A 115,343-nucleotide genomic window follows, 5' to 3' on the forward strand; every position below is an offset into this window, starting at 1 on the left:
AAAGTCAGATATTTTGGGTGTATGTGTGACTAAGGCGAGTATGGCCAGTCGCTTTTGTTTGACTGCATTTTCAGAACCATCACTCTCTGGGTGTGGTATATAAAAATGATAAGGACTTGGCGGTTGGCGCCGCATCATGATACTCAAGCAACTGGTCAGAGACTGCACGCAGTTGACAGCTGTCTTTGGATCATTGATACCAGGAGACAATGCCCGTACCGCGATTTCAGTCATTTGACCTAAACTGTAGGCGATGTCATCAGAATGAGCCAGTCGTTGTTCGATTCGCACGCAGCCTGCAAAGCGTTGCCAAAACATACCATCAGGCGATCGCGGTATCATAGCCAAATGCGCGGTGGCGGTCTTCTGTTGATTGTGCGGATGGTCTGCTGGACGCTGATAAAAGTACCCGATGACGTTTTTGTCAGTAATATACTCGCCAAGATTGACATGCATCTGTACCACACCGCCATAATCTTGCGACAGTGCTATTAGTGACTCAAGATAGATCTGCTGCAAATAGCCTGAGCGTGGTGAGTAGATAGGCATGGCAGGCCAATTGTGAAACTGTTCGACATCATGATGTTCAGCATCACGTTGATGTTGGATATCACACTGATCGGTGTACCAATAGTAAATATTGGCCAAAGCATCATTACTGGCGTTTTGAATAACGTGAGACGCCTGAATGGCATGTACCATATGCTGTACAAAATAAACTAACAACAGCGCACAAACAATAGCCATGATAATGGCAAAGGTGACGGCTAACTGCGGTACACCAAAAGACACATCGTACTTATGAATAGACTTTAGGACGAGTAAGCTATAGCTAAACGTGCCGATAAAGGCGCCAAGGACAAACTGGTTTGGCGTATCTGTCAAAAAGTTACGTAATAACCTAGGACCAAACTGCGATGAGGCCATGGACAGTACAGCAATCGTAATCGAAAACGTCGTGCCAGCCACGCCCAATACTGCACCAGCAATAGCGGTCATGATAGCGCGTGCCGCATCATCATCACCTGTAAACGCAAAAGAGATCTCTCGAACCCTTTCACGATCAAAGTGCTGATCTATCGTCACTAGTAATGGCGCAAGCAAAATACCGACAATCACACAGGCCGTTGGGATAAACCAGTAAGATCCAATAAGCTGCTGCCACAAGTTTCTTAAGCGATCAGGCAAGTCGGTAAGTGTCTGTAGCGACCATAACTGAGTAAACTGTTTGAGTTTGTTTTGACCGGTACTGATAGTACGGATCCACATGCTTGTGTCATCGTCTTTGTGCGCTGCCATATACTCAAAGTATCCAAAAATAATAGTAAAGTGGCTTGTTGTCGCAGAGTTGTCGGAACATCGCGCTACAAGCTTTTGGGTTCAAATGCTCTTAGATTCAAGCGACCTTAAATTCAGTGCTCGTTGATGGGTTACGAGTTTGCTTTTGGGTTATCAGCCTCAGTGATAACAGCATGCTTATAGCCACGTCTGTTTGATTCCGTCTTATCCGAGTGCTCAGTAGAGCCTATGGGAATAACGGCTTCATTATTGTGATCATCGTAATCGACACTACTGTCTTTGTCATAGGCAATAGGGTCGAAATGCGGTGATGCTTTACTGTTTGTGTTATTTGAATGCTCTCTATACGCACCGCTTTTATCCAAGTTGTTTCGCGTTAAAGACGCGTCCGCTGCTGCCGTTTTTCTAAATAATTTAGCATGACTTCCTTTTTTGCCAGAAGCAGATTTTTTGCGCGGTTCACTATTGGCAAAAATAGCATTTAGCGGTAGATGCAGTTGCTGCTTGGCATAGGCTTCGGTATGCTCAAAGCGATCTACTAGTAGGCTGAGCCAAGGTTTCTGGTCCTCTAACTTCATCTCATCAAGCTCGTCTTTGATCGGTAGCGGATAGGGCAGCGTACGATAAAAGTCCCATAACGTCATTGTACTTAAGTCTTTTTTGAGTACATAGTCATCGTCTTCTGTCATGGTGATGAGATTACTGTCCTGTAGGTAGTTGATATAGGTATACCATTTAGGCAGCTCTTTTCTCCCCAGTACATTGCGCAGCGCTTGTTCGCTGACCGCTTCGCCTTTTAGATGATGGGTGTATACCAAGTTCAGCATATCCAGCAAGCTAAGTAATGGATGTCGAGGATAGACCTCTTCCGTCTCAAAAATAGTCAAGGTATAACTGATTTCAACGCCTAGCAAGATAAGGTTCCACGACAGAAATATCCATAGTAAGAATATAGGAAGCGCTGCAAATGCTCCATAAATCGCCTCGTAGCTGGTGAAGTTGGCCATCACAGTACCAAACAGATGCTTCATCAGCTCAAAAACGATGGCGACAAATACACCAGCAATGGCTGCATTTTTTATGGGCACGCGTGCTTTCGGTATGAACCAATACATACCGATAAAGCCTGCGACAGTGATACCAATCGATACAGCCTGTACCCAAAACCCCCAATCAATACCGTAACCTGCGATTTGTCGATTGAGAAAACTCAGACTTTGAACGGTACTAGAGGCAATGAAAGCTGTACCCAATACCAACGGTCCTAAGGTTACGATCGTCCAATAGCGCATCATACTTTTGAGACCCCCTGAACGGTTTTCTACCCGCCAGATTTGGTTAAAAGCGCGCTCAATAGTGGTCAGTGTCAGAATGGTCGTCAAAAACAAAATCATGGCACCGATGATGGTCAGATTGGATGATTTTTCGGCGAAGTCATTAATATACTCACTAACTTGCAGGCTAGACTGCGGCAATAGATTGCTATAAATCACCTCATATATCTGTGCTCTCACTGAGGCGAGCGCTGGTACGGACGATAGAATCATCAATAATACCGTTAATACAGGCACAATCGACAGCATGGTGGTGTAGGTGAGCGATGCTGCTTTTTGCTGACAGTTGTCTTCAAAAAAATGTCGAACCAAAAATCGCAAAAACTGAAACCAGCGTTGCTGCAAAAACGGGATTTTCTGTGATAGTTTTTCCATGTCGACCAGTTAGCAAAAGTAAGAGTGACAATAGTGTAACAAACATGCGCGGTCATCATCTGCGGTTTAATTGTGTCAAAATGCACAGAGCACACCAATAGAGCACGGCATTCGCTATAATAAGAACTAGGGTTATTTGCTGTCAGTGAATGACTCGGGCATAATGTGCCCATATCCTACAATGCTATAACACAGACGTTTTGGTAGTATCAGACTACTGACAGTGGTTATAAGTGCTAACGTTGATAATTTTATAAGGAAGTGTTGCCAATGAGTCAGACCGCCCCTTATGTTTTGGTGCTCTATTATTCTAACTATGGTACGACGAAGACATTGGCATATGCTATCGCTCAAGGGATCGAAGATGCTGGCATGACAGCCCGTATCCGCACAGTACCGACAGTTGCGCCTGAGACTACGTCGAGCAAGCCTGCGATACCTGATGAAGGCGACCTATACTGTACGATGGATGACCTAAAAGACTGTAGCGGTTTGGCGCTCGGTAGCCCAACGCACTTTGGTAATATGGCAGCGCCCATGAAGTACTTTTGGGACAATACTGTAACGCTTTGGTTAGCAGGAAACCTACAAAATAAGCCAGCGTCCGTATTTACCGCGACAGGCTCTATGCATGGTGGTCAAGAGACCACGTTGCTGACAATGATGTTACCATTGATGCATCACGGTATGATGATTGTGGGCGTCCCTTATGCTGAGCCTGCGCTGAATCGTACTGATCGCGGTGGTACGCCTTATGGTGCCAGTCATGTCAGCGGCGCCTCTCATGATCAGCCAATATCAGCTGATGAGCGCGAGCTCGGGGTTGCACAGGGTCACCGTTTGGCAATTACAGCTACTGCTTTAGCACAAGCGAACTGGGGTCGTTAACCGACTCTTTTATAGTTTGTATTGTCATTTATTTACTGTCATGCAGCGCTTATATAAGAATTGCATGATTAGCGACTTATTGTTGGGCGCTGACAGCCAAATATTAATCTAGGAAATACATACCTCTAATGGCCACAAACCGTTCTGACAGTAAGACCCTAAAAGCTGCCAAGCCTATCGCACCTATTGCAAAACGCTTGACGGTTACTTGGTTGATATGGCTTGTTTATAGAATGATTGGATTACCTGTCTTTATCAGTGTGTTCAATCCAAGTAGTCCTGACATCATTGGCGGTATTGCTTGGCAAGCGTTATGGCTTGTGCCCGCATTTATCTTGACACCATGGATACTGCGTGGGCGCTCGCCTTATGCTCTATTGGTAGGCAGTATGTTTACGCTTGTCTATCTGGGCGCAAGTGGGGTGGTGCTTTTCACTCGTATATACGGCAGTAGCTGTTCTGAGATAGCCGTATATTTGAGCGACTTTGTGCTATTATTTGCTATCAATGTCTGGTTGTTCATTTTGCTAAAACGTCTACCGTCAATGAATAATGTCGTTAAGCAACCGCGCTCTCGCTAGCATTTCTATATTATCCAAGAACCTTTATTTATCGTGAACAGGTTTCATTAAGACACAGACTTGGAACAAAAAAAGCGGCGTCCTACATAGGACGCCGCTTTTTTAATACGATAAAACGATTATTGTGCCTACTGGTATTAGTTGACCTTGGTCAATTCTAAATCCATTTTTTTGCCATCATTAATCTGGCTTACCTTGATAGGCAAGTAGTCTAAGCTGGGGGCTAACCAAAAACTGGTAGAGCGGCTGTCATCATCGTGGACGCGGTCAACACGCACGGTATCAAAGGTACCAGCTGGTACAGTAATCTTGGTATTACCTGATTTCTTAAATGGCGTCTTCTCGACTTTGTTTTTCTTTGCCATGTAGTAATTACCAGAGAACTTACCATTTAATAGGTCTTGGCGAATTTGTACCTCGAGACTTAAGTCATCAAAGGCTTGCTGCGACATATTCATGGTCGTGGTTTTGCCTTTATAGTTGCTAGTGACTTTTTTGGCACTTGGGTTAAAGTCCAGCTTATGCGTGCGACCAAGACCTAGTAGCTTATAAGTAGTGCTCGCCTGCGTAGGACTGACGTTATTACCATTGATCGTAAAGGTACTGTTTTGCGAAGCACTAGCCACCCCAGCGACGCGTGCCTTTACGTTGTATTTCCACGTGCTACCGGACTTACTTAGCGTACGAGTCGCCGATCCCTTGTATTTGTCTTCAACCGTAAAGCTATAATCGGCAGTCGATGGCTGAACGGTCTTTGCGCTGGCAAGCGTGGGTGCGGTCATACTTAAGGCTCCAATGGTAGAAATACTGATCCCTGTCATTAAGGCAGATAAAAACTTAGATGGTTTGCGTGTCGTATTATTAGACTTGTTGTGCAGTGGTTTTTTGTGCAGTGATGTCAAACTCATAGATACCTCTTTAGTAATATGATGCTGATATAGCAGCATTTATCGATCATTCTTGTTATGTTTACACCGCTTATAATGGTCATACTCTGTTACATTTTCAAGAGCCACAGTGGACTGACGCGTGTAGTGCTTGTAGCGAATGTTGCTACAAGCAGGAATAATTTGGTGAGGCGTAACGTGCTGTAAAGCCAGCAATAGAGGGTAAATAAAACGCATGGTCTCTACTGGGCTTCATTTCTCTTGAGGGCTATTAATAATCAGTAGAATAATCTTGTAAATTTTTGAGCTTTACACTTGAAGCTAACCTATCTTGCCCCCACTTTTTGTTACAAGCTCAAAGCGTATCTTTAGAGCACTGCTACTGATTAGCGACGCTTATAGATACTGGTATTGAGACTATTAATTCAAATAAACCCTTTATTCAAACAACTAATTTTTGGAGTCATATCGATGAACATTCGTCCTTTACATGACCGTATCGTCGTCCGCCGCATAGAAGAAGAAACAAAAACTGCTGGTGGTATCTTATTACCGGGTTCTGCCCAAGAGAAACCTTCACAAGGTGAAGTGATTGCTGTTGGTAATGGTCAAGTTCGTGACAACGGCGAAACTCGTGCATTAGACGTAAAAGCTGGCGACAAAGTATTGTTCGGTCAGTATGCTGGTCAAACCGTAAAAGTTGACGGCGAAGAGTTATTGATCATGAAAGAGTCTGATGTATTAGGTGTGCTGGAAGGTTAATTCCCTTTGAGTGTGGTTTCACATTTAGCGCATATCTAATATCGACTCTCGATAAGAATAAATCATCTCATTGTATTCTCATACTTATAATAGTGGAGTAATTTAACATGGCAAAAGACGTAAAATTCGGCATTGATGCCCGCAAACAAATGATGGACGGCGTAAACGTTCTAGCAAATGCAGTACGTGTCACTCTAGGCCCTAAAGGTCGTAACGTCGTTATCGATAAATCATTTGGCGCACCTACCATCACTAAAGATGGTGTATCGGTTGCCAAAGAAATCGAGCTTGAAAACAAATTCGAAAATATGGGCGCACAGTTGGTTCGTGAAGTGGCTAGCCGCACTAATGATGTCGCTGGTGATGGTACAACGACTGCGACCGTATTGGCTCAGTCAATCTTGCAAGAAGGTATGAAATCAGTAGCTGCTGGCATGAACCCAATGGATCTAAAGCGCGGTATTGATAAAGCTGTTCGTGCTGCAGTGCAAGAAATCCATAACTTATCAACGCCTGCTGATGACGAAAAAGCTATCGCGCAAGTAGGGTCTATCTCTGCTAACTCAGACACCAAAATCGGTGAGTTGATCTCGCAAGCGATGCAAAAAGTGGGTAAGCAAGGCGTTATCACTGTTGAAGAAGGTTCAAGCTTTGAAGATACCCTAGAAGTTGTCGAAGGTATGCAGTTTGACCGTGGTTATATCAGCCCGTACTTTGCCAATAAGCAAGACAGCCTAACTGCTGAATTTGAAAACCCATATATCCTATTGGTTGACAAAAAAATCAGCAATATTCGTGAAATCGTGCCATTACTTGAGCAAGTCATGCAGCAAAGCAAGCCATTGCTTATCATTGCTGAAGACGTAGAAAACGAAGCATTGGCAACCCTAGTTGTAAACAACATGCGTGGCGGCTTGAAAACTTGTGCCGTTAAAGCACCAGGTTTTGGCGATCGTCGTAAAGCCATGCTAGAAGATATCGCAACGCTAACTGGCGGCACCGTAATCTCTGAAGAGATTGGTTTGAGCTTAGAAACTGCGACTCTTGAGCAATTGGGTACGGCGAAAAAAGTCACTGTTGGTAAAGAAAACACTGTAATCGTTGATGGCGCTGGTAACAAAGCTGACATTGAAAACCGTGTTGAGTCTATCAACCGTCAGATCGCTGAATCTACTTCTGATTATGATAAAGAAAAGCTACAAGAGCGTGTTGCTAAATTGGCAGGCGGCGTAGCAGTAATCAAAGTCGGTGCAGCAACTGAAACCGAAATGAAAGAGAAGAAAGACCGTGTTGACGATGCGCTACATGCCACTCGTGCTGCGGTTGAAGAAGGCGTTGTACCTGGCGGCGGTGTTGCATTAGTTCGTGCGATGAACGCATTGTCTGAGCTAAAAGGCGACAACGATGACCAAGACGCAGGTATCAATATTCTACGTCGCGCGATGGAAGCACCATTACGTCAAATCGTAACCAACGCTGGCGAAGAAGCATCAGTGGTGGTTAACGAAGTGAAAAACGGTACGGGTAACTACGGTTACAATGCTGCTTCTGGCGAATACGGCGATATGCTTGAGATGGGTATCCTTGATCCAGCAAAAGTATCACGCTCAGCACTAGAAAACGCTGCCTCTGTTGCTGGCCTAATGCTGACTACCGAAGCCATGATTACTGACCTACCAGAAAAAGATGACGGTATGGCTGGCATGGGCGGTGCTGGTGGAATGGGCGGTATGGGTGGAATGGGCGGCATGATGTAATTTATGCCTAGACTGAATTTGTACGACGTTGTTAACCTCGTTCAATGTACTATAAGTACAATCTTTACTCGGTTGCCTAGTCGTACTGCTTCAGTCAACCCATAAAATGCTTTTCACTATAAATATAACTACTATAGTAAAAGTGTTTTAACCACCAAAATCCCTGTTATCGAAAGATAGCAGGGCTTTTTTATGTTTGATCCAATAAAGTACCGAATACTATGCAGAAAAAAGACAATAGAATTAGGCAATTAAAATTGTATACCATCAAAGAATATTAGTATTACTAATTTGAATTTAAATTTTCAATTAACAGTTGATTGAGATATAGTTGTTATAGCGAATATATTCGCTAGTAGCATTCCAATTTATAAGAAATCAACTTAAAAGGAACTTAAAATGAAAATCTTACCAATTGCAATGGTAGCGTCAGCTCTAGTGTTAGCTTCTGCTAATAGTTCAGCTGATCCTAGTTTAGACAGGTTTAAAATGCAAAAGCCGATGGAGATGTCTAGCGTTGCCCACTCTAAAGTTATGCAGTTATCATTTAACAATAAAGAGCGCTATACAAGCGAAAAAGAAATTTATGAAAAAGTTATGAGAGGTGCCAAAGCAAATGGCTTTGAGCTTAAAGAGGTAGAAGCAATGAAAATCGCTCACATCGTTGACGGCGCTTTAGAAAATGAGCCACCAGAAGCGGCTTCTATTAATATAAAAGTCACTATCCATTTAAAACGTCCCATCAAAATAGAAGTTGAGTTTTCCCTGTAATACTGTAAATACAAATTAATTGTTAATAAGCGACCTACTATGAACGACTTACTTATCCTTCTAAAATAAAGCCCTAATAATATTTTTATATTAGGGCTTTATAGTTAATGCTCATTAAATCCTTTATTGATCTACATATCTTGTCTAAACATCCATGTTTTACTATCAGACCTTTTATCATAGCAATATTCTATCAAATCCAAATAAGCTTATTATGGGTCTTGCTACTCACTAATGATTAAGTGAGACATTGTGCTGCTAGACGGTATAAAAAAATCTCACACAAAAATAGGTAGAGTCGTCTTTTTAATTACCTTTCTCACTGATAAATGAGTATGTATATCTTTTACGCTAGCAAGCTTATTTAGCTTACGTGTGAAGCGCTCATAGCCATCGAGATTGGGGCTAACCACTTCCAATAAATAATCATAAGAACCCGATACCACATGTCCGTTAATTACCTCATCCATATTGGATAGGGCTTGCTCAAAAGCTGCAATAGAGTCTTCTTGGTGGTTGTTGAGACTGACCTCCACAAAGAAACTCATCATAATGCCTGCTTTGGCTTTATTTATATTCGCTTGATAGTTCTCTATATAACCTTCATCCTCCAGACGTTTTAGACGCCGGGCACAAGGAGACGGCGACAGCCCTACGCGTTCGGACAGCTCCGCCGTAGATAAGCGCGCTTCTTTTTGGAGCACTTCCAAAATATGACGGTCGATTTTGTCCATAACTTATCCTTTGGCTTTTTAAGCCAATAATTTTGATTTAATTGGCATTATCCACCAAATATTTGCAAAATTGCAATGAATAAATAGAGATAAAAGCGCGTATTTTAATCGATAATTGGTCTTTGTATACCAGTATAAGACACGACTATGAATACGATATTTCACCCCTCATCGCGCAAAAATCCTTTGTTCATTATGTCGCCATTAACCAAAGGCTATGTGGCTATGAGCGTCGTATTGTTGATTTGGTCAGGATTTGCATTGACTGTACGAGCGGTTGGGGCATCGTCGCTGAGCATTGCCGATGTCATGCTTATTCGCTTTAGTGTACCGCTGGTCTTATTGACTCCTTGGGTACTCTCTAGTTGGCATGAAATCAAAAACATAAGACTGCCAGATATCATGTTTATTTTACTTGGCGGCGTGCCTTTTCTTTTGTTGGCGGCTTTTGGTGCCAGCACGGTGCCAGCAGCTTACATGGGTACTATTTTGACAGGTACGCCAGTCTTCTTTGCCGCATTATTGTCTTTTGTTTTTTATCGTCAGCGAATATCATTAAGAAAATTTGCCGCATTAATGCTTATTCTCTTTGGTATCGCTACTATGATTGGCGGACACGCACAGGCAATACCAAATAGTCTGCAGTACGGCGTGGGGTTATTATTAACGGCAAGCTTGATTTGGGCAGGTTTTACCTTAGGGTTAAAAAGCACCAAATTGAGTCCAATAGCTATCGCTATCGTGCTCTCTTATACCTCTTTTTTTCTAACATTAATAATGGTTCTATCGGGTATTGTGGAGACCAATATAGGGTCTGTATCTTTTGATGATGCGCTTCCATTTATCCTAGTACAAGGCCTTGGTGTAGGAGTAGTATCAACTATTGCATTCTCTTATGCTGTCAAACAATTGGGCTCCATTCGTACGTTATTATTTGGCTCTTTGTCTCCAGGACTAACCGCTATACTGGCTGCGCTGATACTCAATGAGTCTCTATCAGTCATTATGATAGGCGGCATCGTACTCAGTACTATTGGTGTCATCTTGTCCAATCGAGCAAAATAAACTAATTAAGGAAATATCATGATGTTAGATAATATGCCTGTTATCAATGGTGATCCACTGTGGGCATTGTTAGGTAGGTTTCGCGCTGACCAACGCAAACATAAAATAGATCTATTGGTTGGTGTTTACCGAGACGAGCATGGTGATACGCCTGTGATGAAAACTGTGAAAGAGGCAGAAGTACATCTTGCTCACCAAGCGCATTCAAAGGCTTATGGCATGCTATCGGGTAACGCTAATTTTAATCAACAAATGGCAAAACTTGTACTGGGTGAGAGTGAAAGTCTAAAAAACCAATGCACGATTCAGACGGTTGGGGCATCAGGGGCGCTACGACTCATTGCTGACTTGATCGCCACGCTTGCTCCAGATTCAACCGTTTGGATCAGTGACCCAGGCTATATCAATCATCGTCCGCTGATGCAAGGTGCTGGGTTAACGGTTGAGACGTATCCATGGCAAAATAAAAATGGTCAGTTAGACATTGATGCGTGTTTTACCGCGCTAGAAGAAGCAAAAGAGGGGGACGTGCTGCTATTGCATGCGTGCTGCCACAATCCTACGGGTATAGATCCTTCTTTAGAGCAGTGGCAACTGTTTTCTGATAAGTGTAAACAGAAAAATATTGTCCCGTTTATTGATATGGCATATCAAGGTTTTGGAGATGATCCTGATAGCGATGCTGCAGGGCTTCGTTTAATGATCGAAGACGCTGATTTTGCATTTATCGCTGCCAGCTGTTCAAAAAACATGGGACTATACAATGAGCGTACAGGTATCGCCACGGTGGTAACGACGAATCATGAGCGTCACGCAGACATACAGACACTTTTAGAAACCATCACACGTGCCAATTACTCTATGCCGCCCAATCACGGTGCCGCAGTGGCGTCTTATTTGTTAGACAGCCCAGATGCTTGGCTAGTCGAGCTGGCAAGCTACCGTGATAGGGTCGATACTATTCGCCAAGCGTTAGGCACAGCATTAAAGGATAGGGGTGCACCTGCAGAGTTTTTGGACATCTCGCATCAAAAAGGTATGTTTTCTCTACTACCGTTAACAGAGAGTCAAATGCTCATATTGCAAGATGAGTTCGCGATTTACGGCATGCCAAATGGCAGAATCAATATTGCCGGTTTGAAAATGACGGAAATTCCTCAATTGGCTGATGCTATCATGTCGATTATTTCACGTTAGAGCATAATTTTTATAACTTAGTACAATGGTTTTATTCGATAATCGCCACAGCAAGAAGGACACGACTATTTATACTTTATATTGGGATAAGGGCGGCGCTAACATGGCGACCCATGCTGTCTTTGAAGAGCTAGGCGCGTCTTATGAGATGATAGAAATAGACCTGTCTAAAAACATGCAAAAATCAGCTGAGTATCTAGCCATCAATCCAAATGGTAAAGTACCTACGTTAATCCATCAGGGGCAGATCATTTATGAGTCTGCGGCAATTTTAATGTATGTACTAGATCAGCATCCTGAGTCTGGGCTAGCGCCTGACACAGGATCACCTAAGCGCGGTGTCTATTACCAGTACTTGTTTTGGATGTCTTCTACACTACAAGAAGCCGCTAATCGCTGGGCACATCCCGAACAGTACATCAGCGGTGAGCGCAATTTGCAGCAAGTGAAAGATAAAGCAAATGATACGCTAGCCCACTGCTGGGATATTGTTGAAAAGGAGTTAGCTAATCAGGGTCCATGGTTGTTGGGTGATAAATTAAGTGGGGCTGATTTTCATTTATTTATGATTGCTCACTGGAGTCAGCGATATTCCAGTCGAGCACAAGACTGGACACACCTAAATGCACACTATCAAGCCATGCTAAACCGCGCCTCGGTACAGGAGATGATGGCACAAGAAGGATTGTTGTAATCCGTTCATACGTTTAACTATCCATACGTTTAACTAAGAGATGTTTTATGCAGTCACTAGAAGCACTGAACGAAATGCTTTTAGTGACTTCTAGTGACTGTAGTAAATATCGCTTTTATATCAAGTTACTGATCCGCCGCATCTCGTCTAAACGTCCACGTCTTATTATCAGATGCTTCTGCACAATAGTAATAGCCTGCCAAATCAAACTGCTTTAGCTGCTCAGCAGTAGTGAGCTTATTGTCTGCTGCGTACTTGACCATCAAGCCGCGTGCCTTTTTGGCATAAAAGCTAATGACCTTGTATTGACCATTTTTCTCATCTTCGAATCGCGGGGTGATGATGTCTGCCTTTAGTGCTTTTTTCTTTACCGCCTTGAAGTATTCATTGGAAGCTAAATTAATCAATGTTTTGTCATCGCTATCTGCCATACGAGTATTGATAACGTCAGTCACTTCCTCGCCCCAAAACTCATATAGATTATCACCACGTTCGTTTTTAAGCTTGGTACCCATCTCCAAGCGATAAGGCTGGATAAGATCCAGTGGCTTTAACACACCGTATAACCCAGACAAAATCCCCAGATGCTCATTAACATAGATGGCGGTATCTTTATCCATATGATACATATCAAGACCAGTATAGACATCACCGTCGAATAAATACCCTGCAGGCTTGGCTGCATTGTTAGCGTCGTCAGTGCTGTTATCAGTAAACGGCTTATCCTTGCTCCAGCTCCATTGCTGATTACGCGCCGCGTTCAGTTGTGCAAGATCATCAGAGATACTCATCAATTCTTGTAAATCAAAAGGCTCTTTTGACTTTAGTATTTTCATTAATGACTGAGAGTGCTCGATAAGCTCTGGCTGACCATAGTAGTTACCGAGATTCACAGGTATATCGTCTGTCTCATTCAAAGATTTGGCAGGGGAGAGTAAAAAATACATGATTATTCCTTATTATAGTAAATCAATGACCACCCGCTCTGGGTGTCAAGCCTTCTTATTATACGATACGTGGAAGTCTAACTTGACTTAGCCTTGGTTTTTTATGTTTTCTTGATGTTATCTATCAGGTTATGAGCATGTGCAAAGTCGGCTCACTAGCGATGGCAAGCCATATAGTACAAGGTCTAAAGGATTCTAAAAAAAATAATAAGTTCAATATAACAACAAAAAGTATGCCAATGGTATAAATCCCAAAATTTTTATTTTACTTGTGGGTCATCATTAGACAATGAAAATTGTTGGGTGTTGTCTCTATAATAAAAAGACATGATGGTAAACAATCCATCATTTATTAAATTGATAGTCTTTATTCTTGATAGTGAATAAGTCATGTAATAAGGGTTTTTTGTCCCCTGTGCTTTTTGAAAATGCGTTGAGGGTATTAAGGGTAAGTCATTATATATAAGTAAGGAGACGATATGAAAATCGGTGTAATCAGTGCAGATATCGCGAGCGAAAGCCGTGTCGCACTAACCCCAGACGCGGTCAAAAAATTGCGTAAACTTGGGTTTGAGGTCGTCATACAGTCAGGTGCCGGTCAAGCAGCATACTATGCTGACGACATGTATCAGGCTGCTGGTGCCGATATTGCCAATAGCAGCACCGAGGTCATTACCCAGTCTCAAATTATTACCACCGTCAATGACTTGCCGACGGAGGCTACCCAAAGCCTATCATCGGGTCAGATCGTCATTGGCATGTTGGACCCTTATCGCAATACTCAGCTTGACACTTATGCATCCAAAGGCACAACCGCTTTTGCTATGGAATTGTTGCCACGTACGCTTTCACGTGCCCAAAACATGGACGTCTTGTCATCACAAGCCAACCTCGCCGGTTATAAAGCAGTATTGCTCGCAGCCAATGAGTATTCGCGTCCTTTCCCGATGTTTATGACCTCAGCAGGTACGGTCAAGCCAGCTAAAGTGGTTATCTTGGGCGTTGGTGTTGCGGGCCTACAGGCGATCGCCACCGCAAAACGTTTGGGTGCCGTCGTAGAAGCCAGCGATTTGCGTCCTGCGGCAAAAGAGCAGGTCGAATCACTTGGCGGAAAATGGCTTGATGTACCAATGAGTGAAGACGAAGCGCAAAAAGCCAAAGCAACAGGCGGCTATGCGTGGACCCCATCAGAGCAATACATCAAAGATCAAGCCGCTGTCGTTGATAAAGCACTCAGCAATGCTGACATCGTCATCACAACCGCGCAGATTCCTGGTCGTCAAGCACCGCGTTTAGTGCACGGGACAACGCTTGCCAAAATGAAGGCAGGCTCAGTCCTGATCGATATGGCTGCTGGTACTGGTGGTAACGTCGAAGGTAGTCTACCTAACGAGACCGTCACCACAGAAAATGGCGTACGTATTGTTGGTGCTGCCAACATCCCATCGATGCTTGCAGCGCAGTCATCAGATCTATATGCCAATAACCTTGTCAACTTTATCACGACGTTGATCAAGCCTGCTAGCGATGACGCGCCAGCAAACGATCTGTCGCTTAACTTAGACATGGAAGACGAAATTCAGGGCGCACTGGCAGTGACACATGACAGTCAGGTACGACTAGCCAAGCGCTAGGTTCGACTGCCTATCACGATATGTTTTGTCACTATACATTTGCCAGTAATGAATAAATTTTTAGGAGGATAAGATGATTGCCACTATTTTAGCTGCAGCGCCAGCTGGTGCGGCCATGAGTAGCACACCATTTGTAGCGATTTTCACCGTATTTGTACTCGCTATTTTTGTCGGATATTACGTCGTTTGGGGCGTTACCCCTGCATTGCATACGCCCTTGATGGCGGTAACCAATGCATTATCAAGTATTGTCATCGTAGGTGCGATGCTGCAGACCGTTCATATTGACGGCTCGATGTTCACACCAACCAGTTTGCTTGGTGCCTTTGCTGTATTTTTGGCCAGTATTAATATTTTTGGTGGCTTTGCCGTGACCGAGCGTATGCTTGCAATGTTTAAACCCAAAGTAAAAAAAGCACCAGTAGCAACCACTGATGTTGGAGGTGACGCATGAATGATTTTTCAACAATGATTGCGGCAAATGCTGATTGGTTCTACCTAGTTGGTGCCATCCTCTTTGTATTAACGCTACGTGGTCTATCTAGCCCAAAAACCGCTATCCGTGGTAATCGTTTCGGTATGGCAGCGATGGCTATCGCTGTTGTGACAACCTTCTTTTTAGCAGAAGGTCCTGTTCTTTGGCTCATTATCGGGGCAATGATTTTAGGCGCCCTCGTTGGTATGTGGAAAGCGAAAACAGTCGCGATGACACAGATGCCAGAAACCGTTGCGTTGATGCATTCATTCGTCGGTTTGGCAGCGGTAGCGATTGCCCTCGCCACAGTATTACATACTGAGCAGCAGCATGGCGCGGTGGCCCGTGTTGAGCTATTTATCGGTTGCTTTATTGGTGCGATCACATTCTCAGCATCTGTTTTTGCCTTTGGTAAACTGGCAGCAAAAAGCTGGGCTAAGACACTGGTCGGCGGCTGGGTAAAACCCGTTCAAGCGCTATTGTTTATTGCTATGATTGGTTTTGGTGGCGTATATTTCGTCACAGACTCATTACCAGCGTTTTATACAATGGCAGTGATTGCGGTTATCTTTGGTTGGATGTGGATTGCGCCAATCGGTGGCGGTGATATGCCAGTGGTGGTATCACTATTGAACTCATTCTCTGGTTGGGCGGCAGCGGGTATTGGTTTTACCCTTGGCAACTCAATGTTGATTATCGCAGGTTCGCTGGTCGGTTCATCAGGTGCGATCTTGTCTTACATCATGTGTAAAGCCATGAACCGCTCATTACTCAATGTGTTGTTCGGTGGTATGGGTACAGGCGCTGTTGCAGCAGGCGGTGATGATGGTGCACCCAAAAACTACAAAGCAGGCTCGGCAGAAGACGCAGGGTTCCTTATGTCTAATGCCAGCAACGTGGTTATCGTACCAGGTTATGGTATGGCACAGGGCCGTGCACAGAATGCAGTAAAAGAGCTATACGAGCTATTAAAAGAAGAAGGCGTCAATGTTCGTTTTGCGATTCATCCTGTCGCTGGTCGTATGCCAGGTCATATGAACGTACTGTTGGCAGAAGCTGACGTGCCTTATGATGATATTCTAGAGATGGATGAGATCAACTCAGACTTCGCGAGTACCGATGTGGTTCTAGTTATCGGTGCAAACGATGTTGTAAACCCATCTGCAAAAGATGATCCGACGTCGCCTATTTTTGGTATGCCTATTCTAGAAGCCAGCAAAGCCCAAACGGTTATGGTTATCAAACGTTCAATGAGTACGGGTTACGCTGGTCTAGACAACAGCTTGTTCTATATGGACAAAACCATGATGATCTTTGGTGATGCCAAGAAAATGGTAGAAGAGATGGTACGTAGTATCAATGGTGGTGGTCACTAATCGCTAAAGCATGTGTTTGATCATAAGCATTTACCTATAAGTTTTTAGATAAAGCCAAACAAAGCAAAATAAAGCAAAATAAAGAAAGTCACTCAGGTGGCTTTTTTTGCGTTAAAGTGGCCTGCGTTTATGGCGGGGTTATAAGCTGGTGTCAATGTCTACTTTCATCAGCAATTATAAATACAATGAAATAAGAGAAAGATTTATGAATATGTTACTGCGTTTTTTTATTATGGTCAGTCTGCTCAAACAACAGCTCAAGCATCAACCGACGAGCGAAACAATTAGCTTAGAGATATTGACCGCGCCGACCGTCCGTCATTATCGCGTATTGCCCCATGACATGGGTTTTCGTGATCATCTGCCCAATTATCGTTATTTGTCATTTATTGAACTAAACGTGACACGTTGGGTAAAAGCATGCTGTCATCAAAAAGGCATCAAACCTCTAAACTGGGTCATTGCCATGCAGGAGATGATTTATCTCAAACAAATTAAATTTTTAGATAAGATGACGCTGAGCAGTACAGTTGCAGGCTGGGATCATAAGTACGTCTATTTTGAGCATCGCTTTTTTGTAAAAAATCAGTTGATGGGCGTTGGTATGACTAAATTTGTATTCACCGATGATACCGGCATGCGCACACCAGAGGTGCTAGATATGACAGGTGAGCAATTGACGGATACCATTAACACATGGAACGAGCACCAAGTCGCTGTCAAATCAGCCAAGTCAGCATAAATGACACCAAAAATAGTACCAAGAAACCGCACCGAAAACAGTGTCGCAAAGCAACTTGGCTATAATCATTTGATAAATTTTGGTAGGATAGAACCCATAAAGTCGTCGGTCTCAAGGCGACTGTACTGTGTTTAAAATAACTATTTCAAAACCATCAAAGAATAAGGTACCGTTATGATCCCGCAAAAATTAAAATGGACAGACAGCTTAGATATCGCCATTGAGCTTTACGAAAAGTTTCCTGAGACTGACCCGCAGTACATACGTTTTACCGACTTGCACCGCTGGGTGACCGAGCTTGAGGGCTTCGATGATGATCCACAACGCTCAAACGAAGGCATCTTAGAAGCCATTCAAATGAACTGGATTGATGAAGCTGACTAATCGACTCTATAACGTTGAGCAGTGTTATCCATAAAAATTCAATAAATAAATTAAAAAGGCCGCATCATGACGTCACAAATTAAAGAGCTACCAGAAGCGATAGCGTGTAGCGGTATCAGCGTGCGTACCACTAATAACGCTGAGATCAGCCATGACACTGCCAAATTGGGTAGATTATGGCAAAAGTTCTACCAGAATTACGCCGGTGAACTGCCTGAAGGTGAAGATATCTACGGCATCTATCATAACTACGAAAGCGATGATCTGGCAGGGGCGTTCGATGTTGTTGCCAGCTGGAAAACTGCCAGCGAGCAAGATGATCAATCAGACAGCGCAGATAATAAAATTGCGGCTAACATGAGTGATGTGGTCGAAGTAAATATACCTGCAGGAAAATACTTAGTGTTTTCTGAAGAAGGGCACATGCCTAACACTGTTATGAATGCATGGGAGAGTGCTTGGGAATATTTTAATACGGCAGACTGTGAGCATACTCGTACATTCAATGTCGACTTTGAGCATTATATCGGTGGTAATCTAGAGTACGGTAAAGTCGATGTATATATTGGGATTGAGTAGAGTTGTTATATCCTTTATAAAAGCAAGCTAGTGTATAAAGATGCAAAAAAGCGCCACATTCGAATACGATGTGGCGCTTTTTTTACTTTAAATCTCAGTAATTAATCTAACAATAGATTTTCTAAAATACCTTCATAAATCTGCGCCAGTTTACCCAAATCATCGACTTCTACTTTTTCATCCACTTGATGAATTGTCGCATTACGAACACCCAGTTAAACCACCTATTAAGTTAAAGTGGTATATTAATTACAACGCAAATTGTTGATTAATGCTTATTTACTTCATACAAAATATACTACACAATAGTTCATCAATAGCTAGAAGGTGAAAAAATGAATAGTAGCACTAGAGCTTGTGTGGCATTTATAGTAGGTGCGTCAACGAAAAATAATATTAACTCAATTTACGATTATTCGCAGTCCAAGCATATAAACATAAGTGGAACAGTGAATAATGGTACGGTAAATATTTATGATCATGATAGAGGTTGTCATTTAACTGGTAACCTAAACAGCTTTTATGATTACGGAAATAGTGCTCATATAAATCTGAATGTTAGCATTAATCAATTTACTGGTTACGACTATGACTCCAGTAGCCATTATAGTGGAAGTTTTAATAGTAGTTCAGTATCAATTTACGATTATGAGACTTCTCAACATTATAATTATAACTTATAGGTTCCTGAACAGATAATATAGGTTGATTCTTAGTAGTCCATATTCACTCAGGCTATAGCTTTAGAGTAATGGTGTATAAGTGAACTCTGTAAGGTGTTTTCAAAAATTAAATATCTTAAATTAAATACTGATTTTAATAAGCGCCAAGTCTGCTATCGGACTTGGCGCTTTTTGACTCTATCAATGATGATTAATCTAACAATAGATTTTCCAATATCCCTTCATAAATCTGCGCCAGTTTACCCAAATCACCAACTTCTACTTTTTCATCTACTTGATGAATCGTCGCATTACGGACACCAAGCTCGACGACTTGTGCCCCTGTTGGCGCGATGAAGCGACCATCAGATGTACCGCCAGAAGTTGATAGCGTGGTATCGACATCGGTGACTTTTTTGATGGCGTTTTGACATGCTGAGACCAGTTTTCCTTCAGGAGTCAAGAACGGCTGACCAGATAATTTCCAATGAATATCGTAGTTTGCCTTGCTATCAGCAAAATATTTGTCAAAAATAGCATGTGTTTTTGCTTTTAACTCATCTTCAGTGGTTTCAGTTGAAAAACGGAAGTTAAAGACAACATTTAGCGTTTCAGGAATGACATTGGTTGCACCTGTGCCGCCATTGATATTTGATATTTGCAATGACGTGGCTGGGAAGTAGTCATTGCCATTGTCCCATGCAGTCGACGTTAGCTCCGCAAGGGCAGACATAGCCGCATGAATCGGATTAGATGCCAGATGTGGATAGGCAACGTGACCTTGCTTACCTGTGACCGTAAGCTCTGCACCCAATGAACCACGACGACCGTTTTTGATGATATCGCCTAACGTATCGGTACTTGATGGCTCACCAACGAGACAATAGGTGATCTTTTCTTGACGAGCTTCTAGAGTCTCGATAACTTTGACCGTGCCATTGATTGACGGTCCTTCTTCATCTGAGGTGATTAAAAAAGCAATAGAGCCATTGTGCTCAGGATGGTTGGCGACGAAGCGTTCAGCTGCGATAGTAAAGGCAGCAATGCCGGTCTTCATATCAGCGGCGCCGCGTGCCCATAGATATCCATCAGCAATGGTTGGGGTAAACGGAGGGTATGTCCAGTTTTTTTCGTCACCTGTTGGTACGACGTCAGTATGACCAGCAAAACAAATGACGGGATCAGTCGTACCACGGCGCGCCCACAAATTTTTGACTTCAGCATGCTCGCCCTTTGCTTGTCTATCACCATAGTACATAAACTCGCAATCAAAGCCTGCTTGCTCCAAACGCTCTGACAATATATCTTGGCAACCATCATCGTCTGGAGTCACTGAAGGGCGCTCTAACAGTGCAATACTTAAATCTAAGGTTGCTTGCTGGTGAGTCGTTTGTTGAGATGTGCTTGTTTGGTTGTGAGAGTCAGACATGAATAAGCCTTTTGTATAATAAGTAAAATATTAAATATAAATGAGTAAAGAAGGGTAGGTGTTAAACTTCTACTTCGACAAACGGGACAAGGCCATCACGGCGCATCCAAGTGGCAATAGAGTAGCGTTGGCGATAGGCAGTTTGCACTTGGTGACGTAAATCACTGTCAAAGATAATGAGTCTGTTGGCAACGGGCATAACCTCATGATGGACACCGTGCTTATCAACGACTTCTAGCGCGCCACCATCGGTGGTTTCCCAATCATCATTAAGATAAAACACTGCCGAGATCACTCGTTCATCGCGCCCAGCAGGATTGTCGCTATGCCATTGATAACCGAAGCCAGTCGGATACCACGCATAATGCGCTTCACTATGGCGAATACCCGCGAACAAGCTACGATTAAATAATGAAGCCAGCGCATTGATGCTTTGTAGATAGTAATAGCCTGCAAAAAAGTCTTCGGTGATCCAGCGTATTCTATCACCGCGAATATCACTGATGCGAACACCAGCGGTCAGCTCTGCATCACGATAGTCAATAAAACCGCTTTCTGCTTGTAGCGCGAGCAATGCGGTACTATCAAAAACCTCATCAATAATCAGCCAGCCGTCAGTGACAAAGGTATCAAGTTTTTGGTCCGTTAGCTTTTGTTCCCAGTCCACCGCAAAGTCAGACATTTGCAATACGTGCTGAGTAGGAATTTCTTGGCTATCATTATGAGTGTCTGGCAGCAGTAATGGCGGATTGTTCTGACCGATAGGACGATCAACGACCAGCTCTGTCGTGCTCAAGTTGCTAATAATCTGCGTCATTTCATCTCATTATTATCAATCAGCTGTCAATATACCGGCATTCAATGCATTTTTATTGAAAGTGCTTACTAAAACCACATTATCTTTTACTCTGCCTATGCTACCATAGATGCAATTTTTCTTATTTAAACTTTTGAGATTATGAACTATAAACACGCCTACCACGCTGGTAACTTTGCTGATGTGGTTAAACACATTTTATTGGTACAACTGCTTAACCAACTGGGGCAGAAAAACAAACCGTTTTATGTGCTTGACGCTTATGGCGGCCGTGGACTGTATTCACTGAGCAGTGAAGAATCACGTAAGACAGGTGAGGCTAAAGGCGGTATTCAAGCTTTTCTGAAAGCAGATACTGAAAAAGCACCAGCTGCTGTCAAAGATTATATGGAAGGCATCAAACAAGCCAAATTCACATATGATAATAAAGTCTACCCTGGTTCGCCATGGTGGGTAGCCCATCACGTCGAAAAAAGCGCGGCTAAAAAGCCTGATGCTGGCGTGCGTGCTGAGGCGTTTGAAGCCAAAGCGACTGAATACGATGCGTTGAACTATCAGCTGCATAAGCTGCCAATTGGTATCCAGCATCGTGATGCTTTTGAAGGTATCACCGCTGTTATTCCACCAAAAGAAAAGCGCGGTTTGATTTTCCTTGATCCGCCTTATGAGCAGGAGCACAAAGATTTTACGCGCCTCATCGATTTATTGGTTGCGGCTTATAACAAATGGCCACAAGGCACTTATGCGCTTTGGTTCCCAATCAAAAACATCGAAGCCGTAGAGCTTTTTTATAAAAAGCTCAAACGTACTGAAATGAGACGTCAGCTGGTTTGTGAGCTAAATATTTATCCTAATGATGTTGCGGTTGGTCTGAACGGTACCGGTCTGCTGGTTATCAATCCACCATGGCAGTTTGATAACCATGCACGTGAGATATTACGTTTCTTGCAGCCAGTACTAAAAGTAGAGGACGCGCCAGACTTGACACCTGATAGCGCGACCAATGTGCGCTGGCTCGTTGGCGAATAAAAGCGTCAGCAAATAACGGTGTCAGTGAATAGCAGTAGCGGCCAATAAGGATATTAAGATGACAAATGTGCAACCACCTACTGGCCAATCCCATAATGAGACAGTGAATGATGGTTTATTACAAGATAATGCAGCCACTCAGCCACCGTTTGTTGATGAGCATGATTTTAATATACGCTTAGCAAACAACGATAACTATGATGGCTTGACCTTTGAAGTCGTTGAAGCTGAAGTGGCTGAAGGTAAGCGGGTCGTTAGTCGCGGTGTCTATTTAGCGCCCAACTTGATTACGACTTTATCGTTGCTATCAGGCTTTTATTCAATTTTGGCAAGTACGCAAGGTGAGTTTTACAAGGCTTCTTTAGCGATCTTCTTATCTGCTATTTTAGACGGGGCAGATGGTCGCGTTGCTCGTATGCTCAATGCGCAAAGCCCATTTGGTGAACAATATGACTCATTAGCCGATATGCTAGCGTTTGGTGTGGCACCTGCTATTTTGATCTATAGTTTTGCGCTACAACCATTGGGACGCATTGGTCTCGGCTGTGCTTTTGTGTTTACCGCTTGCGGTGCCTTTCGTTTGGCGCGATTCAATGTGCAGATTGGCGCTGTGGACAAAAAATATTTTGTCGGATTGGCAAGTCCACTTGCAGCTATCTTAGTAACCTCTGCTGTTATGGTGGCAGTCGATCATAACGAGTGGATTGGGCAATATGATACCGCTGTTATGTTCTTGTTTGCAGCATGGGTAGTGACTTGCGGTTTGCTAATGGTCAGTAACGTCAAATATTATAGCTTTAAGGAATTTGATAAAAAGAAAGTGCCTTTTGTTGTTCTTATCATTGGTGTACTTGTTATGAGTATCGTACTTTATGATATTCCAGTTGGTATCTTAGCTATTGGTATCATATATGCGCTATCAGGCATCGTTACTACGATTAAGACAAAAGTAAAAGGCTAACAGTATTTCTAATGTATATATCAAAAGGCACTTACCGTCAGGTAAGTGCCTTTTTTATGCGCTCTATATAATGGATTAGAAAATTTATTGTGATGAAAAGGCCTAGTCTGTAGTTATAAAAGCTTACTTAGTGAGCTCTATAGCTATAGAAACAAGTTAGGTGGGTAAAATCCTGCTTATAGAAAGCAACAAAGATTATTTATAGACTTCCCTTGCGTTCTCAATAGATGTGCGTATAATGCCACCCAGTCGAAAGGGAAGTAGATGGATGGTTTGAAAGGTTTAGATTATTCAAACTAAATAAAAAATACTTCTTGACTAAATAAATAAAGCGTCTATAATACGCCCTCATCAGACGGACTGAGAAGCTTATATGTCAATTACATATAACTAACTTAGTTAACTTGGTGAAACGAAATTATAAAAAGTCTTGACAATTCAAATCATTATGATAAGATAGTCGGCTCGCTAAATAGCTTAACCGGAGACGGATTGGCTAGATGGCAAAAGAAATACCCTATATATCGATGACTGGACGACAGTGATTGAGACTATTTAAAAGCATAACTAAAGAACAACTTGTGTGGATTTTTGCTGATTCAGAATGCTAAAAAATAAAGTTGACTATCTTTTCTTTTCGGAAAGATTATTAACTATAAAAATTATCATTTAAGACAGCAGAAAAACTCAAAGTTAATTCATTACGAACATAATTTTTAGCGATTTTGCCAGATTAGATGAGCCAAGTTTAGAAGCTTCTTTAAAGAGCTTCATAGCAAGATTAAACTGAAGAGTTTGATCATGGCTCAGATTGAACGCTGGCGGCAGGCTTAACACATGCAAGTCGAGCGGAAACGATGATAGCTTGCTATCAGGCGTCGAGCGGCGGACGGGTGAGTAATACTTAGGAATCTACCTAGTAGTGGGGGATAGCACGGGGAAACTCGTATTAATACCGCATACGTCCTACGGGAGAAAGGGGGCAACTTGTTGCTCTCGCTATTAGATGAGCCTAAGTCGGATTAGCTAGATGGTGGGGTAAAGGCCTACCATGGCGACGATCTGTAGCTGGTCTGAGAGGATGATCAGCCACACCGGGACTGAGACACGGCCCGGACTCCTACGGGAGGCAGCAGTGGGGAATATTGGACAATGGGGGAAACCCTGATCCAGCCATGCCGCGTGTGTGAAGAAGGCCTTTTGGTTGTAAAGCACTTTAAGCAGTGAAGAAGACTCTTCGGTTAATACCCGGAGACGATGACATTAGCTGCAGAATAAGCACCGGCTAACTCTGTGCCAGCAGCCGCGGTAATACAGAGGGTGCAAGCGTTAATCGGAATTACTGGGCGTAAAGCGAGCGTAGGTGGCTTGATAAGTCAGATGTGAAATCCCCGGGCTTAACCTGGGAACTGCATCTGAAACTGTTAGGCTAGAGTAGGTGAGAGGGAAGTAGAATTTCAGGTGTAGCGGTGAAATGCGTAGAGATCTGAAGGAATACCGATGGCGAAGGCAGCTTCCTGGCATCATACTGACACTGAGGCTCGAAAGCGTGGGTAGCAAACAGGATTAGATACCCTGGTAGTCCACGCCGTAAACGATGTCTACTAGTCGTTGGGTCCCTTGAGGACTTAGTGACGCAGCTAACGCAATAAGTAGACCGCCTGGGGAGTACGGCCGCAAGGTTAAAACTCAAATGAATTGACGGGGGCCCGCACAAGCGGTGGAGCATGTGGTTTAATTCGATGCAACGCGAAGAACCTTACCTGGTCTTGACATATCTAGAATCCTGCAGAGATGCGGGAGTGCCTTCGGGAATTAGAATACAGGTGCTGCATGGCTGTCGTCAGCTCGTGTCGTGAGATGTTGGGTTAAGTCCCGCAACGAGCGCAACCCTTGTCCTTAGTTACCAGCGGGTTAAGCCGGGAACTCTAAGGATACTGCCAGTGACAAACTGGAGGAAGGCGGGGACGACGTCAAGTCATCATGGCCCTTACGACCAGGGCTACACACGTGCTACAATGGTAGGTACAGAGGGCAGCTACACAGCGATGTGATGCGAATCTCAAAAAGCCTATCGTAGTCCAGATTGGAGTCTGCAACTCGACTCCATGAAGTAGGAATCGCTAGTAATCGCGGATCAGAATGCCGCGGTGAATACGTTCCCGGGCCTTGTACACACCGCCCGTCACACCATGGGAGTTGATTGCACCAGAAGTGGATAGCTTAACCTTCGGGGGAGCGTTCACCACGGTGTGGTTGATGACTGGGGTGAAGTCGTAACAAGGTAGCCGTAGGGGAACCTGCGGCTGGATCACCTCCTTATAGACAGCATTCGGTCAGCAAGAATTCACAACAAGTTGTTCTTTAGTTTAAGCTTACGTTTTAGGACGTATTAGGGTCTGTAGCTCAGCTGGTTAGAGCACCGTGTTGATAACGCGGGGGTCAGTGGTTCGAGTCCACTTAGACCCACCATTTATATAATGGGGCCATAGCTCAGTTGGTAGAGCGCCTGCCTTGCACGCAGGAGGTCAACGGTTCGACTCCGTTTGGCTCCACCACTACTTTAGTTAAGCTTAGAGTGCTAAATAAAAATAGGTATCAAATAGAAACAAGTGATTTGAACAAGATTACTTCTTTCTGTTTTATACAGAATCTGTGACTCGACGAGAGCATAGAGACTATTTAAAAACATAGATATGAGTCTGGGTTAGGAGGTGCGTGTTCACGCGCACTTCTTAACCTTAATAACTCACCTCTTAACGACATCAGTTGTTATCCCAGGGGTGAGTTATTAAAAAAGTAAAGAGAACTGAATCAAGCGTATAAACATAGGTGATATCGTTATCATAATTAGAGTGTATGACACTTTGGAGTCGAAAGACTACTTGGGGTTGTATGGTCAAGTAATGAAGCGCACATGGTGGATGCCTTGGCAGTCAGAGGCGATGAAAGACGTGACAGCCTGCGATAAGCTTCGGGGAGGCGGCAATATCCTGTGATCCGGAGATTTCTGAATGGGGAAACCCACTTACCATAAGGTAAGTATCCTAATTTATTAGGAAGCGAACGAGGGGAAGTGAAACATCTCAGTACCCTTAGGAATAGACATCAATTGAGATTCCCCTAGTAGCGGCGAGCGAACGGGGAGAAGCCGATTAGTACTAATGTAGAAGAACAGCGTGGGAAAGCTGACCGTAGTAGGTGATAGTCCTGTATTCGAAACATTAGCATTAACATATTAAGTAGAGCGGGGCACGAGAAATCCTGTTTGAAGATGGGGGGACCATCCTCCAAGGCTAAATACTCCTGACTGACCGATAGTGAACCAGTACCGTGAGGGAAAGGCGAAAAGAACCCCTGTGAGGGGAGTGAAATAGAACCTGAAACCGTGTGCGTACAAGCAGTGGGAGCCTACTTGTTAGGTGACCGCGTACCTTTTGTATAATGGGTCAGCGACTTATGTTCTGTAGCAAGGTTAACCGTTTAGGGGAGCCGTAGGGAAACCGAGTCTTAATAGGGCGATTAGTTGCAGGGCATAGACCCGAAACCGAGTGATCTATCCATGAGCAGGTTGAAAGTGCCGTAACAGGCACCGGAGGACCGAACCCACTGTCGTTGAAAAGCCAGGGGATGACTTGTGGATAGGGGTGAAAGGCTAATCAAACTCGGTGATAGCTGGTTCTCCCCGAAAGCTATTTAGGTAGCGCCTCGGACGAACACCATTGGGGGTAGAGCACTGTTTCGGCTAGGGGGTCATACCGACTTACCAAACCGATGCAAACTCCGAATACCGATGAGTGATATCCGGGAGACACACAGTGGGTGCTAACGTCCATTGTGGAGAGGGAAACAACCCAGACCGCCAGCTAAGGCCCCAAATTCCTAGTTAAGTGGGAAACGAGGTGGGAAGGCATAGACAGCTAGGAGGTTGGCTTAGAAGCAGCCATCCTTTAAAGAAAGCGTAATAGCTCACTAGTCGAGTCGGCCCGCGCGGAAGATGTAACGGGGCTCAAACTAGGAGCCGAAGCTGCGGATTTGAATTTGTTTTCAAGTGGTAGGGGAGCGTTGTGTAAGCCTGTGAAGGTGTGTTGTAAAGCATGCTGGAGGTATCACAAGAGCGAATGCTGACGTGAGTAACGATAATGCGAGTGAAAAGCTCGCACGCCGGAAGATCAAGGGTTCCAGTCCAACGTTAATCGGGGCTGGGTGAGTCGACCCCTAAGGCGAGGCCGAAAGGCGTAGTCGATGGGAAATCGGTTAATATTCCGATACTTGTTTATAATGCGATGGAGGGACGGAGAAGGTTATGTCAGCCTGGCGTTGGTTGTCCAGGTGAAAGGATGTAGGTTTATAGCTTAGGTAAATCCGGGCTATTTTATACCGAGATCTGATAGCAAGCTGTACTTGTACAGCGAAGTGGCAAATACCATGCTTCCAGGAAAAGCTTCTAAGCAATAGTTATAAACGAATCGTACCCTAAACCGACACAGGTGATCAGGTAGAGAATACCAAGGCGCTTGAGAGAACTCTGCTGAAGGAACTAGGCAAAATGGTACCGTAACTTCGGGAGAAGGTACGCTGTTGGTGGTGATAGGACTTGCTCCTTGAGCTGCTGGCAGTCGCAGATACCAGGCTGCTGCAACTGTTTATTAAAAACACAGCACTCTGCAAACACGAAAGTGGACGTATAGGGTGTGATGTCTGCCCGGTGCTGGAAGGTTAATTGATGGGGTTAGCGTAAGCGAAGCTCTTGATCGAAGCCCCAGTAAACGGCGGCCGTAACTATAACGGTCCTAAGGTAGCGAAATTCCTTGTCGGGTAAGTTCCGACCTGCACGAATGACATAATGATGGCAGCGCTGTCTCCAGCAGAGACTCAGTGAAATCGAAATCGCAGTGAAGATGCTGTGTACCCGCGGCTAGACGGAAAGACCCCGTGAACCTTTACTACAGCTTTACATTGAACTTTGACCTGACTTGTGCAGGATAGGTGGGAGGCTTTGAAGCCGAGACGCTAGTCTTGGTGGAGCCAATCTTGAAATACCACCCTGGTCATGTTGGGGTTCTAACTCAGGTATAACAATACCGAGGACAATGTATGGTGGGTAGTTTGACTGGGGCGGTCTCCTCCTAAAGAGTAACGGAGGAGTACGAAGGTGCGCTCAGACCGGTCGGAAATCGGTCGTAGAGTATAAAGGCAAAAGCGCGCTTAACTGCGAGACCCACAAGTCGAGCAGGTACGAAAGTAGGTCTTAGTGATCCGGTGGTTCTGTATGGAAGGGCCATCGCTCAACGGATAAAAGGTACTCTGGGGATAACAGGCTGATACCGCCCAAGAGTTCATATCGACGGCGGTGTTTGGCACCTCGATGTCGGCTCATCTCATCCTAGGGCTGAAGCAGGTCCTAAGGGTATGGCTGTTCGCCATTTAAAGAGGTACGCGAGCTGGGTTTAGAACGTCGTGAGACAGTTCGGTCCCTATCTACCGTGGGCGTTGGAAATTTGAGAGGATCTGCTCCTAGTACGAGAGGACCAGAGTGGACGAACCACTGGTGTTCGGGTTGTCATGCCAATGGCATTGCCCGGTAGCTACGTTCGGATGGGATAACCGCTGAAAGCATCTAAGCGGGAAGCCCACCTCAAGATTAGATTTCCCTAAAGAGCCGTTCAAGACTAGGACGTTGATAGGCAGGGTGTGGAAGCACAGCGATGTGTGTAGCTAACCTGTACTAATTGCTCGTTTGGCTTGACCATACAACACCCAAGTGGTTTGTATCAAGTCTAATTATCTGTCATAGACAGAACATTTCGATATCACCTTTAACCTTGATTCAGTTAGGTTAAGTGATACTTAGTCAAATAAGTAAAACTATAAAACAGACTCATATCTAACCCCCTTTGCTGACGACAATAGCGCGATGGCCCCACCTGATCCCTTCCCGAACTCAGAAGTGAAACATCGTTGCGCCAATGGTAGTGTGGTTCGCCCATGTGAGAGTAGGTCATCGTCAGCTCTCTATTCTAAAGTAAAAGCCCCCTTTGCTAACGCAAAGGGGGCTTTTCTTTGTTTGTCTTTTTTATCTTTAATATAGTCATTTCATTAGCTAATGCTACTTAATCACTTTCTCTATCTATATTTCGTATTATTGCGTCTCTTGTTTTCTGATTTTTTTATTCATTTAGTTTTAGCTATCTATTATTAGAAATTATCAGACTACACTCTACTTTTATATTTAGATTGTTGCTTATGCATATTAGTGTTAAATTTACTCAACAATAAGTGGTTATTTGAAAGAGTAAAAAATGAGTACTGATAAACTCCCTCCCAATGTTGGTGTCTCAGATAAAGTCATTCTTTTCGATGGCGTTTGTAAGCTATGTAACGTATGGAGTAATTTTATCCTTAAGTATGATAGCAAGCAGACCTTCAAATTGTGCAGTGTGCAATCAGAAGAGGGCCAAGAAATACTGCTTTATTTTGGGCTACCTACTGACGATTATGAAACCATGCTCTATGTAGAAGGTAACCAGTCCTTCCAAAAGAGTAATGCTTTTTTTCAAGTAATGTCAAAATTAGGTTATCCATGGAAAGGAGTTTGTATTTTTAAGATTATTCCAACACCTATACGAGATTGGATGTATGATTGTATCGCATTGAATCGTTATCGTCTGTTTGGTAAATATGACTACTGTGCTTTACCATTGCCAGAGAATGAGGCACGTTTTTTAGATGCAAAAAGATAAGCTTGCTCATGTCTCGTTCATTAGCAGAGTTCTATTAGGGTTTTTATTTATCTATCACGGCTTGGTGCCCAAGATATTATGGTTGAGTGCAGTTGAAGTACACTTGGTCTCGACTAGTGATCTTGGTGTACCTGCCAAAATAGTCTTGGGTTGTGCAATTATATTTCTCAATAAGTCTAACACTCCTGTGTATATAGCCGCGACTATTCTACTCTTGCTACTACTCTTTGTAGCTGTAGCAAGTCCAATGTACTTGATAGGTGCATTTAATCCCGTTACGACCAATATTCTAGGTCTGGGTTTTTGCTATCTGATTTTATTTATAGATAAGACATAAATAGTAACCAAAATAGGTGCAAATTCATCCGAGATTTTATATGTTGAAAAGACATGTCAATATACAGCACACGTTGTATTCTATAATTTAGTCTAATTAAAGTAATACTATAAAAAGAGAGTGAAATGGACATCGAGCAAGAATTTTCAGAGAAAGTTCAAGGATATCTATATTGACTCACCGCGAGTATAAAACCAGTTTTAAAAGAACTAATCGAATATGATTATCCAAAAGAAGTAATCAGTCTAGAGTTTGAAATATTTGCCGATGGATTCACACAAGGGTTCCCAGTCAGGGCTTTTTTTATGGATGCAAATGATTCTGAGCACTTCGTTTACATCAACGGTGAAGCCCAATATCCTTCGCCTGTTGATCCAGAGTTATTGGAGATAGAGTATGTCTACCCTTATGAGCTTGAAGAGAAATATACTAATCAGGATGAAGATTTTGACCCATGGAGTATCGCCATTGATGAGCTTATTCAGTGGTTTTCGGAGTGCTGGAGAGAGATGGGTGGAGAGTCGTTTCAGCTAAAAGCAAATATTATGCCTCATGATAATGATGAGGTGTATAACCTCGTAGACAGTAAGTGGGAAGAACGGTAGAAGCATAAGAAGGTAGAGGACATTATGCTACTAAAGGGAGGCCTAAAGAGATTGCTGAAGTAGTCTATTAGCGGGTTTAAGGTAAATCCTTTCTTTATCAAATTGAAAAGGAGATTGTCTTTATCTAAAGTTTGGCTTTCAAAAATACTCATGTTTTAAGAAGATGGTAGATCATACATTTTAGCATTAATACTATCTACAATTGTAAGTTAATAACCTTTTAGGAACTAATGAACTATGGAGATTATGAGTTGAGAAAACCACGATTATTTATTGCCTCCTCGGTTGAAAGTCTCCAAATTGCCGAGGCTGTTAATGCCAATCTTGATCATGACTTTGAAGTTACTATTTGGACAAATGGTGCTTTTAAACTATCGTCTTCAACGATTGAGGATTTAGTAGAAAAATCATCGACTGTAGATTTTGCTTTGTTTATCTTTGCACCTGACGATATTGTTACGATCAGAAACAGAAATGAGCATGGGGTCAGAGATAACGTGATATTCGAAATGGGTTTGTTTGTTGGCGCAATTGGAAAATCTCGCTCTTTTATTCTAAAGCCACGTGGTGTATAAATGCACTTACCAACTGATTTATTAGGAGTAACTCCTGCAGACTTCGATGCGAACCGTTCTGATGAAGATTTAGTTTCTGCAACTAATAGAGCATGTTTTTTGATTAAATCTGAGGTAGAGAGATTAGAAATTATAAATTACGCTAGTCTTTCAGAATCTAGAGCAATTATTGCTAATCCTGTGAGCTATAATCTAAAGGAACAGGATTATAAGCTTTTAGCGTCTTGTCTCCAAAGTCGTATTGCTGATCCTATCGGTTTACCTTTTCATAGAATATTTAATAGTTTTCGTGAAACGAATGAAGCCGTTGTTCAACTATCACTAGTTAAATTGGAGCGTATGGGACTAATAAGTAAATCTATAGAGATGGATCATCAGGATGGTTACGATTTTTATGCTTATTCAATTACTGAGTTAGGTGTAGATGAGCTCTTGAAAAACGAAGATATTCTTCAAGCTAAAGTTTCTAAACTAGCAAATAATTTTAACAGCGATGTTCCGTTTTAAATTTAATAAAAGGTTGTTACTTATTCTTTTCCAGTGTATTCAAGATCAGTCATAAATTTCAATATATAAATAAGGTCATCTTTTGAGTTTATACAAGTATTCCTATAGCAATAGCAGAAATTATTTAAAAAATCCCACTGATCATTGGAAAATGATGAACTTTAAAGGGCAAGTATATGAAGCCTCTTTCGTTGAGTATATTGTTATCAATATCTGCAAATTTTCTGAAATAGGATTGAACGTTGTTGCAAAAGGGCCTTATGCCTCAAAAAACAGTAGTAAACATATAACTACAGGCTTCTACTGTGATTCGAAGGGGAGTATTTTATACAATAGTAATAAAATATCTCTTGCCGAATTTGACTGTATAGTGATAGGTGAAAGTGAAGTTTTTATTTACGAATGTACTTTATCCAATACTCCGACAAGCGTGAGCAAACTTAGAACAGAGGGTTATCGGAAAATAACTCTTTTAGAAAAACTATTTCCTCATAAAAAAGTAACTTGTATAGTGGTTAGTAACGAACTTAATATGATTACTGAATTTAAAAACATGGATGGGTTTGATGGACTACTCTATACCATGCCTTTAGTTGATCTTCCTAACCTAGCTAAGGAATCTAAACTAGGGAAGATAGCCAATAATAATAAAATGACGTCAACCGTAAGCTTAAATAATGATATGGTTATATTCGACTATATTCAGGAGTTTAATGCAATTAATCTGTCATTGCTCCGGTACAGCTCTTTTGCTTCAATTAGAGAAAGGTTACTATCTTATAACGGGTTATTTCCAAGGTTTTATTGGGGAAAATTGCGTGCTATTTACTTAGGAGAAGACTTTACTAAAGTAAGATCTGATTATGTGATAGTAGCTATTAATTTTTCAAATATAAATTCGCCGGTAATCAGATACTATTTTTTGGAGAATAAAAGCAATAAGGTATATGAGTGTTCTAAGCCCGACAAAGCACTCAATAAGATGAAATCTAGTAGAGCGGAAATTATCAAAATTAATGATAAAATTCCAGAAAAAACTATAGCTGAGTTAGAGATTCTAAAGAGAGAGATTTTAGAGTAATTTGGCAAAGTAGTAATTTTGATTCAAGACGAGTCACCCATCTCAACATCTTCTTCAAAATAAAATCCTAATTGCTCGTTTTTACGCAGTCGCATAAGCTCAATAAGCAGCTTACGTCCAGCGATAAACCTTAGTACCTCGCGTTGCTGCTCTGTCGTCATGTTATGCCATCGTTGGCGCTTGGCTTAACTGCCAAGCAACCAGAGCAATAGCCTTTTTTATTTATGTTGCAGGTACTAGTAATAATATCGAGCAATTGAATTAGTCTTAAATATGTTATTTTAAATAGTGCACTTAACTTTATAGTCGAAAAACAATATTCTATCGAGAACTAGTAGTCCGATAACAACTACCAAAGAGAACCCCATGACCACCTCAAAAGTAACCTATCAAGGTAATTTACGTACCCAAGCTATCCATTTACAGTCGAATAATCAAATCATCACGGATGCACCGACGGATAACCACGGTAAGGGCGAAGCGTTTTCTCCGACTGACTTGCTAGCGACCAGTTTGGGCAGTTGTATCTTAACGATCATTGGTATCAAAGCTGAAGCGATGGATATGGATATTTCAGGTACGACCGCAGAAGTTACCAAAGTCATGGCTGCCAAACCGAGGAGGGTAAGTGAAATACATGTAATAGTTAATTTTTCAAAAGCATTGGATGAAAGTACCTTAAAGCGATTTTATAAGACTGCATTGACCTGTCCGGTAAGCAATAGCTTGGATCCTGCCATTACTCAAAATTTAGTGTTTAATAATGGCACGGACGCTTAATATGCCTACTAAGACTCTCCTTATCGTTGCTCATGCACCATCGCCCAATACTCAGAAATTGGCGCAGGCGGCTTTTGACGGTGCTAATCATCCTGATATAGATATCACTGTTGTCTTAAAATCTCCGCAGGACACGCAGCCAGAAGATGTATTAGCTGCTGATGCGTTACTGCTAGGCACAACTGAAAATCTAGCGTATATGGCAGGGCTGACCAAAGACTTCTTTGATCGTTGCTACTATCCAGTGCTAGAAGAGAAGCAAGGTATGCCATTTGCGGTATATATACGGGCAGGGCATGACGGTACAGGTACCAAGCTTGCGCTCAAAACGATTACAACGGGGCTACGTTGGTCATGGATTCAAGAGGCGTTGATACTACAAGGCGATTGGCAAGACAGCTTTGCTGAGCAAGTAGAAGAGCTTGCTATGACGCTGGCCGCTGGGGTAGAGGCAGGTATTTACTAGTTATGAGTTGTTTGGCGGCCACTAGGTCAGTCTTAGACAATGCTTGTTAATCTACTGCTATTAATGTCGGAAACGTGATAGATAGGCTGGGAGGGTAGTAATGCATGACGATAATATGGACAGTGATCATCTCAATAACAAAGTAGATATTTCTACCTTGCCGTTTTCTCAAGCCTGTGAAAATAATAAACAACCTATTTTAGAAGTACTTCAAACAGAGCTACAAGGCTTTAGTCATGTATTAGAAGTTGGCTCTGGAACGGGACAACATAGCGTTTATTTTGCGCCTAACTTGCCTGAGATACAGTGGCAAACGAGTGATGTGATCATTAATCATCGCCATATAGTCGCTTGGCACGACGCTTACCCTGCACCTAATTTATATTCGCCATTGGCATTTGATTTGAATACAGATGCGATACCTTTCAGCAGTCGTGCAGACAGACCCTATGATGCGATATTCACTGCCAATACCTTGCATATTATCAGTTGGAGTTTAGTCGAGCACTTATTTGCATTGGCTGGTGATGCGCTACCTGTTAATGGCAAGCTGATTGTATATGGTCCATTTAACGAGCATGGTACATATACTAGTGAAGGCAACCAACGATTTGATACGATGCTAAGAGCAGGCAACGCTAAGAGCGGTATTCGGAATAAGGAAGACGTAGTCCATTTAGCAAATTCGCATCACTTGAAATTTATAAATACTTATACGATGCCCGCTAACAATCAGCTCTTGGTATTTCAAAAACATTGAATACTAAGTAACTGATGCTGCAAAAAAACACCTCAATAGATCGCTATCAGATCTTAATTGAGGTGTTTTTTTGCGTCTACTTATTTAATTTATGCAGCTATATTACTTATATTCTTCTGCCAAAAAGTCCAAGTAGCGTTTCCAAGAGCGCTCATCGGCACGAGCATCATATCTGTCGCTACCAAATACGCTAAAGGCATGTGGCGCGCCACTGTATGTCACCATTTCATGCGGTATCTCAGCTGCTTCTAATGTCTTACCCAAAGTGGCGAAGCTCTCTAGCGAGACTGATTGGTCAGCAGATCCATGAAATACTAAAATCTCTCCAGTGGTATTGTCATAGCTCTGACCTGTTGGCACCTCAAAGGCACCGTGGAAGGGTACAAAGGCTTTTTGCTCAAAGCCTGAGCGTGCGAGCTCTAACGCTACCGTACCACCAAAGCAATACCCCATAGTCGTGCCTTTACGCACATCATTACCTTGTAGTTGTCCTGCTGTTAATGCCCCTGCCAATATGCGGCGCATCTTGTTACGGTCATCGTATAGCTCTCCTGTTAAACGCTTGTTTTCTTCAACAGAGGTAGGACGAATGCCTTGCCCAAACATATCTGCTGCCAGTACGTTATAACCTTCAGCTGCCAACATGTCAGCGCGTTTGCGCTCATAGTCAGTTAAACCATCCCAATCATGAATCAGTAAGATAAAAGGCGCGTTAGCCTTATCTGCTTTGGCGTAATAACCTTCGTAAGTTTGGTTCTCCACTGTATAAGTAACATTTTTGGTGGTGATAGCAGCAGCCGTTTGACTGACTGTTAATGCCATCAAACCCATTGATGCACCCATTAATAATGAGCGATAAGGTTTTTTGGATGCAGAGCTGAAAGTTTGTAACATGGTAGGTGGCCTTATAGTTATATAAATTAGTCATATGAAAAGATAAATATAAGGCTAAAACTATGCCAATGTATTTATCGATTGTCTCTAATACTCCCCAAAAGCATACCTGAAACAATAACTATATTACAAGATTCTATTGTTAACGTTGATGCATCGCTAAGATAGCTTAAAAATACGAATTTATGATGACTGCAAACCTTAACCAAACATCAACAAGGTTCATCACCTACGCAACTTAATTTTTGGGTAGTATAAGCCGTATGCCTTTTATTCTTTTATGTTTTTTAATAATTGGTCATACAAAACACAGAGAAATAACCGACATATGAAGTCACTATTATCTCAAAGGAATCAGCACCCTGTGTAAACCTATTTCTAATGGTCCTATAAGAGACCATTTTACTTATTAGCTAGGATTTTTTATGAATAAGAATATCGATCATACCGACCCAGCAAAGGACATGAATACTGAGCGCGGCAATGGAGGGGAAACCCATCAACGTGCAGGCGACGACACCAAGGTTTTGACCACCCAACAAGGCGTGGCTATTGGTGACAATCAGAACTCACTAAAAGCAGGCGAACGCGGTCCTACTTTGCTAGAAGATTTTGTACTGCGTGAAAAAATCAACCATTTTGACCATGAGCGTATCCCTGAGCGTATCGTCCATGCACGCGGTAGTGCCGCCCATGGTTACTTTGAATTGACTGAATCGTTAGAAGAATATACGACTGCCAAGATTTTGACAGAAACTGGCAAGCAAACCCCATTGTTTACTCGTTTTTCGACAGTTGCTGGTAATAAAGGCTCAAAAGATACGCCACGTGATGTACGCGGGTTCTCTGTAAAAGTATACACAGAAGAAGGTAACTGGGATATCGTTGGTAACAACATGCCGATCTTCTTTATCCAAGATGCTATCAAGTTCCCAGATTTGATTCACGCCGTAAAACCTGAACCAGATCGCGGTTTCCCGCAAGCGGCATCTGCTCATGATACGTTTTGGGATTTTGTCTCGCTGAGCCCTGAAACCATGCACAATCTGATTTGGCTTATGAGTGATCGCGGACTACCACGTAGCCTACGCATGATGGAAGGTTTTGGTATTCATAGCTATCGCTTAATCAATAAAGAAGGTAAGAGCACGTTTGTACGTTTCCATTGGAAGCCAGTATTGGGCGTGCAGTCGACCACATGGGACGAAGCTGTAAAAATCTCTGGTGCAGATCCTGATTATCATCGCCGTGATTTGTTCGAGTCTATCGACAATGAGATGTATCCTGAATGGGAATTTGGGGTGCAGTTGTTTACGGAAGAGGAAGCAAACAACTTCCCGTTTGATCATCTAGATGCGACCAAGCTTATTCCTGAAGAAACCGTACCTGTAAAGATCATCGGTAAAATGGTCTTGAATCGTAATGTAGATAATTTCTTTGCAGAGACAGAACAAGTCGCATTTTGCCCATCACATGTCGTGCCAGGTATTGATTATAGTAACGATCCACTATTGCAAGGGCGTCTGTTCAGCTATTTAGATACGCAGTTGTCACGCTTGGGCTCACCGAACTTTGCACAGATTCCAATCAATGCACCAAAATGTCCGTTTGCTAATAATCAGCAAGATGGTCATATGCAAATGCAAGTGCCTAAAACGCGTGTTATGTACGAGCCACAAAGCTTGGATCCAACACGTCCACGTGAAAGCGTTAAACGCGGATTTGAATCGTTCCATGAACGGTTGGACGATGGTGTAAAAGGTCGCGTAAGAGCAGAGAGTTTTGCAGATCATTATAGTCAACCACGTATGTTCTATCGCAGCCAGACAGCGACAGGACAGGCACACATTGCCTCTGCATATGCGTTTGAGCTGGGTAAAGTAGATACCGCGCATGTACGTACTCGTACCCTTAGCCATTTGCGTCATATCGATGAAGATTTGGCCAATCGTGTGGCCACAGCGCTAGGTATGGACCTACCAGAGCCTGCAGATGCTGCGGCACCTGTACAAGACTTAGGTACTTCTGAGGCTGTGCAGACTATCGGTATCAGTCCTAAGAGTCTAAAAGGACGTTTGGTTGGTATTTTAGTTGCTGAAGGTTCTAGTCATAGCGAAGTTGCGAAGTTTGAAAAGGCGGCTGTCGACGCTGGTGCTAGTGTCAAAATCGTCGCTCCTAACAAAGAAGTGACGTTAGACGATGGCACGAAGATCCAAACTGACGAGCGTTTGGCTGGTGCTCCTTCTGTACTCTTTGATGCCATTGTCAGTATTATTATGCATCCACCAGCTAAGAAATTGGCAATGGATAGCGCGGCGTTAGACTGGTTCAATGATGCTTATGCACATTGTAAAGCGATTGCTTATTGCCCTGCGACCGAAGAGCATATTTTGAGCAAATTACCTATCGAAAAAGATGCATTTGTGACGCCGCTTGATAATGTAGATGGTTTTATCGAAAACGCTAAAACTCGTCTATGGGAGCGGGAGCCAAAGGTACGTGACCTCGCGTAATTATATATAGCGCACTGGGCATGTCTCAGTAGAGGTAGGGGCAGCTATTATTTGAACCATACCTAAAGCGCTATAGAACAGTCATATCGAATGTTGTCTCAAACCCAGCCAAAGTGCTGGGTTTTTGCTTTTTGCATTTAGGATTATGATTGACAAGGCCATTTTTGCTTAGCTATTTATAGGCGTTTTTATAGTCACAAGCGTTCACTCAAAGGCATTTTATTTGGAGTGGTGGGCGCTATACTAAATAAGGTTTACGATATACAAACTTATAAGAATAATGAATGCGCTAGGGAATGCCAATGAGTTTATGCAAAATTATACGTTTAGAGGGGTACATCCAAAGTACTTATCTTGCGGTGTATCCAGATAAAATCATGCTACTAGATGGTGGCTGCCGTGCGGACGTACCGATGGTGCTTGATTACATCAAAACGATCTTGAAGCGACCCATAACTGATCTAAAGGTAGTGGTGGTCACGCACATGCATCCTGATCATGCTGGCGGTGCACGTAAGTTTCGGCAAAAGACCGGTTGCCTCATCGTCTCATCTGACAAAAAAGGTCAATGGTACGGCGGTATTGGGGGACGCGCGATGCACTTCGTAGATATACATCTGGGATACTACGTGGCCAGACGTCAAGGACGCCAATTCAAAAACCTATACTACTCTGCAAGTCTCAAACCAGATATAACGGTTACAGATGGCGATCTGGTCCCGGAGTTTGATGAGTGGCAGGTATTGGAGACGCCGGGGCATACCGATCGTGATTTGTCGTTGTTTCATCTGCCCAGTCGCCAAGTATATACGGCTGACTTAATAATCAAATTGCGCCATAAGTTCGTAGCACCTTTTCCTGTCTACAGCCCTGTAGACTATGTGCAGTCACTAAAGAAAATAAAAGCATTGAAGCCGTCAATGGTGCTTATGGCGCATGGTCGAGAGTTGGCAATGAGTACAGCAGAGTTTGATGCCTTTATTGCTCAAGCGCCTAAACATCCACGTACCATCAAAGACACGATCAAGCACAAACTACTGTGGCGCAGAAAGGATAAGTCTCGACTTTTTAAGCGTAAATCAGACAAGTGATTGTAGATAGATAAAAGCGCAGACAAAAAAAAGCCCAGTTACTATTATAGTAACTGGGCTTCCTAAATATGGTGGGCTGTCCGCGACTCGAACGCGGGACCAATTGATTAAAAGTCAACTGCTCTACCAACTGAGCTAACAGCCCTGAGTAAGGATTAAATGAAGTATTGCTTCATCTGAGTGCAAGAGAATCTATATTTCGTAAATTCTAAAAACACTATATCCAAACTAGGTTTGCATTTTACTGCAAGTAAAAATTCTAGTTAAAGAATTTTTTAAAACTTACCTTTATTAATCTACTGCCGGATAGGGCAGAACGATCAATAAAGATTAAACTAAATATGGTGGGCTGTCCGCGACTCGAACGCGGGACCAATTGATTAAAAGTCAACTGCTCTACCAACTGAGCTAACAGCCCTAACGTTTAAAGTGTTTGTATCCCTAAACGTGAGAGCACATTATATATATAATTATGACAATTACAACCCCGAACCATAAAAAAAGTGTAAATCTCTTATAAAATTGCTTATTTATTTAAGTTTCTTTGGATTTTAGGGGTTATGTCGGTATTGATACGCTTTAGATTTGGCTAAAACGTATCAACAAGTGATAATTAGTCTCGAGATAGTGCTTCTACTGGGTCCAGTTTGGCTGCATTGCGAGCTGGTAAGAAGCCAAAAACAACACCAATCAGGGTAGAGCAAACGAAAGCGGCAATAATCGAGGTCGGTGAGTAAATGACTTTAAAGTTGTCACCGCCGACACTATTGATCAACTCACCAATGGCAAAGGCCAGTCCGATACCAATGAGACCGCCCAAGATGCAGACCAACACCGCTTCAATCAAAAATTGCTGCATGATATCGCTTTGGCGTGCACCGACCGCCATACGTACGCCAATCTCATTGGTACGCTCAGTGACAGAAACCAACATGATATTCATCACCCCGATACCGCCAACTATCAACGAAATAACCGCCACGGACGAAATCAATAAAGTCATCGTTCCTGTCGTCGACTCAATAGTCTGACGAATAGAGTCAGAATTTCGTATTTGAAAATCATCTTTGCCATGGCGACTCTCTATGAGATCAGAGATGGCAGTCTCGGCGGCGCTCGAAGAAATGCTATCGTCTAACAAAGCCACAAAGCGGTCGATATTGGTACTACCAGTAATACGAGACATGACGGTGGTATAGGGCATGTATATGGTAGGTGTGGTGACATCTGGACCAAAACCACCATCACTTTCTTCAAGTACTCCAATCACGCGACCTGGCACACTACCAATCAAAATCACTTCACCGATAGGGTTGTCAGCATCAGTGAAAAAGGTTTGCTTGGCATTGTCATCAATAATGATATCTTGGCTACGTAAGTTGATGCTCTTTGCATCAAACCCTTGACCCAATGCCAATGTCTCACCAGTGACCTCTAGATAGTCTTTACCAACGCCGTTGACGGTAGCGTCCTCTTGTACACTACGATAGCGCACACTAGAGCTTGCATTGACTTGTGGACTGACGCTGATGATATAAGGCTGATTGCCCACAGCTTGGGCGTCCTCTGGCGTAAGATTATCATCATTATAACGTCGTCTAGGATCGCCTCTAGGATAGCCGTCATTGACAGTGATAGTGTTAGTACCAAGAGAGCTGATATTAGCCAGTATTTGCTGCTGAGAGCCTTGCCCGAGACCAACGATAGAGACTACTGCTGCGATACCGATAATGATACCCAGCATGGTCAATAGGGTACGCATTTTGTGCGCGCGCATAGCCAGCAAAGACATCTTGAAGGCTTCAAGCAGGCGATCGACAAAACTGCCAAACGCGCTTTTGCGATGACCACCCAAAATAGACTCTGGTTGTTTCTGCGTATGCTTATAATGCTCTGTCTTATAATCAGCAATGACATAACCGTCTTTAAGCTCAATTACTCGCTCAGCTTGAGCTGCAAGCTTGGGGTCATGAGTCACCATGATTATTGTATGACCCTGTGCGCTCAGATCATGCAATATCGCCATCACATCTTCGCCGGATTTGCTATCCAAAGCACCAGTTGGCTCATCTGCCAGAATAACATCACCACCGTTCATCAACGCGCGAGCAACAGAAACACGCTGCTGCTGTCCACCTGAGAGCTGATTGGGACGGTTATTAACTTTGTTACCAAGTCCTAAGTCTGTGAGTAGCTTTTCGGCACGGTTGGTACGCGCCTCAGTATCCATACCTGCATAAACAGCGGGAACGGCAACGTTATCCTTGGCGCTGATATCACCAAGCAGATGGTAACGCTGGAAAATGAAGCCAAAATGCTCGCGGCGTAGTTCTGCTAACTGATCAGCGTCCAGCTTGCTTGCTGACTGACCATATATTTTATAATCCCCTGCTGTCGCTTGATCCAAACAGCCCAATATGTTCATCAAGGTGGACTTACCGGAGCCGGACTGCCCAATGATAGCGACCATCTCGCCTTGATTGATCGTCAGATTGATATCGTGCAAGACTCTAATGGTCTGCTCACCAGCAGGAAACTCTCGGATGATACCAGACAGCTGCATAATTGGCTTATCAGCATGTGTGTCATTGTTGTCTGGTATTACTTCTGCCGGGCTTGATTCTACCGAGTCTGTTTCTGATGAGTTGGGCGAGCTATCAACCGATTCGTACGACTCTGAGTCTTTATGCGGGTGACCGTCAGGCGATGGTTTAGAAGAGTGAGGTATAGTCATAGCAATGTCTTCAATAGAGGGTAGTCAGTGTCGCAGTACAGGGCTCTTTTGCTTGAGCCCTATATCAATCAACAGATACAAAGAACAAGTTACATTCGCGGTCCACCAGGTACGCGGCCGCCTGAGTTATTAGCACTTTCTTCACTGATGATGACTTCTTCGCCTTCTTTTAGACCACTTAAGATTTGTGCATTTACTCGGTTATCAATACCGACTTCTACAGTACGCTCTTCTACAGTTCCGTCATCTTTTAGTACCCGTACAAACTTACCGGTGGCTGCACTACCTTTTTCTTTGCCTTTAGAACGCTTTTCTTGTATCACTGTTGACGGTACTAAAAGCGCGTTTTTGGCTTCATTGACAATGATATAAATCTGCGCGGTCATATCAATACGAAATAAACGGTCAGGGTTTGGAACCTCTACATAGCCAACATAGTAAATCGCAGCATCCGTTGAACTGGTGTCACTGATTTGCTCAGGAGCTGGTTCAATCGCAGTCAAAGTTGCATCATATTGCTGATCTGGATTACCTATAATATTGAAATAGGCGGGCATGCCAGCACTGACGTTAATAACATCGGCTTCAGAGATTTGAGCATTGATACGTACTGTTGATAGATCAGCAAGCGTTACCAAGGTTGGCGCCGTCTGATTGGCATTAACAGTGGTACCTTGTTCTGTCGTGATGGAGACTACCGTACCTGATATAGGGGCGCGGATGGTGGTGTAGCTGAGATCTTCTTCTGCGGTACTGACATTGGTACGTGATTTACGTAGGGCTGCTTGTTGACTGTTGATGTTTGCGGCTGTCGTTGCAATGGCCGCCTTTGCGGTATCGATAGCCGCACGTGCATTGGCAACGGCTGCCTTTGCGGTCTCGACACTGGTCGCTTGGGTGTCATATTCTTGCTGTGAGATCGCGTCAATAGCGACTAAACCTTGCAAGCGCGCAAAATCAGACTGTGCTTGCTTGAGCTCAGACTGACGACTGGCAAGATCGGCATACGCGCTTTTTAGTGCTGCTTGTTTGCTGAGCGCTTCTGCTTGCGCGCTTTGCAATGCTGCTTCGCTCTGCTCGAGGCTGGCCTGCTCATTGCTCAGGCTATTTTTTTGGGTGACCTGGTCAATTTGGGCGATCAAATCGCCTTGCTTTACTTCATCGCCCACTTCAACGTACAGACGTTTTACTTCACCAGATACCTGCGCCCCTACATCGACAGTATTTAAGGCTTTGACCTTGCCTGAAGCCATGACGTTATTTTCAATATCGCCAATCTCAGCCGTCGCAGTCAGGTAGTTGGGGGTGGTTTCTTCTGGTTTTAAGAAGGTATAGGCTAAAGCCCCTAGAGCTATGACGACTAAGGCGATAACGCCCCATTTGATAGCAGACTTTTTGCTCATTTTGCGCATGACAACAATCCAATCACAATTAAATCAAGTGTAGACATAGTAGAGACTTCATATGCAAAAGGGAATGGTAATTAGTTTACGAAAGGTTAAGGTAGACATCGTGGAGATAACATGACAGTAAGTGAATGACTAGGAAGGTATGGATATTAGATGGGTAACACTTGAGGAAGATAGCGTGCTGTAGAGGGAGGCGGGGTAGTATAGCTATCTCTATAAAGAAGGTAATAAAAAGTGATATTTGATGACTATGACTATGATTACGAGTAGAGGTAGAAGTACAGATACAGGCTTGATGGTTGGAGGTTTGACGACTAAATATTATTTAAGGATATCAGCGCATTGCAAATAAGCGTTTACCTGCCAATTCTAACGCTGCTTGCAATAGCAGCTCCCATGCTGGCTGGCGAACAAGGCCTTTGATAGCTTGGTCGCAGCGATAGAGTAGAGCTGGCCATTCAGCAGTTTGGGACTGTGTTTGACGACGGTAGGCTTGTTGGTACAGCCCCTGCTTACTACGCCAGATACCAAGCGCCTGAGGATCTTGTCCATCCATCAGCTGTATGATCTGGCGCATGTCTTTACTGATTGCCCAAAGCACCAAGGTAGTCGGCTCATCGGTTGCCTTTAACTGAAACATGATTTTGGCAACTTGCGTGCTATTACCCGCGAGCATAGCATCAGACAAATCAAACACACTAAATTGAGCATCACTGACTAAAGCGGCTTGTAGGTCTTTAATGTCCAATGCCATATTGTTCGTTGGTTGTGGAGCATTACTCGGAGGTTCGCTACTTTCATTATGAGCAGTTAATTGCGGTGCGAACAGATATGACAATCGCCATAACGTTTGGTAGGCACTGAGTAGATGGTGCTCAGTATGAGACATCAGAAGTTGCCACGCTTCTTGCGACAGTCGTAACCCAAATTTTTGCGCCTGTATTTGTAATAACTGCTGACGCTGCTGCTCATTGTATAAATTGCAGTCAATGACAGTGCCATATTTTGCAAAAGGAGCAAACCATTTGCTGCTCTGACTACGTTTGTCTTGTTTGGGTGTCAGCCACAACAAACTATGACTGCCTGCGTTTGTCTGCGCTTCAACGGCAAAGCGTTCTAGCTCAGCAATGACGGCTTTATCAGGTTTATGATTGCCCGTCACGATCAAAGCGCTAGCATCATCGAATAGAGACTGACTGCCAAGCTCTGATAGCACCTCTTGCCAGCTTTTGACGGATATCAGCTCGATACGTTTTATGGCGTAGTTTTGCGCGCGCCAATGCGGACGAAGCGCATCAATCAGCCATTGACTGAGTAATGGCTCATCACCATGCGCCAGCCACAAGCCCGCTACCGCAACTGAAGGTTGCAGTAGTTTTGGATAGGCTTGTATAAAGGTATCTTGCATAGAGTGATAGGACACAGGTTGGTAAGCAGGTGATAGCATTTGCAATAATGCAGTAATATAACGAGCGCTTTCGAATCTGCTTAGCTGACTAACTGGCTCATTAACTAAATATAGTACGTACGCTCGTTATTATTCATACTTAAACGACTGCAAATGGTATGGCTTAATAATAGTATTGATTAAAGGCTACTTCTTGGGTACGACAACAACCGTCGGAGTTACGCCTTTACTTGTTAATACAGATTGCTTGGTAGTAGATTCGACTTTTGGTAAAGAGATCGCCACGTATTGATCGGTAATACGGCGCGCTAAGCTGTCATAGAGCCAATCACGAATCTGATCGCCTTGCTGGTCATCGGTACTGACAGAGGCTTCATTGTACTGGTAGCTGCGCTCGACTTGAATCGGATTGGTAAGGGTGACTGGCTTGCCGTTCTCAATCGTTTGGTAGCTGACATCTGCTGAGAGTACCAAACGAATCTCTGTCAATACACCAACCAATTCATAACGTTTAAAACGTATGTTTCGGATATCGATCGCTGCAATCGTTTTAGTACCTGCTTGCTGATTACTACGAACCACATCGTCGACGCTCATATTATCAATGACGTCGACCCCCAACGTCGTTAGGCGACGGGTCAATGGTAATTTTAGAGGAAATGAGGTGCGATTGTCTTCGATAATGACGGCTGTTTTGCTTGCATTGAGTAGCATCGGTGTGTCATAACCGCGCAGCTGAAAACCGCAGCCACTTAGACTCGCAGCTGCACCTACTATGGCAAACATAGGCAATGCTGCAAGTACTGCTGTCGCAAGCTTACGTCCACCAAATGGTTTTGTAGCAATGTACTGTGCACTTGGTTGTGACTGCTCAGCTCGATGTTTATATGACATAAACGCTATCCTCATATGATAAAAAGGCTTAGAACACTAAGCCTAGGCGACTAGCCTACAACCACGATATTAACCAGCTTATTAGGAACAACGATTTCTTTTTTGATCTCGCCTGTGATGAATTTTGCCACGCTATCCATCGTTCGAGCCTGTGCTTTTAATTGCTCAGGATCGCTATTGGGTGCGACATCCATCTTACCGCGCATTTTACCATTGACCTGCACGATCATCGTAATCGTATCTTGTACCAGCGCGCTGTCATCAACAGTTGGGTAGTCTAGAGTCAAAGTGTCAAGACCTAGCTGCTCAAGCAAATGCTCACCAACATGCGGCGCATAAACAGACAGCATAATCAGAAGGTTGGTCAGCGCTTCATGCTTAACGTGTAGCTCTTGCTCGCTACTGGCGTTAAAAGCCGTCAATTCATTAGCAAGTTCCATCAAGCTTGAGACTGGGGTGTTGAGTGCCAAACGATTACCCAAATCACTATCAATCTTAGCGATGGTTTCGTGCGTTTTACGGCGTAAGTTCTTGGCTTCTTTGCTCAGTCCCTCTGTGCTTAAGGTCGCACTATTAAGCGTATCAATACTGATGCCAGCTGTTGTTAGCGCTTGTATATGGTCGTTAGCAATACGCCATACTTTTTTCACAAAGTTATAAGGGCCTTTTAACGCATCATCTGACCATTCAAGCGTCTGGTCTGCAGGTGCGGTAAATAGCGTATATAAACGAACCGTATCAGCACCATATTTATCAATGGTGATTTGCGGGTCGACGCCATTGTTCTTCGACTTAGACATTTTTTCGATTTTGCCAATCGTGACTGGTTGACCATCTAACTTCAAGATGGCTTTAATCGGCTGACCACGTTCATTGAAGTCAATATCGATGTCTTCTGCAAAGTAATAAGTGGTACTGCCATCTGCATTGACGCGGTAGAACGTACCAGCGAGTACCATGCCTTGCGTCATTAGATTAGCGAACGGTTCGTCACCAGTGACTAAGTTTTCATCACGCATGAGCTTGTGGAAGAAACGAGCATATAGTAGATGCATCACCGCATGTTCGACACCGCCCACGTATTGATCGACAGGCAGCCATTTATTGGCAGCAGACTTGTTGACCATGTTTTGCGCATCCGTTGGGCTAGCAAAGCGCGCGTAGTACCAGCTTGACTCCACGAATGTATCAAAGGTATCGGTCTCACGCTCAGCAGGGTTGCCACACTTAGGACACGTGGTGTTCACAAACTCTGGGATATTTTTGAGTGGGTTACCGCGACCATCAGGCACAACATCAGTCGGCAGCACAACAGGCAAGTCTTGCTCTTCAACAGGCACCGTACCACAATGCTCACAGTTGATCATTGGGATAGGGCAACCCCAATAACGCTGGCGAGACACGCCCCAATCCCGCAAGCGATATTGGATTTTTTTCTTGGCAAGCTCTTTTGGTTCAAGCTTGCTCAGCATTGCTTCAAACGCTTGCTCAAAATCTAAACCATCAAACTCACCTGAGTTAACCAAAGTATTGCGCTCGGTATAGGCAAGATTGACCTCAGTATTAACATCAGTATCGTTTGCTTTGGCATCCGCTTTAGCGTCGTCAAAATAGCCATCAGGCGTATGGATAACTTGCTTGATCGGTAGGTTGTACTTCACTGCAAACTCGTAATCGCGCTCATCATGAGCTGGTACTGCCATGACCGCACCTGAGCCATAGCTCATCAACACATAGTTAGCGACCCACACAGGCACTTCTTCGCCAGTCAGCGGATGGGTGACGGTCAGACCAGTGTCCATACCGATTTTTTCGGCTTTAGCAAGATCGGCTTCAGCCACTGAGCCTTTTTTACAAAGCGCACAGAACTGAGCGATTATCTCATCATTTTCAGCAGCGTACTGGGCGAGTGGATGCTCTGCTGCAACGGCGACATAAGTCACGCCCATTAAGGTATCAGGACGAGTAGTGAACACATCTAAGGTGTTTTCTTCACCAGCAAGCTCATAAGGGAAGTGGACTTCCATACCCGCACTACGACCAATCCAGTTGCGCTGCATGGTCAATACTTCAGACGGCCAGTGACCCTCTAGCTGATCCAAATCATCCAATAGCTCATCAGCATAGTCAGTGATGTTGAAGTAATACATTGGGATGTCGCGTTTTTCCACTGCCGCGCCACTACGCCAGCCTTTACCGTCGATGACTTGCTCGTTTGCCAAGACAGTATTATCAACTGGATCCCAGTTGACTGTTGAGAGCTTTTTATATACCAAGCCTTTTTTGTACAACTGCAAGAACAACCACTGCTCCCACTGATAGTACTCAGGGCTGCAAGTGGCAAACTCGCGTGACCAGTCAATAGACAAGCCAAGTAGTTTAAGCTGTGCGCGCATGTTGTCAATATTGGCAAACGTCCACGCAGCAGGCGGAGTTTGATTGGCAATCGCGGCGTTTTCAGCAGGCAAGCCAAAACCATCCCAACCCATTGGTTGCATGACCTCATACCCTTTGAGACGATAATAGCGGCTTAATACGTCAGAAATCGTATAGTTACGTACATGACCCATGTGTAGCTTGCCGCTTGGGTAAGGGAACATCGACAGCATGTAACGGCTTGGTTTGTCGCTTGGCTCATTGCTGACTTCAAAGCGCTTATCAGTGGCCCATTTGGTTTGCTGTGCGGCTTCTATCGCTTGCGGGTTGTAATAATGGTTATCGGTTTGGTCTGCTGTCACGGCATTGCTCATAGTCGGCTCGAAATTGGTTGATACTGATTTATTTAATACGGATTTGTTTAATACTGATTAAAATAGGTGGAATTTGACAATGCCATAGCATAGCGTAATTTGGCAAAAATTGCGACGATATGATGCATTCACTAACAAGGTTTGTGGATTGACCGTGAGGTATTTTCTATATCTAGTCAGCCTTCGGTATAATAGGAACATTCACAGGCATTTATGGGCAATAATAAGGACTCGCAATGACCATCACTATTTACGGTATCAAATCATGCAGCACAATGAAAAAGGCGTTCAATAAGCTAGATGAATTAGGCGTTAGCTATGAGTTTCACGACTATAAAAAACAAGGTATCAATAAAGAAGCAGTACAGCGCTGGGTAAATGAGTTGGGTATTGATAAGGTGCTGAATAAACGCGGCACGACATGGCGAAAGCTAGATGACAGTCAAAAGCAAGCGGCTGATGCTGGTGTAGACAACGCGATAGATTTACTCGTGGAAAATACTAGCATGATTAAACGCCCGATTGTAGAAGGTCAGCTGGCAGATAAAAATCAAGAAGTATTGCTGTGCGGTTTTAATGAAGCGGAGTTTGATAAGGCTTTTTCGTAATTCGTTATTCTACATGACCAGCTTTCAAGAATTGCCACTCTAAAAGCTTAAAAGTTTAAAAAACCTAAAAGAGCCCGAGCTAGTGCAAAGCTCGGGCTCTTTTGTATTGATAGCTGATAATAGGCACGTTTTGTGAGTCTAATTATGCATCTATTTCACGGCTAATGAGGGTACCAACGCCTTCATTAGTAAAAATTTCCAACAAGGTCGCGTGGGGTACACGGCCATCGACGATAACGGCACTTTTGACGCCGCTACGTACCGCATCAAGCGCACACTGAATTTTAGGAATCATGCCGCCTGAGATCGTACCGTCTTCGATGAGGCCATCGACTTTCTTTGGCGTCAGTCCAGTGACCACTTCACCATCACGGCCCAGTACGCCTTTGATATTAGTGAGCAGCATCAGCTTCTCTGCTTGCAAAAACTCTGCGACTTTTCCTGCGACCAGATCGGCGTTGATGTTGTAGGTATTGCCTTCTTTATCAACGCCAAGTGGTGCGATAACGGGAATAAAGTCAGAGGCAATCAGCATGTTAATCACATCTTTATTGACACTCACCACATCACCGACGAACCCTAAATCGACAGGAACAGCGATACCATCTGCGCCTATTTTTTCCATCATCAGTTTTTTCGCTTGAATCAAATTGGCATCTTTACCGGTCAGACCGATCGCGCGCCCGCCATGCTTATTAATTAAGCTAACAATGGATTTGTTAACACTACCGCCCAATACCATCTCTACAACATCCATGGTGCTTTTGTCGGTGACACGCATCCCATCGATACGGTCTGATTGACGGCCTAGCTCTTTTAATAAGTTATCGACTTGTGGACCGCCACCATGAACGACTACTGGATGCATACCCACAGTTTTTAGTAAGACGATATCGCGAGCAAATGAGCTCTCAAGCTCAGGGTCGGTCATCGCATTGCCGCCATACTTCACCACGATGAGCTTATCAACAAAACGCTGAATATAGGGTAACGCTGTGGTCAATACCTCAGCAGTGTTTTTGGCATCATCTAAATTAAGCGTCATTATGAACTCCTAAGGGCAGTGTTGAGTGGGTTGTTTTTGTTGTATCTATTGTCTCTAACGAGATAACGATATGATTTTGTATGGCTACTCAGCAGGCATAGCAACGATCTGTTGTGCTAGCGCTGCGCTAAATGGTCGGCACAGAGCCGCAAACGTTGCCTGAATATCTCTTAAGTCGTCCATGCTGTTGCCTGCAAAGCGTGCAGTTAGGTTGTTACTGGTGTTTGATTGGCGTAATACCCCAAACCCATGTGCAAAGTCCAAGCGTATACCATCAATGCAGTTCAGCTTAGTTCCTGTGGGGAATAAACACTTGGCTTGCCCAACTGTTATGTATGATCTGACTGTGGCGCAAGCACATATTGACGACTTGCATAAGGCAGTTGGTAGATGGGCAACTTCTAAGGGTTGTTCAGGCTTATTGATAGAGTTGCTAACAGAACCGTTAATAGCGTCAGTATCGACAGATATACCAACCAGATGCTGCAAGTAGGTACAGAAACTCGTCAATTGCTCCATAATTGTACAATCTCTCATAGTCGCCTGCGGTATTGGTAGATAATGGTCAGCGGTACTGACCATCGCAGGCAAGCGTTGCATAATATCTGTCAGAGATTTTTTATTATCAAATGCATTACGAGACTGGTCAAACCGATGCAGCAGCCGTAATGCAGCGTACATCGCATCATCATAAGCAATAAAACGACTGTCATTGAAAATAAAATGTCCCGATAATTCACCAGCGAAAACAATTTGACTGTCAGGGTGTTGTATCTGTTGGCGCATAAAGCTGCTGCCTGTCTTACTAATCACAGGCGTGGCTTTGAGGTTGGTCAGTAATTTTGGTAAATGGTGGGTACATTTGACATCGAACAGCACTTCAGGCGCTAGTAAGGAGTCAAGTAGAGGTTTGGGATGCTCAGTGAGGGCAATACGTGCCAAAAAGTAGAGCAAATAATCAGGAGTGACCACTTTGCCTTCATTGTCGACGACTACCAAACGATCACCATCACCATCAAAAGCCAGGCCCATATCTGCATTGTGAAAAATGACAGCTTGTTGCAACTCGGTTAGACGGTTAGGCTCGGAGGGGTCAGGGTTGCCCAATGGAAAGCTGCCATCTGGCGTACCATTGAGAACAATGACCTGCTGACAAAAACGCTCAAACAAGCGCTGAGCGATGTTGCCTGTAGCACCATGCATACAGTCAATGACTATGATTAAATCAAGGTTGAGAGGATTTTCTGGTGTTTTTGTAGATGCTATTTGACCGTGGCTTGTCCGATTGTGAGTTGTCTGTGTGTGCCGAGACAGCTGCTCAAATACTTTTTCAATAGCCGTGATATAAGTATCTGCAACCTGCCCGTCAGGTAGCTCTGTTAGCAAATCGTTCGATGACTCGGTATCGAGGACAGTGTCTGTAAAGCTTGAGTCTAAGGCGACTTTGTTAGATTGATTCTTAGGTGAGTAATGATTGTGATGGGCAATCAGTTGTTGATACAGGGTTTGTATCTCTGAGCTGCTTGGGGATTTATGATTGACTAGCCACTTGATGCCTAATATCTCTTTGGCAGAATGGCTGGCAGTCACCATGATACCATGACCTTGATATTGCGCTGACCAAAATGCCATCATTGGCGTGGTAATGAGCCCCAGTTGGATAACACGTAAGCCTCTCTCTATCAGGGTGGTAGATAGTGCGCGAGCAATCGTCTCACTGCCAACACGCATGTCGTAACCGATAATGACAATATTTGTAATAATGTTATTTTTAATGCCAGTGTTCTTAACACGCTGGCTTTTAACATCAGTGTTTTTAATGCCATTGCTCTCACTCCGAGCACCTTGCTTAGTAATTACAGTGCTGTTTTTACAGTCATCCATATCAGCAACCATGACCGCATCATTATGCTGAGCCAGCTGGCGGTCTTGGGAATTATAGAGATGCGCAAAAGCATATCCCAATGCTTGTACAAACTCGTTTGTAAAATACTGATGCGACCCACGGATATCATAAGCACGAAATAAGAAATGCTGAGCCGCAAAAGATGGCATTGCTTACACTCCTTATTTCCGTAATTATGGTGAGATGATAAGTAAGATAAAAACGAGATAGCCTAAGATCTTATCAATGCTATCCAAATAAACGCTAGTCGCTATCCAAAAAACTGTCTATTTGAGCTACTGACGACCTGAATGTCCGAACCCACCAGCACCACGTACGCTTTCATCACTGAATTCTGCGACGACTTCAAACGCAGGACGGGCAATAGGAACGACAATATACTGTGCCATACGTTCGGCTGGATTAAGTACAAAGTCATTTTCGCTACGGTTCCAAATACTGACCATCAGCTCACCTTGATAGTCAGCATCAATGAGCCCAACCAAGTTACCCAAGACGATACCGTGCTTATGACCGAGACCTGAGCGCGGTAGGATCATGCCCGCATAATTAGGATCTTGGATATAGACCGCAAGGCCTGTACCGATCAAATGGGTTTCGCCTGCCTTGATGGTCAAGGGTTCATCGATACAAGCACGCAGATCGATACCAGCACTGCCGTCGGTTGCACGAGTCGGTAGAGAGAACGCTTCATCTTCAGTAATTTTAGGGTTTACGACTTTAACTTGTACAGCCTGCATAACACACTCGCTTCATGGTTTGATAGATTCTAGACCTTAGTTTCTAAAATTTAGATGCTAGATTACGATTTTAAAAAGTTATTCAATGTTTTTAGATAAGTTATAGTGTCATATTTTAGATAGAGAGCTGACTATTCGATAGTTTCATTAAAGTATTAGTACGCTGGCTAATCCTAAGAATGACATAAAACCGACAATATCTGTGACGGTGGTTAGTATCACTGAAGCGGACAACGCAGGATCGATATTCATGCGTTTTAGCATCAGCGGTATACTAATCCCTGAGACATTAGCCGCAGTCATATTAATCGCAATGGCAAAGCCAATGACGGCACTAATCTTGATATCATGAAACCATAATTGAGCAATAAACGCCATGATTATCGCCCAAATGATACCGTTTATCGCACCCACCCACAGCTCTTTGTTGAGTAGCCAGACTCGGTTAGAACCACCGATTTGACCCATTGCCATACCGCGGATGACGACAGTCAATGTCTGTGAGCCTGCAATACCGCCCATACTGGCAACTACAGGCATCAATATCGCTAGCGCCACCACTTGTGCCAATACTTCCTCGAACTGTCCAATCACTGCTGCGGCCAGAAGCGCGGTACATAAGTTAATGCCTAGCCAGACGCTACGGCTTTTGGCACTGGTTAAGATAGGCGCGAACAGCTCTTCATCTTGACTAACACCAGCGAGGTTTTTCATGGTGCTATCAACATCATCTTGGATAATTTCCATAATGTCCTCGCCATTTAGCTGTCCAACCAGTTCGCCATGACTATTAATGACAGGCGCAAAGCGGATGTCTTCTGAACGAAAAATCGCAGCGGCATCTTGGATGTCTAAGCGATCGTTAATCGTAATAGCAGTATCAATCAGCTCCGAGACTAGGGTGCTTTGCTTATGTTTGATCAAATCTACTAAGCTCAATAGACCGAGTAATTGCTGGCTTTGATCAACCACTAGCAGCTCTTGGCTTTCGTCATCAAGTAAATCGTCGTTTTGGCGCAGCCAATCTTGTACATCAGACAGATAGATATCATCTCTTATTTGGATAATATCAGGATCCATATAGCTGCCAACTTCCCAGTCGTTGTACGTATCAAGTTTATTGACTTGGACACGCGTCTCTTCGTCCAGCGTTGCCATCACTGAGGTACGGACGCTCTCAGTTACGGTATCCAGAATCTCAGAGATATCCTGAGCATCGAGGTCTTGAGTAAACAATGAGATCTCTTGAGAAGAGATGTTCTCCATCAACGGCTGGCGAGTATCGTACTCGAGCTCAGCAAGCACTTCACCCTTGATGCTCTCTGGTACTTGCTCCCAAATGAGTAAACGGTTCTGGGTAGGGAACGATTCTAGTAGGCTTGCAATCTCATACTCAGACTGCTTTTCTAAAAACTCGGTGATTGCCTCATATGCTTTATTGGCCACCAAATCCTGCAAATACAGCAGTTTATATTCGGCGCTGTATTCAGCTGGATTGTAATCGCCTGGTAGTGTTGATGGTCGTTCCTGCTCGGGCGTCGGGGTAGGCATAAGGGATCCCATATTTTTAGAAAGGTGAAATAACTATAGCCCAATCATGTGTCAACGATTGCAGCGTGACGCTTGCCAAATGTACTCAGTCAACAATATGCGCTGTCAATACTACTAGTGCTGATGTTAGCGTTTACCGAGTAGCGCTCGAATATTGGCCAAGTATTCATCAGCGACAGCCTCTGGGTCTTTGGTCGCTTTTTTCTTTTTTGCTTTGGCGGGCCAATCAATATGATCTTCAGGCAGCTCGTCCAAAAACCGAGACTCAGAGGTGACACGCATTTGCCCACCAGCACGGCGCTGGGTTGCAAGCGTCAATGTCAGCTCGCGACGCGCACGAGTAATCCCTACATACATCAGACGACGTTCTTCTTCGACTGTCTCACTCATGATAGAGTTGCGATGCGGTAGCATCTCTTCCTCAAGCCCCATGATATAGACAAAATCAAACTCCAAACCTTTTGCCGCATGCAAGGTCATCAAGTTGACTTTGTTGGTGTTTTCTTCTTCTTGCTGTTGTTCGAGCATATCGAGCAAGACCAGTTTACGAATGATGGTATCAATCGTCCGGTCTTCGTCCTCTTCCGCGCGATTAATCAATGACTGAATACTGGTATACAGCATATCGATATTATCAATGCGGTTTTTTTCTTGCTGCGGTGTTTTGGCATCGCTACGGACAAAATCAATATAGCCTGTCTCATCAATCATTTGACGCACGATTGGCACAGGATCAGGGTGCTGATCCAGCTCACGCGTATAGTGCTCAATGAACTCACCAAACTCTTTTATTGTGCCATAAGCCTTGGAAGGTAACACGTGGGTCAGGCCCGCATGAGTACAGGAAGCCAGTAGCGATATACTGTGTTCTTGTGCAAACAAGCCGAGCTTTTCGAGCGTGGCAGGTCCCATACCGCGCTTAGGGGTATTAATAATCCGCAAAAACGCACTGTCATCTTCAGGATTCAAGATCAGACGCAGATAGCCCATGATGTCTTTGATTTCACTACGAGCAAAGAAAGACTGTCCACCCGATAATTTATAAGGAATTTGCAGCTGGCGCAGTTGCGCCTCTAGCATGCGTGCCTGAAAGTTACTGCGGTATAGCACTGCATATTGCTCCCACTCATTGCCAAAGCGCAATTTGTGCGTGACGATTTCTTTAGCGACGCGCTCCGATTCGTCATCGTCATTACGGCAGTTGATGATCCGAATCTTTTCGCCTTGGCCCTTATCTGACCACAGTTTCTTTTCAAATAAATGCTCGTTGTTGGTAATAACCGCGTTGGCCGAGGTCAAAATACGCGTAGTCGAGCGGTAGTTTTGCTCAAGCATGACAATTTTTAGTTTTGGAAAATCTTCTTTTAGCAGCGCCATGTTTTCAGGTTTTGCCCCGCGCCATGCGTAGATAGACTGATCGTCATCACCTACCACGGTAAATCGCCCTTGCGGCCCAACAAGATTTTTAATCATTTCGTACTGAGCGGTATTGGTATCTTGATACTCATCGACTAATAAATAACGAATACGGTTTTGCCACTTGTCACGTAGCTCTCTATTTTCACGTAAAATCTTGGTAGGCAATACAATCAGGTCATCAAAATCAACGGCATTATACGCGCGCAAGTTACGCTCATAAAGCGCATATAACGTCGCAAAAATCATCTCTTCTGGATCGTCTAGCGTTTCCATCGCCTGATCAGGCTCGACCAAATCGTTTTTCCAGTCAGAGATCATCTTGATGGCTTTGCCAACGAGCTCGCGACTTTCAGCGCCACTCAAGTTATCGCGCATCATGAGCTCCATCAAAAGACGCTTACTGTCGTCACTGTCCATGATAGAAAAATTGCCTTTGAGCGGGGTATGAATCAGCTCATAGCGCAAAAACTGTAGACCAAATTGGTGAAAGGTCGATACCGTTAGACCGCGCATTTTTTCACTTGGTAGTAGTTTACTGACACGCGCTTTCATTTCACGTGCTGCTTTATTGGTAAAGGTCACCGCCGTGATACGCTCAGCTGGCATATCACACTCTTGGATCAGGTAGGCGATCTTACGCGTGATCACCGAGGTCTTACCAGAGCCTGCACCTGCAAGGACGAGTAGGGGACCAGATACGTAGAGCATGGCCTCGGATTGTTTGGGATTGAGTTGACTCATAACGTGACCTGTAAGACAAAAGCAAAAAGAGGGTAGCACTGATATCGCACCAGTAGATGAACACGACGCGTCTCACCAAAATCAATATCGTAGCGACAGTTGAATACTATTTATTGTTGGATACTATGTATTATAAGAATAATTGAGTTTACGGTCTGATAGTAAAATATCACCAAAATCAGGTGGGTTATTATAAAGCAAAAACAGCTCTTTTGGGGAGGAGTTGGTTGCTGAAATAAGAGTGCTTGATCAACTAAGTTTTGATAAATCTTGTAGCAAGATGCGAGCATGGTTAAAAGTATGGATTTGGGGTTAATATAAGGTAAAGTCCATATCATAATTCATAGTAAAAAAAACACATTTTTTTTGCACAGAAAGTGACCGTTCAATACAGTTAAAAACTAGCTTTTAGGCACTGATATGCGTATAGTACGTAAATAATTTATGCCAGTTGTCACGCCATTATTGACCACGTGTAATGAGCTATTAAATCAATTAAATACGCAGCCAGATATGATATTGATTTAATACGTTGATCTTACGTTGTTAGAAGATGCGTTGGGCGACCAGCCTTTGTCCGCGTGCATTCCGGAATCTCTACAGTTGGTCATGTCTGACATCGTCGTCAATACGCTTGATAATTGGTTATTACCAGCAAAATACCTAACATGTGACTCAATGACAGTTACTTAAACTCAGTGACAAATGCTTAAATGCAATGACAGTCGCTTTGTGTTTTCGTCTACGTTATACCTGTCGTGAGGCGACCCTCGTAGGTCAGTACTTGCGCTGTGTATGACACTCGATTGGGTGAGGAGCACGTATTATCATGTCTGCTTTTAATTGGTCAGCAGTTGCTTTTATCTTAGCCGCCATTGGGCTAGTTGTCTTTATGCTGGTTGTACCGCGTTTGCTTGGTGGCCGCTCTCAAGGCTCACAAAAAGAAGAAATATTTGAAGCGGGTGTTGTCGGATCTGGCAACGCCCGTATTCGTTTGTCTGCTAAATTCTATCTTGTAGCGATTTTCTTTGTTATCTTTGATTTAGAAGCGCTATATCTCTACGCTTATGCTGTTTCAGTAAGAGAGGCTGGCTGGCTTGGTTTTGCCGCCGCTGCTACCTTTATCACTATCCTAATTATTGGTCTGATCTATGAGCTCAGCTTGGGTGCGATGAATTGGGCACCTGCAGATAAGCTACGCAAAAAAGTACGCTTACATGCCGCTCCTGCTGGCTTTAATCTGGCAGACATTACCAAGTTTGATGGCGCTCACGAATTGATGGTCGATCCTACCGGTAAGGTGCCAGCACAGTCATCAGGACAAATCAATGTCTCAAACAATATTGAGGCCAATCGCCGTCATCTACAAAACATTGATCATATCAATACGACAGGTAATGTGACTACTGTAGATTTTGCGACGTCTGCTCAACGAGACAAGACTGAGCGTTAGCACTAGCTGATGATTTTGGCTCGTAGCATTTGTCACAATGGGCAGCAAGATATAAAGACGGTAGTCGGTTTTATCAACGATCACCGATGATCAGATATTTATGATCAGATACTCAATAATAAAAGTTATGGCAATAGCGCAATTAAGCTGACTGCTACGCCAAACTTAATATGAAGGTTGTATGTTATGAAATACACATTAACAAAAGCCAACCCTGATGCAGATACCTATCCTGCACAGACCAGCCAAACGGTCAATGATCCTATCGAAGACGAAGTCAATAAAAACGTCTTTATGGGTCGCCTAGAAGATCTTGTTCATTCAACAGCAAATTGGGGGCGCAAGCACTCACTATGGCCATTTAACTTTGGTACGTCTTGTTGTTATGTCGAATATGCCACTACCTTAACTGCTGTTCATGACTTGTCACGCTTTGGGGCAGAGGTTATCCGTGCGTCACCTCGTCAAGCAGACGTGATGATCGTCGCCGGTACTTGCTTCGTCAAAATGGCCCCTGTTATCCAGCGTCTTTATGAGCAAATGCTCGAGCCAAAATGGGTCATCTCTATGGGCGCCTGTGCCAACTCGGGCGGTATGTATGATATCTACTCGGTCGTACAAGGCGTGGATAAGATTATCCCTGTTGATGTGTATGTGCCTGGCTGTCCGCCGCGTCCAGAAGCGTTGATTCAAGGTTTGATGTTACTGCAAGAATCGATCACTAAAGAACGTCGTCCATTGGGCATTCACGTCAATGAACAAGGGGTCTATCAACCTCAGATGACACCTGAACGTGACCGTAAGCAGGCAGACCGTATCGCTGTCAAAAACTTACGTAGCCCAGATAGTATTTAGGTTTTAAACAGCATTTAGACTTGTAGTAATAGTTTTAATATTTTATGCGCTTATCATAGTTCGGTTATGATTAACATAGCTCAGTTATGGTTGACATAGTTCAGTTATGATTAATGAAGGAATACATCATTCATGGTCACGGTAGTCGAAAACACAGATCCTAGGATCAAGCCCGTCCCAGCAGTCATTACAGAGCTGGAGCAGAAGTACGCTGGTAAATTTGTTGTGCAGCACACTGTGGATGAGATTCCAACGGTTTGGGTGGCTCGTGCAGACTTATTAGACGTTCTCTTGTTCCTACGCAAATTGCCCAAGCCCTATGTCATGCTATTTGATTTGTCAGCGATAGATGAGCGCTTGCGTCAGCACAGAGCGGGTTTGCCTGACAGTGATTTTACCGTTTTTTACCATTTAATGTCGCTTGAGCGCAATAGTGATATACGTGTCAAAGTCGCACTGAGCGAAGACGATCTCAACGTGCCAAGCGCTACCAATATTTGGCCAAACGCCAACTGGTATGAGCGCGAAGTATGGGATATGTTCGGTATTGTCTTTAGCGGCCATCCGCATTTGACCCGTATTTTATTGCCAAAATACTGGGAAGGGCATCCACTGCGTAAAGAGTATCATGCACGTGCGACTGAGTTTACTCCGTATTTCTTGAACACGGCCAAGCAGCAATACGAACAAGAAAACCTGCGTTTTGTCCCAGAAGAGTGGGGTATGAAGCGTTCAGGTCGCGATGAGGACTTTATGTTCTTGAACATCGGCCCTAACCATCCCTCTGCTCATGGTGCGTTTCGTTTGGTGCTACAGCTTGATGGCGAAGAAGTCGTCGACTGTATCCCTGATATCGGCTATCACCATCGCGGCGCCGAAAAGATGGCTGAGCGCCAAACGTGGCACTCATTCATTCCTTATACCGACCGTATTGATTATCTTGGCGGTGTGATGAATGAGCTGCCGTACATCATGTCGGTCGAAAAGCTTGCTGGGATTACCATTCCACCTCGCGCCGAAACTATCCGTGTGATGATGAGTGAGTTTTTCCGAATCACCAACAATTTGCTATACGTTGGTACGTTCATTCAGGATGCGGGCGGCATGACGCCTGTATTCTATATGTTTACCGATCGCCAAAAAGCCTATGACGTTATCGAGGCGGTGACTGGCTACCGTATGCATCCTGCTTGGTTCCGTATCGGTGGTACGGCGGCTGACTTGCCACGTGGTTGGCAGCGTCTGGTTCGTGAATTCTTAGATTGGATGCCGAAACGCTTGGATGAGTATGTCAAAGCAGCATTACAGAACAGCGTACTCAAAGGCCGTACCCAAGGCGTTGCTCAGTACAACGCCAAGCAAGCATTGGCTTGGGGTGTGACAGGTGCGGGACTGCGTGCGACTGGTGTGGACTTTGATTTGCGTAAAGCACGTCCGTATATGGGCTATGAAAATTACGATTTTGAAGTACCCGTTGGTTACAACGGTGATGCGTATGATCGCTGTATGGTAAAAGTTGAAGAGATGCGCCAGTCATTACGTATCATTCGTCAATGTATGGACAACATGCCACAAGGCCCTTACAAAGCGGATCATCCACTCGCTGTGCCACCGCCAAAAGACCGTACGCTAAATGATATTGAGACATTGATTAACCACTTCATCTCAGTATCTTGGGGTCCTGTGATGCCAGCGGGTGAGTGTGCGACAATCGTCGAGGCGACCAAAGGTCTGAACAGTTATTACATCACCTCAGACAAAGCCACGATGAGCTATCGTACGCGCATTCGTACACCAACATTTGCGCATATACAACAGATGCCATCGGTCATTAATGGATCGCTTGTTTCTGACGCCATTATGTATTTAGCATCGATAGATATTGTGATGGCAGATTGTGATCGTTAAAGATGCCAGTAAGTCTTAAAGAATAGTTGTTTATCAATATATTATTGCCTGATGGCACACCAAAATGCTGTCACTTTTCGATATAACCCAGTTGCAATGAGACTGATATTGTCTAGTGATAGAGCAGGATGAGTGAGGAAAGATAGAAGATTATGAAAATTGTTTCCGACAAAATGCCAAAAGTAGATGTAGAGAGCATCCTCACCACTGAGGAAATTGCTGCCATTCATGAGTTTATGCATCATTACCCGCAAGCACGTGCCGCCTCGCTAGATGCACTTAAAATCGTGCAAAAGCGTAATGGCTGGGTTGATGACGCCCAGGCAAACGCTATTGCCAATATCCTAGACATTCCGATGTCAGATATGGATGGGGTTGCGACTTTCTTTAACCGTATCTACCGTCAGCCGGTCGGTCGTCATGTGATTCTGATCTGTGACTCTGTAGCTTGTTACTTGACAGGTTATGAGGCGCTATCAGCTGAAATTAGATCGCAGCTGGGTATCGAATACGGTCAGACAACTGCTGATGGTCGATTTACGCTATTGCCAATTTGCTGCTTAGGAAACTGCGACAAAGGCCCGGCAGTACTGATTGACGAAGACACTTACGGCCCTGTTCAACCCTCCGAGGTCGCGCAACTATTGGAGATATACGCATGAGTTTAACGATTTCAGAGCAGATTGCTCGTCGCGGTCAAGGTCAAGCACCAAGCCAGCTAAATGCACAGCGTGTTCCAATCTATGGCGATAAAGCCACAGCGACTAGCGAAACCAAGCCATTGACGTGGCGCCTAGCGCACCATGACGCCGTGCTTGATCTAGCCACTTATGAGTCCCTAAAAGGCTTTACGGGTCTGAAAGAAGCGCTATCTAAATCGCCTAAAGATGTCGGCAATATGATTAAAGCCGCCAATGTCCGCGGTCGCGGCGGTGCGGGTTTTAATGCGGGTCTGAAATGGTCATTTATGTCACCGCCAGATGGTCTACCGCGTTATCTCATCTGTAATGCTGATGAGATGGAGCCAGGCACGTTCAAAGATCGTCTACTGATGGAACGTCTACCGTTTCAGCTTATCGAAGGGATGCTCATTACCGCTCATGCTATTGGTGCGACGGACGGCTATATCTTTATCCGCGGTGAGTACATCTTGGCCGCTGAGCGTTTGGTGACTGCTATCGAAGAATGCTTGGCCAATAATCTGATGGGCGACAATATTTTAGGCTCAGACTTTAGCTTTAACTTGCATGTGCATACTGGCGCTGGACGTTATATCTGCGGTGAGGAAACGGCGTTAATTAACTGTTTAGAAGGTCGCCGTGCCAACCCACGTACTAAACCACCGTTTCCGCAAATCTCTGGTGCATGGGGTCGTCCAACCGTCGTCAACAACGTTGAAACGCTGTGCAATATGCCAGCGATTATGAACCATGGCGTCGAGTGGTATCAGTCATTATCTGAAATCAAAGGCAAAAGTAAAACGCCGGGCACCAAGCTATTTGGCTGCTCAGGATTGGTTAATGACCCAGGTCTATGGGAATTACCATTTGGTTATACGGCTCGCGAAATCATCGAAGATTTGGCAGGCGGTATGAAAGATGGCAAAACCCTCAAAGCGTGGCTGCCGGGTGGCGCCTCAACAGACTTTTTGACTACTGAGCATTTAGATGTGGTGGTGGATTTTGACACCATTCAAAACGCTGGTAGCCGTATGGGTACTGGTCTGATTATGGTCGTCGATGAATCACAAGACATGGTGCCATTACTACGCAACCTTGAGATTTTCTTTCAGCGTGAGTCATGCGGTTGGTGTACACCATGCCGTGATGGTCTGCCATGGGGCGTTAAATTGCTTACCGCCATCAATGATGGTGAAGGGCAAGTGGGCGATGTCGAAAAACTAGAAGGCCTGACGCGTGACTTATGGATTGGTAAAACATTCTGTGCGCATGCTCCAGGTGCGATGGAACCACTAATGAGTGCGATTAAATATTTCCGTCCAGAGTTTGATCAAAAAATCGCGCAGGCGGTTGGTGTCGATGTTATTGATGCGGCAGCCAACCAACAGCCAGTAGCGAAATAAGGAGAGCGGCATGGCAGTCATACATATTGATGGAACCACTGTCGAAGTAGATAGCGCAGATAACTTACTACAGGCCTGCTTATCACTTGGCATTGATGTGCCGTATTTTTGTTATCATCCAGCCCTTGGCTCAGTAGGCTCGTGCCGTCAGTGTGCGGTCAAGCAATTTCAGAGTAAAGACGACATGGAAGCAGGGCGCGGTCGTTTGGTGATGTCATGTATGGTCGCTCCTGGCGATGACATGTACATCTCTGTGACTGACGATGAAGCCAAAGCATTCCGTAAGTCGATGGTTGAGCTACTCATGACCAACCATCCGCATGACTGTCCAACCTGTGAAGAGGGCGGACATTGTCACTTGCAAGACATGACCTATATGTCAGGTCATAGCCGTCGTCGCTACCGCTTTACCAAACGCACGCACCACAACCAAGAGCTTGGCCCATTCATCGCACATGAGATGAACCGCTGTATCGCTTGCTATCGCTGTGTACGTTTTTATAAAGACTACGCGGGCGGCGAAGATTTGGGCGTTTACGGCTCAAACAATCGTGTGTATTTTGGCCGTGATAAAGATGGTCAGTTTGAAAGCGAATTTTCAGGTAACTTGACTGAAGTTTGTCCAACAGGTGTCTTTACCGATAAAACGCACTCTGAGCGCTACAACCGTAAATGGGATATGCAGTATGCGCCAAGCATCTGTCATGGCTGCTCAGCGGGTTGTAACATCTCACCGGGCGAGCGTTATGGTGAATTGCGCCGTATCGAAAACCGCTATAACGGCGAAGTAAACCGCTACTTCTTATGTGACCGTGGTCGCTTTGGTTATGGTTATGTCAACCGCGTGGATCGTCCAACCCAAGCGCTTGAACGCATCAATGATAAGCATGTCAAAATCAATATTGACTACGCACTTGATGAAACCATCAAACGACTCAAAGATAAAAAAGTCATTGGGATTGGCTCACCACGTGCCAGTTTAGAGACTAACTTTGCGCTAAAAAATCTCGTTGGCTTTGATAACTTTTCAACAGGTCTGAATCATCAGCAGCAAGCACTGGTTAATAAATGCATCGAAGTGCTTAACACTGAGGGTATTTATAACCCTAGCATGACTGATATCGAAACGCATGATGCAGTGCTCGTATTAGGTGAAGACATCACGCAAACGTCATCACGTGTCGCACTGTCAGTACGTCAAGCGGCAAAAAATGAAGGCCTAAAAATGGCAGCGGCGCTGCAAACGCAGCCTTGGCTTGCTGAACCCGTCAAACGTATCGCTCAAGATGCGCTAAGCCCAGTCTATGTCATCGATGTAACGCAAACTAAGCTAGAAGATATCAGTAAAGTGAGCGTAGTGGCGACCCCTGAAGACATCACTAAACTTGGCTTCAAGGTTGCTGATGAAATCGCTAATTTCGCTGATGATTTAGCAGAAATAAGAGACCCGCAAGCAGCTGATGCAAGTACTGAAACTGATGGTATGCAAGCGTTGGCGCAGCAAATCGCTTATGACTTGATTCAAGCCGATAAGCCTTTAGTTGTCTCGGGTAGCAGCTTGTCTTCTACCGCATTGATAGAAGCAGCAGCACAGATTACCCAAGCGTTGACCCAAAAACGTGCATCTATTAAAGCGACTGAGCAGCAGCAGGTTGAGGCACATAATGCCAAAGTACAGGTAGCCCAAGCAAAAGCGGCTAATGACCAGCCTGAAGAAGACCAAGATTTATCTGCTAAGCCAAACAAACCTGAAACAGGCGTCAATACAGAAGCTCAAGATGATGTCGAACGTGAGCCTGCTGAAAACCTTGAGTTAAAAGAAATTAATGATAAGTATCAGGCACAAGCAGGTATCTATCTAACGGTTCCTGATGCCAATAGCATAGGCATTTGTATGCTTGGTGGTCAGTCAGTTGAAGAACTGCTAGCGACTGATTACGATGTGGTTGTGGTTGCAGAAAACCAGCTAACAGATGCGATTGATGCCAATAAATTGACGCAGCTATTGACGGACAAAACGGTTATTGCATTAGATCATCAGCTCCTAGATTGGCATAAAGACGTCGATATTGTATTGCCAGCGGCTAGCTTTGCAGAAGCAGATGGTACATTGATATCGGCTGAAGGTCGTGCACAGCGTTTCTTCCAAGTTTACGATAATGAATACTACCATCCGATGAGCAGTATTAAAGAAGGTTGGCGTTGGATACATGCTGTGCATAGCAGCATTGAAGGTCGTGATGTCGATTGGACGCAGCTAGATGATGTAATCAATGCATTGATTGCCACCCATCCTAAACTTGCGGGTATTAAAGGCGCTGCGCCTGATGCTGATTACCGTATAACGGGTCTGAAAATCGCGCGTCAACCGCGTCGTTATTCAGGTCGTACTGCTATGCGTGCGCCAATCTCAGTGCACGAGCCAATGCAGCCAAAAGATTTGGATACTGGCCTAACTTTCTCAATGGAAGGTTATAGCGGTAAAGAAACGCCAAGCTCGATGATTCCTTTTGCCAATGCGGCAGGTTGGAACTCACCGCAAGCGTGGAACAAATATCAAGACAAAGTCGGCGGTCATTTGAAAGATGGTGATCCAGGTGTACGTTTATTCGATCAGCTAGAGCGCCTAGCCACTCGTCAATATGTGGCGCCAGAAGCGATGTCTTCGAATACAACTGACTTACAGCACGGCCAAGCCAAACTGGTGCCGATTCATAATATCTATGCCAGCTCAATGATGGCATCACGTAGCCCAATCGTCGCAGAGCAATTACCTGTTGCTGCTTGGCGTATCGGTATTGATGATGCTAAAGACTGGAATATCGCTGCTGGTGATTACTTAGCGATTGAGATTGATAAGCAGCAGATTACTTTACCTGTACAGCTTGTCGGTTATTTAGCAGAAGGCTGTATCGGCTATCCAGTTGGGCAGGTGAGTATTATCCACCCATCGATGCCAGCGTCAGTACGCAAAGTAGATGCGCCAGTAACGATGATGGGTAGCATGGCTAACGACATGATTAATGGTAATGACGCAGCGCAAATAAACGCAGCGCCGACCACCACACAGGAGGTGTAATATGCAAGTTACCCGTATTATCCCTGATGTGCCAAGCTTTTTGGCCAATAGCATGAGTTTTGATACTTGGTCTATTCTGTTTTTGGTGGGTCAGTCTTTAGTCATCTTTTTGGTCGTAGTATTGGTTGCCGCGATGATGATTATCTATGAGCGCCGCATGCTGGCCTTATGGCAAGATCGTTATGGTCCAAACCGTGTCGGGCCTTTTGGTTCGTTGCAGTTAGTCGCCGATATGCTAAAAATCTTCTTTAAAGAAGATTGGACACCAAACTTTACCGATAAGTTTATGTTCACCTTGGCACCTGCGGTCGCAATGTTTACTGCCTTAGCTTCATTTGCCATTATTCCTATCTCACCAACACTTGGCGTGGTTGATTGGGATATCGGTATTCTATTCTTCTTTGCTATGGCAGGTATTGCTGTCTATGCAGTGATGTTCGGTGGTTGGGCTTCTGCCAACAAGTTCTCACTACTCGGTGGTTTGCGCTCAGCAGCACAGACGATCAGTTACGAAGTGTTTCTGGGTTTGTCGTTGATGGGCGTTGTTGCTTTGACAGGTTCGTTTAACTTGCGTGCCATTGTCGAAGCACAAGCAGACGGCTGGTATATCATTCCGCAGTTTTTCGGATTCTTAACCTTTGTGGTGGCTGGTGTTGCCGTCACACATAGACATCCATTTGACCAACCAGAAGCAGAGCAAGAACTGGCTGAAGGTTATCATGTCGAATATTCTGGCATGAAGTTTGGTATGTTCTTCATTGGTGAGTATGTCAACGTTGTCTTGATTTCTGCTTTGATGACTTGCTTGTTCTTTGGCGGTTGGCTTGCGCCGTTCAATTTAGATATTCCATTTATTCCACCAGCTTTTTGGTTCATGATTAAAACGCTGTTCTTTATGACCATGTTTGTTTTGGCTCGAGGCTCACTCATGCGTCCGCGTTATGATCAGGTGATGAACTTTGGCTGGAAAGTATGTCTGCCCGTAACCTTGATCAATCTGTTGATTACTGCTGCGGTCATTTTGATCTTTTCTCCAACGTTATAGTCATTACTAGTAGCCATCACTGATGAACTAGGGTAAAGCTGATAAGGATAATAATCCCATGTTTACTACCATAAAAAAGACCGTCATTGGTATATTTACCATTGTCCGCAGCATGTGGATGGTCAATAGTCATGCGCTCAGACCGCGTGATACCATCCTTTATCCTGAAGAGCCGGTACCTGTACCGCCGCGTTTTCGTGGACGTATTGTCCTAACACGTGATCCTGACGGAGACGAGCGCTGTGTCGCTTGTAATTTGTGTGCGGTGGCATGTCCGGTAGGGTGTATCTCATTACAAAAAGCCGAGCGTGAAGATGGGCGTTGGTATCCAGAGTTTTTCCGTATCAATTTCTCACGCTGTATCTTTTGTGGATTATGTGAAGAAGCCTGTCCAACGACAGCGATTCAAATGACCCCAGATTTTGAGCTGGGTGAATATAAGCGCCAAGATTTGGTCTATGAAAAAGAGCATTTGCTCATTTCAGGACCAGGTAAATACCCTGATTATAACTATTATCGTGTGACAGGTATGGCGGTAGCAGATAAACCAAAAGGTGCAGCACAAAATGAGTCTGCACCGATTGATCTAAGGAGCTTGCTACCATGATGAATATTTTGAACCATCCTGAATTGGCTGGGTTTTATTCACTTGCAGCAGTGGCGATATTTGCCAGTCTGCGCGTCGTGACTCAGGCCAATCCAGTGCATGCTATCTTATCGATGATTGTGTCATTATTGGCAATCGCTGGGATATTTTTTGTACTCGGTGCGCCATTTGCGGGTGCGCTAGAGATCGTTGTTTATGCCGGCGCCATCATGGTGCTATTTGTCTTTGTCATTATGATGCTCAATCTAGGTATGAGTAATGACGAGCGCGAAGAGCGTTGGCTCGATGCGGGCACTTGGGCAATACCGACAGGATTGACGCTGATTATTGCAGTCGTGCTATACGCAATGATCGGTCTTAATCATGATGATGCGGTCATGATGGGCGGCACTACTATCTCTGCCAAAGCAGTGGGTACGGTGCTATTTACCAAATACATTATGTTGGTTGAAGTGGCAGCATTGCTACTGCTAGCAGCACTGGTTGCGGCCTATCATTTGGGTAAAGAATCGATCGATGAAGAGATCGTTGGTAACGATAGCCAAGACTTTCAGCCGAGCGTGGGTAGTATTGAGCTGTACGATAATGACAGCACCCACACAGAGCATGATGCTGTACAAATGGCTAAGCCCTACGAATATAAAGATGTTGACCCGCATGACTATGTAGGTATGAAGGTTGGTACGAAAGCAGGTAGCCAAGTAGGTGCGAACAAAGTCACGCGCAAGGAGTCAGACTAATGGTACTAGCAGCAAGCGTGGCACAAGATGTGTCAAACGTGCCGTTTGCCCACGAGGTGGCAGGCTTAGTACAGCCAGTTGCCGAGGCGCAGAACGTACTGGGTATGATACCCATGAGCCATGGATTGATTTTGGCAGGTATTTTATTTGCCATTGGTTTGTGCGGCGTCATGGTACGACGTAACTTCCTATTTATGCTTATGAGCCTTGAGATCATGATGAATGCGGCAGCATTGGCATTTGTGGTGGCGGGGAGTCGCTGGGTCGATCCAGACGGGCAGATTATGTTTATCTTTATTTTGACCTTGGCTGCGGCCGAGGCGTCAATTGGTCTGGCAATATTATTGCGTTTTTATCATCAGCGTGGGCATCTCGATGTCGATAGCGCCAATGAGATGAAAGGATGATGTCATGAGTTTATTACCATTAACCTTTATATTTCCGCTCATTGGCTTTTTGATTTTAGCCTTTATGCGTGACAAATTATCAGAGACGGTCGCAGCGATTGTTGGCGTAGGTAGCATGCTGTTATCAGCACTATGCACGCTGGTGGTTAGCTATACCTTTTTGACCACCAATCCAGCAGGAACGGTCGTACAGGTTCCGCTGTGGACATGGTTCCAAGTGGGCGACTTTGCGCCAAACTTTGGATTGAGCTTTGATGGCTTAGCACTGACTATGACGGGCGTTATCACTGGCATTGGCTTTTTGATTCATCTATTTGCTTCTTGGTACATGAAAGGCGACACTGGGTTTGCCCGTTTTTTTAGCTATATGAATTTGTTCGTGGCTAGTATGTTGTTACTGGTGCTAGCAGACGACTTGTTTTTGCTTTATCTCGGCTGGGAAGGCGTGGGTATCTGCTCGTATCTATTGATTGGTTATTATTACCACGATAGAGCCAATGGTCGCGCCGCGATGAAAGCCTTTACCGTCACACGTGTCGGTGATGTGTTCTTAGCCTTTGGTTTGTTTTTATTATTCCGCGAGTTCGGTACGCTCAATATTCAAGAAATTATTACGCGTGCGCCGGAAGTGTTTGACATCAACAATCCAACGATGATGCTAACGACTATGATGTTGGTTGGCGGCGCGATGGGTAAATCAGCGCAGCTTCCACTACATACATGGCTTGCTGATGCGATGGCAGGTCCAACACCTGTATCAGCACTTATTCACGCTGCGACGATGGTAACGGCAGGGGTTTATCTGATTGCCCGCTTGCATCCATTGTTTGAGCTGACACCAGGTATCTTATTGTACTGGGTTGGCGGCGTGGGTGCATTGACGCTGGTCGTTGCTGGATTCTGTGCACTCGCGCAAACAGACATCAAACGTATCCTTGCGTATTCAACTATGAGTCAAATCGGCTATATGTTTCTGGCGCTTGGTGTGGGTGCATGGCAAGGGGCAATCTTCCATCTAATGACCCATGCTTTTTTCAAAGCATTACTGTTCTTATCGTCAGGTGCGGTCATCCTTGCCGTACATCATGAGCAAGACATCTTTAAGATGGGCGGCCTGCGCAAAAAGATTCCATTGGTATTTTGGTGTTATATCGTCGGTGGCGGTGCACTTGCTGCCATACCTTGGGTTACCGTTGGCTTTTATTCTAAAGAAGCGATTCTTTGGGAGACGTATGCGACGGGTCATTTAGTCTTATTCTATATGGGTGTATTCGGTGCTTTCTTAACCGCAATTTATACGTTCCGTATGATTTGGATTATATTCTTTGGTGAAGAAAAAACCCATGCCCATAAGCTATCAGGCGTATCGTACTGGTTGCCTTTGACGGTGTTACTCGTGCTATCTACCGCTGTTGGTGCGTGGATTACACCGCCATTAGATGGCGTATTGCCAGAGAGCGTTGGTCATCTATTAGAAGTCGCGGGTGATGCACATGCCAAGCACACTGCAGAGTATATTGCGATGGGTGCGATGGCGGCAGGTTTGATATTGGCGGCACTATTATACGTCGTCAATAAAGGTCGCATGCTGACCAGCTTTAAGCGCTCACGTATTGGTGGGGCGCTATATCACTGGTGCTACCATGGCCTAGGTTTTGATGCGCTGTATGATGTGATTTTTGTAAAACCCTTTTTGTTCATCGGCCGCTTACTTAAAGCCGACCCTATCGATAAAACGTGGCTAACATTACCTAAACTGGCTTCAGTAGGTAACAAAGTATTGTCTGCGACGCAAACAGGGTCACTTCGAGGTTATGCTACAAGCTTTGGTTTGGGTATGGCTGTATTGCTGGTGCTGGTAATGATGACGGTGGTGTAAAAGATGATTGAATTACAACAAACGTGGATGCTACCAGCATTAATCGCAATTCCCTTTATTGCAGGGTTGCTATGCTGGTTGGTAGAGCGATTTAATAAACGTCTGCCGCGCTGGATTGCCTTAATTGGTATGACGTTGACCTTTGCGTTGTCATTGGTACTTTGGCAGCAAGGTGATTTTAGCGGTATGAGCAAGCAGGTCATTGCGCCAGATGCGGCGGTGCCTTGGGTCGCTGAGTTCAGTGTGCCATGGATACCAAGCTTCGGTATTAGTTTTCATTTAGCATTAGACGGTCTGTCATTGATGATGGTGGCATTGACTGGTTTGCTAGGTGTGGCAGCTGTTGCCTGTTCTTGGAATGAGATTCAGCGCCGTGTTGGTTTTTTCCACCTAAACTTGCTATGGAGTTTGGGCGGCGTCATCGGGGTTTTCCTAGCGATTGACCTATTCTTATTCTTCTTCTTTTGGGAGATGATGTTGGTTCCTATCTATTTCTTGATCGCCATTTGGGGTCATGATGTGGTTGGTAAAACCAAAGAATACGCGGCAACTAAGTTCTTTATTTATACCCAAGCGTCTGGGCTTATCATGCTCATCGGTATCTTGGTGTTGGTCATTATCAGCTATGCCCAAAAAGGCGTGGTGAGCTTCAATTATAATGATTTGCTCGGTACGTCTCTTGGCGGCTGGGAATACCCAATCATGCTGTGCTTCTTTATTGGTTTTGCGGTGAAATTGCCAATTATTCCTTTCCATGGCTGGTTGCCAGATGCGCATGCGCAGGCACCAACAGCTGGTTCGGTAGATTTGGCAGGTGTTTTGATTAAAACTGCTGCATATGGTTTGATTCGTTTTGTCTTGCCATTATTCCCAGTAGCGTCACAAGAGTTTGCACCGATAGCGATCACCTTGGGTACGATTGGTATCTTCTATGGCGCGTGGCTCGCGTTTATGCAGACCGATATGAAGCGTTTGCTTGCTTATACCAGTATCTCGCACATGGGTTTTGTGGTACTAGCAATCTATGCAGGGACATTGCTCAGCTTACAAGGTCTGATGATTCAAATGCTTGCTCATGGTTTGAGTTCAGCCGCACTATTCATTATGGCAGGGCAGTTGTATGAGCGTTTGCATACTCGTGATTTGACATTGATGGGTGGTATGTGGGGTCAGTTCCGTTACTACGCGCCGATCCTGATGTTCTTCTGTGCCGCGTTGTTGGGTATCCCAGGTACAGGTAACTTCATTGGCGAGTTCATGATTTTATTTGGCTCATTTGCTCAGTATCCTGTGTTTGTGGTGTTTGCAACATTTAGCTTGGTACTAGCTGGTCTGTACTCACTTATTTTGATTCATCGCGCATTATTTGGTGAAAACAACATCGCCGCATTGGCAGAGCGAGAAACCAAGTCACATGGTCTACCTGTTCGTAAGCTAAAAGATCTTGGCAAACGCGAGTTGTCACTACTACTAATGCTGGCGGCTGGTCTGGTATGGCTTGGACTATATCCACAGCCATTCCTTGATACGTCAAGTCATGCGATGCAGTGGATCAACAACGCATATATATACAGTCAAGTGACGCAGGTAGATGCATCGCAACTGCTTGATGTAATGGAGGCACGTTAAGTCATGAATGAGATTAAGATGAATGATTTGATAGGATTGTTGCCTTACGCGCCGATCATTGCCGTGGTCATTACGGTACTCGTAGTGATGATTGCACTCACTGTTAAACGCTCTCATATGGTCACTGGTACGATTACGGTGGTCGGTTTAAACATCGGTCTATTTACCTTATTAGGGCAAATGGCTGGTCTAATCGAGAGCGGTGTTATTGCGCCAAATGCTGAGCAGTTATTTGTTATTGATAACTTCGCTCAGTTTAATATGGTAGTGATTTTTGTCTGTGCCTTGGCTTGCTGTACGTTATCGTATGCATACCTCGCCAACCTAAAAGACAATAAAGAAGAGCTGTACTTGCTCATGTTGCTAGCGACCACTGGTGCACTACTAATGGTAAGCGCGCAGCACATGGCATCGTTCTTTATGAGTCTAGAGATGCTATCAGTACCGCTATATGGGATGCTGGCTTACACGTATATGCGTAACCAGTCGCTTGAGTCAGGACTTAAATATTTGGTGCTATCGGCGACCGCATCAGCAACGCTGCTGATGGGCATGGCCTTTATCTATGCAGAAGTAGGCTCGCTGGCATTTAAGCCAATCAACATGGTACTGGGTAATTTATTTGAGTCGCCACTATTGATTTTGGGTGCGGCGATGATGATGTTTGGTATCGCGTTCAAGCTCTCTGCAGCTCCCTTTCATATGTGGACACCCGATGTGTACGAAGGGGCACCAGCACCTATCGCTACTTTTTTAGCCTCTGTATCAAAAGTTGCGATGATGGCGCTAGCGGTTCGCTTCTTGATCGATACGGCGTTATTAGCACTACCATCAGTACAAATGCTACTAATGGTAATGGCGACCTTGTCCATTTTAGTGGGTAACCTACTGGCAGTACGTCAGACCAGTCTTAAGCGTCTACTCGGTTATTCTTCTATTGCCCATATGGGTTACGTGATGATCGTTATCGTCAGTATTGGCTCAGCTGCTGATAGTATCTCTAGTATGTATATGGCAGTCTATGCCTTTACCTCTATTGGTGCCTTTGGTGTCGTGACGTTGATGTCGAGTCCATACCGCTTATCTGGTGAAGCTGACGAGCTGACTCATTATCAGGGGTTATTCTGGCGTCGTCCAGTACTGACTGCTGTGATGACTATTATGATGTTGTCATTGGCTGGTATTCCACTGACGGCAGGCTTTATCACAAAGCTATTTGCTATCTTGGCTGCGGTACAAGGCACCAATTGGTTCTTGGCTGCGATGATTATTTTGGGTAGTGCGATTGGTCTATTCTACTACTTGCGCGTTCTACTCACGCTGTTCAAACGTCCTAAGCAGTTTATTGAGTTTGATGTCTCTGGACAATGGGGTATTCGTACCGGTGGTATCATGGTCATTGCGGTCACAGCGATTATTCTGTTCTTTGGTATCTTGCCGAACAGCATGATTGAGTGGGCAAGCTTGGCTCGTATTTGGTAGTATCAAGATTGAACAGTAGATAAGCCTTATCTACTGTTACGGTTAAAAAACCAAGATGCGCCCGCTTTATGATAAGCTTGGCGCATCTTTTTTTGCCTGCCTTCGCTTGCTGTTACTTACCTGGCGAGGGTCTCTGATAAAAATACAGCTTAACAAAGTATGAGTGACGAATAACTATGAGTGATAATATTCAAACGGTAACGGTACTGAGCAAAACCACTTGGACGCCCAATCTATTTAGCTTTACCGTCAGCCGTCCTGAGAGCTTTAAGTTTACAGCGGGGCAGTTTGTACGTTTAGGGGTTAATCCTAGTCAGTTGAAATATTACCAAGAGCAGAATGACGCAAATGATGCCGCTACCGATGCAGCATTGAATGAAGATATTTTTCGTGCATATTCGATTGTGTCTTCGCCGTTTGATGAGGTACTAGAGTTTTTCTCTATTGTGATACCTGATGGTGCCTTTACGTCGCAGTTGCAGCATTTGCAAGTGGGCGATGAGTTACTGCTCAACACCATGCCATTTGGATTTTTGACCTTGGCACGTTATCAAAAACCATTACCAAAGGATTTGTGGTTGCTTGCGACAGGCACGGGTCTTGCACCATTTTTATCGATGCTACAAGATCTAAAGACATGGGAAGACTACGAGCATATCGTACTGGCTTATAGCGCACGTTCGATAGAAGAGCTTGCTTACGTTGAGCAGATCGAGCGCTTGCAAGAAGACTTTGGCACGCTAGTTGATAATCCAGCAAGGCTTATCTTTATCCCCATTGTCACAAGAGAGACTGTCGAAGGTGCACTGTCAGAGCGTTTGCCTAAGCTGTTGTTAGAGGGTAGGCTGCAAGAGCGCGCAGGGATCGCTTTAGATATTGATACGACTCATGTCATGCTATGCGGCAACCCAGATATGGTAGAAGATACCAAAGAGACACTGAAGACGCTAGGTCTGGTGATGAATCGCCGCGGTGAAGGCAATATCGCTGTCGAGAATTACTGGTAGTCATAGTCAATCTCACAAAAAACGCTGTATCTTTGAGGTCATTAGACTTTAGATACAGCGTTTTTTTATGTGTTGAGGTTTTACTTTAGCGCACTATTCTTGGCTGGGTTCCGTTGCGTCGTCGATAGGATTTATCGGGCCTTGCATGATTTGAGGCTCGTCATCATCGCCAATAATATCTTCGTTGTTTGTTGAGGCTAGCAGGTCACGATAGTTGACTTGAGCCTTCAAGACCATCTGATCTTCTTCGAGCTTACCGTAATTTACCTGCACCTTATACAAAGCGCCCATGATCTTTTTATTGTTCTTTAGCCAGCGATGGATATCGAGGTAAATAACCTCGTCTTTTGGTCGTGCGATATTGACATAAGAGAGGATAAAGCCCAGCGGGTCTTTTTTGAGGACACTATGATAAAACCAGATAGCAAGCTTAACGCCTTGGCGTTTGATAAAAGACTCACAGCGTAGGTTTAGTATGTCGGTATAGGTTTGCTGACCAAACACAAAGCGCTGGACGTTGCGATCAAGCTGTACATGGATCAAGCTAAAATTACTGGCGATCTCAGCATATATGCCGCCAGCATCAACCGTACAGTAAAGACGAAACCAGTCATCATGCAGCTCAACACGTAGCTCTAGTATTGCTTTTACATTGTCCGTCACAAAATTTTGTAGCGCATCATTGACGTAGGTTTGTGCGATGGGTAAGGATATCTCGTCTTCAAGCTTTTCTGTGGTTCGGTTATAGATGTCTCTAACCGATTGGGCAATGCGATCCCAACCGTTGCCGAGTGACTCGTCAAAACGATAGCCGATATTCTCAAAGAACTCGTCAAAATTGTCTGAATTGTTTACGTTATCAAAGTCACTCAAACTTATTATCCTTACAATTATAGGGCTTATCATTCGATAGGTGGTACACAGCATACTGACATCTGATATAAACGAAAACCTTGTATCAGATACCAGTAGACAATGATTTTGCACCGAATAATGGGGTGCTTAGTGTCACAGTGCTAAAACAGTATATAACAAATACAGTGGCTTCAAAATGGACACATGCGTTTTATGACAATTCATTTGATATCACAAGCCTTATATCTGTTTTATCATGATTTTGAGAATGTGATTATTATTGAAATTAATATGGTTTATTGCTTGAACTGACAGTGTTCATTGAGAGCAGTATTCAGTGACAACAGTATCAAATGATAAGGTCAAAGTAATACCAGTGATGGTTAAGCTAGCGACATAATTCTATAAAAAAAGCGAAAAAGGACTCCACCCGACATTAGGGTGTAGGTGAGTTTCGCTTAGTGTTTATTATATATGCATAAAAATTATATACTGAAATAAGCTATAATAAATTGCACAACTGACATTAAAATAAATAAAATGAATTGGTATTATGAAAATCAACAAAGCGTACAAATTTAGGCTTGAGCCTAATAAGGAGCAGGAAATTATTTTAAATAATCTTGTCGGCTCTGCACGTTTTGTTTGGAATCAAATGCTAGCGATCTCATTTGAGATGTTTGCTAAAGATGAGTTTATCAATGCCACCAACCTTGTTAACAAAATTATAGGTTTAAAGAACAACCCTGATTTCGAGTTCTTAAAAAGCAGCTCAAACGCGGTGTCTTTACAACAAAAAGTACGTGATCTGGCATCGGCTTGGTCACGTTTCTTTGATCCTAAAGCACATGCCAGGCTAAAAGAAAATAAAAAGAAACCTCGCAAACCCAAGTTTTTTAAACTGGCTGATGGCACAGAAATTCAACGACGACCATTGATGCCACAATTTAAGCGTAAATCCGATGGCTGTGACTCAATTCGCTTGGTTCAGTTTGATAAATACTGTCGTGTTGAGGGCAATCGAGTAAAACTACCGAATGGCGTGGGCTTGGTGAAGTTTAGAAAATCGCAAGACATCATCGGCACGATTAAAAACATCACCATTAGCAAGAAATCAGGTCGCTGGTATGTGTCGTTTGGCACAGAGCACGAGCTGACAGAGAACCCTCGTCACCCCTCTAAAAGCGCTATTGGCTTGGACGTGGGCATCAGTAAACTACTCACCACCTCAAACGGTGAATATATTAAACCTAAGAACAGTTTTAAAGCCAATCAAGTAAAACTGGCTAAATTACAGCGTCAATTAAGCAGGAAGGTTCTGTTTAGCCAAAACTGGAAAAAGCAAAACCGCAAGATTCAAAAACTCCACAGCCACATTGCCAATATCAGACATGACTACTTGCATAAAATCACCGCCAGCATCAGCAAAAGCCACGCCATGATTGCTTGTGAAGATTTAAAAGTAGCCAATATGTCGAAATCAGCCAGCGGTACGGTGGAGAATAAAGGTCGTCAGGTTAAAGCCAAGTCAGGATTGAATAAATCAATTCTAGATCAAGGCTGGGGCATGATGGTCAATATGCTTGAGTACAAGCAGCAATGGCGCGGTGGGTTACTGATTAAAGTAAATCCACGATATACCAGTCAGACCTGCTTTGAATGCAAGCATATCGCTAAGGAAAACAGACAAACTCAGTCCAAATTCGAGTGCGTCAAATGTGATCATAAAGCCAACGCTGATATTAATGCAGCTAAAAATATTTTATCGGCAGGACATGCCGTTTTGTCTGCGGAGGGAGGATGCAGTAAAGGTCGCCCGTTGAAACAGAAAACAAGTGACGGTCGTGAGAAGGTCGCCTAAGAGCATCTGCTTTTAGAATCCCCCATTTGAGCTTGGCGAAAGTGTGGGAGTATGTCAAGTCATGTTATGATAGCGCCAACATATATCGTGCCTGTCGTTATAGTGCTCGTATCGTACTCATTGCGAAGTGCGGTTGCTGATACACGGCGTCCATAAGCTGAGACCTACTGTGGCCTACATCAAAGACTCACAAAGCTACCATTTTTCAGCGCAATCTCTAAAGCGTGATATGAGCTTACCTATTGCAGTCGTTATTGCGGTCGCTATACACGTATTGATTATTTTTGGTATCAGCTTTTCAATGGGTAAAGACCCTGCAGCGATGATGCAAGATGTCGCAAAGGCCCTGACCGATAATATGCAACCAAATGAGGATGCTCAATTTATTGCCAACGCCTCACAAGCAGGGGGCGGGACAGTAGAGGAGCAGCTCAGACAAGAGAATGACCAAATAAGTCCACTGTCTGCTGAGCAAATGAGCGAGACGCAAGACGTCATCAACTTACAGCGTCAAGTACGACAACAGCGCTATCAAGAGAGCTATCTGCGCACTACGTTGAGTTGGCGGCAGGCGAGCGTAGAGTCGGATAATGACAGTAAACAAGCACAAGACGATCTAATGGCACAAGAGGAGCGTCTGCGTAAGCAAATCGCGACCTTGGAAGCACAGTTGTCTCAGCGCCAGCAAGTCTATGCGACCAAGTCCAAAGTGGTGACGATGGATAGTAATTCGACCACGCGCGGAGCGGCAGCAGATTATATTAATACTTTTCGTGAACACGTCGAGCGCGTCGGTAACTTGCATTATCCTGTGCAAGCGAGGGCGCAAGGTATCACAGGTGAAGTGCGGCTGATGGTTATCATCAGTAATAACGGCAATATTAAGGCCATTCGTCTGCTTGAAAGCTCAAACTCGACGATACTGGATGAAGCAGCCAAGCAATCAGTCAGGCAGGCAGCACCCTTTGGACCATTTACCAAAGATATGCGTGATATCGTTGAGCTGCGCCTGATACGTACTTATCGTTATAGTGACACAGTGGACGTTACATACTAACGTTAGAGAAAGTAAGTAACACGATAAGCGAACATAGAGTAGCAATGAATGCGTCATACTATTTTGGCGAAAATCATTGCTTGGCGATGGTCATTGCAAACAAGATAATGGTAAGTAACCAGTACCCAAATTTATAATACACCGCTATAGAATAAAGAGTCAGTATGGAATTTTTAGGTTTTACAGTAGATGTTGCAGCGCTCACCAACAATGCATTAGAGCTAGTCATAAAGGTAGCACTAGCCATATTAATATTCATTGTCGGGCGCTGGCTTGCCAAGAAGGCTGTCGCTTTTGCAGATCGTTTGATGACGCGTAGTCATTTAGATGAAACAGTCTCTGGCTTTCTAAGTCGTCTGTTGTATGGCGTGCTATTGGTTGTCGTAGTCTTAGCCGCACTTAGCAAAGTTGGCGTACAGACTACCTCGGTCGTTGCTATCTTGGGCGGTGCCGCGGTGGCGGTTGGTTTGTCACTAAAGGATCAGCTATCGAACTTTGCCGCTGGGATTATGATTGTGACTTTTCGTCCGTTTGTGCGCGGTGACTATGTGCAGATCAGTAGCTATACAGGTACAGTGACAGAGATTAACTTGGTCAACACCCATCTAACGACGATCAACAATCACGATATTATTATCCCGAACAGCGACATCACAACATCGCCAGTAGTCAACTACACTGCGTTACCCAATCGCCGTGTCGATATCACAGTTGGGATTGGCTATGATGCGGATATCAAAACAGCCAAAGATCTGATGCTGAGCCTAGCCAGAAACAATCCACTGTCTTTTACCGACCCTGAGCCTATCGTACGAGTGACCAATCTAGGCGACAACTCAGTTGATTTGACACTGAACGTCTGGACCACCAACGATGACTGGTGGTCGATGCAGTGCCAATTGCTTGAGCAATTCAAGCACGCTCTAGATGATGAGAAAATTGAGATTCCATTCCCGCAGCGTAGCGTCCATGTTAAAGGTCTGGATCATATGATCAATCAAATGGGTCAAGCACAAAAACTACCACTATCTAAAGACTAACTGGACTAAAGACTAATTGATAAAAACAGCTGTGTTAGATATACGGATTTGGTAGGTTAAGACCTGCCAAAATCTCAATCTCGAAACGCTCCATCTCATCTTGCTCAGCTTGTCCAAGCTCATGATCAAACCCTAGTAAGTGCAGCATACCGTGCACCAGTAAATGGCTAATGTGCTGTGCTAGGGTTTTGTCTTGTTCTTGCGCCTCACGTACCATCACTTCATGACAGATAATAAGCTCACCAAGCGGTAACGTTGGCATAAGACCGATGATCGCAGTAGATAACTCACTTGGATAAGACAAAATATTAGTTGGATAGTCTTTGCCGCGAGCTTCTAAGTTCAGAGCGCGTCCCTCAATCTCATCAGTAATATATAAGTCCAATGCTTTAGATTTCTCTTGCCACAGCTCGGTATCCATATCTGCAAAATAGGGTAAGGTCAGGCCTTTATCGACACGTTTATCGATATAATCTAAAGTTGCTTTTATCACATACAGTAGATGAGCACGATCATAAAACGCATCTAATACCTCATCACTAATGCTATCGGCTGCATTGATATCAAGTGCTGCGAGTTCCGCATCATGACTCATAGCATTACTATCAGTATCAGTATTATCAACATTGGCACCATCAATATTAGTATTGTCAGATTGGCTCATATCATTATCCTTTTTATTGTAGATGGTCGCATATAAACAGCTGCACTATATTTTAGTTAACCTTTTAAATATAGTGGCATCCAAAATAGTACTATTGCTAGAGAGATTCGCTAGTTAGTGCTTTACTCGTATAATTAGCTGACTATAAACTATATCATGAAGGCGACTATCGCTAAGTTATGAGCAGGCAGTGATTAAAAAGCGAGACTACATTGAACGTAGGCTAAACCTGAACCTACGTAAAACTAAATAACGCCTAGTAAGAAAAAACCGGATTACCCTGAGTAATCCGGTCTTTGTTAGAACCAAGCTTTTGAAAATATATTTATAGTTTAGCAGCAGCGTTAGCCACAGCTTGTCTACGCTCTTGCTCCTTGATACGTTCAAACTTACGCTTCTCTTCTAGAGCCATTTGCTCTTCGTCGAATACATCATAAGCTTCAACGATTTGTTGTACCAACTGATGGCGTACCACGTCTTTTGAGTCAAACTTGGTGATATGAATCTCTTCAATGTCTTTTAAGATATCCATTGCTTGCGCCAAACCTGACTTATGACCGCGGGGCAAATCGACCTGAGTGATATCACCAGTAATTACCGCACGTGAGCCAAAGCCCAGACGCGTCAAAAACATTTTCATTTGCTCAGGTGTGGTGTTCTGTGCTTCATCCAAAATGACAAATGAGTTGTTGAGCGTACGACCACGCATATAGGCAAGGGGCGCGATCTCGATAATTTGACGCTCGATCATTTTACCGACTTTCTCAAACCCTATCATCTCATAAAGCGCGTCATATAATGGACGCAAGTATGGATCAATCTTTTGCGTTAGATCCCCTGGCAAGAAGCCCAATTTTTCGCCTGCTTCTACGGCTGGGCGTACGAGTAAGATACGCTCAATCTCGTTGCGCTCAATCATGTCTACCGCACAAGCGACCGCAAGATAGGTCTTACCAGTACCCGCAGGTCCGATACCGAACGAGACATCAGAGCTCAAGACATTTTTTACATAGCGCTGCTGGTTGCCACCGCGCGGAATGATACGACCTTTGCGTGTGCGCAAGCTAATAGGCGTAAACTCATTTGCCTCATCTAAGTCGTCTTCATCTTCGATATCGTCATCTTCCTCATTGTCCATATCTTCATCGCGTGAGATACTCGATTGGATCATCAGGTGCAATTCTTCTGCGCTGATATCTTTGGTGTTTTGAGCTTCATCTACCATCTTGTAGATGATACGTTCACCGCGCTCAACAGCGGTCACATTGCCACTCAGGCAGAAATCACCTTGGCGCTGCATGATTTTGATATCGAGGCGTTCTTGAATATATTTCATGTGGTTGTTGTATTCACCTAGCACAGTTTTGAGCTGTGCTGGCGTTAGAAATTCAAACTTTATACGGCGGCTCATGGTATCAGTCAAGCGATTATCCTTGTATTGTGTGCCCGACGCTATAGTCTAGTATTGCATGCGTCACGGACTTCAGAGATAAAATAGTTAGTAGCGTTGTTATGTTTTAAATCATAAGTGTCTTAAATCACAAGTGTTCTAAATGATAAGTAGTTTCTAAATGACAAATGGTTTTTAGATAATAAGGGTAACGGTCGTTTTGTTATTGGTGTTGTGAAAAATAATAAATAAAAGTCTTGTCTTCATTATGGTAGAGAATTTTTAAAATTCAAGCCATATATTGGATAGATAACGTCGTTTTTGTATGTAGATTGCAATATCAGTACAGGCGACCTTTATCGACTGTTTTTAGGTCAAATCAAAATATAGGTTGACCTGAGTTTCTTATATTCTACTGACCTTGTTTGGTAGTTATAGACCTTGTCCTTGAGTAGAGTAGATAAACGATTTGTCTACGGTTTAGCTCGCAGCATAATAAAGAATTTGTGGTAATCTATGAACGATATCTCAGCGCTTTACCGTTGAGATAAAACGATAGCAATGAAGCCAAAGTAACTGAGCTGAAACTAAAGCAGCTAAGCTAAAGAGTATCGTCAGATGATAAAGGCTACAAATTAAAGGCAGTGGCAATCAAGTACAAAGCGGCTATCAATCGCTGTGGATATCAAGAACTGACCGCAGGCATGCTCAAAAATTATAATAGGAATAACTACGATGCAAGAGACTGATTCACATTTATCTAATTCCCAATATGACTCTAACAATAAAAATGCAATCACTGAGCAGCAAGTGCTTATCGTTGGTGGCGGTCACGTGGGCTTGTCCTTTGCCTTGCTATTAGCGAATCATGGCATCGCTAGCACCTTACTAGAAAAAAATCGTTATCCAACCATCAGTCCAACCGATGACCGTACACGCAGTCACTATCTGGACAGTCGCAATACAGCGCTGTCGCGGCGCACAGTACAGATCTATCAAGAGATCGGACTGTGGGATGACCTGCAAAGCCATGCTTGCCGCATTGATAGCGTGCAGATTAGTGAGCAAGGCAGTTTTGGACGCGCACAGCTTAATAAAGCCGAAGAAAAAGTCGAGTCTTTTGGCCAAGTGATTGAGAACGCGTGGCTCGGGCGCAAGCTCTTATTAACCGCGCAGCAGTCACCACTCGTGACCTTGATTGATAATGCCAGTGTCAATGCAGTGACCCAACAAGCGGACGGTGTAACGCTAAGTTTTAGTGATGAAAGCAATGCGGAACACGAGCGACAGCTGCAAGCTAGCGTATTAGTCGCTTGTGATGGACGTGATTCTACCGTACGTCAACTGTTAGATATCGGCACCACCACCTATGACTATCAGCAAACGGCTATCGTTGGCGTGGTAGAGACCGATACGGCGCACGAGCATGTGGCAATTGAGCGTTTTAGCCCAGCAGGGCCGCTGGCAGTGTTGCCACTAACGGATCCAGAGGGCGATGGCAATGATGAGTATCAAACGGGTTATCGTCGCTCTGTAGTTTGGGTCTGTCCAACAGGTGAAGAAACTAAATATCTAGAAGACGACGCACATTTCTTGCAGACGCTACAGCAGGCATTTGGGGAACGCGCGGGCACGTTTGTTGCTGCTGGTCGCCGCGGCGCGTATCCACTGTCACGTGTATTGGCAGACAAGCAGGTCGAGGGTCGCTGCGTTATCATGGGCAATGCCGCTCATACTTTGCATCCTGTCGCGGGTCAAGGGTTCAATCTATGTATGCGCGATGCTCATGTATTGGCGCAAATGATGAGCTCACAAGTGCTCAAAGGCGAAGACATCGGTAATGCACAATTATTAAAGCGTTATGAGAAAGCACGTCAAACCGATCAAAAGCGGGTGATTCGCTTCTGTGATGCCGTGGTACATGGCTTTACTCATCCCAATCCCGCCATTAAGCTGGCACGAAATATGGCATTACTAGCCTTTGATAAATTACCAAATATCAAGCCATTGGTTGCGACCTATGCGATGGGTCTAAAGTCATAGCGCTATAGTTAATCCTCTTTAAAAGAGTGACAGCGTTAACCTCGCTTGAAGTATTGCCTATACATCTGCACTCGGTTGCCTTGTCTCTCTTTTAAACTGAACCAACTATATGTCGTTGAGATTGATAATAAGCATTCTAATATTGAGAGACACCTTATGAAAGACAATCATACGCTGATTATCGGTGGCGGTATCGTTGGCGCGACGCTCGCGCTAAAGCTGGCACAAGATAAAATGCCAGTGACCTTGGTTGATGCCTGTCCTGCGCGTGATGAGTCAGCGTGGCAAGCAGTGCTGAGTAAACGTGACGCGCGTGTCTATGCGCTCAGTCTAGCGAGTATTAACTTGCTCACGGAAGTTGGCGCGTGGCAACACATTGCCGCATCTCAGCGTAAAGCGGATTATTCACAGATGCAGGTCTGGCAACTGAACGGCATGGGCGAGCTATTATTTGGTGATAGTGGTGACCAAAACGCTGCGCCTGAGATACTCGGTAGCATGGTCGAGCCTGCCGTCATTGAGCACGCCTTATGGCAGCGCTTACATGAAGAGGATATCAGCGAGTATCTAATGGTTATTGCTGGGCATAAAGTGGTGAATATGGACTGGTTGGGTGCGCAGCAAGGTTACCGTGTGACGCTAGATGATGAGACAGCGATTGATGCGCGTCTATTGGTCGGTGCTGATGGTCGCGGCTCATTTGTCCGCAAGCAAGCAGGGATTGGGGTCGATACGCTTGATTATAATCAAACGGCGATTTGCTGTGCGATTCAGACTGAGAAACCGCATCAAGCGACAGCACGTCAAGCCATGCTACCAACAGGTACGTTGGCACTATTGCCGTTAGCGGATATCACTGAGACTGATAAAGTAAGCCCGCAACATTGGCAGTCAATAGTCTGGACATTGCCGCGTAATCAGGCATTGGCATTGATAGAAGAAGACAACCGCTTTATCGCGGATAAACTTGCAGCAGCAAGCCATTACGAGCTGGGTGCTATCACGCAGATTGAGTCTATTGCTAGTTTTCCTTTAGCGGCACAACAAGCAAAGAGCTACGTGGCGGATAACTTGGTACTCATCGGTGATGCGGCTCATGGCGTGCATCCGCTGGCAGGTCAAGGATTGAACCTTGGTATGCTTGATGTAAAAGTATTAAGTGAGCAGTTAGCGCATGATTTTATCCGCAGCGGCGGCACACTGTGGGGTAGCAATCAAACACTGCGTTATTATGAGCGTTCGCGCCGTCCGCATAACAGCCTGATGATGCACAGCTTCTCTGCACTCAACTGGTTGTTTGCAGGGTCGCTTGCCCAAGCGCGTCCCGTGCAGCAAATCCGTAATGAAGGCATGTACCGCGTCGGCAAAATCAAGCCACTGATGCGCTTGTTTGCGAAGCAGGCGAGTGGGGTTTAGGGTTTTGGCTTAGGGATGAATAAAGCATGAGTATTAAATTACCGACATTAGCAACGGGTTTGATAAGTGTATTGATACTGACAGGTTGTCAGACGCCGTTAAAAAGCACGGCGCTCAATCAAAGTATTGAAGAGCCGCCTATTACGTTAGTACCAAATACTCCGGATTCAGATGGGGATAGCGTACTTGATGATATAGATGAGTGCCCTGAAACGTCAAAACATACGGTAGTCGACGTGAAAGGTTGTACAGTAGTAATTGAGGGAGGTGAGGCACTTGAAATGGAGTTCAGTGGGTTTTTTCCATCTATGAGCAGCCAGTTACCTGATATTTACGATATTGAATTTGGAAAAATTGAAGAAAAACTCAGTGAATATCCAGAAGCAACAGTGTTTATTTTTGGTCATGTTGCATCAAGTGAAATAGATGAGGATGTTTTAGCAACCTTTGGATTTGTGTCCTTACCTCGCAATCGAGCGCTTATCGTCAAAAATGTGTTGGTATTAGAACATGGTATTGCTGCCGCGCGTATCCATACTTATGACTGCTCAAATAAATTGTTAGTTAACGACAACGCTTATATAGATCCTAGTTTTAAAGCGCTCAATCTAAAAAATATTGAGTCAAAACAGCGCCGCGTAACTTTAATGGCAAGTAGTGAAGTAAGTGACTTAAAGAACTTAGACTATATCTCTTATCAGAGAAAGTATGGGAAATACGCAAAGCATTGTGATCCGTTTAAATAAGAGTTGATTATGAGTAACTATCCTAACGCCGAAAAGAACACCATCAGTACGGGCGAGATAATATTAATCAAGAAGCCAAAACTGATCGCTAGTGGTACAACCTTTAGACCACCTGACTGTTGAATAATGGGCAAGGTAAAGTCTAAGCTGGTTGCACCGCCGAGACCTACCGCAGCAGAAGGGTATTTGCGCATAAATACAGGAATAAATAATAAGGCAAAAAACTCACGTACCAAATCATTAAATAGCGCGACACTGCCCCACACCGCACCATAAGCATCGGTCATGACAATCGCGGATAGCGAATACCAACCAAACCCTGATGCCATTGCCAAGCCTTTCGTCCACGACACATCTGTGAATAGTAAGGCAAACACAAGCCCACCAACCAACACCGATAGCGTAAAGATAATGCTCATCTCAACACCGCGCTTATTGAGCATGACTTCTTTTAAAGTAATGCCTGAGCCTTTGAGACCGATGCCTACGAGCAAAATCAGAATCATCAGCATGACCGTCATAGAGTTTTCAGGCGGCATATAATCAGCAGGTAAGAAAAAGCCAATCACCATCCCAAGCACCACGCAGACGACCTGTAATAGGCTGCCCCGAATACTGACACGATGTTCTTTGGATTTGACGCTTGGTTTTTTGGCCTGCCACGGTCGTACATGGTCAAACACCATCAGTGCGAACAGCCCCGTACCAATTGTGAGTATTGATAGTACGGTGACATATAGCGCAATTTCGCCAACTTGACTGCCTAAGCCTTCTACCTGTGACAGTTCAATACCGATCAGTGCCAAGATAAGATATACCAAATAAGACAAGCCCGTATCGGCAAGTCTAGTCAGAGTTGGGTTAGCAGGAATGGCAAAGCCAATAAACATTGGCATCAATACCAAAACAAGGGTAATCAAGCTTTGCATGGGGGTCGGCTCGCAGCATTTTTAACAGGGTGTTTTTGACAAGCTTGCGATTGTACCATAACACCGAAATAATGCTGAAAATACATACCTTAACTCATGTTGACCCTACGTTTCGGTATGGTCTTTTAGACTGGCCTAATCGATTTCTACTAGCACGTGATTCTTTTCAGGCAGACAGTGTTTAGGCAAGCAATGCTCTGGCAGGCCGTTATCACTTTTGAGAGGCTGCGTGGTTCCCGCAAAATAACTGAATTGATCATAAGCTGGGTCATGCTGTGGCTCCACAACGCTAGTAAGAGGGGCAGTCGCTAGGTTTGGATAGTCCTGTCTGTAATGACCACCGCGACTCTCAAAGCGCTGATAGGCAGACTGGATAATTAAGGTTGCTAATGTAAGTTGTCTTTCTAATTGAAAGTATAACAACTCATTGGCAGTAGTAGGGCTGCTCGCATTATTTACGCCAAGCTGGCTCACCTTAGACTCTGTACTCCAATGTTGCCAGTTTTGTATTTGTTGCATTGCTTGCTCTAATTGCTCGGCGCTGCGAGTGATACCCATATTAGCAGTCATCAGCGTTTTTAATGCTGCGGTTATGGTTGCAATATCAGTGTCAGTGTCAATATCAGAGGTGAGCGATTTATGGGTAAGCTCATAGTGATATGCTGATGATACAGATGCCGGTAGCATCACAGACTGCGTATCCCTAAGCACTGGCGCTGACCATGCACTAAGGTATGATCGTGTTAACTCATCACATGATGCGCGATCGAACGTAGCTATTTCTGTTAAGTCTTCTAGGTTCTGTAAGTTGTCTAAACGCTCTAGATAATGCGGTAGGTTGGCTGCGATATTACGGCCAACCACCACACACTCTAGTAGGGAGTTGCTTGCCAAACGGTTGGCGCCATGCAGTCCTGTATAAGCCACCTCACCAGCCGCATAAAGTCCTGGCAAATCCGTTAACCCATCGGCATCAGTCACCACACCGCCACAGCTATAATGTGCTGTTGGTGCAACTGGGATAGGATCGGTAGTCATATCGATACCATGTGCCAGCAGGGTCTTATAAATCTGCGGGAAATGCGCTTTTACGAAGTCTGCGGGCAAGTGACTGACATCAAGATGTACATAACCAAGTCCATTGCTATCAATCTGCGTGGCTATCGCGCGAGCAACGATGTCTCGCGGTGCTAACTCCGCCCGTGCGTCTATATCCAGCATAAAACGCACGCCTGTTTGCGGACAGTATAGTCGTCCACCTTCGCCTCGTAGTGCTTCAGATATCAAAAAGCTACTGTCGCCCAGTGCTAATCCAGTTGGATGAAACTGGATGAACTCCAAATTCGCCAAACGGCAGCCCGCTTGCCACGCCATCATCACGCCATCGCCGACACAGACATTGGGTGCGCTTGCCCGCTTAAAGAGTTGACCTAGTCCACCGCTGGCTAGTACGACTGTACGACTTTGAAAGGTAAGTTGACGCGCCTGTTTATGATCGAATACAAGTGCGCCTTGGCAATGTTTGGCACCATAGCCACCGAGGTATTGAGTATCAGCTATAGGCGATGTGAGTAACTCTAAAGCCTCGTGATAAGGCAATATAGTAATATTAGGCGCAGACTGTGCTTTTAGGATTAAGGTGTCCATCACATGCCTGCCAGTCGCATCATCTGCATGGGCGACGCGTCTACAGCCATGCCCGCCTTCTTTTGTTAAATGCAACTCGCTGGTCTGTAACTGAGAGAAGTCCTGTACGCTTGTATGATCTAAAGCTTTAGGTGAGTTCTGAGTAAAAGGCACGCCCTGCGCGCATAGCCACTGAACTGCCTGCTGTCCAGCACCCAAAATACTGGCAGTATTGTCAGCCGTGCATAGTCCTGCACCAGCCACTAGGGTATCGGCGATATGGTCACTGACAGAGTCATCTTTGTCTAAGCTGGCAGCAATACCACCTTGGGCATAGTGACTTGAGCAAACCTCAAGTGCTGCTTTACTCAAAACGGTAACATGCAGTGATGTAGGTAGGGATAGTGCAGTGCTCAAACCTGCCAATCCAGCACCAATAACAAGGACGTCAGTTTTTATAATCGTGTTCATGTTACTGTTACTCCCATTATTATCAGGTTCAATAGTGCTGGCATGGTTGGCTGAGTGCTGCTGCTTCATATTATGCTGCTCCAACATTAGCGAACAGTGTACGGTCTTTGACAATATCGCCACTGGCAGCGACGTTTTGCTTTTGTGCTTCAGCAAAATCAAGCATACGTTGCAAAGGTTTTTTGGCGGCTACTGCCAGCTCAGGTGTCATTAACACTTCACCGCTGTTATTAGTTAGGCATTGTTCGATACCTTTTAGACCATTCATCGCCATCCAAGGACAAAATGCACAGCTCTTACAGCTCGCACTCTCACCAGCAGTAGGCGCTGCCAAAAAGCGTTTGTTTGGTGAGCGTTTCTGCATTTCATGCAATATGCCTAAGTCAGTGGCTACGATAAAGGTATCAGCGTCCATCTCGTAAGTTGACTTTAACAACTTGCTGGTCGAGCCTACCACGTCAGCGAGTGCAACCACGCTATCAGGTGACTCAGGATGCACCAGTACTTTGGCCTCTGGATGCTCTGCTTTTAATTGCTCAAGCTCGGTAGCTTTAAATTCATTGTGTACAAGGCAAGAACCCTGCCACAGCAACATATCTGCGCCCGTCTCTCGAGCAATGTATTTGCCCAAATGCCGGTCAGGTCCCCAAATGATTGGCTCACCTTGCGCATGCAGATGACGGATAATTTCGATACCGACAGATGAGGTCACTACCCAGTCAGCTCTTGCTTTCACCGCAGCGCTGGTATTGGCATAGACAACGACCGTACGCTCAGGATGCGCGTCACAAAATGCCGAAAACTCATCAGCAGGACAGCCCAAATCTAGCGAGCATTCCGCCTCTAGGTCTGGCATAAGTACCGTTTTTTCCATACTTAATATCTTTGCCGATTCGCCCATAAAGCGCACTCCAGCGACCACGAGCGTTTGGGCACTATGGGCCTGTCCAAAACGCGCCATCTCGAGCGAGTCACCAACACAGCCGCCTGTTGCGAGCGCCAAGTCTTGGATAAAAGGATCAACATAATAATGCGCTACCAGTACGGCGTTGTGTTCCTTTAATAGTTTCTTGATGTTCTCTTCAATCACGATGCGCTCAGAACGCGGCAAGTCAGCTGGCATTTTTGCCTTGGCATAGTCGATATTCATTTGAGTAGCGATACGGTTGTCGGTACTCATAATGGGTGCGTCGTAAGGATAAATTTTCATAATGGTGACCTCTATTGGTACGATAACGATAAATGTATGTGTCAAAAATTCAGATAATTTATGATTAAAAATGATTGAGTTGACTTAATTATGCTCATTTTGAGCATAATTACAAGTGTTTTTTGTATACGGATGTATATCCATCAGCTGATTAAGCGCTTCTAAACCATATGTTTTTGGTGATTTTTACCAAACGATGCTGATGCACTATGTTTACAACGGCGGTCTATTATAGTGTCAGTTTCACGCTATAATATTCTGGATCCGCGTTATACTGAGGCGTAAGAGATTTTTATTGTTGGTAGTCTACTCGTCGCAGTTCAAAAAGAAGGTAGTCCTAAATATTATGACGTTGTCTTATTCACATGCGCATCAGCAAGGTAGCGGAACGACAGAAGTCGTCGCCGTGTTGGTTGCTATTACTGATCATATCGCTCGTGTCCTGACCGTTGATCAAGGCAAGCTATTGCCAAACGGGCCTCTTATGCCGCTACACCGCTCGCTACAAGCTGGTGTACGTCAGTGGGTGGAAGAGCAGACACAGCAGCCGCTTGGGTATTTAGAGCAGCTATATACCTTTGTCGATACCAATAGACGTAATATCGACGGTCATGCGCTCGTCTATGTCAGCTATTTAGGTCTGGTACAAGAGACACAGACGCAAGAGCTGCAAAGCCAAGCGTTATGGCGAGACTGGTATGATTATTTCCCATGGGAGAATCACCTAGACGGTATGCCAAGCATCATTATGGATTTTATCGTGCCTGTGCTTTTGGAATGGGCAAATACCGCTGAAGACTCAAATGTTCGAGAGCGTCGACGTCAGCGTATTGGACTATGTTGGGGGTTAAGCGAGTCGTTTTTGGCAGGTGGTGAGTTGACGAATATCAAAGCAGTAAATGATGACGCTCATGAGCAGCGAGAGTGGATTGCAGAGCATGTGCTGCTACGTTATGAGATGCTCTACGAGGTAGGTCTAATACCCGAAGCGCCCAATTACCCACCCAATTATCAAGCAGTTGTGCTGCCAGAGGATTGGTCAAAGCGTATCGGTGTGCCCATGTACTATGATCATCGCCGTGTCATCGCCACTGCAATCTCCAGACTGCGTGCTAAGATTGAATACCGCCCACTTATTTTTGGTTTAATGCCAGATGTATTTACCTTATCGCAATTACAGCAGAGCGTTGAGGCTCTATCAGGTATGCGTTTGCATAAGCAAAATTTCCGTCGACTGCTAGATTCACAGAACTTAGTGATGGAGACCGGAGAGAGTAGTAGCGCTCAGCGTGGTCGCCCAGCCAAACTATATTGCTTCCGCCATGATATCGAACTACAGAGTTTATTGATGGATAGTAAACTTCCCAAGCGTAAATAGCTTAGAGCCTGTGCTCAATTTAAAAGGTGTTCCATTTCGCTCTAAAAATTTTTGATGAACCGATAAGTTTGTCACATATCCTTGCCAGGTGGTCAGCTTTGGGTTATATTTATGCTCATTTTGAGTTTAAATACTTAGTAGTTTCCATTACTATCATGGCTATATGAGGGTCAAAAATGACAATTGAAAAAGAACCAGCATTAGATGAAGTATTGCTCACGCCATTAGTCAAAGATGCTTTGACTGAGGATTTGGGGAGACGCGGTGATGTCACGTCACAAGCGACTATTCCAGCTGATATGCAAGCGAAGCTACAGATCAAAGCACGGCAGGCAGGGGTGATATGTGGTATGGATTTGGCTCGCTTGTCTTTTGCAACAGTCGATACGCAGATTGAGTTTGTGGCACACGTCCATGATGGTGAAACCGTCGCCGCTGGTACAGTACTAGCAACGGTACGCGGTAATGCGCGTCATTTGCTCACCGCTGAGCGTACGGCATTGAACTTTATGACGCACCTTAGTGGTATTGCAACAGCGACCCGTCAGATTGTCGATAGCGTGGCACAATATCCGGCGCAGATTACTTGTACACGCAAGACCATTCCAGGTCTACGTATCGTCCAAAAATACGCTGTACGCTGCGGCGGTGGTCGCAATCATCGCCTAGGGTTGGATGATGCTATTTTAATCAAGGACAATCATATCGCTATTGCAGGCGATATTAAAACTGCCATTCAGCAGGCACAAGACTTCGCTGGGCATCTGATTCCTATTGAGGTTGAAGTAGACACATTAGAGCAGTTAGAACAGGCGTTAGATGCTGGTGTGAGCTTGGTGCTACTAGACAATATGTCGCCTGAAACGCTATCGCAAGCAGTGGAGATGTGCAAAGGACGTGCAAAGACTGAAGCATCAGGTGGTATTACGCCTGAGACTGTAGAGGCAGCCGCAAGTACAGGCGTAGACTTTATTGCGATGGGTTATCTGACACACAGTACTACGGCTTTGGATATTGGCTTGGATTTTAGTGCATAATACAAACGCTTAGCGAACTGTAGGAGATAGATTGTTTACTAGTGATATCGTTCTGTAGATACAAACTGTTTAATAACATAAAGCAAGCGTGTAATCGAGCAAAGTTAATGATTTAATTCGCTTATCTGCCTATGTTACAATGCCGTTTGTATCTGCCTATTGGTCATCGTTGCACTCGCACGATGGCCTTATCTTTTTGCACAAGTGGTATTAATAGACAAGCGAGCGCTCAGTGAATACTGAAATTATCAAGATAATCCTAGCTTTTATGGTGTTGATCAATCCATTTAGCGCATTGACGTTATTTTTGGATTTGACTCGTGGCTATTCGATGAACAACCGCCGCAAAGTTGCGCGCGTTGCTTGTTTGACCATTTTTATCACTATCAGCTTTTTTACGCTTGCAGGTGAGACCTTACTAAAAACCCTTGGTATTTCTATCGGCTCGTTCCAATTGGCGGGCGGTATATTGGTGTTTTTAATTGCCTTAAATATGATGAACGGAGAGGGTAACCCCGTAAAACCCGATCAAGAAAACTTCGATGTGGATCATGTGAAAGATGCGCCTGTTTCTATGGCAGCTGCCGTGGTACCTCTCGCCATTCCAATGATGATCGGGCCTGGTGGTATCTCTACGGTTATTATTTACTCTTCACAAGTCTCAGGCGTGTTGCAGGTGTCTGCCATATTGATCGCGGGTCTGTTTATCAGTTTGTTTTGCTATTTGGCATTGATGGCAGCAGGTCGTATCAGCCGCTTGTTGGGTGATACCGGTCTAAATATTATGAGCCGAATTATGGGTATGCTATTGGCGGCTGTTTCTATCGAAATTATCGTTAATGGCCTACGTACCTTGTTTCCTGCTTTAATGTAGGCTATCTATTTTATCCCTGATAGCAACTATAATTCTAGCAACTACAATTCTAGTATCGATCTTCACCGTACAAAGTCCCAATAATTAAATTAAGAGGCCGTGCCAGATACAAATAACGACCTCTTAATCTAACACTCAATATCTAATGGCTAGCCTGTATTTAGCTCTGGTATAAATGCCAAGCCAAATACAGCATCAGCAATCCTACCAACGCATCGAGTATATTCCACGCTTTTGGCTTCGCAAATAGAGGTCTCAGCAAACGTGCGCCATAACCAAGTGCAAAGAAGAAAAAGAACGACGCACTAACCGCCCCTGCGGCAAAAGTCATCTTGCTACTTGCACCTGTTGAAACCATCCCAACGAGCACCAATGTATCTAAGTAGACATGGGGATTTAGCCAAGTGAAACCAAAGCATAAAAGCAGTGCTTTTTTAAGCTGGTCACTACTTGACCATCGACTGTCATGGCATGCGATCGTTTAACACTGGCATGTAGGCTCTGTAAGCCATAAACCAGCAAAAATAGTGCGCCCGCCAGTCTGGCTATATCGACAGCATGTGGATAGCGCGCCGTTACCGCACCAAACCCAGCGACGCCTGCTGAAATCAGGATCGCATCACTAACGGCGCAGAACAAGCAAATAAAGAAGATGTGTTCACGTTTGATGCCTTGCTTGAGTACAAACGCGTTTTGAGAGCCAATTGCCAAGATAAGCGACAACCCAAGCAGAAAACCAGAAATATAATCGGGAGCATTCATAATAATAAGGTGCTTAGCGTTTAGAGCATCGGTGCAGAGAGTAAGAATGTTGACACTTTGCGTACTGGCAGGTCAGCAAAAACCTGTTAAGATACGCTATTGAATGAAGGTATGCAATACAGGCACAATAGGCATGTATTAGATGAGGGGCAGCGCGAGTCATGGTAGTCAGTTTGACAAGAATGCTAAAGACATTTGGGCAAGCTCAAGATGATTTGCCAACGCTCGCTGCCAAAAACGTGCAGCAGTTAGGGGACAGTCATCATGTAGAGGATGTCAATCATACTAGCGATGAGCATAATGATAGCAGCACTCCATTAAACCCCGAACGTACTGCAAGCCATGAACGTACCGCGCTGACACCGCCTGAGCGGGTAGATCGTATATGTCATGCTTTAGCGCAAGTCAGCGATATTCACTCAGCAACGCCTTTGACTGATCGGTATTTAGCCAATCACGCTCAAATGCGCCCAACCAACAGACCGCCTTTTGACCCAGATACTCTATGGTATCTCAAACATGGACGTTGTCCGATTATGACTGAGCTTATTGACGTGGTCGATGAGGCCACCCTAAATGCCATGCCTATAGAAGCCGTTGCGATACTAGACCGTATCAATGGTAAGCTAAAGCGCTATCGCGAGTGGAGTAGCGAGCTGAACGAACAACAGCAGCAGCAACATAATGAGCGCCAGTTCGTCATCGACAAGCTCGTATCCGAAAGTATCCCCGAAGCGCTATACCATTATGAGCAGCTACAACGATTTAGCCCGCACCGCACCAAGAACAACATGGCACAAGGTAAAATGACTGCTGGTGATATGCTGACCGATTTGTTTTTAGAAATCGATTATGAGCTTGATGAGCTGTTAGATGAGCTGCATCAAACCGTTCTAAACCGCCTTGCCTCGACACATCGTTATGTCAAGAGCCGTACGCAAAGCTAATGGTTTTCTCGTTTGCTGTGAGCAAGTCATAACTGATAAACACAATCGACTCAGTACATAACAATATAGGGCTTTAACAGAGCCTTATTTTTTTGTTTAATAAAAGCAGTACCCTATATGTGACTGGCTATATTGAAATTACTTAGCTGAGCGTATGGGCTAACATAATAAAAATTTACTACACCATTCTGCTGAACCATAAGGATAATCTGATGACCCAAGTGACTGCCATGCTAGTAATGTTTGTATTATATGGGGTGCTACCAGCCGCTGGGTTATATCTAGGATATCGCGGTATCAAAAAAGTCACAGCGCCCAAAATGCTCGAATATACGGCGATGCCACAATTGGGATATATTCCAGAAAAAAGCTTACCAGTTGATGTCAAAGCGGCCCTTGATCAAATCAATCAAAAGGGCAAAAAGTTGCGTTTGATTTATGGCGATACCAATAACGACGGAAAAATAGACGATAAAGATACCGTCAATGAAACCTATATCATGATTCAGAATCTGATGGACAGACATATCCCGCAAGCAGTCGCAGACTATCGCCGCTTGCATGATTTAGATGGGGCAGACGGCGCGCGCGCTGATACTACCAAAATTAAGCACTCAGACGTTACTGGCAAACAAGCCTTACTAGACGTGCTCAAAACCATCGATGTTCAGTTCGATGATCTGCTAAACGCGTCGTACCATCAAGATGGACAAAAACTACTCGCGACCAATCGCTATTTGCAGACGCGCTTTGACAACGCAAGTGCGAACTCAACAATGCAGTCATTGAGTGAGCTGGATGAAAATACAGAAACAATCCAGTCTCCTACATCAAAAAATCCTGCATCAAAGAATACCGTTGAGACAAGCGAAACAGTAGACAACATCAAGCTATAAGTGATAACGATGAGTAGGGATATACAGAATTGATTAATAAGTAGCGAGTGTATATGAGTATATTAATAGGTACTGGCATCGTAGCAACTGCCGCTGCCTTATATCTGGGCAAAAAAGGCTGGCACGCGCTACACAAGGCAGTTGGTATCACACCAGGTGTGCTCACATATCAAGAGAGTAATGCCGCATTATCATTAGCTACAACAAGTTGGCAACAGCTAAAACTAAATAAAAAGCATCTACAAGACATACCTGAACAGCAGCTAAGACAACTACAGAGTATAGATAACAAAGTCACTTACTATCAAAGATATCAGAAGTCACAATCAGCGCAGAATAAAGTACCAGCAGCGACTGAGCAGCAATTTGTGCTGAACAAACTACTGCAAACTCGGCTACCTGAAATGCTGGCAAGTCATCACCATTTAATGAATACTTATGCAAGTACTGACCACGCAAGTGATGAAAAAAGAATAGAAGCCAATAGATTGCTACAAAAAATGTTGGACAATATCGAGCAGCGTCTAGATATATTAATGGCGCAAATAGAGACGCAACATCTACAGGACTTAAAAGCTATGGATGGTTACATGGACAGCCACGATAATTAAATCATTATCCATATTTTTTATATACTGGGTATGAAAGTCATGTATAAAGAATCTATCAGATAGACAAACTCTCAGACATACAAATATAGAAAAAGCTGCCAATGACTATATATCATTGGCAGCTTTTTTATAGCACGTCTAACGCTGTAAGTGTTTTACAAAAAACTTAGACTAGCGCTTGTTGTTGCGGTCACGAGTATTGCGTGTACCGCGGCTTGCAGGGCTAGCGCTACTTTTAGACTTTGCACTGCTATTACGGTTGTCGCTACCGCTACGGTTATCACTACGGCTGTCCGTAGTACGGCGTGCTTTGAGCGGCTTGTTTCTGATACGTTCTTGCTTTTCTTTGGCTGCGCCATGCAGACCCGTACCGTAACGTGGGCGTAAGCTTACTAAGTCTGTCAACGTATTGATTTCTTTTTTATCAAGCTCTAAGAAACGACCAGTACGTAGCTCTTTTGGTAGGGCAATCGTACCATAGCGCGTACGTAGTAGGCGGCTGACTTTTAGACCTTGAGATTCAAACAGACGACGTACTTCACGATTACGGCCTTCTTTTAACTGAACGTGATACCACTTATTGACACCTTCACCGCCACCGTCTTTGATATCGTCAAACTGTGCCATACCGTCTTCTAACATGACACCAGAGGTCAATGTGCGAGCGATATCAGGAGTCACTTCACCCAATACACGTACCGCGTATTCACGAGTCACTTCACTAGAAGGATGCATCAAGCGATGTGCCATTTCACCATCATTGGTAAACAATAGTAGACCAGTCGAGTTGATATCCAAGCGTCCAACCATAACCCAGCGATCATGAGTCAGTTTTGGTAGGCGCTCAAACACAGTTGGACGACCTTCTGGGTCTTTTGCAGAGCAAACTTCGCCTTCAGGTTTATAGTATGCCAATACACGACGACGCTTCTCGTTTTCAGCAGTGTATTTGATCTGACGACCATCGACGCGAATCTCATCACCCTGTGATACACGATCACCAATGGTTGCCGGTCCATTATTGACAGAGACGCGACCAGCTTTGATCACTTCTTCCATTTGACGACGTGAACCGAGCCCCATACGGGCTAGTGCTTTCTGTAATTTTTCATCTTTCATCTTGATGTCCTTGAGTCGGTGGGTTTACATTTCTCAATGTATGACTGTTTATAGCTTCTAGACATTGGCCTAAGTATAGACAATGTTTACTACTACTAATTAATAGGCAAATAGTATATTCGCTTTTAGCGGCATATATTATACTAATAAATTGAAATAATTATCAGACTTTTTAGTCTTTTATTTTATTCGCTCAATAGCCGTTCTTCTCCACAAAATCTTCATATGACATGGTAAGTATGAACTTACTTTCTAGATGTGTTTTGAACTTGGTTAGGTAGCAGTTGTAGGCTAAGTTGACAGGTCTTTTATTGTGCCCTTACAGATACTGCTTGAGATTAATGTATGTAAAACAATGAATTAACTGTAGAGTAAAAGTAAGTATGAGTACAGGAAGTATTGAAATAGCTTTTTGTATCAATCAATAAGAACGTTCGTTACTATTAGCTAACTTATGTTATGATGCCGATTATTTTTGTTAAAGATGTAGAGAAATAACATCAAGGCAAAAGCAGCAATATAGAATTGTTTTCTTAATCGTTTTACGTGATTGCAGTAACAGAAGAGGCTCTTTGATATGAGACAGACAACTAAGTTGTTAAGTACAGCGTGTTTGTTAGCTAGCAGTATGCTTTATGGGTGTGCTACTACAACCATCAATTCTGGGCTTCAAGCTGGAGAGTTACCACCGAGTGGCTCTTTTACTGCAGACAATGGTATTGATTTTAATGTACTGCCACTGACACTCGCCACATTACCGCCTAAGCAAATCGCTCGCTCACAAATGAGTAGTAACCTATCTAGCCTAGTACGATCGTCTAATAGGGTGAATTACCGTATTGCGCCATCTGATGTATTGAGTATTGTTTTGGTGGACTATCCTGATATTAATGCTGCAGGAGCATCTGGTTATCCTGTTGATCAGCAAGGGTTCATCCAGTTTCCGTTGATAGGACGTATACAGGCGAGTGGGCTCAGTGTGCCACAATTCACTGCAAACTTGAGTTCACGATTACAGCGCTATCTAAAATATGCAGATCCACAAGTGAAAGTTGCTGAATATCGGGGCAATAAGTTTTTTATCGATGGTGAAGTTAACAAGCCTGGTCAATTCAATATTGCCGATGAACCTGTGTCACTATATAGTGCAATATCTATGGCTGGTGGTACGACGAGAGAAGGTAACTCAAACAGTATCGTGTTGAGAAGAAACGGTACTGACTATCGTATGGGGTTACAGTCTCTGCAGCAGGCGGGATTATCAGCCAATCAAATTTATGTCCAAGATGGTGATTCTATTCGTGTCAGTAGCGAAGATATCAATAAAGTATATGTCTTAGGAGAATTTGGCAAAGTTGCACCTGTGCCTATTATTGACCAAGGATTGAGCTTAGCGCAGGTGATTGGGGAGTCAGCTGGACTGAACTCTAATACGGCTAATGCGGCTAAGATCTACGTAGTGCGCGATCAGCCTGAATATCAGCGTACAAATATATACTATGTAGATATGCAAGCGCTCACCAGTTTCCCACTGACCAGCCGGTTTGAGATGTTGCCTAATGATATCGTCTATGTTGACCCAACAGGTCTGACGCGCTGGAACCGTGTTATCAGTGCTTTGTTACCATCAACTTCAGCAATCAGAAGTTTCTCAACTTTATAGGAAGCGATCAGTATGGCGTTTGATAATATTTTGGTTGTCTGTGTCGGTAATATTTGCCGTAGTCCAATCGCTGAAGCTTTACTAAGAAAACAATATCCGCAAAAAAACGTTGATTCTGCTGGACTCTCCGCAGTAGTTGGTAACCGAGTGGATCCAAATTCACAAGCAGTAATGGATCCCTACGATATCGATATGTCGAATCATATCGCAAAGCAGATAAATGAAAAGCTGGTTATGAATGCAGATCTTATATTTACCATGTCAGATGGCCAAACCAAATGGATAGAGGAGCGGTGGCCACATTGCCGTGGCAAGACCTTTAAGATAGGGCATTGGATTAATAAAGAAATTGCTGACCCTTATAGACATGACATATCATTATTTGAGATAGCCAGGCAAGATATTGTCAACAGCCTCACGCCTTGGGCCGATAAAATTAGTTGAACGAAAAAACTAATTGATTGGTATCAAATAATTAACCTAATACGATGAATATATAGCTATGACCCTAGATTCAGATAATCTATCAAAACCTTCTGCAGAAGCAAATAATGATATAGATTTGCTAGCCCTTGTATTTTCAATATTACGCGGCTGGAAGACAATATTGTTTCTTGCGTTACTAGGTTTGCTAATAGGCGTACTTTATAGCCGTTATGAAACGACTATTTTTAAATCGGATGCTTTGATACAGATCGAATCCTCTTCTGGAGGTATTTCGGCATTGGGGTCAAATATTTCTGATTTGGTAGCTTCAGAGTCTAATCTTGCGCAAACAGAAGCTGAACTGATTAAGTCGCGTATGGTGCTCAAACCTGTAGTGGATATGCTCAATTTATCTATTCGCTTAAACGATCCGACAGTTGATCCAATAGATAAAATCAGAGCCAATCGCACTTATACTCAAGAGAATATGCCTGAGAGTGTATTCCTCGCTACTGGTGATGGGAATGCTCAAGTCAGTCAGTTTAAGGTATCAGAAGACTATCTAGACAAGTCATTTACTTTAGTCGGTTCAAGTGAAGGCTTCACATTGACTAATGGACTTGACACGTTTGAAGGTCGATTAAATACGCCAAATCGCTTTAACGGAACAGATGGTTTCATTGAAATTACGGTTGATAACTTACCAGCTAATGAACGTCCTATCAGTATTACCAAGCAGTCATTACAAAATACAACAGATGCAATAAAAGGTGCTTTGACCGTATCAGAACTCGGTGCCAAGACGGGTATTATTCAATTATCTATGATCGGGGCTAATCAAGAGCAGGTCAGTCGTATTTTACGTCAAATTGTTTTATCTTACATCGATCAAAATAACTCTCGCGGTTCGGAAGAAACGACTAGAACAATTGCATTTATGGAAACTCAAATTCCAGAGTTAAAACAAACGCTTGAAGCGTCTGAAAAAGCTTTTAATGCTTTTCGTACTGAGAACGGTACCATCGATATTGGACAAGAATCAAGCATACTATTAGCAGAAAATGCCCGAATTGATAGTCAACTCAGTGAGCTTAGACTCAAAAAAGCTGACTTGACAACTTACTATACAGAAGAACACCCTCTAGTCATTCAGATTGATGATCAAATAGCAGAATTACAAAGCCGCATACAAGTTATCGATAACCGGATTGAAGGCTTACCCGAAGTACAGCGCGAGTTCTTACAATTGTCAGAAGATGTTAATATTAATAGAGAAATATATTTGAACTTGCTAAAAAATTACCAACAGCTACAAATTGCTCAGGCAGGACAGGTTGGCTTTGCGCGTATTATTGATCTACCGATTAATACCTATCGCGCGATCGCACCCAAGAAGTCGCTCATCATATTGATTGCCACGCTCACTGGCCTACTACTTGGTATCATGCTTGTACTGCTCAAAAATCTACTCAGAAATCTTGTCAAGGACCCTGAACGCCTTGAATCAAAAACAGGCGTCCCTGTTATTGCAACAGTGCCGCGCTCTCCGCTACTGGCTAGAATTGGCAAAAATAGCAAATCTACCAACCGGCTATTGGCATACAGCGATAGCAATAGTTTGAGTTATGAGGCAATCAAGAGCTTAAGAACGAGTTTGATGTTCGGTATGCCGTCGGTCAGTAAAATAGGAAACCGCGCCAAAATTATTTTAATAACTGGTGAAAGTCCTGGTGTTGGTAAGTCCTTTATTTCATCGAACTTATCTGAAGTGTTTGCTCAGTTGAACAAAAAAGTGTTGATTATTGATGCAGATATGCGCTTAGGTGAGCTGCACAAAGTATTCGCTATGACACAAGATAATGGCCTTGCAGATTACTTCCAAGACGAAGCCCACACCTTAGTGAGTATCATCCATCCGACCAGTATGGATAATGTTGACTTTATGCCACGAGGCAAAAAACCTAACAACCCAGCCTCGTTATTATCGAGCGATAAGTTTGAGGCCTTAATGAATGAGCTTAATGTTCATTACGACTACATATTTATTGACTCGCCACCTGTACTTGCAGCTTCAGATGCTACGATCTTATCGCAATACGCGGACAAGGTGCTAATGGTCACAAGGTATGATAAGTCAATAGAAGGACAGTTGGTATATGCGGTTAAGCTGTTGAATAAATCCAATGTCCAAGTAGATGGTATTGTCCTTAATGATGTTAAGCAGGGACTTACGAGTAAATACAGTTATCACTACAGTTATACTTATGGCAACGACAAGTAATCACTGATGAGCGAACTGCATAATAGATACTATTTTATTAACAAATGTATATCTTTAGATATGTAGCCATTATCTAAAATTTTAAAAACAGCTTGAGAGTAACTATGTATAATATTAATAACTTGAAAATAGCAGTAATAGGTCTCGGCTATGTGGGTCTACCATTAGCGGTCGAGTTCGGTAAGCATCACTCGGTTATGGGCTTTGATATCAATGCTGAACGTATTGCAGCTCTCAATACAGGTATTGATCATACTTTAGAGGTTGGCGAAGAGGAGCTGGCAGAAGCTACACATTTAAGATATAGCTCAGATATCAATGAGTTAAAGGACTGTAACTTCTTTATTGTAACTGTACCTACTCCTATTGATGACTACAAGCAGCCTGACCTGACGCCCTTGATCAAAGCATCGGAAGCTATCGGTAGCCTAATAAAACAAAATGATATTGTGGTTTATGAGTCAACGGTATACCCTGGCGCGACTGAAGAAGTGTGTATCCCTGTGCTAGAGCAGGTATCAGGCCTAACCTTTAATCAAGACTTTTATGCAGGTTATAGCCCTGAGCGTATCAATCCGGGTGATAAAGAGCACCGTGTTACTAATATCTTAAAAGTAACAGCTGGTTCAACGCTTGAGATTGCGGACTTTGTCGACGAAGTCTATAACTTAATCATCACTGCTGGTACTCATAAAGCACCTACTATTAAGGTAGCAGAGGCAGCAAAAGTTATTGAAAACACGCAACGAGATGTCAATATTGCACTGATTAATGAGTTAGCGGTTATCTTTAACAAAATGAATATCGATACTGAAGCAGTGTTGGAAGCTGCTGGTACTAAGTGGAATTTCCTACCGTTTCGACCAGGCTTGGTCGGCGGTCATTGTATTGGGGTTGATCCATACTATTTAACGCATAAAGCCCAAGCCATTGGATATAACCCAGAGATTATATTAGCGGGTCGTCGCCTAAACGATAGCATGGGCGAGTATGTCGTCACCCAATTAGTTAAAACCATGATCAAAAAACGTATTCAGGTAGAGGGTGCAAAAGTGCTCATACTTGGGCTTAGCTTTAAAGAAAACTGTCCTGATGTACGTAATACTAAAGTTATTGATATTGTTAATGAATTAGAGGAGTATAATATTGAGGTTGATGTCTATGATCCTTGGGTGGATACTACGGAGGCTCAAAGCGAGTACGGTATTAAGCCTGTCAATGAGCCTGCAGCTAATAGCTATGACAGCATTATCCTAGCAGTGGCTCACAGTGAATTTGTCGATATGGGCGTAGCACATATAAGAAGTTTAGGTAAGCCTAACCATGTGCTCTATGATTTGAAATATGTATTCGACAAAGAAGACACAGATATCCGTCTATAACTTTATAGTGCTATACAAGAGAAAAATATATGACAGCGGCAGCATACGAGAAAATCAGAGAGTCACTAGTACAAGCACCTAAAACCTGGCTAGTAACAGGTGTAGCAGGATTCATCGGTTCGAACTTGCTTGAGACATTATTATTACTCAATCAAAGAGTGGTAGGGTTAGACAATTTTGCCACAGGTTTTCAACATAATTTAGATGAAGTAAAAAGTTTAGTAAGTACTGAACAGTGGGATAGGTTTACTTTTATAAATGGTGATATTTGTCAGTCAACTGATTGTTCGAAAGCATGTCAAGGTGTTGATTACGTGCTGCATCAAGCAGCGCTAGGCTCAGTACCACGCTCTATCGCTGATCCTATCGCGACCAATGAGACTAATATTTCAGGCTTCTTAAATATGCTGGTAGCCGCTCGTGATGCTAATGTTGCTAGCTTTACTTATGCTGCTAGTAGCTCAACATATGGCGATCATCCTGCATTGCCAAAGGTAGAAGATGCTATCGGTAATCCGCTGTCTCCCTATGCGGTAACTAAGTATGTCAACGAGCTATATGCTGATGTGTTCGCTCGCACTTATGGATTTGAGACGATTGGTTTACGCTATTTCAATATCTTTGGAAAGCGTCAAACACCAGATGGCGCTTATGCTGCGGTCATTCCGAAGTGGACATCGGCGATGATCACAGGAGATACGGTCTATATCAATGGTGATGGTGATACCAGTCGCGATTTTAACTTTATTGAAAATGCAGTACAGGCCAATATCTTGGCCGCAACTGCCAACGATGACGCCAAAAACGAAGTCTATAACGTCGCTGTTGGAGGTCGTACGACACTTAATACGTTATACTCGGCTCTAAAAGAGAATCTATCGGCAAACGGGGTGGACTACGAGCAAGAGGCTGTATATCGCGACTTCCGAGAGGGAGATGTACGTCATAGTCAGGCGGATATTAGTAAGATACAGAAGGCGTTAGGCTATGCGCCGCAGTTCAACATTACGCAGGGTATAGAAAAAGCGATGCCTTGGTATGTCAAGTTTTTAGCTTAGTTTTTACGATGAGATTATTATGTTGAATATGGCAAAGCAGCTTCTTTTGCTGCTTTCAGAAAAACAAGTCAAGCAGTTTTATTTACTTCAGATTCTTGTCGTTATAATGGCTTTTACTGAGTTATTAGGTATTGCGTCTATAGCGCCATTTATGGCTTTAGTTGGTGATATTAGCTTACTAGAAGGCACTGGCTTTTTTGCTAGATTATATCAAATGTCTGGCTTAACAGATCCAACAGAGTTTTTATTTTTCACAGGCCTGCTAGTTCTCACTGCGCTAACAGTATCTACAATAGTGTCCATGTACGTGACTTGGAGACTATCATTATATGGTGCAAGCGTAGGTACCGAAATATCTGATAGACTTTATACTTATTATATGCAAGAAGATTGGCAATTTCACGCTAACGGTAGCAGTGCCCAACTTACTAAACAGGTCTCTACAGAGACTATGCGTATTACCAACGGTATTATACAGCCACTAATGAGAATGAATGCTAAAATAGTACTTACTTGCTTTATTGCTATTGCTATTATTATATATGAGCCTTTAATTGCTTTGTTTGGACTTACGATATTTATTATTTCGTATCTTTTACTATACAAGCTTGTCCGTAAAAAGCTCACTTTAAACGGACAAAAACTATCGGACGTAGCCACTCAACGATTTAGATTGATGAACGAAGGGTTCGGTGGCATTAAAGATGTGTTGTTACTAGATCGTAGTTATGACTTTATCAATTCTTTTCAAGAAAGTAGTGTAACGTTTTCTCGTGCTCAAGGTGTCAACTTAGCTATTAGTCAAGTACCACGCTATTTTATGGAACTTATTGCCTTTGGTACAATGATAAGTTTAGTGTTATTACTTATCAAGTTATACGATGGCAATCTGGGACAAGTTTTGCCGATTTTAGCAGTATATGCGCTAGCTGCTTTTAAGTTACTACCAGCTTTACAACAAGTTTATGCTAGTGTCACACAAATAAAGGGTAGCGTAGCCGCATTTGATGCTGTAAAAAGAGATCTGGCTCGTTCTTCTGAAAGTTATATAAAAAATAAAGCCAACCAACTTCTTCAACCTATTACGTTTCGTAATCAACTTGATTTGAAAAATATAAGGTTCAAATATCCTGGAAAAGATGTCGCAGCAGTAAATGGAGTAGATATGACTATTCCAGTCAATAGTGTGATTGGATTAGTTGGATCATCAGGATCTGGAAAGTCTACTTTAATAGATATATTATTGGGTTTGTTGATACCTCAAAGTGGTGAAATACAAGTTGATAATATAGAAATTACTTCTAGAAATAGAAGAAGCTGGCAGGATAAGTTAGGGTTTGTACCTCAGAGTATATTTCTCAGTGAAGGAACTATTGCTGAAAACATCGCCTTTGGCTTGCCAATAGCTAGTATTGACTTTGAACAAATCAGAAAAGTTATAGAACTTTCAAATTTAGATGAGTTAATAAAAGAATTACCTAGTGGCTTAGATACTAGAGTCGGCGAGCGTGGTATTCAACTATCTGGAGGACAACGACAACGTATAGGTATAGCAAGAGCGCTTTATCATGGAGCAAGTATATTAGTATTTGATGAAGCGACTAGTGCTCTTGACGGCATTACTGAAAAAATAATCATGGATGCTATTCATAACTTGAGCGGTGAAAAAACAATAATTATGATTGCTCACCGTCTGAAAACAGTACAGAAATGTGACATTATTTATCTGATGGATAAAGGAAATATAGTAGATCAAGGTACATATCAGCAACTTGTTGATAACAACCCTAAATTTAAAGAAATGGCGGAGCATGCTTAACATGAATATTTTATTACTGGACTGTACATTACGTGATGGCGGTTACTACAATTCTTGGGATTTTTCACCTGAATTAATCAATGACTACCTTGTTGCTATGGAGTCAGCAGGTGTGAATGTCGTTGAATTAGGCTTGAGGTCATTAAAAAATAAAGGGTTCAAGGGAGCATGTGCTTTTACAACTGATGATTTTTTGCGCGAATTGCCTTTACCTAAAAATTTGACCATTGGTGTTATGATCAACGGTAGCGAGCTGGTAGGTGATATTCCATATCATGAGGTATTAGAAAAACTGTTTCCAATTCCAGCAGATGAATCACCAGTTGATCTGGTTCGTATTGCATGTCACGTTCACGAGTTTGAAGAATCATTACCTGCTGTTACGTGGTTAAAGGAAAAAGGCTATAAAGTCGGTTTTAATTTGATGCAGATAGCTGACTGCTCAGAACAAGAAGTAAAAGTATTAGCAAGCTTAGCTGCTAACTATCCAATGGATGTACTATACTTTGCTGATAGTATGGGTGGTATGAACCCTGACCAAGCAGCATCAATAATTAGTTGGCTCCGTAGTGAGTGGTCAGGTGCTTTAGGTATACATACTCATGATAATCAAGGATTAGCTTTATCAAACTCTATGAGAGCCATTAGTGAAGGAGTTACATGGGTAGATGCCACTGTAACCGGTATGGGACGTGGTCCGGGTAATGCCCTAACAGAACAAGTCGCAATAGAACTAGCCGCATATCGCGCTCAACCATTAAATATAGTTCCTCTAATGTCGATAATACGCAAGTATTTTGGACCAATGAAGGAGTCTTATGGGTGGGGAAGTAACCCATATTATTATCTTTCTGGTAAATATAATATTCATCCGAGTTATATTCAAGAAATGTTAAGTGATTCTCGTTATGATGAAGAGGATTTACTAGCTATAATCGAATATTTACGCGTCAAAGGTGGTAAAAAATTCAGCTTAAATGCTTTAGATGCTGCACGACGTTTTTATCATGGAGAACCGCAAGGCAAATGGTCACCAATTAGCATATTTAAAGATAGAAACATTTTGCTGCTAGGTGCAGGACCGAGTGTTGCTAAACATCGTGAAGCATTAGAACGTTATATTCGCAATGAAAAACCGCTGGTATTAGCACTAAATACTCAAAGTGAAATCGATGCAGAACTTATTGACTTACGCGTGGCTTGTCATCCAGTAAGATTATTAGCAGATTGTGATGCACATACTAAACTTATACAACCTTTAATCACACCTTATTCTATGCTTCCCGAAGATGTTCAACTAGAACTAAAAAACAAAGACGTTTTAGATTTTGGTTTGAGTGTAGAAAGCGATACATTTGAGTTTGAAGATGAATATTGCATAGTACCTAATTCATTAGTTGTATCCTATGCACTTGCAATATCTACAAGTGGCAAAGCAAAGCAAGTCTTGGTAGCAGGTTTTGATGGTTATGGTGGAGATGATCCACGTAGTAAAGAGATGCAAAGTTTACTTACAACTTATCGGAAAAGCGAAAAAGCATTACCAATACAAGCTATCACACCAACACGCTATAATATTGATAGCAAATCCGTATATGCATTGTAGTTAAATAATATTGTTGTTCGTTCGATAGCTTGTAATATTGATGAGGAGAAGTATGCGTAGTGTCGTTATTATACCTGCACGATTCAATTCGAGTCGCTATCCAGGTAAACCACTAGTGAAGCTATTAGGTAAGCCTATGGTGTTATGGGTTGTAGAGCTATCTTCACGGGCAGTAGGTAGAGAAAACGTTTACGTCGCTACTGACGATCAACGTATTGCTAATGTTGTTGATCAGGCTGGTTTTCAGTTTATTATGACTTCCAACGAAGCACTCACTGGGACAGACAGGTTAGCTGAAGCAGCTGAAAGGATAGAAGCTGATATTTTTATCAATGTTCAAGGTGATGAGCCTCTAGCTTCTCCAGAAGATATTATCAAAGTACGCGACGAAAAAGTAAGAAATATCGATTACGTCATCAACGGTTTTAGCTGGATAGGTAGAGAAGAAGATCCTTCTAGCATCAACATACCAAAAGTTATTACCAACGAATCAAATGACTTGATTTATATGTCACGTATAGCTTTGCCCGGGTATAAAGATAAAAAAAATGCGCCGCTGGTTTATAAGAAGCAGGTATGTATATATGCGTTTACTAAGTCAGAATTAAAAAGTTTTAGTAATTTCGGTAGAAAAAGTGAATTAGAGAAAAGCGAGGATATTGAAATTCTTCGTTTTTTAGAGTTAAATAAAACTATTAAAATGGTTGAAACAAAAGCAGGCAGTCTTGCTGTAGACATACCTGAAGATGTAATACTAGTAGAGAAAGCTTTAAAAATAAATGAAGGATAGTCATGAAAAAAAAACTGCATCAATACAAGACAATTGTTTTTGACTGCGACGGAGTGATTTTAAACTCTAATCAAATTAAAACAAAAGCTTTTTATCAAGTAGCTTTACCTTATGGTAAAGTTGCAGCAAATTCTTTGGTTGAATACCATGTAGAAAATGGTGGCATATCGCGCTACGAAAAATTTAAATATTTCTTAGAAAAGATAGTTCCGAGCGCATCTAGCACTGATCTAGAAAGCCTGCTATATAACTACGCTAAAATAGTACTGGATGGTTTACTGGATTGTGAATTATCACCTGGAGTTGCACAGTTACGCGAAGCAATGCCAAATATAAATTTTTTAATAGTTTCAGGTGGAGATCAACAAGAACTTCGCTACGTTTTCCAAAAGAGAGGAGTGTCTGATTATTTTAACGGCGGAATATTTGGTAGTCCAGATAATAAGGATCAAATTTTAAAGCGTGAGATAGCCAATGGTAACATTGAACAGCCAGCGTTATTTTTAGGTGATAGTAAATACGATTATCTTGCTTCGACAAGCGCTGGTATGGATTTTGTCTTCATTAGTGGTTGGTCAGAGTTTGAAGATTTTAATGAATATTTTTTAGATAAAAATATTAAGTGTGTTGACTACATTTATAACTTTAAAATTTAACATGGTTAACTAAATAGAATGAAAATTTTTACTAAAGGTCTTTTGGTATCAGCAAGAAAATTGAAGTCTGTATATCTTTTAAAAATTGCATACTGCTTTGTGACTAAAAAAAGTGATGCATTATCTTGTTACTATATAGCCTTAAGATATTTTACTACTGATAGTGTTAGTTTAGATATTGTATTAAATATATTGATTAAATTTGATCTATCGTTGGCAGAAATAGCTCATCCAATCTTGGAAGGATACCTTAAAGAAAATATTAGAATTGATAATATTGAAAAGCTAAATTTTATGATTCAAAAAGATTCTAATTGTAGCAACATAAATAGCTTTAATATGTTAGTCAAATATATTTATTGTTTTCTAAATAAGGATTTCATACTATCTTATAAGATATGGAAAGATTTCGACGATGTAAATAAGTGTTTATCTAATTTAAGAGATGATATCAATAATAAAAAAATAAATAATAAAAAAATTGCGATTATCCTACCTGGAATTTCTAAAATTGAATTTGGAAAAGAAATTGATCAGTATGACTTAGTTGGAAGGACAAGTTTACAACCACCTTCTAAGGAAAACCATAAATACTCTGGGTCTCGTTTGGACTATTCCTTTCTTAATAATGATAGGTATACCGAGTTTCTTAATTGGGATAATAATGATTTATTGAATCTTTCAACAAAGGTAGTGTCCAATATTAGCTGTAAAAAAATAAATAATGTAAATATAAAAAATATTCCTATCCTTGAAATGGAAGAGCCTGATGCTCCTATATGCAGTTATAGTTTTATAACTTTAAGAATCGCCCACTGGTGTTTAAACAGGGGTTCTATGAAACCTTATTTCTATAATGGCGACTTTTACCTCAATGATAAGATATATGAAAGTGAAAATTATGATTTGAAAGAAAAATTATTAGAAGAGAGAAACATAATCAACTCTTATCTACTACATGATATATTTTTTGTTCATGCTTCATTGAAAATCCTTTATCAAAAAAATTTAGTAGGCGCTAGAGGGACTTTAAGGAATATATTAGAGATGTCTGGAGAAGAGTTCGCTCAAGCTTTAACGAAAAGATGGAACGACAATATTAATATATAGAATTTCTTTACTAAAACTCAGTTAAGATAAATACCATTTATTATAAGCTAACAATGCTTGTGTTTTATTTAGATCGTTTTAGTTTAATTTTTTTATGAAGTCATACCAATTACTCTTTTTTAGATGGCTTCTCTATATATGAACTCAAGGTAGATATGTATAATTCAAATGTTAGTGTGGTTATTCCATTTTTTAATAGATCTTCATTTTTAGAGCGAACGTTAGATAGTGTCTTAGCTCAAAAGCTAAAACCTAGAGAAGTCTTTGTGGTTGATAATGGATCTAGTAAGGAAGAATACGCATCTGCAATTAGAATCGCAAGCTATAAAAAATATTTAAGTTTAAATTTAAGCTGTGTTTCTACTGAAAAGTCAGGCAATGCAAATTACGCGAGAAATCTTGGATATTCTTTGGCCTCTACTAAATATGTTGCTTACTTAGACTCAGATGACTGGTGGGAGGCAAGTCATTTAATAGATTCTATTGAAATACTATCTAAAAGTGATGCGGCAGCTGTTTATTCGGGTGCTATAATTCATCAGAGTAATAAAGTAGTTAAAAATTTCTCTACTGATATAAATTTTTTCGATAGTCCTTTTGATATTATCCTCTCTCAGGACGGCTATATCGCGATGACTCCCACTTATGTAGTCGACAAGGAGAAAATAGGAAATATTGTATTGTGGGATGAGAACCTAAAAAGACATCAAGACTATGATTATTTTTCCTCTATATTTTATAAAACAGAAGGTTGGTGCTACTGTCCTGAAGCAAATGTCAACGTTGATTGGAATGAAGGTGGAACTCAGAAAAAAGATGTAGACTTTGATTCATTTGTCTATTTTTGTAAAAAATGGGGTTCTCAAATTCCAGATAGTATTCTTAAACCTTATCTATTGACCATGCTTAAGCTAAGCTACGATCATAAAACATCCCCAGAAAATAAAATATTTTATAGAAATATGATGAATGCCAATGGCTATTTTTCTGATTCTGTCTATAAAATTCAAGCTGAAACAATATCAATATTAGCATACAACAATGTTATCAAAGTACTAAATTTTTTAAGAATAAAAAAGAAAATTCAAAGCACTATTAAATTTTTGAGAAAAAATACTTGAAAACTAATTATTAAAATTTAGTCTGTAGGCCTTTTCGGGCAACTACTTTTCTTACAAACTATATATACTGAGTTTATATATGATATGTATTTATTCCTCTAGCGAAAAAATTTGGGGCGGTGGTCAGATTTATATAGAGAACTTATGTCGTTACATGAATGATAAAGGGATCGCTACTTCAATCTTAACTTCAGAACCAGATACATTTACTTGTCCTACAATGAAAATGAATTCAGTCGCTTCCAAACCCAAGCGATTGTCAAGCTCCTTGACGCTTACAAAGCAGCTCAAACGTGCTGGAGTTAAGGTTATTGTACTCAATGACCTAGGTTCTCTTTGGCTCGCTCCAATGTTCAAGTTACAAGGATTTAAAGTAGTTTCTCTTTTACATTTATATCTACAGAAAAAAAATGCCGCTGGATTGGGTCATAATGATATTGAGTATCGTTTATTAAGATTCTCAAGTCATTTTTGCGATAAAGTGTTTAGCGTAAACAAAGAAAACTTAGCTACTTTTCCAGTCGAAGTTGATTTTGTAGGTAACTGTATATCACCTTGGTTTTTTGGCAAATCTGAAGCAGTAAAGAAGTATGATTTAGGCATTATATCTAGGCTATCTCAGGAAAAAAATATTCCTCTCTTTATTGATTTAATTAAACGCCTTAATGCTCGAAGTGACGAACCAATTAAAGCACTTATCTTGGGACGCGGTGAAGAAAAAGATAATATTGTTAAGGCTATCAAATTCGCCGGTCTAGAAGGCAATATAGAGTTGCAAGACTGGGCTGATAGGAATGAGTTACCAACTATATACGATAGCATCAAATGTTTTGCTATCACTAGTCATCATGAAGGATTTGCGACTACGCTACTTGAGGCACACGCACGAGGTGTACCTGCTATTACAACCGAAAGTGCTGGATTCTGTGCTGAGTTTATAGAGGGTTTCGGTTCTACAACTGGCATCTCTTTTGTTCCTGAAGATGTAGACTCCATAGATTTTCAACAAAACGTACTTTCATTAATTGATCATGCGGACGATTATTATGATGCCTGTATTGATAAGGCTAAGATATTTAGTGAGGATAAAGTACTAGGCCAAATTAGTGCAGGGGTTGAGGCTTTGATGGACAACAAATACAAGGTAAGCTAAGTGAAAGTATTATTAGTAATAACTGGGCTTGGTATGGGTGGTGCTGAGCATGTAGTAGTCAATCTAGCTGATGCGCTTGTTGAATTAGGCCATAAAGTAAAAATAGCTTACCTAACGGGGAATGTCATAGTATCTCCTAAAAATACTGAGATAGAATTGATACCAATAAAGTTAAATAGTCAGAATGACTTTATAGGAGCTTACCTCAGATTAAGAAAAGTAGTTAAGAAATTCAAACCTGATGTAGTGCATAGTCACATGTTTCATGCCAATACGTTATCAAGATTAATACGCTTAACAGTAAATATACCTAAGTTAGTTTCTTCATCTCATAATACAAATGAAGGTGGTCGCCTTAGAATGCTAGCTTATCGCCTAACTGATAACTTAGTTCACATTTCAACGAATGTCAGTCAAGAAGCGGTAGATTCTTTGGTGAAAAAAAGAGCTGTTCAATCGGGTCGTATGCTGAGTATTGCTAATGGTATAAATGTTGATTACTTTCACTTTGATGAAGCTGCTCGAAAAAGTAAGCGTACTGAACTGCATGTTACCGATCAAAAATTAGTTTTAGCCGTAGGTCGTTTAAATCCTCAAAAAGACTATCATAATTTACTCAACGCTATTCATTTATTAAAAGAAAAAAGACAAGATTTTAAGTTCTTTGTCGCTGGTGATGGTCCTCTTAGAGAAGAGCTTATACTGCTAGTTCAAAAGTTAGGAATTTCTAAGTTTGTTGAGTTTTTAGGTATACGTCGAGACATTCCAGCCTTAATGTCAGCTAGTGATATATTTGTCCTATCGTCAGCATGGGAAGGGTTTGGTCTAGTCATTGCAGAAGCTATGGCGACTGAACGTATTGTTGTAGCTACGGATTGTGGGGGTGTTTCTGAAGTAGTCGGTTCAAATGGGTTCCTCGTTCAGCCTAATAATAGTACTCTATTAGCACAGGCACTCAACAGAGCTCTAGATCTGGATGATAATGAGCGATCTATTATCGGAGCTGCTGCGAGAAAACGCATCATTGACAATTACTCCTTAAGTGCAAACGTCAAAGCCTATCTTAAGTTGTATAACTAGCAATACATACAACCAATTTGATAGAGTATTTTCATATGATATTAAGTTACAGAGACAATTAAATGTCAGATCTTAGCTGGATCAACGCCTATGGTTTTTTTGGTGTTAGGCTATTCGAATTGCCGAGCCTACTAGTTTGTTTACTATTAATACTTTTGCTTGGATATAAATTTCAAATAAAGCAAAAATATCAAATAACATTAATCCTCCATTGTTTTTTACCTTTCGTACTAAACGATGTCTTGTTTGATGCCTCTTACATGCCTGACCAATTTAAGTACTGGCGAGGTGTTAATGCATTAAGAAATGGTGAGTTAAGTTATATCGATGCACTAGTAAATGGTGGAAATGTCGAGCAAGCAAGTGCTCTTTTGGCCTCCCTTCCTTTTTTTTCACCTGTTTCAGTTATAAGTTTAGGGTTCTATAATACTTTCTTATACATTATCCTGTTTCTGGTTTTATATGTAAAAAAAATATTTACAAAAGTATCTATATGGTTCTATTTATTATTCCCAAGCGCTGCTTTGTATACAGCACTAAGTTTGAGAGAAACATTAATTTTTTTCTTTATGATTTTGACCTTGGTTTATGCTCGCGAATCTAAAATATTTAAAAGTATACTTTTTGTCGCTCCTTTATATTTGATCAAATTTCAAAACTTTTTTATTTTGGGTCCTATCGTCTTATTATATTTCATGTTTAACGTTGCAAGAAAAGGCATGGGAGTAGCTAAGGCAGTTACTATTGCTGTTATTGGTCTAGTGGTTTTATTGTTCTCAGCACCTATCGCAATTCCTATACTCAACCGTTCTAGGGTCGCTATGTTTGTTGAAGACGGCGGTAGAGCAGAAGATATTAGTCTTATTACTGGCGCAGGTGACTTTGTATTTCAGGGTTTGACCTCAGCGCTTTATTTCTTATCTAAACCTTTACCTTGGGAAGCAGCGAGTGCTTTACAGCTCGTTCAGTCAATTGAAAATTTAGCAGTATTGGTAATTTTATTCTTGATCACTCGCGAAGCTTGGCGAAAATTCCCTGATAAACTCACCTTCTGGCTGCTATTTATGGTGTTATCTATGTCTGTGTATGGTTTGGTAGTGGCAAACTACGGTACAGCCGTACGTTATCGCTACCCATTTGTAATGATTTACGTGTT

The 115,343-nt window shown here is 43.2% G+C and carries 95 protein-coding genes, 4 tRNA genes, 3 rRNA genes and 1 pseudogene (2 of these 103 only partly in view); 74 read left to right on the forward strand and 29 right to left on the reverse strand.

The annotated features are described in order from the left end of the window. Nucleotides 1-1,299, reverse strand: partial view of a DUF2254 domain-containing protein gene (locus tag AC5JPY_RS10960; RefSeq protein ID WP_493852451.1) — the 5' portion only. 321 nt of this gene lie to the left of the window's left edge; the window shows 1,299 of its 1,620 coding nt (coding positions 1-1,299); it begins with the start codon at nt 1,297-1,299; its stop codon lies beyond the left edge, outside the window. Nucleotides 1,300-1,430: 131 nt separating this feature from the next. Then, on the reverse strand, nt 1,431-3,008 hold the full coding sequence (locus AC5JPY_RS10965; RefSeq protein ID WP_493852452.1) for a YihY/virulence factor BrkB family protein: 1,578 nt from the start codon (nt 3,006-3,008) through the stop codon (nt 1,431-1,433). Nucleotides 3,009-3,278: 270 nt separating this feature from the next. Between AC5JPY_RS10965 and wrbA the strand changes: the two genes are divergently transcribed. Then, nucleotides 3,279-3,896, forward strand: coding sequence for an NAD(P)H:quinone oxidoreductase (wrbA, locus tag AC5JPY_RS10970; RefSeq protein WP_319052043.1), 618 nt, complete (start codon nt 3,279-3,281; stop codon nt 3,894-3,896). Between the two features lie 128 nt (nt 3,897-4,024). Continuing rightward, complete coding sequence (locus tag AC5JPY_RS10975; RefSeq protein ID WP_493852453.1) at nt 4,025-4,477, forward strand: hypothetical protein; 453 nt, start codon at nt 4,025-4,027, stop codon at nt 4,475-4,477. A 137-nt stretch (nt 4,478-4,614) separates the two neighbouring features. On the opposite strand, the gene AC5JPY_RS10980 is transcribed toward AC5JPY_RS10975, so the two are convergent. Then, nucleotides 4,615-5,385, reverse strand: a complete 771-nt coding sequence (locus AC5JPY_RS10980; protein WP_493852454.1) for a DUF3108 domain-containing protein — start codon at nt 5,383-5,385, stop codon at nt 4,615-4,617. 450 nt (nt 5,386-5,835) lie between these two features. Here AC5JPY_RS10980 and groES point away from each other — a divergent pair, with 450 nt between their 5' ends. The 3 genes from groES (at nt 5,836) to AC5JPY_RS10995 (ending at nt 8,654) form a co-directional block, all read left to right on the forward strand. Then, nucleotides 5,836-6,126, forward strand: a complete 291-nt coding sequence (gene groES, locus AC5JPY_RS10985; protein WP_058024926.1) for a co-chaperone GroES — start codon at nt 5,836-5,838, stop codon at nt 6,124-6,126. A 107-nt stretch (nt 6,127-6,233) separates the two neighbouring features. After that, the gene (groL, locus tag AC5JPY_RS10990) at nt 6,234-7,883 is read left to right on the forward strand and encodes a chaperonin GroEL (RefSeq protein ID WP_087040787.1); all 1,650 of its coding nucleotides are present in this window, start codon (nt 6,234-6,236) and stop codon (nt 7,881-7,883) included. A gap of 399 nt (nt 7,884-8,282) precedes the next feature. Next, complete coding sequence (locus tag AC5JPY_RS10995; protein ID WP_493852455.1) at nt 8,283-8,654, forward strand: hypothetical protein; 372 nt, start codon at nt 8,283-8,285, stop codon at nt 8,652-8,654. Between the two features lie 278 nt (nt 8,655-8,932). On the opposite strand, the gene AC5JPY_RS11000 is transcribed toward AC5JPY_RS10995, so the two are convergent. Continuing rightward, nucleotides 8,933-9,388 carry an Lrp/AsnC family transcriptional regulator gene (locus AC5JPY_RS11000; protein ID WP_319052040.1) on the reverse strand — a complete coding sequence of 152 codons (456 nt, stop codon included), beginning with the start codon at nt 9,386-9,388 and terminating at the stop codon, nt 8,933-8,935. Nucleotides 9,389-9,535: 147 nt separating this feature from the next. Here AC5JPY_RS11000 and AC5JPY_RS11005 point away from each other — a divergent pair, with 147 nt between their 5' ends. From AC5JPY_RS11005 to AC5JPY_RS11015, 3 genes are read left to right on the forward strand one after another with little or no spacing between them, the layout of a single operon-like run. After that, the gene (locus AC5JPY_RS11005) at nt 9,536-10,453 is read left to right on the forward strand and encodes a DMT family transporter (RefSeq protein ID WP_493852456.1); all 918 of its coding nucleotides are present in this window, start codon (nt 9,536-9,538) and stop codon (nt 10,451-10,453) included. Nucleotides 10,454-10,471: 18 nt separating this feature from the next. Then, nucleotides 10,472-11,650 carry an aromatic amino acid transaminase gene (locus AC5JPY_RS11010; RefSeq protein ID WP_319052038.1) on the forward strand — a complete coding sequence of 393 codons (1,179 nt, stop codon included), beginning with the start codon at nt 10,472-10,474 and terminating at the stop codon, nt 11,648-11,650. A 25-nt stretch (nt 11,651-11,675) separates the two neighbouring features. Then, nucleotides 11,676-12,344: a glutathione S-transferase family protein gene (locus AC5JPY_RS11015; protein ID WP_319052037.1), complete on the forward strand. Its 669-nt coding sequence runs from the start codon at nt 11,676-11,678 to the stop codon at nt 12,342-12,344. Nucleotides 12,345-12,469: 125 nt separating this feature from the next. Here AC5JPY_RS11015 and yaaA read toward each other — a convergent pair whose 3' ends face one another. Next, nucleotides 12,470-13,291 (reverse strand): peroxide stress protein YaaA, encoded by an 822-nt coding sequence (gene yaaA, locus AC5JPY_RS11020; RefSeq protein ID WP_493852457.1) that lies wholly within the window; start codon nt 13,289-13,291, stop codon nt 12,470-12,472. Between the two features lie 479 nt (nt 13,292-13,770). On the opposite strand from yaaA, the gene AC5JPY_RS11025 reads away from it, so the two are divergent. From AC5JPY_RS11025 to AC5JPY_RS11055, 7 genes are all read left to right on the forward strand, one after another. Then, nucleotides 13,771-14,925 (forward strand): Re/Si-specific NAD(P)(+) transhydrogenase subunit alpha, encoded by a 1,155-nt coding sequence (locus AC5JPY_RS11025; protein ID WP_493852458.1) that lies wholly within the window; start codon nt 13,771-13,773, stop codon nt 14,923-14,925. 115 nt (nt 14,926-15,040) lie between these two features. After that, the gene (locus tag AC5JPY_RS11030) at nt 15,041-15,379 is read left to right on the forward strand and encodes a proton-translocating transhydrogenase family protein (RefSeq protein ID WP_319052069.1); all 339 of its coding nucleotides are present in this window, start codon (nt 15,041-15,043) and stop codon (nt 15,377-15,379) included. Continuing rightward, the gene (locus AC5JPY_RS11035) at nt 15,376-16,776 is read left to right on the forward strand and encodes an NAD(P)(+) transhydrogenase (Re/Si-specific) subunit beta (RefSeq protein WP_443526898.1); all 1,401 of its coding nucleotides are present in this window, start codon (nt 15,376-15,378) and stop codon (nt 16,774-16,776) included. Before AC5JPY_RS11030 ends, AC5JPY_RS11035 begins: the two co-directional genes overlap by 4 nt. A gap of 205 nt (nt 16,777-16,981) precedes the next feature. Next, nucleotides 16,982-17,518, forward strand: coding sequence for an acyl-CoA thioesterase (locus AC5JPY_RS11040; RefSeq protein WP_493852459.1), 537 nt, complete (start codon nt 16,982-16,984; stop codon nt 17,516-17,518). A 174-nt stretch (nt 17,519-17,692) separates the two neighbouring features. Further along, entirely contained in the window at nt 17,693-17,902 is a 210-nt protein-coding gene (gene iscX / locus AC5JPY_RS11045) for a Fe-S cluster assembly protein IscX (RefSeq protein ID WP_201572234.1), read from the forward strand. 66 nt (nt 17,903-17,968) lie between these two features. Beyond that, a complete protein-coding gene (locus tag AC5JPY_RS11050; protein WP_493852460.1) occupies nt 17,969-18,481 on the forward strand; it encodes a GyrI-like domain-containing protein in 513 nt (170 codons plus the stop codon). 335 nt (nt 18,482-18,816) lie between these two features. Then, nucleotides 18,817-19,164, forward strand: a complete 348-nt coding sequence (locus AC5JPY_RS11055) for a hypothetical protein (protein ID WP_493852461.1) — start codon at nt 18,817-18,819, stop codon at nt 19,162-19,164. Nucleotides 19,165-19,354: 190 nt separating this feature from the next. On the opposite strand, the gene dapE is transcribed toward AC5JPY_RS11055, so the two are convergent. Further along, nucleotides 19,355-20,572: a succinyl-diaminopimelate desuccinylase gene (dapE, locus tag AC5JPY_RS11060; protein WP_493852462.1), complete on the reverse strand. Its 1,218-nt coding sequence runs from the start codon at nt 20,570-20,572 to the stop codon at nt 19,355-19,357. 61 nt (nt 20,573-20,633) lie between these two features. Next, nucleotides 20,634-21,389: a 2OG-Fe(II) oxygenase gene (locus AC5JPY_RS11065; protein WP_493852463.1), complete on the reverse strand. Its 756-nt coding sequence runs from the start codon at nt 21,387-21,389 to the stop codon at nt 20,634-20,636. A gap of 141 nt (nt 21,390-21,530) precedes the next feature. On the opposite strand from AC5JPY_RS11065, the gene AC5JPY_RS11070 reads away from it, so the two are divergent. The 13 genes from AC5JPY_RS11070 to AC5JPY_RS11130 all read left to right on the forward strand — a co-directional run bounded on the left by AC5JPY_RS11070 (nt 21,531) and on the right by AC5JPY_RS11130 (nt 33,227). Beyond that, nucleotides 21,531-22,418, forward strand: a complete 888-nt coding sequence (locus AC5JPY_RS11070) for a 23S rRNA (adenine(2030)-N(6))-methyltransferase RlmJ (RefSeq protein WP_319052029.1) — start codon at nt 21,531-21,533, stop codon at nt 22,416-22,418. A gap of 58 nt (nt 22,419-22,476) precedes the next feature. Next, nucleotides 22,477-23,379 (forward strand): CDP-diacylglycerol--serine O-phosphatidyltransferase, encoded by a 903-nt coding sequence (gene pssA, locus AC5JPY_RS11075; RefSeq protein WP_443526903.1) that lies wholly within the window; start codon nt 22,477-22,479, stop codon nt 23,377-23,379. Nucleotides 23,380-24,162: 783 nt separating this feature from the next. Further along, nucleotides 24,163-25,701: ribosomal RNA gene (locus AC5JPY_RS11080) — 16S ribosomal RNA — on the forward strand. A 73-nt stretch (nt 25,702-25,774) separates the two neighbouring features. Further along, nucleotides 25,775-25,851: transfer RNA gene (locus AC5JPY_RS11085), tRNA-Ile, on the forward strand. Between the two features lie 10 nt (nt 25,852-25,861). Further along, a tRNA-Ala gene (locus AC5JPY_RS11090) sits at nt 25,862-25,937 on the forward strand. A gap of 339 nt (nt 25,938-26,276) precedes the next feature. Next, nucleotides 26,277-29,132: ribosomal RNA gene (locus AC5JPY_RS11095) — 23S ribosomal RNA — on the forward strand. Between the two features lie 146 nt (nt 29,133-29,278). Beyond that, nucleotides 29,279-29,392: ribosomal RNA gene (gene rrf, locus AC5JPY_RS11100) — 5S ribosomal RNA — on the forward strand. The 16S, 23S and 5S rRNA genes sit together here with 2 tRNA genes alongside, the layout of an rRNA operon. 289 nt (nt 29,393-29,681) lie before the next feature. Then, nucleotides 29,682-30,122 carry a thiol-disulfide oxidoreductase DCC family protein gene (locus tag AC5JPY_RS11105; RefSeq protein ID WP_493852464.1) on the forward strand — a complete coding sequence of 147 codons (441 nt, stop codon included), beginning with the start codon at nt 29,682-29,684 and terminating at the stop codon, nt 30,120-30,122. After that, nucleotides 30,109-30,459, forward strand: coding sequence for a DoxX-like family protein (locus AC5JPY_RS11110; protein WP_493852465.1), 351 nt, complete (start codon nt 30,109-30,111; stop codon nt 30,457-30,459). Before AC5JPY_RS11105 ends, AC5JPY_RS11110 begins: the two co-directional genes overlap by 14 nt. Nucleotides 30,460-30,764: 305 nt before the next feature. After that, on the forward strand, nt 30,765-31,064 hold the full coding sequence (locus AC5JPY_RS11115; RefSeq protein ID WP_493852466.1) for a hypothetical protein: 300 nt from the start codon (nt 30,765-30,767) through the stop codon (nt 31,062-31,064). Between the two features lie 230 nt (nt 31,065-31,294). Beyond that, nucleotides 31,295-31,639: a nucleotide-binding protein gene (locus AC5JPY_RS11120; protein ID WP_319049890.1), complete on the forward strand. Its 345-nt coding sequence runs from the start codon at nt 31,295-31,297 to the stop codon at nt 31,637-31,639. After that, nucleotides 31,640-32,146 (forward strand): hypothetical protein, encoded by a 507-nt coding sequence (locus AC5JPY_RS11125; protein ID WP_319049891.1) that lies wholly within the window; start codon nt 31,640-31,642, stop codon nt 32,144-32,146. A gap of 154 nt (nt 32,147-32,300) precedes the next feature. Next, the gene (locus AC5JPY_RS11130) at nt 32,301-33,227 is read left to right on the forward strand and encodes a hypothetical protein (RefSeq protein ID WP_493852467.1); all 927 of its coding nucleotides are present in this window, start codon (nt 32,301-32,303) and stop codon (nt 33,225-33,227) included. A gap of 23 nt (nt 33,228-33,250) precedes the next feature. On the opposite strand, the gene AC5JPY_RS11135 is transcribed toward AC5JPY_RS11130, so the two are convergent. Beyond that, the gene (locus tag AC5JPY_RS11135; RefSeq protein ID WP_493852468.1) at nt 33,251-33,388 is read right to left on the reverse strand and encodes a hypothetical protein; all 138 of its coding nucleotides are present in this window, start codon (nt 33,386-33,388) and stop codon (nt 33,251-33,253) included. Nucleotides 33,389-33,593: 205 nt separating this feature from the next. Between AC5JPY_RS11135 and AC5JPY_RS11140 the strand changes: the two genes are divergently transcribed. The 3 genes from AC5JPY_RS11140 to AC5JPY_RS11150 all read left to right on the forward strand — a co-directional run bounded on the left by AC5JPY_RS11140 (nt 33,594) and on the right by AC5JPY_RS11150 (nt 35,233). Further along, a complete protein-coding gene (locus tag AC5JPY_RS11140) occupies nt 33,594-34,007 on the forward strand; it encodes an OsmC family protein (protein WP_319049894.1) in 414 nt (137 codons plus the stop codon). Between the two features lies 1 nt (nt 34,008). Next, nucleotides 34,009-34,473, forward strand: coding sequence for a flavodoxin family protein (locus AC5JPY_RS11145; RefSeq protein ID WP_493852469.1), 465 nt, complete (start codon nt 34,009-34,011; stop codon nt 34,471-34,473). Nucleotides 34,474-34,573: 100 nt separating this feature from the next. Then, the gene (locus AC5JPY_RS11150) at nt 34,574-35,233 is read left to right on the forward strand and encodes a DUF938 domain-containing protein (RefSeq protein ID WP_493852470.1); all 660 of its coding nucleotides are present in this window, start codon (nt 34,574-34,576) and stop codon (nt 35,231-35,233) included. A gap of 102 nt (nt 35,234-35,335) precedes the next feature. On the opposite strand, the gene AC5JPY_RS11155 is transcribed toward AC5JPY_RS11150, so the two are convergent. Further along, nucleotides 35,336-36,127 carry a dienelactone hydrolase family protein gene (locus tag AC5JPY_RS11155; RefSeq protein WP_493852471.1) on the reverse strand — a complete coding sequence of 264 codons (792 nt, stop codon included), beginning with the start codon at nt 36,125-36,127 and terminating at the stop codon, nt 35,336-35,338. A 425-nt stretch (nt 36,128-36,552) separates the two neighbouring features. On the opposite strand from AC5JPY_RS11155, the gene AC5JPY_RS11160 reads away from it, so the two are divergent. Together AC5JPY_RS11160 and AC5JPY_RS11165 are read left to right on the forward strand one after the other, a co-directional pair. Beyond that, nucleotides 36,553-38,640, forward strand: coding sequence for a catalase (locus AC5JPY_RS11160; RefSeq protein ID WP_493852472.1), 2,088 nt, complete (start codon nt 36,553-36,555; stop codon nt 38,638-38,640). A 302-nt stretch (nt 38,641-38,942) separates the two neighbouring features. After that, nucleotides 38,943-39,731, forward strand: a complete 789-nt coding sequence (locus tag AC5JPY_RS11165; protein ID WP_319049899.1) for an MBL fold metallo-hydrolase — start codon at nt 38,943-38,945, stop codon at nt 39,729-39,731. A gap of 69 nt (nt 39,732-39,800) precedes the next feature. Here AC5JPY_RS11165 and AC5JPY_RS11170 read toward each other — a convergent pair. From AC5JPY_RS11170 to leuS, 7 genes are all read right to left on the reverse strand, one after another. Beyond that, nucleotides 39,801-39,876: transfer RNA gene (locus tag AC5JPY_RS11170), tRNA-Lys, on the reverse strand. Nucleotides 39,877-40,073: 197 nt separating this feature from the next. Further along, a tRNA-Lys gene (locus AC5JPY_RS11175) sits at nt 40,074-40,149 on the reverse strand. A 195-nt stretch (nt 40,150-40,344) separates the two neighbouring features. Further along, a complete protein-coding gene (locus AC5JPY_RS11180) occupies nt 40,345-42,294 on the reverse strand; it encodes a MacB family efflux pump subunit (protein WP_493852733.1) in 1,950 nt (649 codons plus the stop codon). Nucleotides 42,295-42,554: 260 nt separating this feature from the next. Beyond that, nucleotides 42,555-43,877, reverse strand: coding sequence for an efflux RND transporter periplasmic adaptor subunit (locus tag AC5JPY_RS11185; protein WP_319049900.1), 1,323 nt, complete (start codon nt 43,875-43,877; stop codon nt 42,555-42,557). Between the two features lie 331 nt (nt 43,878-44,208). Next, nucleotides 44,209-45,282 (reverse strand): DNA polymerase III subunit delta, encoded by a 1,074-nt coding sequence (locus AC5JPY_RS11190; protein WP_493852473.1) that lies wholly within the window; start codon nt 45,280-45,282, stop codon nt 44,209-44,211. A gap of 186 nt (nt 45,283-45,468) precedes the next feature. Then, a complete protein-coding gene (locus AC5JPY_RS11195) occupies nt 45,469-46,176 on the reverse strand; it encodes an LPS-assembly lipoprotein LptE (protein WP_493852474.1) in 708 nt (235 codons plus the stop codon). A 50-nt stretch (nt 46,177-46,226) separates the two neighbouring features. Next, entirely contained in the window at nt 46,227-48,926 is a 2,700-nt protein-coding gene (leuS, locus tag AC5JPY_RS11200; RefSeq protein ID WP_493852475.1) for a leucine--tRNA ligase, read from the reverse strand. Between the two features lie 236 nt (nt 48,927-49,162). Between leuS and AC5JPY_RS11205 the strand changes: the two genes are divergently transcribed. Beyond that, the gene (locus tag AC5JPY_RS11205) at nt 49,163-49,534 is read left to right on the forward strand and encodes an arsenate reductase (protein WP_443524788.1); all 372 of its coding nucleotides are present in this window, start codon (nt 49,163-49,165) and stop codon (nt 49,532-49,534) included. A 142-nt stretch (nt 49,535-49,676) separates the two neighbouring features. Here AC5JPY_RS11205 and argB read toward each other — a convergent pair whose 3' ends face one another. The 5 genes from argB to AC5JPY_RS11230 form a co-directional block, all read right to left on the reverse strand. Further along, nucleotides 49,677-50,579: an acetylglutamate kinase gene (argB, locus tag AC5JPY_RS11210; RefSeq protein ID WP_319049905.1), complete on the reverse strand. Its 903-nt coding sequence runs from the start codon at nt 50,577-50,579 to the stop codon at nt 49,677-49,679. Between the two features lie 84 nt (nt 50,580-50,663). Then, on the reverse strand, nt 50,664-52,634 hold the full coding sequence (locus tag AC5JPY_RS11215; protein WP_493852476.1) for a phosphohexomutase domain-containing protein: 1,971 nt from the start codon (nt 52,632-52,634) through the stop codon (nt 50,664-50,666). A 126-nt stretch (nt 52,635-52,760) separates the two neighbouring features. Beyond that, nucleotides 52,761-53,225 carry a dUTP diphosphatase gene (gene dut / locus AC5JPY_RS11220; protein ID WP_493852477.1) on the reverse strand — a complete coding sequence of 155 codons (465 nt, stop codon included), beginning with the start codon at nt 53,223-53,225 and terminating at the stop codon, nt 52,761-52,763. Between the two features lie 147 nt (nt 53,226-53,372). Then, entirely contained in the window at nt 53,373-54,776 is a 1,404-nt protein-coding gene (gene mgtE, locus AC5JPY_RS11225) for a magnesium transporter (protein ID WP_493852478.1), read from the reverse strand. A 126-nt stretch (nt 54,777-54,902) separates the two neighbouring features. Further along, nucleotides 54,903-56,936: a UvrD-helicase domain-containing protein gene (locus AC5JPY_RS11230; RefSeq protein WP_493852479.1), complete on the reverse strand. Its 2,034-nt coding sequence runs from the start codon at nt 56,934-56,936 to the stop codon at nt 54,903-54,905. Between the two features lie 829 nt (nt 56,937-57,765). Here AC5JPY_RS11230 and ndhC point away from each other — a divergent pair. From ndhC to AC5JPY_RS11300, 14 genes are all read left to right on the forward strand, one after another. Next, entirely contained in the window at nt 57,766-58,389 is a 624-nt protein-coding gene (ndhC, locus tag AC5JPY_RS11235; protein WP_319049910.1) for an NADH-quinone oxidoreductase subunit A, read from the forward strand. Between the two features lie 186 nt (nt 58,390-58,575). Further along, entirely contained in the window at nt 58,576-59,244 is a 669-nt protein-coding gene (locus AC5JPY_RS11240; RefSeq protein WP_319049911.1) for a NuoB/complex I 20 kDa subunit family protein, read from the forward strand. A 132-nt stretch (nt 59,245-59,376) separates the two neighbouring features. Continuing rightward, nucleotides 59,377-61,152: an NADH-quinone oxidoreductase subunit C/D gene (nuoC, locus tag AC5JPY_RS11245; RefSeq protein ID WP_319049912.1), complete on the forward strand. Its 1,776-nt coding sequence runs from the start codon at nt 59,377-59,379 to the stop codon at nt 61,150-61,152. Nucleotides 61,153-61,304: 152 nt separating this feature from the next. Further along, nucleotides 61,305-61,814: an NADH-quinone oxidoreductase subunit NuoE gene (gene nuoE / locus AC5JPY_RS11250; RefSeq protein WP_201555956.1), complete on the forward strand. Its 510-nt coding sequence runs from the start codon at nt 61,305-61,307 to the stop codon at nt 61,812-61,814. After that, nucleotides 61,811-63,235: an NADH-quinone oxidoreductase subunit NuoF gene (gene nuoF / locus AC5JPY_RS11255; protein ID WP_319049913.1), complete on the forward strand. Its 1,425-nt coding sequence runs from the start codon at nt 61,811-61,813 to the stop codon at nt 63,233-63,235. Before nuoE ends, nuoF begins: the two co-directional genes overlap by 4 nt. Before the next feature lie 10 nt (nt 63,236-63,245). Further along, complete coding sequence (gene nuoG / locus AC5JPY_RS11260) at nt 63,246-66,314, forward strand: NADH-quinone oxidoreductase subunit NuoG (RefSeq protein WP_493852480.1); 3,069 nt, start codon at nt 63,246-63,248, stop codon at nt 66,312-66,314. A 52-nt stretch (nt 66,315-66,366) separates the two neighbouring features. Then, nucleotides 66,367-67,359: an NADH-quinone oxidoreductase subunit NuoH gene (nuoH, locus tag AC5JPY_RS11265; RefSeq protein ID WP_179798733.1), complete on the forward strand. Its 993-nt coding sequence runs from the start codon at nt 66,367-66,369 to the stop codon at nt 67,357-67,359. A gap of 58 nt (nt 67,360-67,417) precedes the next feature. Continuing rightward, nucleotides 67,418-67,966, forward strand: a complete 549-nt coding sequence (gene nuoI / locus AC5JPY_RS11270) for an NADH-quinone oxidoreductase subunit NuoI (RefSeq protein WP_010198902.1) — start codon at nt 67,418-67,420, stop codon at nt 67,964-67,966. Further along, complete coding sequence (gene nuoJ / locus AC5JPY_RS11275) at nt 67,963-68,706, forward strand: NADH-quinone oxidoreductase subunit J (protein WP_493852481.1); 744 nt, start codon at nt 67,963-67,965, stop codon at nt 68,704-68,706. Before nuoI ends, nuoJ begins: the two co-directional genes overlap by 4 nt. Before the next feature lie 98 nt (nt 68,707-68,804). Further along, nucleotides 68,805-69,113, forward strand: a complete 309-nt coding sequence (gene nuoK / locus AC5JPY_RS11280; RefSeq protein WP_025653102.1) for an NADH-quinone oxidoreductase subunit NuoK — start codon at nt 68,805-68,807, stop codon at nt 69,111-69,113. Between the two features lie 4 nt (nt 69,114-69,117). Further along, the gene (gene nuoL, locus AC5JPY_RS11285) at nt 69,118-70,992 is read left to right on the forward strand and encodes an NADH-quinone oxidoreductase subunit L (protein ID WP_493852482.1); all 1,875 of its coding nucleotides are present in this window, start codon (nt 69,118-69,120) and stop codon (nt 70,990-70,992) included. Nucleotides 70,993-70,995: 3 nt separating this feature from the next. Then, on the forward strand, nt 70,996-72,621 hold the full coding sequence (gene nuoM, locus AC5JPY_RS11290; RefSeq protein WP_319049918.1) for an NADH-quinone oxidoreductase subunit M: 1,626 nt from the start codon (nt 70,996-70,998) through the stop codon (nt 72,619-72,621). Between the two features lie 3 nt (nt 72,622-72,624). After that, nucleotides 72,625-74,103 carry an NADH-quinone oxidoreductase subunit N gene (locus AC5JPY_RS11295; protein WP_493852483.1) on the forward strand — a complete coding sequence of 493 codons (1,479 nt, stop codon included), beginning with the start codon at nt 72,625-72,627 and terminating at the stop codon, nt 74,101-74,103. 176 nt (nt 74,104-74,279) lie between these two features. After that, nucleotides 74,280-75,110: a ferredoxin--NADP reductase gene (locus AC5JPY_RS11300; RefSeq protein WP_493852484.1), complete on the forward strand. Its 831-nt coding sequence runs from the start codon at nt 74,280-74,282 to the stop codon at nt 75,108-75,110. Between the two features lie 93 nt (nt 75,111-75,203). On the opposite strand, the gene AC5JPY_RS11305 is transcribed toward AC5JPY_RS11300, so the two are convergent. Beyond that, entirely contained in the window at nt 75,204-75,983 is a 780-nt protein-coding gene (locus AC5JPY_RS11305) for a hypothetical protein (RefSeq protein WP_493852485.1), read from the reverse strand. A gap of 535 nt (nt 75,984-76,518) precedes the next feature. Here AC5JPY_RS11305 and AC5JPY_RS11310 point away from each other — a divergent pair. From AC5JPY_RS11310 to AC5JPY_RS11320, 3 genes are all read left to right on the forward strand, one after another. Continuing rightward, complete coding sequence (locus AC5JPY_RS11310; RefSeq protein ID WP_493852486.1) at nt 76,519-77,826, forward strand: RNA-guided endonuclease InsQ/TnpB family protein; 1,308 nt, start codon at nt 76,519-76,521, stop codon at nt 77,824-77,826. A 229-nt stretch (nt 77,827-78,055) separates the two neighbouring features. Continuing rightward, on the forward strand, nt 78,056-78,883 hold the full coding sequence (locus tag AC5JPY_RS11315) for an energy transducer TonB (protein WP_493852487.1): 828 nt from the start codon (nt 78,056-78,058) through the stop codon (nt 78,881-78,883). Nucleotides 78,884-79,047: 164 nt separating this feature from the next. After that, nucleotides 79,048-79,923, forward strand: a complete 876-nt coding sequence (locus AC5JPY_RS11320; protein ID WP_319049923.1) for a mechanosensitive ion channel family protein — start codon at nt 79,048-79,050, stop codon at nt 79,921-79,923. Nucleotides 79,924-79,957: 34 nt separating this feature from the next. Here the strand turns inward: AC5JPY_RS11320 and ybeY are convergent, their stop codons facing one another. Together ybeY and AC5JPY_RS11330 are read right to left on the reverse strand one after the other, a co-directional pair. Next, complete coding sequence (gene ybeY / locus AC5JPY_RS11325; protein ID WP_493852488.1) at nt 79,958-80,587, reverse strand: rRNA maturation RNase YbeY; 630 nt, start codon at nt 80,585-80,587, stop codon at nt 79,958-79,960. A 325-nt stretch (nt 80,588-80,912) separates the two neighbouring features. Further along, on the reverse strand, nt 80,913-81,998 hold the full coding sequence (locus tag AC5JPY_RS11330) for a PhoH family protein (protein WP_493852734.1): 1,086 nt from the start codon (nt 81,996-81,998) through the stop codon (nt 80,913-80,915). 714 nt (nt 81,999-82,712) lie between these two features. On the opposite strand from AC5JPY_RS11330, the gene AC5JPY_RS11335 reads away from it, so the two are divergent. The 3 genes from AC5JPY_RS11335 to AC5JPY_RS11345 all read left to right on the forward strand — a co-directional run bounded on the left by AC5JPY_RS11335 (nt 82,713) and on the right by AC5JPY_RS11345 (nt 86,182). Next, nucleotides 82,713-84,020: a UbiH/UbiF/VisC/COQ6 family ubiquinone biosynthesis hydroxylase gene (locus AC5JPY_RS11335; protein WP_493852489.1), complete on the forward strand. Its 1,308-nt coding sequence runs from the start codon at nt 82,713-82,715 to the stop codon at nt 84,018-84,020. Nucleotides 84,021-84,176: 156 nt separating this feature from the next. Further along, nucleotides 84,177-85,436, forward strand: coding sequence for an FAD-dependent monooxygenase (locus AC5JPY_RS11340; RefSeq protein ID WP_493852490.1), 1,260 nt, complete (start codon nt 84,177-84,179; stop codon nt 85,434-85,436). 26 nt (nt 85,437-85,462) lie between these two features. Beyond that, nucleotides 85,463-86,182, forward strand: a complete 720-nt coding sequence (locus AC5JPY_RS11345) for an OmpA family protein (protein ID WP_493852491.1) — start codon at nt 85,463-85,465, stop codon at nt 86,180-86,182. A 17-nt stretch (nt 86,183-86,199) separates the two neighbouring features. Here AC5JPY_RS11345 and AC5JPY_RS11350 read toward each other — a convergent pair whose 3' ends face one another. From AC5JPY_RS11350 to nadA, 3 genes are all read right to left on the reverse strand, one after another. After that, on the reverse strand, nt 86,200-87,111 hold the full coding sequence (locus tag AC5JPY_RS11350; RefSeq protein WP_493852492.1) for a LysO family transporter: 912 nt from the start codon (nt 87,109-87,111) through the stop codon (nt 86,200-86,202). Nucleotides 87,112-87,246: 135 nt separating this feature from the next. Further along, complete coding sequence (nadB, locus tag AC5JPY_RS11355) at nt 87,247-89,277, reverse strand: L-aspartate oxidase (protein WP_493852493.1); 2,031 nt, start codon at nt 89,275-89,277, stop codon at nt 87,247-87,249. 1 nt (nt 89,278) lies between these two features. Beyond that, nucleotides 89,279-90,418, reverse strand: coding sequence for a quinolinate synthase NadA (gene nadA / locus AC5JPY_RS11360; RefSeq protein ID WP_493852494.1), 1,140 nt, complete (start codon nt 90,416-90,418; stop codon nt 89,279-89,281). 346 nt (nt 90,419-90,764) lie between these two features. Here nadA and AC5JPY_RS11365 point away from each other — a divergent pair, with 346 nt between their 5' ends. The 3 genes from AC5JPY_RS11365 (at nt 90,765) to AC5JPY_RS11375 (ending at nt 93,707) form a co-directional block, all read left to right on the forward strand. Continuing rightward, nucleotides 90,765-91,796, forward strand: coding sequence for an NUDIX hydrolase (locus AC5JPY_RS11365; RefSeq protein WP_493852495.1), 1,032 nt, complete (start codon nt 90,765-90,767; stop codon nt 91,794-91,796). Between the two features lie 176 nt (nt 91,797-91,972). Continuing rightward, nucleotides 91,973-92,833: a carboxylating nicotinate-nucleotide diphosphorylase gene (gene nadC, locus AC5JPY_RS11370; RefSeq protein WP_493852496.1), complete on the forward strand. Its 861-nt coding sequence runs from the start codon at nt 91,973-91,975 to the stop codon at nt 92,831-92,833. A 232-nt stretch (nt 92,834-93,065) separates the two neighbouring features. Then, nucleotides 93,066-93,707, forward strand: a complete 642-nt coding sequence (locus AC5JPY_RS11375) for a MarC family protein (RefSeq protein WP_319049933.1) — start codon at nt 93,066-93,068, stop codon at nt 93,705-93,707. A 160-nt stretch (nt 93,708-93,867) separates the two neighbouring features. On the opposite strand, the pseudogene AC5JPY_RS11380 reads toward AC5JPY_RS11375, so the two are convergent. Continuing rightward, nucleotides 93,868-94,469 (reverse strand): annotated as a pseudogene (locus AC5JPY_RS11380) (LysE/ArgO family amino acid transporter). 182 nt (nt 94,470-94,651) lie between these two features. On the opposite strand from AC5JPY_RS11380, the gene AC5JPY_RS11385 reads away from it, so the two are divergent. From AC5JPY_RS11385 to AC5JPY_RS11395, 3 genes are all read left to right on the forward strand, one after another. Then, on the forward strand, nt 94,652-95,416 hold the full coding sequence (locus AC5JPY_RS11385; protein WP_493852735.1) for a hypothetical protein: 765 nt from the start codon (nt 94,652-94,654) through the stop codon (nt 95,414-95,416). Nucleotides 95,417-95,628: 212 nt separating this feature from the next. Continuing rightward, the gene (locus tag AC5JPY_RS11390; RefSeq protein ID WP_493852497.1) at nt 95,629-96,312 is read left to right on the forward strand and encodes a hypothetical protein; all 684 of its coding nucleotides are present in this window, start codon (nt 95,629-95,631) and stop codon (nt 96,310-96,312) included. Nucleotides 96,313-96,365: 53 nt separating this feature from the next. Continuing rightward, the gene (locus AC5JPY_RS11395) at nt 96,366-96,923 is read left to right on the forward strand and encodes a hypothetical protein (protein WP_493852498.1); all 558 of its coding nucleotides are present in this window, start codon (nt 96,366-96,368) and stop codon (nt 96,921-96,923) included. Nucleotides 96,924-97,094: 171 nt separating this feature from the next. Here the strand turns inward: AC5JPY_RS11395 and rluB are convergent, their stop codons facing one another. Beyond that, entirely contained in the window at nt 97,095-98,042 is a 948-nt protein-coding gene (gene rluB, locus AC5JPY_RS11400; protein WP_493852499.1) for a 23S rRNA pseudouridine(2605) synthase RluB, read from the reverse strand. A 577-nt stretch (nt 98,043-98,619) separates the two neighbouring features. Between rluB and AC5JPY_RS11405 the strand changes: the two genes are divergently transcribed. The 14 genes from AC5JPY_RS11405 to AC5JPY_RS11470 form a co-directional block, all read left to right on the forward strand. After that, on the forward strand, nt 98,620-99,705 hold the full coding sequence (locus tag AC5JPY_RS11405) for a polysaccharide biosynthesis/export family protein (RefSeq protein ID WP_493852500.1): 1,086 nt from the start codon (nt 98,620-98,622) through the stop codon (nt 99,703-99,705). A gap of 12 nt (nt 99,706-99,717) precedes the next feature. Beyond that, entirely contained in the window at nt 99,718-100,149 is a 432-nt protein-coding gene (locus AC5JPY_RS11410) for a low molecular weight protein-tyrosine-phosphatase (protein ID WP_493852501.1), read from the forward strand. Nucleotides 100,150-100,207: 58 nt separating this feature from the next. Continuing rightward, a complete protein-coding gene (locus AC5JPY_RS11415) occupies nt 100,208-102,412 on the forward strand; it encodes a polysaccharide biosynthesis tyrosine autokinase (RefSeq protein WP_493852502.1) in 2,205 nt (734 codons plus the stop codon). A 104-nt stretch (nt 102,413-102,516) separates the two neighbouring features. Further along, complete coding sequence (gene tviB, locus AC5JPY_RS11420) at nt 102,517-103,794, forward strand: Vi polysaccharide biosynthesis UDP-N-acetylglucosamine C-6 dehydrogenase TviB (RefSeq protein ID WP_493852503.1); 1,278 nt, start codon at nt 102,517-102,519, stop codon at nt 103,792-103,794. A 29-nt stretch (nt 103,795-103,823) separates the two neighbouring features. After that, nucleotides 103,824-104,852 carry an NAD-dependent epimerase/dehydratase family protein gene (locus AC5JPY_RS11425; RefSeq protein ID WP_493852504.1) on the forward strand — a complete coding sequence of 343 codons (1,029 nt, stop codon included), beginning with the start codon at nt 103,824-103,826 and terminating at the stop codon, nt 104,850-104,852. Between the two features lie 19 nt (nt 104,853-104,871). After that, complete coding sequence (locus AC5JPY_RS11430; protein WP_493852505.1) at nt 104,872-106,671, forward strand: ABC transporter ATP-binding protein; 1,800 nt, start codon at nt 104,872-104,874, stop codon at nt 106,669-106,671. Nucleotide 106,672: 1 nt separating this feature from the next. Continuing rightward, on the forward strand, nt 106,673-108,277 hold the full coding sequence (locus AC5JPY_RS11435) for an aldolase catalytic domain-containing protein (RefSeq protein ID WP_493852506.1): 1,605 nt from the start codon (nt 106,673-106,675) through the stop codon (nt 108,275-108,277). A 52-nt stretch (nt 108,278-108,329) separates the two neighbouring features. Beyond that, on the forward strand, nt 108,330-109,067 hold the full coding sequence (locus tag AC5JPY_RS11440) for a 3-deoxy-manno-octulosonate cytidylyltransferase (RefSeq protein WP_493852507.1): 738 nt from the start codon (nt 108,330-108,332) through the stop codon (nt 109,065-109,067). Between the two features lie 2 nt (nt 109,068-109,069). Next, entirely contained in the window at nt 109,070-109,723 is a 654-nt protein-coding gene (locus AC5JPY_RS11445; protein ID WP_493852508.1) for an HAD family hydrolase, read from the forward strand. An 18-nt stretch (nt 109,724-109,741) separates the two neighbouring features. Then, nucleotides 109,742-110,833 (forward strand): hypothetical protein, encoded by a 1,092-nt coding sequence (locus AC5JPY_RS11450; protein WP_493852509.1) that lies wholly within the window; start codon nt 109,742-109,744, stop codon nt 110,831-110,833. A gap of 155 nt (nt 110,834-110,988) precedes the next feature. Then, the gene (locus AC5JPY_RS11455; protein WP_493852510.1) at nt 110,989-111,954 is read left to right on the forward strand and encodes a glycosyltransferase family 2 protein; all 966 of its coding nucleotides are present in this window, start codon (nt 110,989-110,991) and stop codon (nt 111,952-111,954) included. 154 nt (nt 111,955-112,108) lie between these two features. Then, entirely contained in the window at nt 112,109-113,107 is a 999-nt protein-coding gene (locus AC5JPY_RS11460) for a glycosyltransferase family 4 protein (RefSeq protein WP_493852511.1), read from the forward strand. After that, nucleotides 113,108-114,187, forward strand: a complete 1,080-nt coding sequence (locus AC5JPY_RS11465) for a glycosyltransferase (RefSeq protein WP_493852512.1) — start codon at nt 113,108-113,110, stop codon at nt 114,185-114,187. A 62-nt stretch (nt 114,188-114,249) separates the two neighbouring features. Then, nucleotides 114,250-115,343, forward strand: partial view of a hypothetical protein gene (locus AC5JPY_RS11470; protein ID WP_493852513.1) — the 5' portion only. It continues 91 nt past the right edge of the window; the window shows 1,094 of its 1,185 coding nt (coding positions 1-1,094); the start codon lies at nt 114,250-114,252; the stop codon falls past the right edge of the window.

This window comes from Psychrobacter sp. H27 (assembly GCF_059072655.1).

Coding starts and splice junctions, on each gene's coding strand:
- AC5JPY_RS11145 (WP_493852469.1), top strand. CDS start 34,009: ATGCCTACTAAGACTCTCCTTATCGTTGCTCATGCACCATCGCCCAAT.
- groL (WP_087040787.1), top strand. CDS start 6,234: ATGGCAAAAGACGTAAAATTCGGCATTGATGCCCGCAAACAAATGATG.
- AC5JPY_RS11180 (WP_493852733.1), bottom strand. CDS start 42,294: ATGCAGCTGTCTGGTATCATCCGAGAGTTTCCTGCTGGTGAGCAGACC.
- AC5JPY_RS10995 (WP_493852455.1), top strand. CDS start 8,283: ATGAAAATCTTACCAATTGCAATGGTAGCGTCAGCTCTAGTGTTAGCT.
- AC5JPY_RS11425 (WP_493852504.1), top strand. CDS start 103,824: ATGACAGCGGCAGCATACGAGAAAATCAGAGAGTCACTAGTACAAGCA.
- AC5JPY_RS11350 (WP_493852492.1), bottom strand. CDS start 87,111: ATGCAAAGCTTGATTACCCTTGTTTTGGTATTGATGCCAATGTTTATT.
- nuoJ (WP_493852481.1), top strand. CDS start 67,963: ATGATGAATATTTTGAACCATCCTGAATTGGCTGGGTTTTATTCACTT.
- AC5JPY_RS11115 (WP_493852466.1), top strand. CDS start 30,765: ATGGATGCAAATGATTCTGAGCACTTCGTTTACATCAACGGTGAAGCC.
- AC5JPY_RS11435 (WP_493852506.1), top strand. CDS start 106,673: ATGAATATTTTATTACTGGACTGTACATTACGTGATGGCGGTTACTAC.
- AC5JPY_RS11105 (WP_493852464.1), top strand. CDS start 29,682: ATGAGTACTGATAAACTCCCTCCCAATGTTGGTGTCTCAGATAAAGTC.
- leuS (WP_493852475.1), bottom strand. CDS start 48,926: ATGAGCAATGCCGTGACAGCAGACCAAACCGATAACCATTATTACAAC.
- AC5JPY_RS11070 (WP_319052029.1), top strand. CDS start 21,531: ATGAACTATAAACACGCCTACCACGCTGGTAACTTTGCTGATGTGGTT.
- wrbA (WP_319052043.1), top strand. CDS start 3,279: ATGAGTCAGACCGCCCCTTATGTTTTGGTGCTCTATTATTCTAACTAT.
- AC5JPY_RS11005 (WP_493852456.1), top strand. CDS start 9,536: ATGAATACGATATTTCACCCCTCATCGCGCAAAAATCCTTTGTTCATT.
- AC5JPY_RS11240 (WP_319049911.1), top strand. CDS start 58,576: ATGAAATACACATTAACAAAAGCCAACCCTGATGCAGATACCTATCCT.
- yaaA (WP_493852457.1), bottom strand. CDS start 13,291: ATGTATTTTTTACTCTCCCCTGCCAAATCTTTGAATGAGACAGACGAT.
- groES (WP_058024926.1), top strand. CDS start 5,836: ATGAACATTCGTCCTTTACATGACCGTATCGTCGTCCGCCGCATAGAA.
- AC5JPY_RS10965 (WP_493852452.1), bottom strand. CDS start 3,008: ATGGAAAAACTATCACAGAAAATCCCGTTTTTGCAGCAACGCTGGTTT.
- AC5JPY_RS11030 (WP_319052069.1), top strand. CDS start 15,041: ATGAGTAGCACACCATTTGTAGCGATTTTCACCGTATTTGTACTCGCT.
- AC5JPY_RS11010 (WP_319052038.1), top strand. CDS start 10,472: ATGATGTTAGATAATATGCCTGTTATCAATGGTGATCCACTGTGGGCA.
- rluB (WP_493852499.1), bottom strand. CDS start 98,042: ATGAAAGATGAAAAATTACAGAAAGCACTAGCCCGTATGGGGCTCGGT.
- AC5JPY_RS11300 (WP_493852484.1), top strand. CDS start 74,280: ATGAGTGATAATATTCAAACGGTAACGGTACTGAGCAAAACCACTTGG.
- AC5JPY_RS11460 (WP_493852511.1), top strand. CDS start 112,109: ATGAATGATAAAGGGATCGCTACTTCAATCTTAACTTCAGAACCAGAT.
- AC5JPY_RS11395 (WP_493852498.1), top strand. CDS start 96,366: ATGAGTATATTAATAGGTACTGGCATCGTAGCAACTGCCGCTGCCTTA.
- AC5JPY_RS11040 (WP_493852459.1), top strand. CDS start 16,982: ATGAATATGTTACTGCGTTTTTTTATTATGGTCAGTCTGCTCAAACAA.
- AC5JPY_RS11035 (WP_443526898.1), top strand. CDS start 15,376: ATGAATGATTTTTCAACAATGATTGCGGCAAATGCTGATTGGTTCTAC.
- iscX (WP_201572234.1), top strand. CDS start 17,693: ATGATCCCGCAAAAATTAAAATGGACAGACAGCTTAGATATCGCCATT.
- nuoC (WP_319049912.1), top strand. CDS start 59,377: ATGGTCACGGTAGTCGAAAACACAGATCCTAGGATCAAGCCCGTCCCA.
- nuoL (WP_493852482.1), top strand. CDS start 69,118: ATGAGTTTATTACCATTAACCTTTATATTTCCGCTCATTGGCTTTTTG.
- AC5JPY_RS11405 (WP_493852500.1), top strand. CDS start 98,620: ATGAGACAGACAACTAAGTTGTTAAGTACAGCGTGTTTGTTAGCTAGC.
- nuoM (WP_319049918.1), top strand. CDS start 70,996: ATGATTGAATTACAACAAACGTGGATGCTACCAGCATTAATCGCAATT.
- AC5JPY_RS11155 (WP_493852471.1), bottom strand. CDS start 36,127: ATGTTACAAACTTTCAGCTCTGCATCCAAAAAACCTTATCGCTCATTA.
- pssA (WP_443526903.1), top strand. CDS start 22,477: ATGACAAATGTGCAACCACCTACTGGCCAATCCCATAATGAGACAGTG.
- AC5JPY_RS11330 (WP_493852734.1), bottom strand. CDS start 81,998: ATGAGCCGCCGTATAAAGTTTGAATTTCTAACGCCAGCACAGCTCAAA.
- argB (WP_319049905.1), bottom strand. CDS start 50,579: ATGACGCTTAATTTAGATGATGCCAAAAACACTGCTGAGGTATTGACC.
- AC5JPY_RS11135 (WP_493852468.1), bottom strand. CDS start 33,388: ATGACGACAGAGCAGCAACGCGAGGTACTAAGGTTTATCGCTGGACGT.
- AC5JPY_RS11015 (WP_319052037.1), top strand. CDS start 11,676: ATGGTTTTATTCGATAATCGCCACAGCAAGAAGGACACGACTATTTAT.
- AC5JPY_RS11410 (WP_493852501.1), top strand. CDS start 99,718: ATGGCGTTTGATAATATTTTGGTTGTCTGTGTCGGTAATATTTGCCGT.
- nadA (WP_493852494.1), bottom strand. CDS start 90,418: ATGAAAATTTATCCTTACGACGCACCCATTATGAGTACCGACAACCGT.
- AC5JPY_RS11415 (WP_493852502.1), top strand. CDS start 100,208: ATGACCCTAGATTCAGATAATCTATCAAAACCTTCTGCAGAAGCAAAT.
- AC5JPY_RS11125 (WP_319049891.1), top strand. CDS start 31,640: ATGCACTTACCAACTGATTTATTAGGAGTAACTCCTGCAGACTTCGAT.
- AC5JPY_RS11000 (WP_319052040.1), bottom strand. CDS start 9,388: ATGGACAAAATCGACCGTCATATTTTGGAAGTGCTCCAAAAAGAAGCG.
- AC5JPY_RS11340 (WP_493852490.1), top strand. CDS start 84,177: ATGAAAGACAATCATACGCTGATTATCGGTGGCGGTATCGTTGGCGCG.
- AC5JPY_RS10980 (WP_493852454.1), bottom strand. CDS start 5,385: ATGAGTTTGACATCACTGCACAAAAAACCACTGCACAACAAGTCTAAT.
- AC5JPY_RS11150 (WP_493852470.1), top strand. CDS start 34,574: ATGCATGACGATAATATGGACAGTGATCATCTCAATAACAAAGTAGAT.
- AC5JPY_RS11185 (WP_319049900.1), bottom strand. CDS start 43,877: ATGCGCAAAATGAGCAAAAAGTCTGCTATCAAATGGGGCGTTATCGCC.
- AC5JPY_RS11310 (WP_493852486.1), top strand. CDS start 76,519: ATGAAAATCAACAAAGCGTACAAATTTAGGCTTGAGCCTAATAAGGAG.
- nuoF (WP_319049913.1), top strand. CDS start 61,811: ATGAGTTTAACGATTTCAGAGCAGATTGCTCGTCGCGGTCAAGGTCAA.
- mgtE (WP_493852478.1), bottom strand. CDS start 54,776: ATGCCTACCCCGACGCCCGAGCAGGAACGACCATCAACACTACCAGGC.
- AC5JPY_RS11215 (WP_493852476.1), bottom strand. CDS start 52,634: ATGCCATCTTTTGCGGCTCAGCATTTCTTATTTCGTGCTTATGATATC.
- nuoE (WP_201555956.1), top strand. CDS start 61,305: ATGAAAATTGTTTCCGACAAAATGCCAAAAGTAGATGTAGAGAGCATC.
- dut (WP_493852477.1), bottom strand. CDS start 53,225: ATGCAGGCTGTACAAGTTAAAGTCGTAAACCCTAAAATTACTGAAGAT.
- AC5JPY_RS11390 (WP_493852497.1), top strand. CDS start 95,629: ATGACCCAAGTGACTGCCATGCTAGTAATGTTTGTATTATATGGGGTG.
- ndhC (WP_319049910.1), top strand. CDS start 57,766: ATGTCTGCTTTTAATTGGTCAGCAGTTGCTTTTATCTTAGCCGCCATT.
- nadC (WP_493852496.1), top strand. CDS start 91,973: ATGACAATTGAAAAAGAACCAGCATTAGATGAAGTATTGCTCACGCCA.
- AC5JPY_RS11120 (WP_319049890.1), top strand. CDS start 31,295: ATGAACTATGGAGATTATGAGTTGAGAAAACCACGATTATTTATTGCC.
- AC5JPY_RS11110 (WP_493852465.1), top strand. CDS start 30,109: ATGCAAAAAGATAAGCTTGCTCATGTCTCGTTCATTAGCAGAGTTCTA.
- AC5JPY_RS11440 (WP_493852507.1), top strand. CDS start 108,330: ATGCGTAGTGTCGTTATTATACCTGCACGATTCAATTCGAGTCGCTAT.
- AC5JPY_RS11140 (WP_319049894.1), top strand. CDS start 33,594: ATGACCACCTCAAAAGTAACCTATCAAGGTAATTTACGTACCCAAGCT.
- AC5JPY_RS11160 (WP_493852472.1), top strand. CDS start 36,553: ATGAATAAGAATATCGATCATACCGACCCAGCAAAGGACATGAATACT.
- AC5JPY_RS11065 (WP_493852463.1), bottom strand. CDS start 21,389: ATGACGCAGATTATTAGCAACTTGAGCACGACAGAGCTGGTCGTTGAT.
- AC5JPY_RS11320 (WP_319049923.1), top strand. CDS start 79,048: ATGGAATTTTTAGGTTTTACAGTAGATGTTGCAGCGCTCACCAACAAT.
- nuoI (WP_010198902.1), top strand. CDS start 67,418: ATGTTTACTACCATAAAAAAGACCGTCATTGGTATATTTACCATTGTC.
- AC5JPY_RS11295 (WP_493852483.1), top strand. CDS start 72,625: ATGAATGAGATTAAGATGAATGATTTGATAGGATTGTTGCCTTACGCG.
- AC5JPY_RS11195 (WP_493852474.1), bottom strand. CDS start 46,176: ATGTCATATAAACATCGAGCTGAGCAGTCACAACCAAGTGCACAGTAC.
- nuoG (WP_493852480.1), top strand. CDS start 63,246: ATGGCAGTCATACATATTGATGGAACCACTGTCGAAGTAGATAGCGCA.
- AC5JPY_RS11165 (WP_319049899.1), top strand. CDS start 38,943: ATGAGTTTATGCAAAATTATACGTTTAGAGGGGTACATCCAAAGTACT.
- AC5JPY_RS11345 (WP_493852491.1), top strand. CDS start 85,463: ATGAGTATTAAATTACCGACATTAGCAACGGGTTTGATAAGTGTATTG.
- AC5JPY_RS11455 (WP_493852510.1), top strand. CDS start 110,989: ATGTATAATTCAAATGTTAGTGTGGTTATTCCATTTTTTAATAGATCT.
- tviB (WP_493852503.1), top strand. CDS start 102,517: ATGTATAATATTAATAACTTGAAAATAGCAGTAATAGGTCTCGGCTAT.
- AC5JPY_RS11190 (WP_493852473.1), bottom strand. CDS start 45,282: ATGCAAGATACCTTTATACAAGCCTATCCAAAACTACTGCAACCTTCA.
- nuoH (WP_179798733.1), top strand. CDS start 66,367: ATGAGTTTTGATACTTGGTCTATTCTGTTTTTGGTGGGTCAGTCTTTA.
- AC5JPY_RS11230 (WP_493852479.1), bottom strand. CDS start 56,936: ATGAGTCAACTCAATCCCAAACAATCCGAGGCCATGCTCTACGTATCT.
- AC5JPY_RS11130 (WP_493852467.1), top strand. CDS start 32,301: ATGAACTTTAAAGGGCAAGTATATGAAGCCTCTTTCGTTGAGTATATT.
- AC5JPY_RS11315 (WP_493852487.1), top strand. CDS start 78,056: ATGAGCTTACCTATTGCAGTCGTTATTGCGGTCGCTATACACGTATTG.
- AC5JPY_RS11335 (WP_493852489.1), top strand. CDS start 82,713: ATGCAAGAGACTGATTCACATTTATCTAATTCCCAATATGACTCTAAC.
- AC5JPY_RS10975 (WP_493852453.1), top strand. CDS start 4,025: ATGGCCACAAACCGTTCTGACAGTAAGACCCTAAAAGCTGCCAAGCCT.
- AC5JPY_RS11025 (WP_493852458.1), top strand. CDS start 13,771: ATGAAAATCGGTGTAATCAGTGCAGATATCGCGAGCGAAAGCCGTGTC.
- AC5JPY_RS11445 (WP_493852508.1), top strand. CDS start 109,070: ATGAAAAAAAAACTGCATCAATACAAGACAATTGTTTTTGACTGCGAC.
- nadB (WP_493852493.1), bottom strand. CDS start 89,277: ATGAAGCAGCAGCACTCAGCCAACCATGCCAGCACTATTGAACCTGAT.
- AC5JPY_RS11385 (WP_493852735.1), top strand. CDS start 94,652: ATGCTAAAGACATTTGGGCAAGCTCAAGATGATTTGCCAACGCTCGCT.
- dapE (WP_493852462.1), bottom strand. CDS start 20,572: ATGTCTGACTCTCACAACCAAACAAGCACATCTCAACAAACGACTCAC.
- AC5JPY_RS11050 (WP_493852460.1), top strand. CDS start 17,969: ATGACGTCACAAATTAAAGAGCTACCAGAAGCGATAGCGTGTAGCGGT.
- AC5JPY_RS11430 (WP_493852505.1), top strand. CDS start 104,872: ATGTTGAATATGGCAAAGCAGCTTCTTTTGCTGCTTTCAGAAAAACAA.
- AC5JPY_RS11205 (WP_443524788.1), top strand. CDS start 49,163: ATGACCATCACTATTTACGGTATCAAATCATGCAGCACAATGAAAAAG.
- AC5JPY_RS11365 (WP_493852495.1), top strand. CDS start 90,765: ATGACGTTGTCTTATTCACATGCGCATCAGCAAGGTAGCGGAACGACA.
- AC5JPY_RS11055 (WP_493852461.1), top strand. CDS start 18,817: ATGAATAGTAGCACTAGAGCTTGTGTGGCATTTATAGTAGGTGCGTCA.
- ybeY (WP_493852488.1), bottom strand. CDS start 80,587: ATGAGCCAATCTGACAATACTAATATTGATGGTGCCAATGTTGATAAT.
- AC5JPY_RS11450 (WP_493852509.1), top strand. CDS start 109,742: ATGAAAATTTTTACTAAAGGTCTTTTGGTATCAGCAAGAAAATTGAAG.